Origin of the sequence: Ancylobacter sp. IITR112 (assembly GCF_041415945.1) — a bacterium.
GTDB lineage: Bacteria > Pseudomonadota > Alphaproteobacteria > Rhizobiales > Xanthobacteraceae > Ancylobacter.
The window spans coordinates 342,250-456,740 of record NZ_JBGCUS010000001.1 but is presented as its reverse complement, the minus strand read 5'-3'; the positions used below and the strand labels follow the sequence as shown (position 1 = coordinate 456,740).

Annotated in this window: 95 protein-coding genes, 1 pseudogene and 1 riboswitch (2 of these 97 only partly in view); of the genes and pseudogenes, 47 read left to right on the top strand and 49 right to left on the bottom strand. The window is 68.3% G+C overall.

Features of this window, described 5'->3' with window-relative positions:
* Together AAC979_RS01995 and AAC979_RS01990 are read right to left on the bottom strand one after the other, a co-directional pair.
* Positions 1–385, bottom strand: partial view of an ABC transporter permease gene (locus AAC979_RS01995; protein WP_371345150.1) — the start only. 446 nt of this gene lie to the left of the window's left edge; only the first 385 of its 831 coding nucleotides appear in the window; its start codon is at positions 383–385; its stop codon lies off the left edge, out of view.
* 10 nt (positions 386–395) lie between these two features.
* On the bottom strand, positions 396–1,400 hold the full coding sequence (locus AAC979_RS01990; RefSeq protein WP_371345149.1) for an ABC transporter substrate-binding protein: 1,005 nt from the start codon (positions 1,398–1,400) through the stop codon (positions 396–398).
* A 183-nt stretch (positions 1,401–1,583) separates the two neighbouring features.
* Between AAC979_RS01990 and AAC979_RS01985 the strand changes: the two genes are divergently transcribed.
* Both AAC979_RS01985 and AAC979_RS01980 read left to right on the top strand, forming a co-directional pair.
* Positions 1,584–2,273, top strand: a complete 690-nt coding sequence (locus AAC979_RS01985) for a FadR/GntR family transcriptional regulator (protein WP_371345148.1) — start codon at positions 1,584–1,586, stop codon at positions 2,271–2,273.
* Between the two features lie 110 nt (positions 2,274–2,383).
* On the top strand, positions 2,384–2,893 hold the full coding sequence (locus AAC979_RS01980) for a lasso peptide biosynthesis B2 protein (RefSeq protein ID WP_371345147.1): 510 nt from the start codon (positions 2,384–2,386) through the stop codon (positions 2,891–2,893).
* A 48-nt stretch (positions 2,894–2,941) separates the two neighbouring features.
* On the opposite strand, the gene AAC979_RS01975 is transcribed toward AAC979_RS01980, so the two are convergent.
* Genes AAC979_RS01975 through AAC979_RS01965 form a run of 3 tightly spaced genes read right to left on the bottom strand, consistent with a single transcriptional unit; the run spans position 2,942 to position 6,047 of the window.
* Positions 2,942–4,057, bottom strand: a complete 1,116-nt coding sequence (locus AAC979_RS01975) for an ABC transporter permease (protein ID WP_371348977.1) — start codon at positions 4,055–4,057, stop codon at positions 2,942–2,944.
* A gap of 35 nt (positions 4,058–4,092) precedes the next feature.
* Positions 4,093–5,064 carry an ABC transporter ATP-binding protein gene (locus tag AAC979_RS01970; protein ID WP_371345146.1) on the bottom strand — a complete coding sequence of 324 codons (972 nt, stop codon included), beginning with the start codon at positions 5,062–5,064 and terminating at the stop codon, positions 4,093–4,095.
* A gap of 5 nt (positions 5,065–5,069) precedes the next feature.
* On the bottom strand, positions 5,070–6,047 hold the full coding sequence (locus AAC979_RS01965) for an HlyD family secretion protein (protein ID WP_371345145.1): 978 nt from the start codon (positions 6,045–6,047) through the stop codon (positions 5,070–5,072).
* A gap of 317 nt (positions 6,048–6,364) precedes the next feature.
* Between AAC979_RS01965 and AAC979_RS01960 the strand changes: the two genes are divergently transcribed.
* Positions 6,365–7,120, top strand: coding sequence for an alpha/beta fold hydrolase (locus AAC979_RS01960; RefSeq protein ID WP_371345144.1), 756 nt, complete (start codon positions 6,365–6,367; stop codon positions 7,118–7,120).
* A 19-nt stretch (positions 7,121–7,139) separates the two neighbouring features.
* Here AAC979_RS01960 and AAC979_RS01955 read toward each other — a convergent pair whose 3' ends face one another.
* Positions 7,140–7,424: a hypothetical protein gene (locus AAC979_RS01955; protein ID WP_371345143.1), complete on the bottom strand. Its 285-nt coding sequence runs from the start codon at positions 7,422–7,424 to the stop codon at positions 7,140–7,142.
* A 392-nt stretch (positions 7,425–7,816) separates the two neighbouring features.
* Here AAC979_RS01955 and AAC979_RS01950 point away from each other — a divergent pair, with 392 nt between their 5' ends.
* From AAC979_RS01950 to AAC979_RS01925, 6 genes are all read left to right on the top strand, one after another.
* Positions 7,817–8,248: a hypothetical protein gene (locus AAC979_RS01950; RefSeq protein WP_371345142.1), complete on the top strand. Its 432-nt coding sequence runs from the start codon at positions 7,817–7,819 to the stop codon at positions 8,246–8,248.
* A 278-nt stretch (positions 8,249–8,526) separates the two neighbouring features.
* On the top strand, positions 8,527–9,039 hold the full coding sequence (locus AAC979_RS01945; protein ID WP_371345141.1) for a c-type cytochrome, methanol metabolism-related: 513 nt from the start codon (positions 8,527–8,529) through the stop codon (positions 9,037–9,039).
* Between the two features lie 168 nt (positions 9,040–9,207).
* Positions 9,208–10,563 carry an aspartate aminotransferase family protein gene (locus tag AAC979_RS01940; protein ID WP_371345140.1) on the top strand — a complete coding sequence of 452 codons (1,356 nt, stop codon included), beginning with the start codon at positions 9,208–9,210 and terminating at the stop codon, positions 10,561–10,563.
* Positions 10,563–11,504, top strand: coding sequence for a 3-keto-5-aminohexanoate cleavage protein (locus AAC979_RS01935; RefSeq protein ID WP_371345139.1), 942 nt, complete (start codon positions 10,563–10,565; stop codon positions 11,502–11,504). The genes AAC979_RS01940 and AAC979_RS01935 overlap by 1 nt, the downstream gene beginning before the upstream one ends.
* Positions 11,501–12,550 carry a histone deacetylase family protein gene (locus AAC979_RS01930; protein ID WP_371345138.1) on the top strand — a complete coding sequence of 350 codons (1,050 nt, stop codon included), beginning with the start codon at positions 11,501–11,503 and terminating at the stop codon, positions 12,548–12,550. Before AAC979_RS01935 ends, AAC979_RS01930 begins: the two co-directional genes overlap by 4 nt.
* Positions 12,547–13,050, top strand: a complete 504-nt coding sequence (locus AAC979_RS01925; RefSeq protein ID WP_371345137.1) for an N-acetyltransferase family protein — start codon at positions 12,547–12,549, stop codon at positions 13,048–13,050. Before AAC979_RS01930 ends, AAC979_RS01925 begins: the two co-directional genes overlap by 4 nt.
* A 9-nt stretch (positions 13,051–13,059) precedes the next feature.
* On the opposite strand, the gene AAC979_RS01920 is transcribed toward AAC979_RS01925, so the two are convergent.
* The 4 genes from AAC979_RS01920 to AAC979_RS01905 all read right to left on the bottom strand — a co-directional run bounded on the left by AAC979_RS01920 (position 13,060) and on the right by AAC979_RS01905 (position 18,199).
* The gene (locus AAC979_RS01920; protein WP_371345136.1) at positions 13,060–14,682 is read right to left on the bottom strand and encodes an ABC-F family ATP-binding cassette domain-containing protein; all 1,623 of its coding nucleotides are present in this window, start codon (positions 14,680–14,682) and stop codon (positions 13,060–13,062) included.
* A 96-nt stretch (positions 14,683–14,778) separates the two neighbouring features.
* On the bottom strand, positions 14,779–16,101 hold the full coding sequence (locus AAC979_RS01915) for a sorbosone dehydrogenase family protein (RefSeq protein ID WP_371345135.1): 1,323 nt from the start codon (positions 16,099–16,101) through the stop codon (positions 14,779–14,781).
* A gap of 71 nt (positions 16,102–16,172) precedes the next feature.
* Entirely contained in the window at positions 16,173–17,450 is a 1,278-nt protein-coding gene (locus AAC979_RS01910; protein WP_371345134.1) for an ATP-binding protein, read from the bottom strand.
* Entirely contained in the window at positions 17,447–18,199 is a 753-nt protein-coding gene (locus AAC979_RS01905; RefSeq protein ID WP_371345133.1) for a response regulator transcription factor, read from the bottom strand. The genes AAC979_RS01910 and AAC979_RS01905 overlap by 4 nt, the downstream gene beginning before the upstream one ends.
* A gap of 257 nt (positions 18,200–18,456) precedes the next feature.
* On the opposite strand from AAC979_RS01905, the gene AAC979_RS01900 reads away from it, so the two are divergent.
* Positions 18,457–18,723, top strand: coding sequence for an acyl carrier protein (locus AAC979_RS01900; RefSeq protein WP_371345132.1), 267 nt, complete (start codon positions 18,457–18,459; stop codon positions 18,721–18,723).
* A complete protein-coding gene (locus tag AAC979_RS01895; protein ID WP_371345131.1) occupies positions 18,701–19,723 on the top strand; it encodes a hypothetical protein in 1,023 nt (340 codons plus the stop codon). The genes AAC979_RS01900 and AAC979_RS01895 overlap by 23 nt, the downstream gene beginning before the upstream one ends.
* Here the strand turns inward: AAC979_RS01895 and AAC979_RS01890 are convergent.
* A complete protein-coding gene (locus AAC979_RS01890; protein WP_371345130.1) occupies positions 19,696–20,742 on the bottom strand; it encodes a YheC/YheD family protein in 1,047 nt (348 codons plus the stop codon). The genes AAC979_RS01895 and AAC979_RS01890 overlap by 28 nt on opposite strands.
* Before the next feature lie 175 nt (positions 20,743–20,917).
* On the opposite strand from AAC979_RS01890, the gene AAC979_RS01885 reads away from it, so the two are divergent.
* Together AAC979_RS01885 and AAC979_RS01880 are read left to right on the top strand one after the other, a co-directional pair.
* Positions 20,918–22,243 (top strand): DUF2254 domain-containing protein, encoded by a 1,326-nt coding sequence (locus tag AAC979_RS01885; RefSeq protein ID WP_371345129.1) that lies wholly within the window; start codon positions 20,918–20,920, stop codon positions 22,241–22,243.
* Between the two features lie 267 nt (positions 22,244–22,510).
* Positions 22,511–24,151: an NAD-dependent malic enzyme gene (locus AAC979_RS01880; RefSeq protein ID WP_371345128.1), complete on the top strand. Its 1,641-nt coding sequence runs from the start codon at positions 22,511–22,513 to the stop codon at positions 24,149–24,151.
* A 113-nt stretch (positions 24,152–24,264) separates the two neighbouring features.
* Here the strand turns inward: AAC979_RS01880 and AAC979_RS01875 are convergent, their stop codons facing one another.
* The 4 genes from AAC979_RS01875 to bcsA are packed head-to-tail and all read right to left on the bottom strand — an operon-like array spanning position 24,265 to position 32,178.
* On the bottom strand, positions 24,265–26,358 hold the full coding sequence (locus AAC979_RS01875; protein WP_371345127.1) for a hypothetical protein: 2,094 nt from the start codon (positions 26,356–26,358) through the stop codon (positions 24,265–24,267).
* 8 nt (positions 26,359–26,366) lie between these two features.
* A complete protein-coding gene (locus AAC979_RS01870; protein ID WP_371348976.1) occupies positions 26,367–27,398 on the bottom strand; it encodes a glycosyl hydrolase family 8 in 1,032 nt (343 codons plus the stop codon).
* Positions 27,399–27,442: 44 nt separating this feature from the next.
* A complete protein-coding gene (locus AAC979_RS01865; RefSeq protein WP_371345126.1) occupies positions 27,443–29,986 on the bottom strand; it encodes a cellulose biosynthesis cyclic di-GMP-binding regulatory protein BcsB in 2,544 nt (847 codons plus the stop codon).
* A complete protein-coding gene (bcsA, locus tag AAC979_RS01860; RefSeq protein ID WP_371345125.1) occupies positions 29,983–32,178 on the bottom strand; it encodes a UDP-forming cellulose synthase catalytic subunit in 2,196 nt (731 codons plus the stop codon). The genes AAC979_RS01865 and bcsA overlap by 4 nt, the downstream gene beginning before the upstream one ends.
* 284 nt (positions 32,179–32,462) lie before the next feature.
* Between bcsA and bcsN the strand changes: the two genes are divergently transcribed.
* Positions 32,463–33,302, top strand: coding sequence for a cellulose biosynthesis protein BcsN (gene bcsN / locus AAC979_RS01855; protein WP_371345124.1), 840 nt, complete (start codon positions 32,463–32,465; stop codon positions 33,300–33,302).
* A gap of 7 nt (positions 33,303–33,309) precedes the next feature.
* Here the strand turns inward: bcsN and AAC979_RS01850 are convergent, their stop codons facing one another.
* Both AAC979_RS01850 and AAC979_RS01845 read right to left on the bottom strand, forming a co-directional pair.
* On the bottom strand, positions 33,310–33,918 hold the full coding sequence (locus AAC979_RS01850; protein WP_371345123.1) for a hypothetical protein: 609 nt from the start codon (positions 33,916–33,918) through the stop codon (positions 33,310–33,312).
* Positions 33,919–33,923: 5 nt separating this feature from the next.
* Positions 33,924–35,150, bottom strand: coding sequence for a YadA-like family protein (locus AAC979_RS01845; protein WP_371345122.1), 1,227 nt, complete (start codon positions 35,148–35,150; stop codon positions 33,924–33,926).
* A gap of 222 nt (positions 35,151–35,372) precedes the next feature.
* On the opposite strand from AAC979_RS01845, the gene AAC979_RS01840 reads away from it, so the two are divergent.
* The gene (locus AAC979_RS01840) at positions 35,373–36,590 is read left to right on the top strand and encodes an efflux RND transporter periplasmic adaptor subunit (RefSeq protein ID WP_371345121.1); all 1,218 of its coding nucleotides are present in this window, start codon (positions 35,373–35,375) and stop codon (positions 36,588–36,590) included.
* 2 nt (positions 36,591–36,592) lie between these two features.
* Entirely contained in the window at positions 36,593–38,572 is a 1,980-nt protein-coding gene (locus AAC979_RS01835) for a MacB family efflux pump subunit (protein ID WP_371345120.1), read from the top strand.
* Between the two features lie 284 nt (positions 38,573–38,856).
* Here AAC979_RS01835 and AAC979_RS01830 read toward each other — a convergent pair whose 3' ends face one another.
* The 19 genes from AAC979_RS01830 to AAC979_RS01740 form a co-directional block, all read right to left on the bottom strand.
* Positions 38,857–41,931, bottom strand: a complete 3,075-nt coding sequence (locus AAC979_RS01830; RefSeq protein ID WP_371345119.1) for an efflux RND transporter permease subunit — start codon at positions 41,929–41,931, stop codon at positions 38,857–38,859.
* A gap of 9 nt (positions 41,932–41,940) precedes the next feature.
* Positions 41,941–43,041 (bottom strand): efflux RND transporter periplasmic adaptor subunit, encoded by a 1,101-nt coding sequence (locus tag AAC979_RS01825; RefSeq protein WP_371345118.1) that lies wholly within the window; start codon positions 43,039–43,041, stop codon positions 41,941–41,943.
* 194 nt (positions 43,042–43,235) lie between these two features.
* Positions 43,236–44,687: a gamma-aminobutyraldehyde dehydrogenase gene (locus AAC979_RS01820; RefSeq protein ID WP_371345117.1), complete on the bottom strand. Its 1,452-nt coding sequence runs from the start codon at positions 44,685–44,687 to the stop codon at positions 43,236–43,238.
* Between the two features lie 10 nt (positions 44,688–44,697).
* Positions 44,698–45,498: an ABC transporter permease gene (locus tag AAC979_RS01815; protein ID WP_371345116.1), complete on the bottom strand. Its 801-nt coding sequence runs from the start codon at positions 45,496–45,498 to the stop codon at positions 44,698–44,700.
* A 138-nt stretch (positions 45,499–45,636) separates the two neighbouring features.
* Positions 45,637–46,581, bottom strand: a complete 945-nt coding sequence (locus tag AAC979_RS01810; RefSeq protein ID WP_371345115.1) for an ABC transporter permease — start codon at positions 46,579–46,581, stop codon at positions 45,637–45,639.
* Positions 46,578–47,618, bottom strand: coding sequence for an ABC transporter ATP-binding protein (locus AAC979_RS01805; protein WP_371345114.1), 1,041 nt, complete (start codon positions 47,616–47,618; stop codon positions 46,578–46,580). The genes AAC979_RS01810 and AAC979_RS01805 overlap by 4 nt, the downstream gene beginning before the upstream one ends.
* 298 nt (positions 47,619–47,916) lie before the next feature.
* Positions 47,917–49,086: an ABC transporter substrate-binding protein gene (locus AAC979_RS01800; RefSeq protein ID WP_371345113.1), complete on the bottom strand. Its 1,170-nt coding sequence runs from the start codon at positions 49,084–49,086 to the stop codon at positions 47,917–47,919.
* 241 nt (positions 49,087–49,327) lie between these two features.
* A complete protein-coding gene (locus AAC979_RS01795) occupies positions 49,328–50,239 on the bottom strand; it encodes a LysR substrate-binding domain-containing protein (protein ID WP_371345112.1) in 912 nt (303 codons plus the stop codon).
* 120 nt (positions 50,240–50,359) lie between these two features.
* Entirely contained in the window at positions 50,360–51,607 is a 1,248-nt protein-coding gene (locus AAC979_RS01790) for an NAD(P)/FAD-dependent oxidoreductase (protein WP_371345111.1), read from the bottom strand.
* Positions 51,604–52,326 (bottom strand): lysophospholipid acyltransferase family protein, encoded by a 723-nt coding sequence (locus AAC979_RS01785; protein WP_371345110.1) that lies wholly within the window; start codon positions 52,324–52,326, stop codon positions 51,604–51,606. Before AAC979_RS01785 ends, AAC979_RS01790 begins: the two co-directional genes overlap by 4 nt.
* A gap of 253 nt (positions 52,327–52,579) precedes the next feature.
* On the bottom strand, positions 52,580–54,316 hold the full coding sequence (gene ade / locus AAC979_RS01780; protein ID WP_371345109.1) for an adenine deaminase: 1,737 nt from the start codon (positions 54,314–54,316) through the stop codon (positions 52,580–52,582).
* A 4-nt stretch (positions 54,317–54,320) separates the two neighbouring features.
* Positions 54,321–55,280, bottom strand: coding sequence for an aldo/keto reductase (locus AAC979_RS01775; protein ID WP_371345108.1), 960 nt, complete (start codon positions 55,278–55,280; stop codon positions 54,321–54,323).
* 166 nt (positions 55,281–55,446) lie between these two features.
* Positions 55,447–56,232, bottom strand: a complete 786-nt coding sequence (locus tag AAC979_RS01770) for a DeoR/GlpR family DNA-binding transcription regulator (RefSeq protein WP_371345107.1) — start codon at positions 56,230–56,232, stop codon at positions 55,447–55,449.
* Between the two features lie 96 nt (positions 56,233–56,328).
* A complete protein-coding gene (locus tag AAC979_RS01765; RefSeq protein WP_371345106.1) occupies positions 56,329–57,453 on the bottom strand; it encodes a beta-ketoacyl synthase N-terminal-like domain-containing protein in 1,125 nt (374 codons plus the stop codon).
* Entirely contained in the window at positions 57,450–58,859 is a 1,410-nt protein-coding gene (locus tag AAC979_RS01760; protein WP_371345105.1) for an AMP-binding protein, read from the bottom strand. Before AAC979_RS01760 ends, AAC979_RS01765 begins: the two co-directional genes overlap by 4 nt.
* 4 nt (positions 58,860–58,863) lie before the next feature.
* Complete coding sequence (locus AAC979_RS01755) at positions 58,864–59,421, bottom strand: biotin transporter BioY (RefSeq protein WP_371345104.1); 558 nt, start codon at positions 59,419–59,421, stop codon at positions 58,864–58,866.
* 10 nt (positions 59,422–59,431) lie between these two features.
* Entirely contained in the window at positions 59,432–60,043 is a 612-nt protein-coding gene (locus tag AAC979_RS01750; protein ID WP_371345103.1) for a CbiQ family ECF transporter T component, read from the bottom strand.
* Positions 60,040–60,738 carry an energy-coupling factor ABC transporter ATP-binding protein gene (locus AAC979_RS01745; RefSeq protein WP_371345102.1) on the bottom strand — a complete coding sequence of 233 codons (699 nt, stop codon included), beginning with the start codon at positions 60,736–60,738 and terminating at the stop codon, positions 60,040–60,042. Before AAC979_RS01745 ends, AAC979_RS01750 begins: the two co-directional genes overlap by 4 nt.
* Before the next feature lie 38 nt (positions 60,739–60,776).
* Positions 60,777–61,391 (bottom strand): TetR family transcriptional regulator C-terminal domain-containing protein, encoded by a 615-nt coding sequence (locus tag AAC979_RS01740; RefSeq protein WP_371345101.1) that lies wholly within the window; start codon positions 61,389–61,391, stop codon positions 60,777–60,779.
* A 72-nt stretch (positions 61,392–61,463) separates the two neighbouring features.
* On the opposite strand from AAC979_RS01740, the gene AAC979_RS01735 reads away from it, so the two are divergent.
* A complete protein-coding gene (locus tag AAC979_RS01735) occupies positions 61,464–62,360 on the top strand; it encodes a DMT family transporter (protein WP_371345100.1) in 897 nt (298 codons plus the stop codon).
* Positions 62,361–62,389: 29 nt separating this feature from the next.
* On the opposite strand, the gene AAC979_RS01730 is transcribed toward AAC979_RS01735, so the two are convergent.
* Entirely contained in the window at positions 62,390–63,226 is an 837-nt protein-coding gene (locus AAC979_RS01730) for an aldo/keto reductase (RefSeq protein ID WP_371345099.1), read from the bottom strand.
* Between the two features lie 124 nt (positions 63,227–63,350).
* Here AAC979_RS01730 and AAC979_RS01725 point away from each other — a divergent pair, with 124 nt between their 5' ends.
* Positions 63,351–64,343 carry a hypothetical protein gene (locus AAC979_RS01725; protein ID WP_371345098.1) on the top strand — a complete coding sequence of 331 codons (993 nt, stop codon included), beginning with the start codon at positions 63,351–63,353 and terminating at the stop codon, positions 64,341–64,343.
* 27 nt (positions 64,344–64,370) lie between these two features.
* On the opposite strand, the gene AAC979_RS01720 is transcribed toward AAC979_RS01725, so the two are convergent.
* Together AAC979_RS01720 and AAC979_RS01715 are read right to left on the bottom strand one after the other, a co-directional pair.
* Complete coding sequence (locus tag AAC979_RS01720; protein ID WP_371345097.1) at positions 64,371–64,703, bottom strand: type II toxin-antitoxin system YafQ family toxin; 333 nt, start codon at positions 64,701–64,703, stop codon at positions 64,371–64,373.
* Positions 64,675–64,953, bottom strand: coding sequence for a type II toxin-antitoxin system RelB/DinJ family antitoxin (locus tag AAC979_RS01715; protein ID WP_371345096.1), 279 nt, complete (start codon positions 64,951–64,953; stop codon positions 64,675–64,677). Before AAC979_RS01715 ends, AAC979_RS01720 begins: the two co-directional genes overlap by 29 nt.
* Positions 64,954–65,154: 201 nt before the next feature.
* Between AAC979_RS01715 and nadA the strand changes: the two genes are divergently transcribed.
* From nadA to AAC979_RS01695, 4 genes are all read left to right on the top strand, one after another.
* Complete coding sequence (nadA, locus tag AAC979_RS01710; protein WP_371345095.1) at positions 65,155–66,210, top strand: quinolinate synthase NadA; 1,056 nt, start codon at positions 65,155–65,157, stop codon at positions 66,208–66,210.
* Between the two features lie 42 nt (positions 66,211–66,252).
* Positions 66,253–67,791 (top strand): L-aspartate oxidase, encoded by a 1,539-nt coding sequence (locus AAC979_RS01705; RefSeq protein WP_371345094.1) that lies wholly within the window; start codon positions 66,253–66,255, stop codon positions 67,789–67,791.
* A 171-nt stretch (positions 67,792–67,962) separates the two neighbouring features.
* On the top strand, positions 67,963–68,826 hold the full coding sequence (gene nadC, locus AAC979_RS01700) for a carboxylating nicotinate-nucleotide diphosphorylase (RefSeq protein ID WP_371345093.1): 864 nt from the start codon (positions 67,963–67,965) through the stop codon (positions 68,824–68,826).
* Positions 68,827–68,920: 94 nt separating this feature from the next.
* Positions 68,921–69,022: riboswitch (glycine riboswitch) on the top strand.
* A 198-nt stretch (positions 69,023–69,220) separates the two neighbouring features.
* On the top strand, positions 69,221–70,519 hold the full coding sequence (locus tag AAC979_RS01695; protein WP_371345092.1) for a D-amino acid dehydrogenase: 1,299 nt from the start codon (positions 69,221–69,223) through the stop codon (positions 70,517–70,519).
* A 181-nt stretch (positions 70,520–70,700) separates the two neighbouring features.
* Here the strand turns inward: AAC979_RS01695 and AAC979_RS01690 are convergent, their stop codons facing one another.
* The 3 genes from AAC979_RS01690 to AAC979_RS01680 all read right to left on the bottom strand — a co-directional run bounded on the left by AAC979_RS01690 (position 70,701) and on the right by AAC979_RS01680 (position 74,729).
* Positions 70,701–71,579 carry an NAD(P)/FAD-dependent oxidoreductase gene (locus AAC979_RS01690; protein WP_371345091.1) on the bottom strand — a complete coding sequence of 293 codons (879 nt, stop codon included), beginning with the start codon at positions 71,577–71,579 and terminating at the stop codon, positions 70,701–70,703.
* A 1-nt stretch (position 71,580) separates the two neighbouring features.
* Positions 71,581–72,024 carry an Rrf2 family transcriptional regulator gene (locus AAC979_RS01685; protein ID WP_371345090.1) on the bottom strand — a complete coding sequence of 148 codons (444 nt, stop codon included), beginning with the start codon at positions 72,022–72,024 and terminating at the stop codon, positions 71,581–71,583.
* 227 nt (positions 72,025–72,251) lie between these two features.
* A complete protein-coding gene (locus tag AAC979_RS01680) occupies positions 72,252–74,729 on the bottom strand; it encodes a heavy metal translocating P-type ATPase (RefSeq protein WP_371345089.1) in 2,478 nt (825 codons plus the stop codon).
* A 71-nt stretch (positions 74,730–74,800) separates the two neighbouring features.
* On the opposite strand from AAC979_RS01680, the gene AAC979_RS01675 reads away from it, so the two are divergent.
* Positions 74,801–75,073, top strand: coding sequence for a metal-sensitive transcriptional regulator (locus AAC979_RS01675; protein ID WP_371345088.1), 273 nt, complete (start codon positions 74,801–74,803; stop codon positions 75,071–75,073).
* 71 nt (positions 75,074–75,144) lie between these two features.
* Here the strand turns inward: AAC979_RS01675 and AAC979_RS01670 are convergent, their stop codons facing one another.
* Complete coding sequence (locus AAC979_RS01670; RefSeq protein WP_371345087.1) at positions 75,145–75,780, bottom strand: LysE family translocator; 636 nt, start codon at positions 75,778–75,780, stop codon at positions 75,145–75,147.
* Positions 75,781–75,987: 207 nt separating this feature from the next.
* A complete protein-coding gene (locus AAC979_RS01665) occupies positions 75,988–77,403 on the bottom strand; it encodes a glycoside hydrolase family 5 protein (protein ID WP_371345086.1) in 1,416 nt (471 codons plus the stop codon).
* 168 nt (positions 77,404–77,571) lie between these two features.
* Between AAC979_RS01665 and AAC979_RS01660 the strand changes: the two genes are divergently transcribed.
* From AAC979_RS01660 to AAC979_RS01640, 5 genes are all read left to right on the top strand, one after another.
* Positions 77,572–78,663 carry a Tat pathway signal protein gene (locus AAC979_RS01660; protein ID WP_371345085.1) on the top strand — a complete coding sequence of 364 codons (1,092 nt, stop codon included), beginning with the start codon at positions 77,572–77,574 and terminating at the stop codon, positions 78,661–78,663.
* Positions 78,664–78,796: 133 nt separating this feature from the next.
* On the top strand, positions 78,797–80,134 hold the full coding sequence (locus tag AAC979_RS01655) for a GntP family permease (protein ID WP_371345084.1): 1,338 nt from the start codon (positions 78,797–78,799) through the stop codon (positions 80,132–80,134).
* Positions 80,135–80,163: 29 nt separating this feature from the next.
* Positions 80,164–81,615, top strand: coding sequence for a GH1 family beta-glucosidase (locus tag AAC979_RS01650; protein WP_371345083.1), 1,452 nt, complete (start codon positions 80,164–80,166; stop codon positions 81,613–81,615).
* A gap of 136 nt (positions 81,616–81,751) precedes the next feature.
* Positions 81,752–82,021 (top strand): acyl carrier protein, encoded by a 270-nt coding sequence (locus tag AAC979_RS01645; RefSeq protein ID WP_371345082.1) that lies wholly within the window; start codon positions 81,752–81,754, stop codon positions 82,019–82,021.
* Positions 82,021–83,250: a beta-ketoacyl synthase gene (locus tag AAC979_RS01640; protein ID WP_371345081.1), complete on the top strand. Its 1,230-nt coding sequence runs from the start codon at positions 82,021–82,023 to the stop codon at positions 83,248–83,250. The genes AAC979_RS01645 and AAC979_RS01640 overlap by 1 nt, the downstream gene beginning before the upstream one ends.
* A gap of 21 nt (positions 83,251–83,271) precedes the next feature.
* Here AAC979_RS01640 and AAC979_RS01635 read toward each other — a convergent pair whose 3' ends face one another.
* Positions 83,272–84,243 (bottom strand): LysR family transcriptional regulator, encoded by a 972-nt coding sequence (locus AAC979_RS01635; RefSeq protein WP_371345080.1) that lies wholly within the window; start codon positions 84,241–84,243, stop codon positions 83,272–83,274.
* A 174-nt stretch (positions 84,244–84,417) separates the two neighbouring features.
* Here AAC979_RS01635 and AAC979_RS01630 point away from each other — a divergent pair, with 174 nt between their 5' ends.
* From AAC979_RS01630 to folD, 6 genes are all read left to right on the top strand, one after another.
* Positions 84,418–85,668 carry a sarcosine oxidase subunit beta family protein gene (locus tag AAC979_RS01630; protein WP_371345079.1) on the top strand — a complete coding sequence of 417 codons (1,251 nt, stop codon included), beginning with the start codon at positions 84,418–84,420 and terminating at the stop codon, positions 85,666–85,668.
* 145 nt (positions 85,669–85,813) lie between these two features.
* Positions 85,814–86,098 carry a sarcosine oxidase subunit delta gene (locus tag AAC979_RS01625; RefSeq protein ID WP_371345078.1) on the top strand — a complete coding sequence of 95 codons (285 nt, stop codon included), beginning with the start codon at positions 85,814–85,816 and terminating at the stop codon, positions 86,096–86,098.
* Complete coding sequence (locus tag AAC979_RS01620) at positions 86,095–89,070, top strand: sarcosine oxidase subunit alpha family protein (protein ID WP_371345077.1); 2,976 nt, start codon at positions 86,095–86,097, stop codon at positions 89,068–89,070. Before AAC979_RS01625 ends, AAC979_RS01620 begins: the two co-directional genes overlap by 4 nt.
* Positions 89,063–89,686 carry a sarcosine oxidase subunit gamma gene (locus AAC979_RS01615; RefSeq protein WP_371345076.1) on the top strand — a complete coding sequence of 208 codons (624 nt, stop codon included), beginning with the start codon at positions 89,063–89,065 and terminating at the stop codon, positions 89,684–89,686. Before AAC979_RS01620 ends, AAC979_RS01615 begins: the two co-directional genes overlap by 8 nt.
* Before the next feature lie 101 nt (positions 89,687–89,787).
* Positions 89,788–90,657: a formyltetrahydrofolate deformylase gene (gene purU, locus AAC979_RS01610; protein WP_371345075.1), complete on the top strand. Its 870-nt coding sequence runs from the start codon at positions 89,788–89,790 to the stop codon at positions 90,655–90,657.
* A 10-nt stretch (positions 90,658–90,667) separates the two neighbouring features.
* Positions 90,668–91,537 (top strand): bifunctional methylenetetrahydrofolate dehydrogenase/methenyltetrahydrofolate cyclohydrolase FolD, encoded by an 870-nt coding sequence (gene folD, locus AAC979_RS01605; protein ID WP_371345074.1) that lies wholly within the window; start codon positions 90,668–90,670, stop codon positions 91,535–91,537.
* 18 nt (positions 91,538–91,555) lie between these two features.
* Here the strand turns inward: folD and AAC979_RS01600 are convergent, their stop codons facing one another.
* Both AAC979_RS01600 and sthA read right to left on the bottom strand, forming a co-directional pair.
* A complete protein-coding gene (locus AAC979_RS01600; RefSeq protein WP_371345073.1) occupies positions 91,556–93,064 on the bottom strand; it encodes an FAD-binding oxidoreductase in 1,509 nt (502 codons plus the stop codon).
* 183 nt (positions 93,065–93,247) lie between these two features.
* A complete protein-coding gene (gene sthA, locus AAC979_RS01595; protein ID WP_371345072.1) occupies positions 93,248–94,642 on the bottom strand; it encodes a Si-specific NAD(P)(+) transhydrogenase in 1,395 nt (464 codons plus the stop codon).
* A gap of 187 nt (positions 94,643–94,829) precedes the next feature.
* Here sthA and AAC979_RS01590 point away from each other — a divergent pair, with 187 nt between their 5' ends.
* The 5 genes from AAC979_RS01590 to glnT all read left to right on the top strand — a co-directional run bounded on the left by AAC979_RS01590 (position 94,830) and on the right by glnT (position 99,986).
* Complete coding sequence (locus tag AAC979_RS01590) at positions 94,830–95,498, top strand: helix-turn-helix domain-containing protein (protein WP_371345071.1); 669 nt, start codon at positions 94,830–94,832, stop codon at positions 95,496–95,498.
* 144 nt (positions 95,499–95,642) lie between these two features.
* Complete coding sequence (locus AAC979_RS01585) at positions 95,643–96,524, top strand: glutamine amidotransferase family protein (RefSeq protein ID WP_371345070.1); 882 nt, start codon at positions 95,643–95,645, stop codon at positions 96,522–96,524.
* Positions 96,521–97,246 carry a protein glxC gene (locus AAC979_RS01580; protein WP_371345069.1) on the top strand — a complete coding sequence of 242 codons (726 nt, stop codon included), beginning with the start codon at positions 96,521–96,523 and terminating at the stop codon, positions 97,244–97,246. Before AAC979_RS01585 ends, AAC979_RS01580 begins: the two co-directional genes overlap by 4 nt.
* Before the next feature lie 7 nt (positions 97,247–97,253).
* Positions 97,254–98,591, top strand: coding sequence for an FMN-binding glutamate synthase family protein (locus AAC979_RS01575; protein ID WP_371345068.1), 1,338 nt, complete (start codon positions 97,254–97,256; stop codon positions 98,589–98,591).
* A gap of 90 nt (positions 98,592–98,681) precedes the next feature.
* Positions 98,682–99,986, top strand: coding sequence for a type III glutamate--ammonia ligase (glnT, locus tag AAC979_RS01570; protein WP_371345067.1), 1,305 nt, complete (start codon positions 98,682–98,684; stop codon positions 99,984–99,986).
* Between the two features lie 140 nt (positions 99,987–100,126).
* Here glnT and AAC979_RS01565 read toward each other — a convergent pair whose 3' ends face one another.
* A complete protein-coding gene (locus AAC979_RS01565; RefSeq protein ID WP_371345066.1) occupies positions 100,127–101,572 on the bottom strand; it encodes a short-chain fatty acyl-CoA regulator family protein in 1,446 nt (481 codons plus the stop codon).
* Positions 101,573–101,763: 191 nt separating this feature from the next.
* Between AAC979_RS01565 and AAC979_RS01560 the strand changes: the two genes are divergently transcribed.
* From AAC979_RS01560 to scpA, 5 genes are all read left to right on the top strand, one after another.
* Positions 101,764–103,299: an acyl-CoA carboxylase subunit beta gene (locus AAC979_RS01560; protein WP_371345065.1), complete on the top strand. Its 1,536-nt coding sequence runs from the start codon at positions 101,764–101,766 to the stop codon at positions 103,297–103,299.
* 148 nt (positions 103,300–103,447) lie between these two features.
* Positions 103,448–105,463 carry an acetyl-CoA carboxylase biotin carboxylase subunit gene (locus AAC979_RS01555; protein WP_371345064.1) on the top strand — a complete coding sequence of 672 codons (2,016 nt, stop codon included), beginning with the start codon at positions 103,448–103,450 and terminating at the stop codon, positions 105,461–105,463.
* Positions 105,464–105,473: 10 nt separating this feature from the next.
* Positions 105,474–107,339, top strand: a complete 1,866-nt coding sequence (locus tag AAC979_RS01550; RefSeq protein WP_371345063.1) for a methylmalonyl-CoA mutase family protein — start codon at positions 105,474–105,476, stop codon at positions 107,337–107,339.
* 60 nt (positions 107,340–107,399) lie between these two features.
* On the top strand, positions 107,400–107,789 hold the full coding sequence (locus AAC979_RS01545) for a hypothetical protein (protein ID WP_371345062.1): 390 nt from the start codon (positions 107,400–107,402) through the stop codon (positions 107,787–107,789).
* Positions 107,790–107,820: 31 nt separating this feature from the next.
* Positions 107,821–109,977 carry a methylmalonyl-CoA mutase gene (gene scpA, locus AAC979_RS01540; protein ID WP_371345061.1) on the top strand — a complete coding sequence of 719 codons (2,157 nt, stop codon included), beginning with the start codon at positions 107,821–107,823 and terminating at the stop codon, positions 109,975–109,977.
* A gap of 11 nt (positions 109,978–109,988) precedes the next feature.
* Here the strand turns inward: scpA and AAC979_RS01535 are convergent, their stop codons facing one another.
* Positions 109,989–110,939, bottom strand: a complete 951-nt coding sequence (locus AAC979_RS01535) for a LysR substrate-binding domain-containing protein (protein WP_371345060.1) — start codon at positions 110,937–110,939, stop codon at positions 109,989–109,991.
* Positions 110,940–111,091: 152 nt separating this feature from the next.
* Between AAC979_RS01535 and AAC979_RS01530 the strand changes: the two genes are divergently transcribed.
* The 3 genes and pseudogenes from AAC979_RS01530 to AAC979_RS01520 all read left to right on the top strand — a co-directional run.
* Positions 111,092–111,916 (top strand): alpha/beta hydrolase, encoded by an 825-nt coding sequence (locus tag AAC979_RS01530; protein WP_371345059.1) that lies wholly within the window; start codon positions 111,092–111,094, stop codon positions 111,914–111,916.
* A gap of 17 nt (positions 111,917–111,933) precedes the next feature.
* A complete protein-coding gene (locus AAC979_RS01525; RefSeq protein ID WP_371345058.1) occupies positions 111,934–113,247 on the top strand; it encodes an efflux RND transporter periplasmic adaptor subunit in 1,314 nt (437 codons plus the stop codon).
* A 39-nt stretch (positions 113,248–113,286) separates the two neighbouring features.
* Positions 113,287–114,491, top strand: a pseudogene (locus AAC979_RS01520) (efflux RND transporter permease subunit) (it continues 1,975 nt past the right edge of the window).

The window sequence follows — 114,491 nt, the reverse complement described above, 5'->3', positions numbered from 1 at the left end:
CCATCGGCGCGGCCTGAAGGACGATGAACACGGGCGCCACCAGCCATTCGGCGAAGCGCGACAGGCCCATGACGATGCCGAGCGCGATGCCGATGATGGCGGAGATGGCAATGCCGATCACCAGCGGCTGCAATGTCTCGGCGTAGGCCGCGACAAAGGAGCCGTCGAGCGTCATCGTCACAAACGCCCGTAGTGTCTCAAGGAAGGTCGGAAAGGCGAAGCTGATCGGGATGCGACCGGCGATTTCCCAGATGAGGAAGAACAGCCCGACCGACGCCAGGCGCCAGAGAGCGGTGCGGTGCTCGGAGAGCTTCCTCCAGAAGAAGGAAGCTTCGGAGGGGGGAACGGCTCGCGAGGAGCCGTTCGCCTGTACCGGATAGGTCATCCAACCGGCCTCAGTTCGTGCCAACCTTGGCGAGCGCGCGGTTCAGCGGCTCGAGGGCCCAGAAATCCTCGACCTTCAGCTCATCGGGCTTGCCCTGAAGCTGGCCGGAGAGGGTGTAGAAAGCGAAGTCGTCCTTGGCCGCCGCCTCACCGCCGCCATTGAGCGGGAACGCCTTGCCCTCGGCGAGTTCGGTGAAGTACGGGGTGATCTCGGCCACCTGATCGGCCGGCAGGTCCGGCAGCAGCTTGTACTTGGCGCGCCACTCGGCAACGATCGCCGGGTTCTTGGTGACTTCGCGCCAGGTGGTCAGTACCGACTCGACGATAACGTCCACGTCCTTCGGATTCTTGTCGAGGAAGTCCTGGCGGGCGAACAGCGCCTCATCGGTCGCGTTGATACCGTCGAGCGGCAGGATAATGAACTTGCCCGGCGCCTTTTCCTGCAGCAGCCGGCGACCGGCCGCATCCACGATCGTCGCCTTCACATTGCCCTGAAGCAGCGCGCCGGTGCGTACTTCCGAACCGGGGATGTAGCTGATCTTGGAGAATTTGATGCCCTGCTTCTCCTCCATCAGCTTCATGATGGCTTCCGTGCCGGAGCCGCGCGAATGGACGGCGACTTCCTGACCGTTCAGATCCTTCCACGTCTTGTAGAACTCGGCATTGACGGCGGGATAGAAGCGCAGGGTGGAGAGCTGCAGGAAGATGCGCACCGGCACCTTCACCTTCTGCATCAGCGCGTAGGGACCGCCCACACCGATATCCGCCTGCCCGCTCACCACCGCCTGGGCGGCGATGTCCTCGGACTTCAGATAGGTCATCTCGATCTCGACGCCGCGCTCCTTGGCGAGTTCGAAGGCCGCGAGCAGATGCAGATTTTCGACCGAGGCGATGTCGCCATAGGCGACGCGAACCTTTGCTTCCGCCTGCGACACCGCCGCCATGGCGAGGCCGACGCCGACAGCGGCTGCCATGACGGACAGGCCACGCAATTTTCTCGTGAATTCCTTGAGCATTTTCAGTCTCCCATGAGAGCCGAGCGGTTCAATCCGCTACTCGCCCAACCCGCGAGGTTGGATACCAATTTCATTTTGGTTTATATTGGCTGCACAAGCCGGTCAAGAGTGGATTGGCTTGACCGCACGATTTGATGCCGCCATAGAATGAACCAATTCGCACTTTGGTTGATCCGGACACCCATGCTTAATCCTGCTGCCGACCCCCATCTCGAAAAGGGCATCGTCACACAATTGCGCGCCTATCTCGCGCAGATCGAGCTCGCCGATGACGGCCGCCTGCCGCCGGAGCGTGAATTGTCGGCAGCGCTGGGCGTTTCGCGGACCGAGCTGCGCAAGGCGCTTGATGTGCTGGAAGCGGAAGGCCAGCTCTGGCGCCATGTCGGCAAGGGCACCTTCATGGGCAGCCGGCCGCTCGACACCTTTGCCGACATTGCCGCATTGGCCCGCCGCAGCAACCCGGCGGAGGTCATGCGCGCGCGGATCGTGATGGAGCCGGAAATCTGCCGTGCCGCCGCCTTCACAGCGACGCCGGAAGACATCGCGGAGATGCGGATGTGCCTCACGCGCTCCCGTCAGGCGGAAACCTGGCGCCAATACGAGGCTTGGGACACCCGCCTGCACCGGACGATTGCCGAAGCCTCGCAGAACACACTGCTTCTCGGCCTGTTCGACACGCTGAACGCGGTGCGCCGCGCGGTGACCTGGGGTCGGCTGCGTACCGAGCCGGTAAAGCCGCTGCCGGACCATCACAGCTTTGCGGAGCATGAGGCGATTGTCGACGCCATCGAGCAGCGCGATATAGCCGCCGCCGCCGCCTGCATGCGTGCGCATCTGCAGACGGTTGAGCGCAAGCTCCTCGACCGCCAGTGAAGCGGAAACGGTGCGAAGCTGCTTGAGAAACCGGACGACTTCAGGCTTGGATGGCGCGTAGGTGCCGAACCGTCACCGTAAGTCCATGCCGAACGCCGAATGATGCCGACATGCCCGACGGCCAGTTCACAGTGAGCGCCTCTCCCCCAGGCGGCCGTCGCGCCAAGGGCGCCCCCCGCCGCCTGCGCGCGTTCCTCGCCCGCTGGCGGCGGCTGAGCTGGCCTGACCGGACCCTGCTGGGCGAGGCGCTTCTGGTGGTCGCGCTCGCGCGGCTGGCTATCGTCACGCTGCCCTTCCGCCATGTGGCCCGGCTTGCCTCGACCCGGCCGGCGCGCCCGCTCCCGGCGGATGCAGAGGCGCAAATTCTGCGTGCGCGCTGGGCCATTCGCGCGGTCGCCCGCCGCATGCCGTTCCGGGCCCTATGCCTTGAACAGGGGCTCTCGGCACGGGCAATGCTGCACCGGCGGGGCGTGCCGACGACGCTCTATTATGGCGTGGCGAAAGATAAGGACGGAAAACTGGCGGCGCATCTCTGGGTGCGCTCGGGCGCGCTTGACGTGATTGGCACCGAGAACGCCGCGCAGTTCACCCTTCTCGCCACCTTTCCGCCGGTTGAGTGAGTCGGAAGCAGCAGGCGGCGCGGCGGCCGCCATGCGATTCACTGGCGATCAGTCCAAGGTCTGCCGGAAACGCCGCACGGCCAGCACCATGGCGACGAGCATGATCACGCACAGGCCAAGTATATTCTGCGCAAGATCGGGCGCCGTCGCACCTTTGAGCAATATGCCACGCACCATCCGCAGATAATGGGTCAGCGGGAGCGTTTCGGCGACCCACTGCGCCCAGGTCGGCATGCCGGCGAAGGGAAACATGAACCCCGACAGCAGGATGTTGGGCAGGAAGTACATGAATGTCATCTGCACCGCCTGCAACTGGTTCTGCGCGAGGGTGGAAAACGTATAGCCGATGGAGAGGTTGGTGAGGATGAACAGGCCGGTAAGGGCGGTGAGAAGCGGCAGGCTGCCGACCACCGGCACCTGGAACAGCAGCACGGCCGCGCCAAGGATCATCGTCGCCTGCATCGCCCCGACCATGACATAGGGCGTGATCTTGCCGACCATGATCTCCACCGGCCGGATCGGCATGGCGAGCAGCGTCTCCATCGTCCCGCGTTCGATCTCGCGGGTGACCGAGAGCGCGGTGAAGATGAGCATGGTCATGGTGAGGATGGTGCCGAGAAGGCCCGGCACGATATTGAGCTGGGTGACCGCCGCCGGGTTGTAGCGCGGATGGGTGTGGAATTCGAAAGGCGGCGGCATCTTCTCCAGACCGCTGCCCTCCGGAGCGTCGTCGACATTGAAGCGCTCGCGCCGTACCGAGGTTTCCACCAGCCGCTCCAGCGCCGCCAGCGCGCTGCTCGAGGCGACGGGATCGGTGGCATCCGCCGACACCAGCAGGGCCGGGCTTTCCCCGCGCCGAACCGCACGCTCGAAGCCGGCGGGGATTTCCACCACGAACAGCACCTGCCCCGAGCGCAGCAGACGCTCCGCCTCCTCCTCGTTCACGGGGTGATGGGTGATGGCGAAATATTTGGTGTTCTCGATCGCGGCGAGGATGGAGCGGGTGAGCGCCGACTGATCATAGGCCAGCACCGCCGTCGGCAGATGGCGCGGCGTCATATTGATGGCGTAGCCGAACATGATCAATTGCAGCAACGGAATCGACACCATGACCGCGAAGGAGACGCGGTCGCGCAGCAATTGGATGAACTCCTTGCGTATCATCGCAACGATACGGCGCAGGGAACCCGCGATGCCCCTCACCGGACGTTGTCCCTTGACCGGTTGATGAGGTCGATGAACACGTCCTCAAGGCTGGGACTGTCCACACGCCAGACCAATTCCTCCCGCCCGGCGAAGCCGGCAATGCCGCGCTCCAGTGCCTCCCGGTCGCGCCCGCCCACATGCACGCTGGTGCCGAACGGCGCCACCAGCTCGAAGCCCGGCACCGCCATCAGTTCGCGTGCCAGCGTCGCCGGGTCCGGCCCGGTAACGCGCCACATGTGAAGCGCCGAGCCGGCGACCACCTCTTCCACCGTGCCCTGCGCCAGCAATTCGCCATAGGCGATATAGGCGATCTCGTGGCAGCGTTCGGCCTCGTCCATGTAATGGGTTGAGACCAGCACCGTCACACCCTCCGCCGCCAGATCGTGAATCTGCGCCCAGAACTCGCGCCGCGCCTGCGGATCGACACCGGCGGTGGGCTCGTCCAGCAACAGCAGCCGGGGTTTGGGCAGGATGCAGGCACCGAGGGCGAGACGCTGCTTCCAGCCACCCGAGAGGTTGCCGGCGAGATGCCGTTCCCGACCGGCAAGGCCGAGGGAGGCGATGGCCGCTGCCGCGGCATGCTCGGCATCGGGCACGCCATAGATGCGGGCGACGAATTCGAGGTTTTCCTGCACGGAGAGATCGGCATAGAGGCTGAATTTCTGCGTCATATAGCCGACATGACGGCGGATGGCGCGGCCTTGCGTGCGTATGTCCAGCCCAAGGCAGGTGCCGCGTCCCTCGTCCGGCGTCAGCAGGCCGCACAACATGCGGATGGTGGTGGTCTTGCCGGAGCCATTGGGGCCGAGAAAGCCATAGATCTGGCCGCGTTTCACCCGCATGGTGAGATGGTTCACCACGCAATTGCCGCCGAAACTCTTGCTGAGGCCCTCCACCTCGATGGCATAGTCGGCCGCGACCGGCCCGGCCGCCGAGGACGGCGCCTCGCCCGCTGTAGCTGTCAAGGCTCTCATGGCGCGATCTCGACCGTGACCGGCTGTCCGGGTCGCAGCTTGGAAGGATCGCGCGGCTTGGCCTCCAGCATGAACACGAGCTTGGAACGCTCATCCAGGCTGTAGATGACGGGGGGCGTGTATTCGGCGCTGCGGGCGATGTAGCTGACCGTGGCCTCGATCGCCTCGCCGCAGCCGTCGCATGTCACCGTCACCGGCATGCCGATGCGGAAACTGGCGAGGGCAGGCTCGGGCACGAAGAAGCGCACCTTGATCAGTTCCGGCGGCAGGATCGCCAGCACCGGCCGGCCGGCCGGGACCAATTCGCCGGCGCGAAAATAGACGGTCTCCACAGTGCCGCCAATCGGAGCGGACATGCTCCGCCGATCCAGCCGCACCTCGGCCGATGCGAGGGCGGCCCGGGCGGCATCCACCGCCTTCTCGGCGGCGGCGATCTCGTCGTCGCGACCCGCGAGCTTCGCCGCCTCGATCTGACGGCGCACCTCGTCCAGCGACGCCTCGTTCTGGTTGAAGGTCTGCTGCGCGGAATCGAGCGCTGCCTTGGACGACACCTGCTTGGACTGCAAATCCCGCTGGCGTTCCAATTCCAGGCGGGAGAGTTCGAGCGCAGCCGCCGCACGGCGTTCGCCGGCCTCCAGAACCGCCACCTGCTCCGGGCGCTGGGTCGAGGCCTTGACGTTCGCAAGCTCCGAAAGCGCCTGCCCGAGGCTCGCTTCAGCGGACTTCACATTCGCGCGCTGGAGATCGTCGTCGATGGTGAAGAGAGGCATGCCCTTCGTCACCAGGTCGCCTTCGTCCACCCGCAGCTCGATGATCCGTCCCGCCTCATCCGGCCCGACGAAGATGGAGTCGGCTTCCGCATAGCCTTGGTACCCACCCGGCGCGGTGACGACGAAGACAGCGGCGAGCGAAAACAGAACCAGAGTTAAAATGAGGACGACAATATTGGTCGGCAAGCGAAAGCGCGGCGTCATCCTACCTCCAGTGGCGCGGCCCGCGAGACCCCCTCTCGCGGTCAGTCCGGCGCTCCCCTGCCCAGCCGGCGGTGACCGGAAAGTATCCGGGCCGCGACATCTTGTGCGAACACGCCGAGATAGGGAGCTTCATCATACGATCATTTTCCCTACCGGATTTCCAGCGGCACCGGCCCCTTTATCCTTCCGCAATCGCGTTTCAGTCAAAAATAGTCAGTGATCGGCGCCCATCGTTCCAGTGTAAGAAGAGCCCGCTCCCGGCACGTGGCCCGGGAAATGCTTGTAGCGAAATCTCATGCACCGCCGGGGGGCGAGGAATGCCATCTGTTGCAGTTTTTCTGCCGACCTTTTTTGCGGGGTCGTGGGTCTGGTCCGCTCAGATCGAAATAATGCGAAATAACGGATACGAGCCCATCCTATTCGATGAGCCATTCCTCAAGTTGGGCGATAATAACAACACATTACCCAAACTCGTAACTTTTGTAAAAAATGCCCTACTTCAATACCGCTCGCAGGATATGGTGGTATTCGGCAACTCCATGGGTGGGTATATCGGGCTCGCTCTGGCCAGCGATCCGACGTTCAACATACGTCAGGCCTTTGTCGGCGGGTGCCCCGGGGCGGGAGAGAACGTAGCGCTCGGACTCGGCGTCAGCCGGATCCTGTCGCTAAACTATGCCCACAAAATATCCCGCGAGCTCTTCCACAACCCCTGCCGCGTCGATCCGCACATGGTCGAGACCACGTTTCGCGCGATCGCCAATCGGCAGTGCTTCATGACGGGCATCTCGATCCTGCGGTCACTGCAGAAAATCGACGTGCGGGACTTCATCGGCGACCTCGCGGTCGATACCCACCTGATATGGGGTCTGCACGACCGGGTGACGCCTATCGACCCCTGGCGGGAATTGGCGGCGATCAACCCGTACCTCCATCTGCACGCCATCGCCGACGCCGGGCACTGCCCGATGATCGAGACCCCTGCGGCCTTCAATGCCGTGCTGGAGCGCACCCTTCTGCAGCAGCACCCGGCTCGCCCCGGGATGATCTCGGAAGCGCAACCAGCGCCGTGAGGGAGATGCCCGTTCCGGATCAGCCCGTCGCAGCGACTTCCTGCTTCTCGAAGCGCTGCGAACCAAAGTCCTGATAGTGGGTACAAAAATATTGCCGAGCAATCTCGGCGACGAGGCGGGCGCGGGTCACATGCGTCCCAGGAATGGTCTTGTCGATCCAGCTATCCGGCACCGTCAGAATCATGCCTGATTCGAGCCGGCACAGAATCGTGCGCAGTTCCTCGCCATCCATCGCGCGCGCCCATCGCTCACCCTCGGGGGCCCCGCTATAGGCCAGAGTGCCGGGCGAAATCCAGTCTTTCATACCCTCTCCTGATGAAAGTAGGGACTGGGTACACGCCTGCCCCCGCAGGCTTTGCCGACGACAGATATTCCCACGAATCCCGGCACCCGCCACGGCCGATAGCCTCGGCTGCTCCGGCCTCCGGCACGTCATCTGGGAGAAATTTGGTCGGCTGTTGCCATGACGCCACACGTGGTGTTCAGCTTCCCAAGCCACTCAGCCGAAACCGTTTTTCCTGCAACGGCGGTCACATTAGAACTTGTTTAATTCCGCTGTCGCAACCTGAGTGGTACGAGAACGGGGCACGGAGCGCCCGCCGTAACGTCATGGTGGTTTATTACAGGCGGGAATATGCTAAGAGGTGGTAGGGTTCAGCGATGGCACTCTGTGCCCTCGAAACTCGAGGGGCTGTGATGCGAAGTGTTCTTACTCTGGCGGCTGTGGTTGCCTTGTCCTTCGGGGTTGCCGGAAATGCCGCCGCTCAGGACGGTTGCCAGACCTCCGGTCGGCTGGCGTCTGCCGCCGGCTCGGTAATGGTCGACAAGGGCAACGGCTTTGTGCCGGGCGTTGTCGGCACCGCGCTGAAGACGGGCGACAAGGTTTCGGTGCGCGGCCAGGGCAATGCGGTGGTCGATTTCGGCAACAACCGGACGGTGACCGTCCCCAGCTCGACCACGGAGACGCTCCGCGCTCCGGGTTGCGGCCTTGACCTCACCAATTCGGGGAGCGCAAATCCCGCTCTCGGTATTGCGGCGACCCTGGCGGTTGGCGGCGGTCTCGCCGCGGCGATTTCCGCTGCGGATAGCTCCAGCGGCACCACCATCATCACTCCCGTCAGCCCCTGATCGGCGAGACGTGGGGCCGAGGGGCCGCTTCGTCCCTCGGCTGGAGGTGATCGCAGGTCGCTCCGGCATGCGCATATGATTTGCCGGGCGCCTCTGTTGCGCTTGAGGGCTTGCGCTCGTGGCACGCTGTCTCCCAGAGATATGCGTAGATCTTCCGGTCCCACCGCAGGGATAGTTGCGCGCGGAATCTCCCGGCTTGACCCGGCCGGCCGGCCGATGGAGCATGATGTGCTCCGACCGCGCCACGACACAACAAGACGGCGGAGCGGGAGGATCGCATGCCTGCTCGCATGGGCGCGGCCGTCGCCGCCGGCCTTGTTCTTCTGATAAGCGCGGCCTTGGCCGACCCCTCGGGTGACCCGTCGGCCACCAGTTCCACGGATGGCCTGTACAGCGACGCGCAGGGCAACCCCACCTACAGGATCAGCAAGGACGGAACGGTCGACTGGTACACGTCGATCGGCTACCTCCGTTACACCGCCAACTGCCTGCAGTGCCATGGCCCGGACGGCTTGGGCTCCAGCTTCGCCCCCTCGCTGACCGACGCGCTGCAGTCCCTGAACTACAGCCAGTTCATCGACACCGTCACCAATGGCAAGCAGAATGTCAGCACGAGCCAGGAACTGGTGATGCCGGCCTTCGGCACCAATCCGAATGTGATGTGCTTCATCGACGCCATTTTCGTCTATCTCCGCGCCCGGTCGGACGGCGCCCTCGGGCGGGGGCAGCCGGCGAACAGCGCGCCGCGGCCGGCGGGCTACACCGCCCGCGAGGATGCGTGCCTCGGCTAGGCGTTCCTACGGTACGTGATGCCCAGGCCAGCCCGATGATAGTCTGTGCCGCATTCACCTTCAGCGCCCGATTCGAACGGAACCGCGAGGCGAGGCTGACTGTCCCCACGCCGCCTCCGCCCGGTCGCGCGTGGTGGCGTGCATTCCTCCGTCGCCTGAGAGCCCCTGATGACCGCTGACCGCCCCGCCTCCCACCTCTTCTACCAAAGCCGCCTGCGCCGGCCGATGCTGGCGCGCGGCGAAGGCGTCTACCTCTGGGACAGCGCGGGCACGCGCTATCTCGACGGCTCAAGCGGCGCGATGGTGTCCAATATCGGCCATTCCAACCCCGCCGTGCTCGCGGCCATGCGCCGGCAGATGGAGCTATCCACCTTCGGCTATCGGCTGCATTTCGAGAATGAGCCCGCCGAGCGGCTCGCCACCCGCATCGCCCAGCGCATGCCGGAAGGGCTGGACCGGGTGTTCTTCGTCTCCGGCGGTTCAGAGGCGGTGGAGAGCGCGCTGAAGCTCGCCCGGCAATATGCGGTGGCGCGCGGCCAGGCCGAGCGCTGGAAGGTGATTTCGCGCTTTCCCTCCTATCACGGCTCGACGCTGGGGGCGCTGGCGGTCACCGGCATGTCGCTGATGAGCGCGCCCTTCGCGCCCATGCTGCGCGAGATGCCGAAAATCCCCGCCCCGACCTGCTATCTCGACCGCGATGGTCTGACATGGGAAGAACGCGGCCTGCGTTACGCCCACATGCTGCGGGACGAAATCCTGCGGCAGGGACCGGAGACCTGCCTCGCCTTCATCATGGAGCCGGTCGGGGGCGCCTCCACCGGCGCACTGGTGGCGCCCGATGGCTACTACGCCGCCATTCGCGCCATTTGCGACGAGTTCGGCCTGCTGCTGATCTGCGACGAGGTGATGAGCGGGGCGGGACGCACCGGGCGCTATCTCGCCAGCGAGCACTGGGGCCTGCGGCCGGACATCGTGGCGCTCTCGAAAGGCTTCGGCGCCGGCTACGCGCCGCTCGGGGCCATGGTGGCGGACAACATCATCGCCGAGACGGTGATCGACCATGGCGGCTTCGTCCACGGCCACACCTATGCCGGCAATCCGCTCGCCTGCGCCGCCGGCCTCGCCGTGGTCGACGAAATCGACCGGCTCGACCTCATCGCCGCCGCCGCGCGACAGGGCGACGCCCTGAAGGCGCGGCTGGAAGGGCTGATGACGCGCTTCCCCTTCATCGGCGACGTGCGCGGCAAGGGGCTGCTGCTGGCCTTCGAACTGGTGGCCGACCGCGCGACCATGGCGCCGCTGCCGGTGGAACTGAACGCGCATCTGCGCCTCGTCGATATCGCTTACGAGGCCGGGCTGATCATCTATTCCCGCCGCACCCGCGGCGGGCGCATCGGCGACCATTTCATGGTGTGCCCGCCGCTGATCGTCACCGATGAGCAGATCGACGAGATCCTGGAGAAGCTGAGCGGCGCGCTGGAAGCCTTCGCGGCCGAGGCCAGTCTGCCGGTGGGAGGCGCGTGATGAGCTCACCCGTCATTCTCACCTGCGCCGTCACCGGCTCCATCCACACGCCGTCGATGAGCCCCTATCTCCCCCTCACGCCCGAGCAGATCGCCGAGCAGGCGATCGAGGCGGCGGAAGCGGGAGCGGCGATCCTGCATCTGCACGCCCGTGATCCCGCCAGCGGCGCGCCCTCGGCCGACCCCGCGCTGTTCCAGGAGATCGTGGCGCGCATCCGCGCCCGCTGCGACGCCGTGCTGAACCTCTCCACCGGCGGCTCCTCGCGAATGACGCTGGACGACCGGCTGGCAGCGGCACGCCTCCTTGAGCCAGAAATGTGCTCGCTCAACATGGGCTCGATGAATTTCGGCCTGTTCCCTCTCGCCGATCGCTATGACTGGCAGCACGAGTGGGAGCGCGGCTTTCTGGAAGCTACCCGCTCGGTCATCTTCCGCAACAGCTTCGAGGATATCGAGACCATTCTCACCGATCTCGGCGCGAGGCGCGGCGCGCGCTTCGAGCTGGAATGCTACGATGTCGGCCATCTCCAGACCGTCGCCTTCTACCTCAAGCAGGGGCTGCTGAAGCCGCCGGTGTTCCTGCAATTCGTGCTGGGCGTGCTGGGCGGCATCGACGCGGCGCCCGAACAGCTGATGCACATGAAGGCCAGCGCCGACCGGCTGCTCGGCAGCGACTATCATTTCTCCGTGCTTGCCGCCGGCCGCCAGCAAATGCCGCTCGGCACCATGGGCGTCATTCTCGGCGGCAATGTCCGGGTCGGGCTTGAGGACAACCTCGCCATCGCCCGCGGCGAACTTGCGACCTCGAACGCCGCGCAGGTGCGCAAGATGCGGCGGATCATCGAGGAACTCGGCCATCGCCTCGCCACCCCGGACGAGGTGCGCGCCCGGCTTGGGCTCAAGGGCGCCCCTTCCATCGCACGCGGGAGCGCCTCTCCATGAAGGTGATCTTCGATGCCGCGCAGAAGAAGCACTATCCCGGCTTCTTTCTGACCAGCGGGGCGCGCGCCCCGAATCCGGAAGTGCCGGCGCGCGCCGATATCCTGCTCGCAGCGGCCCGCGCCGCCGGCCTCACGCCGGAAGTGCCGCCGGACCTCGGCTATGCCCCGGCCGCCGCCATCCACACGCCGGAATATCTCGCCTTCCTCCAAGGCATCTTCGCGCGCTGGCAGCGCATCGAAGGGGCGTCGGACGAGGTGATCCCGAACATCCATCCCAATGGGCGGGGCGGCTCCTACCCACTCTCCGCCGTCGGTCAGGCCGGCTACCACATGGCCGACACCTCCTGCCCGATCGGGGCGGAGACCTATGACGCCGCGTTGCGCAGCGCCCATGCCGCCGCTTATGCGGCGCAGTTAGTGCAGGAGGGTGCGCCGGCCGCCTATGCCCTGTGTCGCCCGCCCGGCCATCATGCCTTCGCGGATATGGCCGGCGGCTTCTGCTACCTCAACAATTCCGCCATCGCCGCGCAGGCGCTGCGCGCAAGCACCGCCCGTGTCGCCATTCTCGACATCGACGTGCACCACGGCAATGGCACGCAGGGCGTGTTCTACGACCGGGCGGACGTGCTCACCGTGTCCCTCCACGCCGACCCGGCGCGGTTCTACCCCTTCTTCTGGGGCCATGCGGGTGAGCGCGGCGATGGCGCGGGCCTCGGCTACAATCTCAACCTTCCGCTGCCGCGCAAGACCGGCGACGAGGGCTTCCTCACCGCGCTGGATCACGCTCTGTCGCGCATCGCCGCCTTCTGTCCGGGGGCGCTGGTCATCGCGCTCGGGCTCGACGCCTATGAGGGCGACCCCTTCGCCGGTCTCAGCGTCTCGACCCCCGGCTTTCGCCGCATCGGGGCGAAGATCGGCGAATTGGGTCTGCCCACTGTGGTGGTGCAGGAAGGCGGCTATGTCTGCGACGCGCTGGGCGACAATCTCGTCGCCTTTCTCGACGGTTTCCGTGCCAGCCATCGCGGGGTGCTGGAGGCCGGCCGGTGACGGCGGCAGATGCACGGCCGGCGCCGACGATCCGGCCGCTCGAACAGGTGGACCTCGCCGCCGCCGCCGACATGATCGCGCATCTGGCGCATCACGTCCGGCCCGGCTTTCGACCCGGCGCCGATGCGGCGAGCCTGGAGCGCTACGGCCCGACCGGGCTGGGGCTGTTCGAGGCGGTCATCGCCCGGCGCGCGGAGGCTGCGGTGGGGCTCTGCCTTTACACCTACGCCTTTTCCGGCTGGCGCGGCCGGCCCGGCGTCTTCGTCGAAGACCTCTATGTCGCGGAGACGGAGCGCGGCAGCGGCCTCGGGCGCGCCTTGCTGGCCGCCGTCATCGCCCGCGAGGCGCCGAAGGGCTGCAGTTTCATCAAGCTGCATGTCGACAAGGCCAATGCCGGGGCACAGGCCTTCTATGCTCGGCTCGGCTTCGTGCCGGAAGCGCATGACGACACGCTCGCCCTCGAAGAAGAGGGCCTGCGAGCGATCACCGGGACGTTCTGAGGGCGCCTGTCAGTTCCGCAGCCCCGGCGCTTCCTGCCCGGTGCGGGCGACATATTCGACATAGCCGCCGCCATATTGGTGGATGCCGTCCGGCGTCAGTTCCAGCACGCGGTTCGACAACGCGGCGAGGAAGTGCCGGTCATGGCTGACGAACAGCATCGTGCCTTCATAGTCCGCCAGCGCGGCGATGAGCATTTCCTTGGTGGCGATGTCGAGATGGTTGGTCGGCTCGTCGAGCACCAGGAAATTCGGCGGATCGTAGAGCATGCGCGCCATGGCGAGGCGCGCCTTCTCGCCACCCGAAAGGACACGGCACTTCTTCTCCACATCGTCGCCGGAGAAGCCGAAGCAGCCGAGCAGCGAGCGCAACGAGCCCTGCCCCGCCTGCGGGAAGGCGTCTTCCAGCGTCTCGAACACGGTGCGCTCGCCTTCCAGCACCTCCATGGCGTGCTGGGCGAAATAGGCCATCTTCACGCTGCCACCGACCGCCACGCTGCCACCGTCAGGCGCGGTCTCGCCCGTCACCAGCTTGAGCAGGGTCGACTTTCCGGCACCGTTGACGCCCATCACGCACCAGCGCTCGCGCCGGCGCACATGGAAATCCAGCCCCTCATAGATGCGCCGGGCGCCATAGCTCTTATGGACATTCTTCAGGCTGACCACGTCCTCGCCGGAGCGCGGCGGCGGCTGGAACTCGAACGCCACCGTCTGGCGCCGACGCGGCGGCTCCACACGTTCGATCTTGTCGAGCTTCTTCACCCGGCTCTGCACCTGCGCGGCGTGGGAGGCACGGGCCTTGAAGCGCTCGATGAAGGCGATTTCCTTGGCCAGCATCGCCTGCTGGCGCTCGAACTGCGCCTGCTGCTGCTTTTCGGCCAGCGCGCGCTGCTGGGCGTAGAATTCGTAATCGCCGGAATAGGAGGTGAGCGCGCCGGCGTCGATCTCGACGATCTTGTTGACGATGCGGTTCATGAAGGCGCGGTCATGCGAGGTCATCATCAGTGCGCCGTCGAAATTCTTCAGGAACGCCTCCAGCCAGATCAGGCTTTCGATGTCGAGATGGTTGGAAGGCTCGTCCAGCAGCATCACGTCAGGGCGCATGAGCAGGATGCGGCCGAGCGCGACGCGCATCTTCCAGCCGCCGGAGAGACGGCCGACATCGCCCTCCATCATTTCCTGCGAGAAGCCGAGGCCGGCCAGCACCTCGCTCGCCCGGCCCTCCAGCGAATAGCCGTCCAGTTCCTCGAAACGCGCCTGCACCTCGCCATAGCGCTCGATGACGGCATCCATCTCGTCGGCACGGTCGGGGTCGACCATGGCCGCTTCGAGTTCGCGCAGTTCGGCGGCAATGCTGCTCACCGGGCCGGCGCCGTCCATCACCTCCGCCAGCACCGACTTGCCGGCCATGTCGCCGACATCCTGGCTGAAATAGCCGATGGTGATGCCGCGATCGACCGAGACCTGCCCCTCATCCGGGGCCTCTTCGCCGGTGATGAGGCGGAACAGCGTGGTCTTGCCGGCGCCGTTGGGGCCGACGAGCCCCACCTTCTCGCCCTTCAGCAGCGTCGCCGACGCCTCGATGAAGACGAGTTGCTTGCCGTTCTGCTTGCCGATGGAATCGAGCCGGATCATGCGCGCGGGAGGTCCTGGAGAGAAGCTCCCGCGCGTTTAAGCCATTCCCGGCTCCGGAGGAAGGGCCGCCGCCTTCCGCCTGCTGCGTTGCAGCGATCAGACCGGCGAGACGCGCCAGATGCAGTCGCCGACATCGTCGACGCACAGAAGCCCGCCGCGCTTGTCGACGATCACCCCCACCGGGCGCCCCAGCGCCTTGCCGTCGACGCGGAAGCCGCCGAGGATTTCCTCCGGCGGGCCGGCCGGCTTGCCGTCCTCGAACGGCACGAAGATCACCCGGTAGCCGGAGGGCGGGTTGCGGTTCCAGGAGCCGTGCTGGCCGATGAACACGCCATTGCGGAAGCGCGCGCCGAAACGGTCGTCATCGACGAAGGTGAGGCCGAGCGAGGCGGTGTGGGAGCCCAGCGCATAATCGGGCTTGAGCGAGGCCGCGACCAGATCGGGGCGCTGCGGCTTCACCCGCTCGTCGACGATCTTGTCGTAGTAGCAATAGGGCCAGCCATAGAAGGCGCCGTCCTTCACCGAGGTCATGTAGTCCGGAACCAGATCGTCGCCGATCTCGTCGCGCTCGTTGACGCTGGTCCACAATTCGCCGGTGACCGGGTTCCAGTCCATGCCCACGGGGTTGCGCAGCCCGCCAGCGAAGACGCGGTATTTTCCCGTCGCGATGTCCACTTCCAGAATGGCGGCGCGGTCCACTTCCTCCTCCATGCCGAACTCGGCGACGTTGGAGTTGGAGCCGACGCCGACATAGAGCTTCGTCCCGTCCTTGTTGGCGACGAGGCTCTTGGTCCAGTGGTGGTTGCGGCCGGAAGGCAGGTCGCAAATCTTCACCGGGGGCGCGTCGATGCGGGTGGCGCCGGGCACATAGGGGAAGCGCACCAGCGAATCCGCGTTCGCCACATAGAGCTGGTCACCCACCAGGGCCATGCCGAAGGGCGAATAGAGGTTCTCGATAAAGGGCAGCTTGATCTCGGCCACCCCGTCGCCATCGGCGTCGCGCAGCAGGGTGATGCGGTTGGCGCTCTTCACGCCGGCGCCGGCGCGCACCATCACGAAACCCATCGCCCACCAGCGCAGGCTGAAGATGCCGGCCGGCCAGGGCGGGCCAGCGGTCTCGGCGACGAGAATGTCGCCATTAGGCAGTTCATAGACCCAGCGCGGATGGTCCAGGCCCTCGGCGAAGAAGCTCACCTTGAAGCCCGGGGCGGGCTTGGGCTTCTGGCCGGGCCCCCAGCCGACGGCCGGGGCGATCTTCATGATCGGGATGAGGGTCGGCTTGGGCTTGGGCAGCTTGGGCAGGTCGCCATAGCCGGCTTCCTCGGCAAGGGCGGGCGCCTTGCGCAGATCCGTGAGGAAATGGACGACGCCGGTGATGCAGGCGCCCAGAAAGCCGCTGATCTTCACGTAGTTGGCCATGACTGGCTCCGGCAGAGGGGGATGCGCCATCTCAGCCCGGAAAGTCGCGCCAGCGCAATAGCTTCTTCGGCTTATCCTGCCTCGGATAGGGCCGTTTCGCCGCAGACCGCGGGAAAGTCGATCCGCTGCCTCAGCCCGAGCGCCATATTCTCCAGCACCAGGGTTCCGCCGCTGCGGGTAACGATCTGCGCGGCGATGGCAAGGCCCAGACCTGCCCCCGGCATGGGGGCGCCGCGCGCCGGGTCGACCCGGAAGAAGGGCTCGAACACACGCGGAAGCAGTTCCTCGGGAATGCCGGGCCCCTCATCCTCGATCAGCACGCGCCCGATGGTCTCTGGCGCTTCCACCCGTACCATCGCCTGTCGTCCATGCGTGGCGGCATTGATGAACAGGTTGCGCAAGGCCCGCCTCAGCGCTTCCGGCCGTGCCCGGATGGTGACCGGCGCGGTGCGCCCCAGGCTCACCGCATAGCCGATCGCCCTCAGTTCCGTTGCCGTATCGGCAACCATGGCATCAAGGCGCAGGGCTTCGCCGGCATCATCTTCCACCTCTTCGCGCACCAGCCGGATGGCGCTGTCGGCGATCCGATCGAGTTCGTCGAGATCCTCGATGAAGGCCGCGCGCTCTTCCTCGCCGAGGAATTCCGCCCGCAGCCGCATGCGCGTCATCGGCGTGCGGAGATCGTGCCCGGCCGCCGCGACCAGCCGCATGCGGCTCTCCATGACCTCGTGAAGCCGAGCCGCCAACTGATTGATCGCGCGGGCCGCCGCCCGCACCTCGGCGGGCCCTTTCTCCGGCGCGGGTTCGACACTTCCACAGGGACGAATCGCGTCAGCCGTCCGCTGCAGCAGCGCAAGCGGCTCGGTGAGCCTGTGCACGGCGCACACCATGACCAGGGTGACGCCAACTGCAACCAGCAGAATCCAGCCGACCAGGGCCCACGCATTGCGCGGGCCGGGCACAGGAAGGCCGGTGGGGACGATCAGCCAGCGGCCATCGGACAATGGGACCGAAATGACCGGCCAGTCGAAATCGGCCGGTTCGGAAATGGACACTTTTAGGGCGCGTCCGCGCTGGGCAAGGGCCGCGTTGACGGCTTCCATGATCGGCTCGATCTGCCTTCCGCCGGCCGGCGCGTCGGCGATGCGGGCATAGGCGCCCTCGTCCGGGGCCATTCGCGAGCCTTCCGCGAGATCGACGAGCATGCCGATCTGCGTCGCCGTCGCATTGTCGACCCGGCTGAAATCGGGCGGCTTCAGCAGCAGCAGGGACAGCCCTGTCGCCACCACGAGCACGCCGAGGACGGAGCCGACCAGCAGCGCGGTGAGCTTGGTGCGCATGGAGTTCATGGCGCGCCGGACCCTTCTTCAACCGCCGGCTCGACGCGCGCGGCGAGCTGATAGCCGCCATTGCGCAGCGTCTTTATGATCTGGAACGTCCCGGCGTCGCCCATCTTGCGGCGCAGCCGGCTGATGAGGACATCGACGGAGCGATCGAAGCCGGCCGGCACTCTTCCATGAGTGATGTCAAGGAGTTGCTCACGCGACAGCATGCGCCCGGGCCGCTCGAGAAAAGCGAGGAGCAGGTCGAATTCGGCGCCGGTCAGGACGATCTCACGTCCCTCGGCATCCCAGAGCTGGCGGCTGGTGGGATCGGCGAGGAAACCGCCGAATCGCAGGCGCAACGCCGGCGGCGGCGGCGCGCTGTCGCGCGGGGACAGGCGCCGCAGCACGGCGCGGATGCGGGCGACGAGCTCGCGCGGATTGAACGGCTTGCCGAGATAATCGTCCGCGCCAATCTCCAGCCCGATGATGCGATCGACATCTTCCTTCAGTGCAGTGAGGAGGATGATGGGAACAGAGGAGCGCGTGCGGATCGTCCGGCACAGGTCGAGGCCGGACACATCGGGCAGCATCAGATCGAGCACGATAAGGTCGATCCGTCCCTCGGTGATGCGGCGCTCCGCCTCCTTGCCGTCGGCCGCCAGCGAGACGCGGAAATTCTGCTCGGCGAGATAACGCCCGAGCAGCTTGCGTATCTGCTGGTCATCGTCGACCACGAGTATATGCGGGCCACTGCCCGCGTCCGATCCGCGCATATCGTTCATCCCGCCGCTATAGGCGCCCGGCGCGGCCTCTGCCGGAGAATTTTGCGAACCAGCGTTGCCGCCCCGGCATGCGCAACGCTGGGAAACAATTCTGGCGCATTTTACCGCCGGCGGGAAACATAAGAGCAACGCTCGCGAAAAAGACGACCGGCGCCCGGGCGGAGGTGTCTGAGTGCCGCTGGATCGGCGCCCGAAGCTGTGATATCGGCGACTGCATCTGATCCTCGCTCAAGCGGATACGCGCATCCATGCAGGCAACCCTGGACCACGCGCGTGTGCTGCGCTGGATCATCGTCTATCTCGCCGTCATTTCCGGCGAGGACAGCGACACGATCGACGCCGATGCGCCGCTTTCCTCCTTCGACCTCGACTCCGTGGATGCCGTGGAAATGGCGCTGCAGTTCGAGACCACGTTCGACCAGCGCATCGGGGCGGAGTTCTTCCTTATCGGGGAGCCGACCCTGCGGGAACTGGCCGAAGTGATCGTCGCCAATGCCGCCGAACCCGCCGCTTGATCCCAGCGCCCTGCGGCCCTCGCCGCGGATCCATGCCGCCTCGCGCCTCGATTCGTCCTATCTCGCCTACGCCAAGTCGATCGCGCACGCCGATTCCGATCCGCAACTGCGCCTCGCCGTGTGCCGGCAGTTCGTCCGCAGCGGCATGATGGGCGAGGCGGTCGCCATGCTGTCGACGCTGATGGATGTGCGCGACCTGCGCGGCAGCGTGGCGGAGATCATGGGCGAGTTGCGGGCGCTGCGGCGCATGCGCACCGATGACGCCACCTTCGCGCCGGATACGGAGGCCAAGGACAAGGCGGCGAAGGATCGCGGCTACTGGGTGGTGCCGGCGCCGTCGGACACGACCCTTATCGCCTTTGCTGGCCAGGCGCAGATGCTCGGCCTGTCCATCTATTTCATGCACAGCCTGCTGGGACGGCTGAACGCCAACCTCATCTATCTCTTCGACTGGTCGAACAGTTATTATTTCGGCGGCGTGTCGGGGCTGGGCGGAGACGTGGAGACGACGGTAGCGCGCCTGCGCGATCTGTGCGCGCAGTTCGGGTCGCGCCGGGTGCTCTGCCTCGGCCAGTCAGCCGGCGGCTATGGCGCGCTGCATTACGGCACCAAGCTGCGCGCCGACGGCATCCTGACCTTCAGTCCCATCATCCTGCCGGTCATGGCCGAGGACGGGCGCGCGCGGATCGCGAGACGGATCGGCCGCGCGCTGACGGTCGCCGAGACGGATCTGCGACACGCAATCGCCAGCGCCGCGCACACGGCACATATCGAGATCGTCTATGGCACAGAGAATGTGGCGGATGTGGCCTCGGCCCGGCATCTCGCCGATCTGCCCAATGTGGTCGAGCGGCCGCTGTCGGGCGTCGACAGCCATGGAACCATCCAGGTCGCCGTCGCCAGCAACCGCTTCGTGCCGCTGCTGGAGGCGTTCGTCCGCTCCGTCGGTCCCGGTTCCTGGGGCGAACGCCATCAACGGGCGATCAGCGACAGCCAATAAGGCATGACCTCCATCAGCCGCTCGAGTTCCGCGGCCACGGAAAGGGGCCGCTTATTGGCCTCGATGAACCAGAAATGCAGGTCCTGGTCGACGGCGATATCCATGCCGAATTCATAGCAATCGCCGAGGCCCGGCGTACGGCACAGGCCGTTCGCAATGGCGCTGGCAAGCGCCTCCATTTCCCGCACCTTCGCCGCCACATCCTCCGCGCCGCGGGCGCTCAGGAAGGACTCCACATCCACCATGGCGCTGCCCTTGGCGCGATTCGACACCAGCTTGGAACCGATGGCGATGCGGCCGGTCACCCGGTAGAAGGACCAGCCTCCATCCGGGCGCCGCGCCATGTCGACCCGGAGCGTCGCCGGCTGGCCCACGGTGTCGCGGGTGTCGATGAAGCGCTGCACCAGAAAGGTCCGGTAGGACAGGCGCCCACGTATGGCGGCGGCCACACGGGCGATCGCCTCGGCCTCGGTGCCGCGCCAGGACTGGGCGTCCTTGTGCACGACAACGTCGTCGCCTTCCCGCAGGAGGAAGAAAAGTCCCGTGCCGAGGGCGCCATCGGCACGCTTCACCACCACCGAGCCACCGGCCAGCCAACGGGCGAGCTGCGCCTCCAGCCCCTCGGCGACGACCACCTCCTCCGGGATCAGATGCGGCCGCAACGCCGGGTCGGCGGCCAGCAGCGCGGTCATCTCGTGCTTGTCGAAGCTGTCGAAGGCGAGAAGCCGGGTCCGCTGGCGCAGCCAGTCCTCGACCGCCCGATATTCCGGCCGGATGGTGGGCGCAGCGGAAACGACGAGCGGCGGCACGGCAATATCGACGCTCGTCCATTCCCCGCGCACGAACTCGCTGCCCCGGATGCGCTCCGCCACGAGGTCGCAATCGACGCTGCGCGCGAAAACAAGCTGGACCCCGCGCAAGGCGGCCTCGCCGAGAAGAGCCCGGACCCGCATCGGCGCCAGAGCCTCCTGAAGGGTGGTCTCGTGTCCGAGCAGTACAATCGTCGGTCTGTCCGGCATCTGGCGGCCCTCCACGGCCGCACCGTTTTACCGGGTGGCGGCAGAACGGTGAACCGCCCCCCGTATCACCGCCCACCGAATTCTATCCGGCGCACACAAGTCGACGCCCCGGCACGGGACGCTTCATCGCAGGGAACCAAGTGGTGCCCTGGTGATTGATGGCGTGGGGGTAAGCATGCAACACCTGTCTCTGCCGACATGGCTGCTGGGCGTCTGGGATCGGCTGCGCTCCAGTTTCTGGTTCCTGCCCTCGACCATGGCGGCCGGTGCCACCGGGCTTTCCTTCGCCCTCGTCTGGCTCGACACAGCGCTCGCCAGCGATGCCAGCGACCGCCTCGGCTGGCTCTACGGCTTCGGCCCCGAAGGCGCACGGGCGGTGCTGTCGGCGGTGGCCGGTTCGATGATCACGGTGGCCGGCCTCACCTTCTCCATGACCATGCTGACGCTGCAGCTCGCCTCCTCGCAGTTCGGTCCCCGGCTGCTGCGCAGCTTCATGAGCGATCGCGGCAACCAGCTCGTGCTGGGGACCTTCACCAGCACCTTCCTCTACTGCCTGCTGGTGCTGCGGACCGTGCGGGGCACGGAGGAGTCCAGTTTCGTTCCACATATCTCGGTGACCTTCGGCGTCGCGCTCGCCGCGCTGAGTCTCGCCGTGCTCATCTATTTCATCCATCACGTCGCCAGTTCGATCCGCATCGAGACCGTGCTGGCCGATCTGTCGCGCGAGACACAGGCCGTTATCGACCGGCTGTTCCCCGCCCAGATGGGCCACGAGCCGAAACTGCGCGACGCCTCCCCGCCGGCCGGGCTGATCCGGGCGCTGGAGACGGATTCGCACGGCCTCTTCATGCCGGGCAGCGGCTATGTGCAGCGTCTCGACGACGCGGCGGTGATGCGCATCGCCGCCGAACATGATCTGGTCATCAGCATCGACGCACCGCCCGGCCGCTTTGTTACCGCGCAACAGCCCGTGCTGCGCGCCGCGCCGCGAGCGCGCGCCTCGCAGGAGGTGCTCGACCGGCTGCGCGAGGCGTTCGTCGTCGGCTCGGACCGCACACCCATACAGGACCTGAACTTCACGCTGCGCCGGTTCGTCGAGATCGCGCAGCGGGCGCTCTCCCCCGGGATCAATGACCCGACCACCGCGCTCTACTGCATCGACCGGCTCGCCCAGGCGCTGAGCCTGCTGGCGCAGCGCGACATGCCCGCGCCGGTGCGGGCGGACGAGAACGGCCGGCAGCGTGTGCTGACCCCACCCGTCTCGCTGCAGGACTTTGCCTGTCCAGCGCTCGCCGCCATTGCGCGCTACGGCATGAACGATGCCGAGGTGGTGCACCGGCTTCTGGCGACCATGGAGACGCTTGGCGCGACCGCAGGTCCCGAGGCACGCGAGGCGCTGCGGCGGCTTGCCAGCGCCGTCGAGGCGGAAAGCCGGACGACGCTGAAGCCGTTCGACCTCGGAATACTGGCCGAAAAGGACGGGTCGACCACCTTTCTGTAACGCTCCTCTGCGGTATGATGAAACGGCAGATGCCGGGAGCGTGACGATAGAACGACGCACGCCAGATGAAGCGCTCCCGCCCCTGTCTCCGCGCTTCGCCCGTCCACCCAGACCGATCTCATTGACAGACGACGAAGACGGTCGGAGCTTGGCGCGCAGGCCGGGAGGCTCATTAACCCTGCCGAAGGAGACGCCCGCCGCAAGGTGTCATGCGCGCGGCATTCGCCTGTATCATAGTGCTTCAACGCCCCATTTGGAGTAGACGCCATGTCGCCGTCCGGCACCCTGCCCATCCCTACCGGCCCGTCCCTGCTGCACAATCCAGCGCTCAATCGCGGCAGCGCGTTTTCGCTTGAGGACCGGGCGCGGCTCGGGCTTGAGGGCTTCCTGCCGCCGGTGGCCGATACGCTGGAGACGCAGGTGGCGCGCATCCATCTTCAGCTCTCGGTGCTCGACAATGACCTGCAGAAATATCTGCTGCTGAGCGACCTGCAGGCCCGCAACGAGACGCTGTTCTACGCGGTGCTGATGTCCGACCCCGCGACCTTCATGCCGCTGGTCTACACACCGACCGTGGGCGAAGCCTGCCAGAAATACGACCATGTGCTGCGCGCGAGCCGCGGCATGTATCTGCCGATCACGTTCAAGGGCCGGCTGAAAGAGGTGCTGTCGCACTGGCCGCAGAAAGACGTGCGCTTCATCGTCGTCACGGATGGCGAGCGCATTCTCGGCCTTGGCGATCTCGGCGTGAACGGCATGGGCATTCCCGTCGGCAAGCTCGCCCTCTACTCCGTCTGCGCCGGTGTCCCGCCGGAGATGACGCTGCCGATCACGCTCGATGTCGGCACCAATAACGGCACGCTGCTCGACGATCCGCTCTATCTCGGCCTGCGCCAGAACCGCGTGCGCGGCGCCGAATATGATGAGTTCATCGCCGAATTCGTCGCGGCGGTGACGGAACTGTACCCGCTTTGCTGCCTGCAGTGGGAAGACTTCGCCAATATCAACGCCGTGCCGATCCTCGAGCGCTACCGCGACGCGATCTGCACCTATAATGACGACATACAGGGCACGGCGGCGGTCGCCGTGGCGGGCATTTACGGCGCGCTGAAGCTCTCGGGCGAAAAGCTCACCGACCAGACCTTCCTGTTCCTCGGCGGCGGCTCGGCCGCCACCGGCATCGCCGAGCTGATCAGCCAGGCGATGGTGCTGGAAGGGCTCTCCATCGACGAGGCGCGGGCGCGCAACTGGCTGTTCGATGTGAACGGTCTGATGGTCAATTCGCGCGACGACATTGCCGGCTTCCAGAAGCCCTTCGCCCATGACCATGCGCCGATCAACAATTTCGTCGAGGCGATCGAGGCGATCCGACCGACCGGGATCGTCGGCGTCAGCACCGTGCCGAAGCTGTTCAACCAGGCGGTGATCGAGGCGATGTCCAAAATCAACGCCCGGCCGATCATCTTCCCTTATTCCAACCCGACCTCGCGCTCGGAATGCACGGCGGAAGAAGCCTATAAATGGTCGAACGGCCAGGCGATCTTCGCCAGCGGCAGCCCGTTCCCGCCGGTGGAGCTGGACGGCAAGCGCTTTGTCCCCGGCCAGGGCAACAATGTCTACATCTTCCCCGCCATGGGCATGGCGGTGCTCGCCACCCAGGCGACGCGCGTGACCGAGGACATGTTCATCGTCGCCGCCAAGGCGGTGGCCGAGCAGGTGCGGCCGGAAGATCTTGAGGTGGGCCTTATCTACCCGCCGCAGCGCGATATCCGCAAAGCCTCGCTGCATGTGGCGGCGCGCATTGCCGAACTCATCTTCGACAAGGGCCTCGCCCGGGTGCCCCGGCCGGACGATATCGAGGCGCATATCAACGAACTGGCCTACATCCCCCGTTATCCCGACCTCTGACGCGGCCGGCACTAAAGCAGTTCTGGTGAATCCATATTCACCAGAACTGCTCCCACTCTCTGATTATACGCATCTCGAATCCAAGACCGCCGGGCATTTTTGCGGGAATTGATCTAGCTGCGCCACTGGCGGGTCGCGGCCATGATGGCGTCGATGCCGGCGCCGGCTTCCGGATAGCCGGCGGCACGCAGCGCGGTGAAGATGCGCCGGGCCGAGATGAAGTCCCGGAGCTGGAAGTAGGACCAGCCCCGGATCATCATCAGATCCTGCTGCTCGGGGACCAGGCGGCTGCGCTCGTCAAGCGCCAGGATCGCCTCGACATAGCGCGCATCGCGATAAGCGGCGATCGCGCGTTGGGCGAGAAGGTCCGCGCTCAGCTCCGCGGCCCGCGCCGGTGGCAGCGGCGTTTCGATGGCGGCCACCTGTGCCTGGTTGGTCAGGCCCAGGCGCAGATAGGCCAGAGACTTGCCATAAGCGGCATCTTCGGCCGTCCGCCCCACCCCGTCGCGAACGCCGACATCGAAGGCGTCGATCGCTTCGCGTGGACGGTCGAGTTCGAGCAGGCACCAGCCACGCGCGACGGCCTCCCCCGCCGACAGGCGACCGGCGCGGAAAGCCGCCTCCCCGGCGCCGGAACACGGCGCCCCCGTCGCCAGCATCGAGGCCGCGGGCCCCCGGCTGGAAACAGTGCCGGCACCGTCACCACTGGCGGCGTCGGCAAGGGGCATCGGCGCCGCCAGCGCGCCGGCCGAGGCGAGGGCCGGCGTCACGGTCGACGATTGCGGCCGCGACAGGGGGAGCGGCGCAGCGGCCGGGGGCAGCGGCGCCGTCGCCGGCACAGCGCGCGCCAGCTTGCGGCGAGTCGCCGGCGAGGCCAAAGCGAGGATACGCTCGGACTTTCCGGCCCAATTTCCGGCGATGGCGTCGAGAGTGGCATTGTCCTTCAGCCGTGCGCTGGCGAGCGCCAGCCCATAGGCCGAGACTTCGTCCTGCGGCGCCCACTGCACGGCGGTACGGAACCAGGAGGCGGCGGTGCGGATCTGCCCGGTATTGTAGGCGTACCAGCCCAGAGCCTGCGCACCCGCGGCCGACTTGGCCGCCTGGACCACAGGAGCAAAGCGGGCGACCACCGACTGGTCGAGACGCGGCGGCGGTGAGGCCGCCAGCAGGCCGGTCATGAGGTCGATATAGGCGGCGCGGTTGCCGTCGCCAGCATCGCGCCATTGATAGGCGATCGGTTCCGCCTCCTGCGCGCGGCCTGTTGCCGCGAGCGCCAGCACATAGCCCTCGGCGGCCGAGGCTCCGCCCTGCCGGTCCAGCGCCAGCTTGAACCAGTCGACCGCCTTCGCCGCCTCGCCGCGCCGGAATGCATACCAGCCGAGCACCAGCGCGTCGTCAGCGACGGAACCGTTACGTGCCAGTTGCTCCAGTTCGGCGAGGTCGCCGGGGGATATAGTGACCGACACGTCCTGCGCGGCACGGCCAACCTGCAGACGCAGGAGATCTTCACGCAGGCCGGCGAGTTCAGGCATGGTGTCAGGATTGGCGCGGGCGAGCACGGCATCGAGATTGGCGCCGTCGAGAAGCTGCATCGCCTTCTGCGCGGTGGCGAGGCGTTCCTGCGAGTTCGGGCAGGTGGTGAGGATATAGATATAGAGATCCTTGGCGCGCTGAGGCTCCCCGGAGCGCACGAAGGCCTCGGCCACCCGCCACAGCACATCCATATTGGCGCAGACGAGCATGCCGGGCGTATCGGTGGCGATGCGCAGGACGGACGCCCATTGCTTGGCCTCCGAGGCGTTGACCAGCCGCCGAGCGGCCTCGCCCTCGTCGAGCCGGGTGAGGAGATCGGCCGGCGGCTGCCAGCCCGGCTCCGCCGCCTGGCGCTGAGCGATGGCGGCGCGAATGTCGGAAAACTTGCCTTCGGCGAAGAGCTGCCACAGACGGGCGAGTTCGGGATCCTGATCCGGTGTCGGGCTGAACAGGTCCTTGGGCGGCTGCCAGTTGGGATAAAGCGCCTTAAGCCGGGCGATCTCGGCGTCGAGCCGCTGGCTGTCACCCTGCGCCGCGAAGAAGCGCAGCGCGGATTCATCGACCTTGGGCGCTGTGGCGGCTTCACCGGAAGCGCCGGCATTCTCGGCTGGCGAGGGCGAGGTCAATTGCTGTCCGATGGCCGGGACGGCGACCGCCCCAAGCAGGACCAGCAAGACTACCCTCAGCGAAGACATGTCGGATATTTCTCACTCACCAGCGACAGGCTCAGGAGATAAAGGGTCGACGGGTAATACTGGCTTGGCTGCAGACGCCGCAGCTCCGCCGGAATGACCGTGCCGTCAATCGCGCAGGCCAGCGTCGCCGCCAGCATGCGGTAGCCCGGCTCCGCCAGCCGAGCCAGCGGCTTGCCGGTCGGGATGTTCACGATTGCAGGCATCCCGCCATTCTGCACCATCCAGTTGTTGAGAACGGATTTCTCAACACCGGCATCGGTGATGCCGGCACGCAGAAGGTAAAGAACTATCCTTAATGAATTGTAACCAAAGACCGGCTCGAACCCTTCCGCGGGCGCCAGCGGGCGGTCTGCCGGCGCGGAAATCCAATCGGGCGGCAGCTTGGCCGGGCCGAGGCGGGCCTCGGAAAGCAACTCCCGGCCAGAGGCGGCCAGACCCGCCCAGTCCACCTCGGGGGCAAGCCGGGCGAGCACCGGGAAGGCTTCGAAAATCCAGTAGGACAGGTTCAGCACCGGTCCGTCGGGCCGCTCACCGGCCGAGAAGCCGGTCACGCCCGGCAGCAGCACCAGCCGCCCACCCTCGCGCCGGACCACCTGCCGGCCGAGCGCCTGCGCGATGCGGGTGGCGCTGCGCACATAATCCGGCATGTTCCACGCTTCGCCCGCGCGGGCGAGCGCATAGGCGATGAGAATGTCGCCATCGCTGGCGACATTGATGTCGGTGACGTGCGGGTCGGCCTTGGGATCCCAGCGCCAGGCGGCGAGACCGTCGTCGCGGATCAGCAATTCGGTGCGGGTGAAGGTCCATATCCGTTCGAAACCTGCCTTGTCGCCCGCGAGATAGGCGAGCAGCATGCCATAGCCCTGCCCTTCGGAGTGACTGATCCGGCCATTGGCGTCGTCGATGACCCGGCCACTGGGATCCACGAAGCGGGTGGAATAGGCAGCCCAGTCGTCGCGGGAGATCATGCCGGCCGGCTCCTTTGCCGAGGCACAGGGGGCGAGAAGGCACGCCGCCAGCGCCAAAAGCGCCGCGCGACAGCCGCCGGCGCGCCGGCGCGCCCTCACGCGCGCCGCCCGGTGCGGCGCAGCAGCAGGCTGGTGACGATGGCGAAGCCGATACAGCATAGGACCAGGACCACGGCGTAAGTGACGATGTTGAGCGACAGCCAATTGGCGGCGATGAGCCGCAGATTGGACGGGGTCAACGGCTCGGTGACAATGAACCGGCGATTGGCCGGCACCCGGATGTCCATCTGCCCGGTGGCGGCGTCGAAAGCCACCGCCTGGCCATAAATCTTCGCCCAATATTCCGGCACGGTGAATTCGTCGATGGCCGCCTCGAAGCTTTCCGCCGTGCGCCCCGCGATCAACGTCCAGACCGCGTCGCTGTTCGGCGCGAAGCCCTGCGCCACCAGGATCGAGGTGTTCGGCGGAGGATTGAAGGGATCGGCGGCGCCCCCCCCGGAGAAATCGAGAGAGAGGCCGAAGGTACTGGCAATCCATTTCTGGAAATGGAGCAATTCGGCACTGATGCTGCTCCCCTCGGCAACCTGGTCGCGCCAGCGGTCGAAAATGGCCTCATTGCCGGAGCCTGAGCGCACCCGCACGGAATTGTCGACCATCGGCAAGGCGTCGGACGGGGGCACGAGTCCTTCCTGCCGGAACAGCGCGCCCGCCGCGGTGGACGGGTCGTCCTCGCGCTCCGTGCGCCAGCGTATCTTGCTGGCGTCCACCACGCCGACCTGACGAAGCACCTCCGGAGACATCTGGTTGATGTCGCCAAGGAAGAGGACCGGGCGGCGGCTGAGCGAGGCCGGCGCGGGCGTGGTGTCGACCGGCGTCAGGTGCTCATGGGCGAAGGCCAGCCGGGCCAGGATGGTCGCCGCCGCCGCGACGGTCGCGGCGTCGTGGCGCATCACCACCGCGACGGGTGGAGGGGAATCGAGATAGGGAAAGCCTCCGCCGAAGAAGGCCGCCAGATTGGGGCTCGTGCCGATCCGGGCGAAGTCGTCCATGACGAACTCGCTGGAATCGAACACCACGAAGCGCTTGTCATGCGCCAGCGTGGCGCCGGGACCGCAGATCCTGTCGCTGTCGACATCCAGCATCACCTCGATCCAGATGCGGTTAAGCCCGGCGCGAAAATGCGTCAGCGGAATCTTGATGACCTTCCGCTCCATCAGCCCGCCATGCCGGTCGGTGAGCATGTAGGATGAGGCGAGAGAACCGTTCACATAGACGGAAAGCTGGCTTCCCGGGCGCACGCTGGGCGCATAGGCCGCATCGAGCAGAATGCGTGCCTGGCCATTGGCGGAACCGTAAAAATCGGCCGGCAGGCCGATCGGGAAGCGCAGTTGCAGCCGCCGGCCGGAGAATTCCTGCGTCATCACGCCTATTTCGGAGAAGCGCACGCTTCCCGCGCCGGTGAAGAAGGGCGGGTCCGGCGCGAAGCGGCTGGAAATCTTCAGCTTGTTGCGATCCTCGATCTGCCCGCCGCCGGAGGTCACGCGCTCGATCGCCGCTTCCACCGCGCGCCCGGTCTCGCCGCCGAGCAGGAGAACCGTGCCGCCGATCCGACTGTCGTTGACAAAGCGCACCAAAGGCTGCCCGCCGACCAGCGAGGGGGGAACGACCAGCGCGCTGCGCAGGTCTTCCGGCAGCCCCACCACCACATTCAGCGTTCCCGGACCGGCGGGAGCGGCATCCGGCCCGACGATCGTCACCACGGTGTGGGAGTAGCGCCCACGCTGGCTCAATGCCTGCGCGGCGAGCAGGAGGCGGTCGCTGTGATGGGGCTCGATCGGCCCATTATGAATGAAACGGATGTGGGTCGTGCCGCGGACGTCGATGCCGATGGCGGGAAGATCCTCGACCGTGGCGGGCGATGGAATGGGCCCGCCGTCGAAGTCCACGCCGGTCAGCGCATTGTCGATCTCCATCCATAGATCATAGGTGGAGTCGATCGAACAATCGGTGCGGTGCACCGCCTGCATGTCGAAACGGATGAGATTGCCGCCCGCCCGCAGCACGCCGGCGGGTATCGCCGCCATCACCTGCGTCGGCCCTTGCGGCGATGCGATCGGGATTTCGGCCACGAGCTGGCCGTTGATCGTCACCCGCAGCCGCGAGCGTTCCGGCATGACATAGATGGCGTTGACATAGCCGATGAGCAGGGTCGCCGGGCGCTCCACCTCCTGCTGGGTGAAATACGTCACCCAGCCGCGCCCCATCGCCTCTCCCTCGAGGCGAAGACGCTGAAGCGGAACGATGAACCGGTCGGGCGTCCTCGTTTCCGGTTCGTTGGTCGTGGCCGACGCCGTGGCGACCGGCTGACCCGGCAGCATCTGGAACGGTGCCGCATAGCCGGGTGCGCCGGCACCGGGCGAAGCCGGGGAGGCGCTGGAGGGGCTCGGGGCCGTCATGCTGAAGGGCGCCGCCGTCGGCGCCATGGCGGCCGGCGTCGCGATGGCGTCCTCAGCCCCATCCTGCATGTCGAAGGCGGGGGCGGCCACCGGCTCCGGGGACTGCGCCTTCGCGCCAAAGGCGGCGAGCAGCAGCGCGGCGATGAGGATGCCGCGCGACAAACGGTACAAAAGTGCCATCATCGACCGTGCGCCCCCGCGAAAAGACCGGGCGCGAGGCGGCGGGTGAGCCTTTCCAGCAGCGTGACATAGGCGAGGCCCCGCAAGGTCTGATAGCCCGCAATGAGCACAAACCACACGGTGCCCTTGAGCACGCCGGGGTTTTTCCGTCTTCCCTGCTGGAATTTCTTCCACTCGTCAGCATCGGCGAAGATGAGATCGGCGATGAGCTGATAATGCGCGGCGGTCCTGGCGTTGAACTGGGCGCCAAGCACAAGCACGTTTTCATCAAAACTGATGTTGCGCACCAGCACCGGCAGCGTGTCGCTGATGCACTCGTCGGGCGGCGGCAGCCGCACCACGGCATGCATGCCAAGGCGCGCCTTGGCCTCCGGCGGCAGTTCCGTGCGCACCCGCACGCCCCCCATGGAGACATCGTCGATAACGGCCGGCACCTCGACGCCGTCGATCAGCAGGCTGCAACGCCGGCTGATGGTCATGCGCTGGCTGTGCCGCTTGGCCGCCTTCTCCGACACCACGCCGAGGGCGCAGCCCGAAATCACCAGATTGAGCAGGTTCCAGGTGCCGACGACGATGGTGATGTCGGCGGAGTAAGGCTCGGTCGCGATCCGCCAGAAGGTGACGAACACGGCGGCAATCTGGATGATGAAGATGATAAAGAACGGAATGCCGATTTCCGAGATACGATTCTCGTCAATCGTCTCGCCCTTCGACGTGACCCGGAAGGTCGGCTTCTTCGGGTCAATCATCACCGACAGCAGGGCTGGCAGGAGATAGACCGTCTGAATGTATTCATACAGCTCAGAAAACCACGGCCAACGGTACTTTCCAAACAGGTAACTCTGGATGAAAAGATTCGTTAACAGATAAACGGCTGTATAGGCGATGAATTCGGCGCCCGAACCGTTGAAAATCTCCAAAGAGAAGAACAGATAGCAGAAAGGCGAGATCAGAAATATCGCCCGCGACAGCGGGAAGAACCAGAACAGGATGCTGGACATGTAGCAGATGCGCTGGGCCATGGTCAGGCCCGAGCGGAACAGCGGGAAATGGAAGCGCAGGATCTGGTACATTCCCTGCGCCCAGCGCGAACGCTGTCCGATGAAGCTGGCGAAGGTCTCCGGCTGCAGGCCGGCGATCAGCGGGGTGTCGACATAGACGCTGCGCCAGCCGCGCGCGTGCAGCGTCAGCGCCGTCTCACAATCTTCCGTGATGGAGGAATGCGCGAAGCCGTCGGTTTCCCGCAGGGCGTCGCGCCGCAGCACCGCCGCTGACCCGCAGAAGAAGGCGCCACCCCAGCGGTCCAGCCCGCGCTGGATGACGCCGTAGAACATCTCATTCTCCGACGGCATGCGCTTCCAAGTGTTGAGGCTGCGCTCGACCGGATCGGGATTGATGAAGAAATGCGGCGTCTGCACGAGGAACAGACGCGGGTCCTCGTTGAAATAGCCCACGGTTTCGCGCAGGAACGAGCGCGCCGGCGCATGGTCGGCGTCAAACACCACCACCAGTTCACCGCTCGAATGGGCGAGGCCAAAATTGAGATTGCCGGCCTTGGCGAATTCGTTACGCGGGCGAGTGAGGTAGTTCACGCCCAGTTCGGCGCAGAGCCGGGACAGCGTCTCGCGCCGCTCCTGCGCTGCGCGGGCCGCGGCAAGGTCGTGCTGCTCGCATTTCTCGTCGGTGCCGCCATCGTCGAGCAGCCACACGGTGAAACGATCGCGCGGATAATCCATCGAGGTGGCGGCGGCCAGGGTGGTCGCCAACAGGGGGGCATCCTCGTTGTAACTGGGCACGAAAATATCGACCGTCGGCTCGCTGCCGGGCGCGATCGCCGGCGCGGGGCGCGGCGGCCGCGGCGCGGAGACGACGAAGAGGCTGAGCGCCATCAGGGCGACGCTGTACATCTCAGCGATGTAAAGCAGGAGGGCCGGAATGAAATTCGTCAGCTCTTCTACCGGAGGTAGCGTTGACGTGGTTCGCCAATACACGTATCTTGATACCATTGCCACGCCGAGAGCCAAGGCAACCATGCGCGGCACACCTTCCGGCGCAAACATTCTCAAAAATACAATTAGTAGAATCACTATACAGCCCGTCACGAGCTGCGCCTGCAAATTAACCGGCAAGGTGACAATAAATGCTACCAGAGCGACTAATATTACCCAGATACCTGTAAGCCAACTTCTATTCATGATTTTCGGTTGGTCTCCGCAGTCGCCCGGGGACGGCTCTTACGTGGTACGTGGACTGATCGCAAGTCGCCAAGGAACACTGGTCTTGGGCGCGCGATCACATCGGATAACATCTTGTTCGATCTTTGACCGTTTCTGCCAAGGCGCCGGGGCGCTAGATTGCCGTAATGCGTGATTCGTTTTGCGAAATTGACAGGGTCGTCATGCCTCGCCCCACCCCCGGATCCGGCGGCAAGGCCGCGCGTCACCACGACCTGAGCCAGGCCAACAAAACCGCGCAAAGCTTGCGCCGGGGTGTCGTTGCCCTCGGCTGTCTGCTGCTGGCGGGTGGCTGCACCACCGGCCGCCCACCCATCGTCGCCACACTGGCGATCGAGGTGCCTCCGGTGGAGGCGCTGGTGCTTCCGGAACCCGGCGGGCCGCGCATCATCGGCGTGATCGAGGCACGTTATGCCAATGCGTTGCAGCAGGAAGTGATGCTGGCCACCGAGGCGGCCACGCCCGGCCAGAACGCCTTCAGTGTCGTGTTCTTCGGGCCGGTGGAGGGGCGTACCGGACCCGAAAACATCAAGAGCGACACCTTCCTCACCGATTATGCCCTCGCCGAGGAGATGGAGCAGGCGCTGCCGGGCATCGACCTGCGGCCCTCGACCTATTTCGTGCAGAACCGCTACGGGCCGTTCGGCTATGCGCTCGGCCATGGAGCAGGGCACGACCTTTGCCTCTACGCATGGCAGCGCATCCAGGGGCAGGCGCGGGTCAATGTGCTGGCGGGGGATCGCGGCGTGCTGTCGGTGCGCCTGCGCTTCTGCCAGAGCGGGGCGACCGAGGCCTCGCTGCTGCGGATCATGTACCGCTACACCATCAACGGCTATTTCCTGCCGCGCAGTTGGCAACCCTATGGACGCCCGCTGCCGGTCGCGCCGGAGCTTGGCCGGATCGGCGGACCGGTCGTCTATCCCGCGCCCGTCTTCGGCGCAGCCGGGGCCACGGCGCCGCCACCGGCACCAACGCCGATCGCGCAGCCGGCCGCACGCACGGCGCCCACAGGCGGGGAAAACGCCGCGAGCGTGCCAAGCGCCCCGCTGGAAGGCTATCCCGTCGTTCCCGCTCCCCAGCCCTGAACGTACGCTAGCCGCGCGGTCGATCGCCGGGGGGAAGCGGAATGCCGAGGCTCGCGGCCGGCGGCAGGTCCGGGAGGCGGAAGCCAGCCTCCGTCGCCGGACGGGATGGTGCGGCCGTCGGGGGTGCCGCAGCGGCGCGGGCGAGGGAGGCGGTCGCCTCCGGCTCCAGCGGCGCGGCGGAGATGGCGCCAAGGCGCCAGTGCCCGTCCACCGGAAGGAAGGCCATGTCGAAGCCGATCCGCAGCGGCGCGGTCGGGAAATAGCCGCGCAGGCGCAGCGCGCCGTCCGGCCCGATGCCGGGCGCAGCCGACAGCTTGGCGTCGAGCAGCGCCACCGCGGCGAAATCCAGCCGCTGGTCACGCCAGAGGCGGAAACGATCCGCCAGCGCGGCGCTCGAATTGGCATCGCGGAAGGACGGCGCGGCGAGGTCGCGCAGCACCGAGTAATTTCCCGTCAGGTTGGCCTGGTTGAGCGCGATCAGCGTGCCGCGTAGCAGGGCGAGCAGCACCGGGGGCGGCGGTACTGCATCCGCCGTCGTCTCCTCCGCACGGGCGAGCGAGGGGGTCAGCAGACCCAACAGGAGCAGAAGGACGGGAAGGCCGGGGCGCCGGCGCATCGCTCTCACCATGCGAACAGCACGCCGGCCTTGCCGCCGACCGTGCCCTCATTGAGACCGATGCCGATGCTGCCGGTGAGGAAGAAGGAATCGTCGGCGATACGCGCGATGCTGGAGAGAGCAAGCGCGTTCTGGCCGCCGAACGTGCCCCATTGGGCGCTCACGGCCATGTTCTTGCCGGAGGGCAGGGTCGGCGTGTCCATCGCCATCGCCATGGCGACGCCTTCGCTCACACGGTCGATCTCGGCCATGACCGGGCGCAGGTCAACAAGCTCCGCCACGCTGGCGCTGGCGAGATTGCCGGCGGCATCGGTAGTGACGATCTGCACCGCGCCGCTCTGCGCCGCCCGGCTGGCGCCGGAGGTCAGCCCGGCCATCGTATAGGTCGAGCTGCCGGTGCCCAGCGCCATCTGGTTGGCGCGGCTGGTGACCGCTCCGGCCCCGAGCGCCGTCGAACCTTCGAAGGAAGCGATGGCGCCATAGCCGAGAGCGGCGGACTGGGCGGCGGAGGCATTGGCATTCTGGCCGAGGGCGGCGGCGCCCGCCCCGGCGGCGACCGCGTTCTGGCCCAGCGCGGTGGCGCCCGCACCATTGGCGGTGGCACCGAAGCCGAGGGCGGTGGCGTTGTCCGCATTGGCGACCGCGCCCTGCCCAAGTGCGGTGGAGCCGGCGCCATTGGCGGTGGCGCCGGTGCCCATTGCGGTGCTGCTGACGGCATTGGCGACCGCCCCCTGCCCCACCGCCGTGCTCGACGCCGCATTGGCGCGCGCGCCCTGGCCGATAGCGGTGGCATTGGCGCCATTGGCGAGCGCGTCCTGTCCGAGCGCGGAGGACGCCGCACCATTGGCGCTCGCCCCGCTGCCGAAGGCAGAAGAGAGGTCGGCATTGGCGGCCGCGCCCTGGCCGATAGCGGTCGCCTGTTCGCCATTGGCGCTCGCGCTCCAGCCGACCGCCGTCGAGGACACGCCATTGGCCACGGCGAGTTGACCGAAGGCGCTGGCCTGATCGGCGAAAGCGCGCGACCCCTGCCCGACCGCGGTGGTGCCGGCCTGCGTCGCCTGCGCGTCATCGCCGATGGCGGTGGAATCGCTCCCACTCGCCACGCCGCCACATTGCAGCGCCGTCGCCGTCAGATCGCAGCTTATCTCCTCGGCGCACGCCATCCCGGGCGCCAGCCCCGCCAGCAGGGCCCATGCCGCCGATCCACCTATGCCCAAAAGGCGCCGTCGCATCCAACGCTCTCGAAATTCCGCTCGGCGCACTGCGCGCAGCGCCGGCAGCATCGCGGGGACATGGTTAACGTCACGTTAACCATGTCCCCGCGATGCCCGGAAAGCATCCGGAGGGGCAATCTCGGGCAACAAATTGGCACGCTTTTCAACCGAGCGGGAAACAGCCGGGCAATCCGGCCGCGCTAGTTCAGGCCGGCGACGAACCGGACCGAGAGAGACAGAGTGAAGGGCAGACATGTAGCGCCGCTCCTGCTGGCGGCCTTGCTGATCGGGCTCTCCAGCGCCTATGCCACGCGCAGCCATTGGGCCGCCGACCCGAATGCCACGCTTGTCACGGCAAGGGTGGCGCGCGGGGACGTGGAGGAAGTCGTGCTGGCCACCGGCACGCTGAAGCCGGCCAAGCTGGTCGCCGTCGGCGCCCAGGTATCCGGCCGCATCACTCGTGTCGCGGTGTCGCTCGGCCAGGAGGTCAAGGCGGGAGCCCTCCTCGCGGAAATCGACTCCGTGCTGCAGGAAAACGCCCTGCGCACTGCGCGGGCGTCTCTCGCCAATGTGCGCGCCCAGCTCACGCAGCGCGAGGCGCTGCTGGAGCGCGACGTGCTGATCCTTGGACGCCGCGCCTCCATGGTGAACACCAAGATCGTGTCACAGGCCGACTTCGAATCCGCCGAGGCCGACGTGAAGTCCTCGCGCGCGCAGATCGACCAGTTGAAGGCCCAGATCATCGAAGCCGAAGTCGCGGTCGAGAATGCCCAGTCCAATCTCGGCTATACCCGTATCACCGCGCCGATAGACGGTACCGTGCTCGCCATCGTCAGTCAGGAAGGCCAGACGGTGAATGCCGCCCAGTCGGCCCCCACCATCGTCGTGCTCGGCCAGCTCGATACCATGACGGTGCGCGCGGAAATCTCCGAGGCCGATGTGGTGCGCACGGCGCCGGGTCAACGGGCGTTCTTCACGATTGTCGGCGACAGCACCCGTCGTTTCGAGACCGAGCTGGCCTTCATCGAGCCGGCCCCGGAATCAATCAAGACCGACGACAGCTTCACCTCCAGCACCGCCTCGTCCTCGACCAGCACGTCGAGCAGCAGCAGTTCCGCCGTGTACTACAATGGTCTTCTCAACGTGCCGAACCCCGAGGGGCGGCTACGCACCTATATGACGGCGGAGGTGCATATCGTCGTCGGTCACGCCGCGAACGTGCTCACCATTCCGGCCATGGCACTCGGCGCGCGCGGCGCGGACGGGCTCTACGAGGTGCGGGTGCTGGGCAGCGACGGACAGGTGGAGACCCGCCGCGTCGAGATCGGCCTCAACGACAAGACGGTGGCTGAAATCCGCGCCGGCCTGTCGGAGGGCGAGCGCGTGGTGACGGGCGACACCGCCACTGTCGCGCCCGCCAGTTCCGGCCTGCCCGGACCGCCGCCCATGGGGTTTTAAGCATGAACACCGACGAGGCGGACGCACCGGCGCTGCTGACGCTGGACGGGGTGACCCGCACCTATCGCTCCGGCGACGAGACGGTCACGGTTCTGCGCAGCGTCGATCTTGCCATCGCCGCGGGCGAAATGGTCGCCATCATCGGCGCTTCCGGCTCGGGCAAATCGACACTCATGAACATTCTCGGCTGCCTTGACCGGCCCAGCAGCGGGCACTACCGCATCGCCGGGCGCGACGTGGCGCAGCTCTCGACGGATGAGCGGGCGGACCTTCGACGGGCGCATTTCGGCTTCGTGTTTCAGCGCTACAATCTGCTGGCCGAACTCACCGCGCTCGGCAATGTGGAGATGCCCGCCATCTATGCCGGCGAACCGCCTCGCCCGCGCCTCGCCCGCGCCGCGACACTGCTCGGCCGGCTCGGCATGGCGCCCAGGCTGACACACCGGCCGGGCCAGCTCTCCGGCGGCCAGCAGCAGCGCGTCTCCATCGCCCGCGCCCTGATGAACGACGCCGAGGTGATCCTCGCCGACGAGCCGACCGGGGCGCTCGACCGGCAGAGCGGCGAGGAGGTGCTGCGGATTCTGGACGAACTCAACGCCGAAGGCCGGACCGTGGTGCTGGTGACCCACGACCCGGCAGTGGCGGCGCGGGCGAGCCGGATCATCGAGATCGACGACGGGCGGATTGTCGGCGATCGGCGGACGGCGCCGCTCCGGCCGCGCCTTTCGCCGCCGGCTGACAGGACGGCGGTAGCGCGCCCCGGCTGGCGCCAGAGACTCGACCTGCTGCGCGAGGCGTTCCGCATGGCGGTAACGTCGATGAACGCCCATCGCCTGCGGACGGGCCTCACCATGCTCGGCATCGTCATCGGCGTCGCATCGGTGGTCTGCGTCGTTGCGCTGGGCGAAGGTTCGCGGCAGAAGGTGCTGGCCAATATCAGCGCGCTCGGCACCAACACGATCGAGATTTTCGCCGGCAAGGACTTCGGCGACACCCGCTCGGGCAAGATCACCACATTGGTAGTCGCCGACGCCGAGCAACTCGCCCGCCAGCCCTATGTGGCCGCTGCCACCCCCACCGTTTCGACCCAGACCACCGTGCGCTTCGGCGGCAAGGAAGCGAACGCGCTGGTGAACGGGGTGAGCGAGCACTATTTCGCCGCCAAGGGCACCACGCTGGCGCGCGGCCGCTTCTTCGATGCGAGCGCCATCGCCGAGCGGGCGCTCGATGCCGTGATCGACGAAAATACCCGCAAGACGCTGTTTGATGGAACGGGGGTGGAACCGATCGGCGCCGTGCTGCTTATCGGCAACGTTCCCGCGCGGATCGTCGGGGTGACCCGGCCGCAGCAGGGTGGGTTCGGCTCCAGCCAGAACCTCTCGCTTTACCTGCCTTACACAGCGGTGCAGAGCCGTATCCTCGGCTCCAACGCGCTGCGCTCGATCACGCTGAAGGTCAAGGACGACGTGGAAACCGCCTATGCCGCCCAGGCGGTGACGCAGTTCCTGACCCAGCGCCACGGCAGCAAGGACTTCTTCATCCTCAACACCGACGACATCCGCCGCACCATCACGAGCACGACCCAGGCCCTGACGCTGCTGATCGCCGCCATTGCCGTCATCTCCCTGCTGGTCGGTGGCATCGGGGTGATGAACATCATGCTGGTGTCGGTCTCCGAACGCATCGGCGAGATCGGCGTGCGGATGGCGGTCGGCGCACGGCCCTCCGACATATTGCAGCAGTTCCTGACCGAGGCGGTGATGGTCTGCCTGCTGGGCGGCGCTGTGGGGGTCGGGCTGGCGCTGGCTTTCGGGCTGGCATTCGCGATGGCCGGTCCGGCTTTCCCGCTGATCTACTCCAGCGGCGCGATCCTGCTAGCACTCACCTGCTCAAGCCTTATCGGCATCGCGTTCGGCTACCTTCCGGCACGTAATGCCGCCCGCCTCGATCCTGTCGCGGCCCTGAGCAATTCCAGACAGTAATCTTCAGAAACATGATCGCATGGGCGGGACATATCCCGACCGCACTCTCATCCAAATCAAGAGGGAATGTACACTCAACAATTCGTCACCCGGCGGTCGTCCTCTATGCTGAAATTCGTCATATGGCTGTGGCACTGGCTGACGGACAGCTATGAATTACATTGCCCTTATTGCGGCTCCAGCGAATCCTGCGAGGAATGCCTGAGCTTCTGGGCGATAAAATAGGCCGATGCTCGGCGGCGCGCGCATGACGCGGCCGCTGCCCCTCACCGCCCTGCCTCCGCCTATTCCGCTGGCGTATGGACGATGCCGGGGGCGATTTCAGCGTGGGGCGTGTGGTGAACGCGCCCGATCAGCGAATAGACCACCGGCACGACGAACAGGGTGAGCAGGGTGCCGAGCGTCATGCCGCCGACAATGACCCAGCCGATCTGTGCCCGGCTCTCGGCACCGGCGCCGCTCGCCAGCGCCAGCGGCACGGCGCCCAGCACCATGGCGCCCGTGGTCATCAGAATGGGTCGCAGACGCAGGACCGCCGCCTCGATGACCGAGGCGCGGCGGTCGAGGCCCGCCTCCTGCTGCTGATTGGCGAATTCGACAATCAGAATGCCGTGCTTGGTGATGAGGCCCACCAGCGTCACCAGTCCGATCTGCGAATAGACGTTGAGCGACCCGCCGGTGAAATACAGCGCGGCCAACGCCCCGGTCATGGAAAGCGGCACGGTGAGCATGATAATGACGGGATCGCGGAAGCTCTCGAACTGGGCCGCAAGCACGAGATAGATGAACCCCAGCGCCAGGAGGAAGATCACCACCAGGCTCTGGCCGGCGGCGCGGAACTCGCGGCTCTGGCCGGCCACATCGGTCTGCACGGTCTGCGGCAGCACCTCGCGGGCGGTCTGGTCGAGAAAGGCCAGCGCCTCGCCCTGCGAGAAACCCGGCGCGAGATTGGCGGAGATGGTGGCGGAGCGTAGCTGGTTGAAGCGCTTGAGCTCCTGCGGCGCCACGCTTTCGCGCACGGTGACGAGGTTGGACAATTGCACCATTTCGCCGCTTGCCGAGCGCAGATAGATGGTGTCGAGCGTCGCCGGGGTCGAGCGGTCGCGGGCGTCGAGCTGCACATAGACGTCGTATTGCTCGCCACCCACCTCGAAGCGCGTCACCTGCCGCCCGCCGAGCAGGCTTTCCAGCGTGCGGCCGAGGACGGCGATGTCGATGCCGAGATCGGCCGCCTTGGCGCGATCCACCGAGACGGAAATCTCCGGCTTGTTCAGCTTGAGGTCGCTGTCGATGCTGACGAGGCCGGGATAGTCGCGGATGCGCTCCAGAAAGCGGTCCGTATAGTCGTCGAGCTGTTCATAGGTGCCGGAGGTCTGCAGGACGAACTCGATCGGCCGTGAACTGTTGGAGGCGCCGAGCGAGGGCGGGTTGTTGGCATAGGCATTGACGCCGGCGATGCGCCGCAGTTCCGGTGTAAGCTTCCTCACCAGTTCCTGCTGGCGCACGTCGCGCTCGTCCCAGTCCTTCAGCCGGCCGATCACCAGGAAGCGGTGCACCTCGGGAAAGCCGTTGATGATGAGGACACTATCGACCTCCGGCTCTTTCGAGACGATCTGGTCGATCTGGCCGGTATAGCGCGAGGTATAGGCGAGGGTAGAGCCTTCCGGCGCGCTTCCGGTGACCCGGATCACGCCGCGATCCTCCACCGGAGAGAGTTCGGACGGCAGCACCGAAAGGAAGAAGGCGCTGGCCCCGGCGACGCCGAGCGCCAGCAGCAGAATGAGCGGACGCACACGCAAGGTCACGCCGAGCAGGCGACGATACCCGCTCTCCAGCGCCCGCAGCCGTCCTTCGATAAAGGCGGACACGCGCCCGGGCTTCGCGCCATGTTTGAGCAGGCGCGAGCACATCATGGGTGTGAGTGTCAGCGCCACGAAACCGGAGACGATAACTGCGCCGGCGAGCGTCAGCGCGAACTCCAGAAACAGCCGGCCGGTGCGGCCCGGCGCGAAGGCCACCGGCGCGTAGACGGCGGCCAGCGTGAGTGTCATGGCGATGACGGCGAAGCCGATCTCGCGCGCGCCCTTGATGGCGGCGGGGATCGGCTTCATGCCATGCTCGATGTGGCGGAAGATGTTCTCCAGAACGACGATGGCATCGTCGACCACGAGGCCGATCGCGAGCACAAACGCCAGCAACGTCAATGTGTTAACACTGAAACCCAGCGCGTACATGATGGCGAAGGTGGTGACCAGTGAGATCGGGATGGTCACTATCGGAATAACCGATGCCCGGAACGAGCGCAGGAACACCACGATGACCAGCACCACGAGGATGACCGCCTCGAAGATCGTGTGGAATACCGCTTCGATGGAGCGGTCGATGAACACCGCATTGTCATTGCCGATGGTCGCGGTCATGCCTTCCGGCAGGCTCTCATTGACCGCTGGCAGAATGGCCCGGGCGCCGGCGGACACGTCGAGCGGGTTGGCCACCGCCTGCTTGATCACGCCGATGAAGATCGCCGCACCGCCATTGAAGCGGCTCGCCCTCCGCTCGTCGGCGGCGCCGAGTTCCACCCGCGCCACGTCGCGCATATGCACCTGCGCGCCGTTTGCCCGCTTGACGACGATCTGGTCGAACTGGTCGACCGTGGTCAGCCCGGTGCGCGAGAGCACGGTGAATTCGCGATCGACGCTCTCGATGCGGCCGGAGGGGATCTCGACATTCTGCGCCCGCAGCGCATCCTCGACATCCTGCACGGTGAGGTCATAGGCGGCGAGGCGCTCGCGATCGACCCAGATGCGCATGGCATAGCGCCGCTCGCCATAGATCTGCACATCGGCCACGCCATTGATGTTCTTGAAGCGGTCGACGATGTAGCGGTCGATATAGTCGGACAGTTCCAGCCCCGACATGCGGTCGGAACGGAAGACCACGAACAGCACCGGCTGGGCGTCGGCCTCGACCTTGGAGATGACCGGCTCGTCAATCTCGTCCGGGAGACGCTGGCGCACACGGCTGACACGGTCGCGCACATCGCTGGCGGCGACATCGGGATCGACTTCCAGCCGGAAGCGGACGGTGATGCGGCTCGACTCCGAGCGGCTGGTCGATTCCAGCACGTCAATACCGGCGATGCCGGCAATGGACCCTTCCAGAACCTGCGTGACCTGGCTCTCGACAATACTGGCCGAGGCGCCGGGATAGGTCGTGACCACCGACACCACCGGCTCGTCGATGTTCGGATATTCCCGCACCGTCAGCCGGCTGTAGGAGACGATTCCAATGAGGATCAGCAAAAGGCTGAGCACCGTCGCGAAGACGGGACGGCGGACGCAGAACTCGGAAATGCCCATGACGCGGCCTCAGCCCTGCGACGCGGGCGGTGGCGGCACCACCTCCACGGCGGCGTCCGGCTGCAAGCGTCCCTGCCCGGCCACGACGATGGACGCGCCGGGCGGCACTCCCTTGACCTCGACCTCGCCCTTCATACGCTGGCCAAGCTCGACTTTCAGTTGCTTCGCCTTGCCGTCGACGATCTGCCAGACGAAGCGCTCCTGGCCGCGCGGCACGATGGCGCTCTCCGGCACGAACACCGCATCGCGCGCCTCACGGCCTTTCACCACTACGCGGGCAAACAGGCCCGGGCGCAGGACGAGATCCTTGTTGTCGAGCCGGGCGCGGACGCTGAGCGAGCGGCCATTGATGTCGACCATCGGGTCGATGGCGTAGATCGTGCCGGTGAAGCTGCGCCCCGGCAGCGCGTCGAGCGTGATGGTCACGGTCTGGTTTTCGGCGATGCTGGAAAGCTGCGTCTCCGGCACTTTGAAATCCAGCTTCAGCGTGTCGATCTTCTCAAGATTCACCAGTTCGGTGCCGACGGCGATATAGGCGCCATTGGAGACGGTGCGCAGGCCGACCACCCCGTCAAACGGCGCGGTGATGGTGTGCTTGGCGATCTGAACCCGCTGGGAATTGAGCAAAGCACGGGCCGTGTTGAGCTCCGCCTGCGCCTCGTCCAGCGCCCGGGCGGTGCCGGAGCCGGATTTCTGCAGCCGCTGCGCCCGGTCGAAATTGGCCATGGCGAGGTCGAGCCGCGCCTCGGTCTCGTCCAGCGAGGCCTTCACCAGAGCGGCGTCAAGCTGCACCAGCACATCGCCCGCCTTCACATGCTGGCCCTCGCGAAAGCCGATCTCCTGGATGCGACCGGCCACTTCGGAGGCGACCTTGACGGATTCGTCGGACTGCAGCGAACCGATGGACGAAATATCGGTCGTCACCGAGGCAGCCCGGGCGGGCGCCACCTCGACCGGAACCGTCCGCACCGCGCGCGGCTCGGGGGCGGCATTGGCCGGGCTGCGCGCGCCGAGCAGGCCGGCCACGTCCACCCAGCCGCGATCATGCGCAAGCCATCCCGCTCCCGCGAGAAGGGCGAGTGTCAGCCACACACCGGATCGACGTTGCATCGGGCCCCCATCAGTTGCAGCGCAACATGGAACATCCATGCCGCGACACAACAGATATAAGGAAGGGTTCCAACTAAATTGTGCGTCACCTGGGGCCGTGCGCATCACATTCGCGCGGCCAGCTAACATCATACTCCCTTGGCCACCGCCGCGAAACCTGCCGCAGCGGCGCACCCCCGGCCGCCGACCAAAGATCAGGCGTTCTTCACCATGACGTGGCGCACCACCGTGTAGTCTTCGAGCGCATAGGCGCTGAGATCCTTGCCATAGCCGGACTGCTTGAGGCCGCCATGCGGCATCTCGCTCACCAGCATGAAATGGCAGTTCACCCAGGTGCAGCCATATTGCAGTCGCGAAGCGGTGGCCATGCCGCGCCCGACATCGCGCGTCCACACCGAGGAGGCGAGGCCGTAATCGCTGTCATTGGCCCAGCCCACCGCCTCGTCGACATCGGTGAAGCGCGTCACCGACACGACCGGACCGAACACTTCGCGGCGGACGATCTCGTCCGATTGCAGCGCGCCGGCGACGACGGTCGGCTCATAGAAGAAGCCCTTGCCGGTGCCCTCCCCGCCCGCGAGCTTGCCGCCGGTGGCGATCTCGATGTGGTTGAGTTCGGCGGCGCGCTCGACAAAGGAGGCGACGCGGGCGCGCTGGCGGGCGGAAATGAGCGGGCCGATATCGTTCTCGCCGTCATCCGCCTGGCCGAATTTGAGCCCGGAGACGGCGGAGGCGAGGTCCGCCACCAGCTTCTCATAGACCTTGGACCCCGCATAGATGCGGCAGGCGGCGGTGCAGTCCTGGCCGGCATTGTAATAGCCGAACACCTTCACCCCTTCGACCACGGCGTCGATGTCGGCATCGTCGAACACGATCACCGGCGCCTTGCCGCCGAGTTCGAGATGGGTGCGCTTCACCGTCTTGGCGGCGGCGGTCAGCACCTTCTTGCCGGTGGCGATGTCGCCGGTGAGCGAGACCATCGCCACTTTGGGATGGTGGATCAGCGCATTGCCGACGCTCTCGCCGCGGCCGACGACGACATTGACCACGCCTTCCGGGAACAGGTCGGCGATGAGCTTCGCCAGCTTCAGCAGCGTCAGCGGCGTCTGCTCGGAAGGCTTGATCACCACCGTATTGCCGCCCGCCAGCGCCGGCGCCAGCTTCCATGCCGCCATCATGAGCGGGTAGTTCCACGGCGCGATCGAGGCGACGACGCCGATCGGGTCGCGGCGGATCATCGAGGTGTGGCCGGCGAGATATTCGCCCGCCACCATGCCGTGCTGGGTGCGCGCCGCGCCGGCGAAGAAGCGGAAGCAGTCGACGACGCCGGGAAGCTCGTCATTGAGCACGGCGTGACGCGGCTTGCCGCAGTTCAACGCCTCCAGCGTGGCGAAGGATTCCGCTTCAGCTTCAATACGATCGGCAAGCTTGAGCAGCAGCGTGGCGCGTTCGGCCGGCGTGGTGCGCGACCAGGTACGGAAGGCTTTGTCGGCCGCGTTCACCGCCGCGTCGACCTGGTCGACCGAGGCTTCCGGCAGGTCGAGCAGCGTTTCCTCGGTCTTCGGGTTCAGCACCACCTCCGGCGTTTCCGTGCCGGCGACGAAGGCGGAGCCGATAAGCATCTGGGTGTCGGAAAGGGCAGTCATGGGGCGTCTCCTATTTTCCCGAGCCGGCCACCGCCTCGCCATGGCGGGTGAGATAATAGGCGGCGAGGATGGGCAGGAAGGTCACGAGGATCACGAGCACGGCGACCACATTGGTGACGGGCCGCTGCCGTGGGCGGATGAGCTCGGACAGCATCCATATCGGCAAAGTCGATTGCTGGCCGGCAGTGAAGGTGGTGACGATGACCTCGTCGAAGCTCAGCGCGAAGGCGAGCATGCCGCCCGCCAGCAGCGCCGTGCCGATATTGGGCAGGATGACGAGCCGGAAGGTCTGGAACGCATCGGCGCCGAGGTCCATCGACGCTTCGATCAGCGAGGGCGAGAGCCGCCGCAGCCGCGCCACCGCATTGTTGTAGACGACGACGATGCAGAAGGTGGCGTGGCCGAGCACGATGGTCCACACCGAGAAGGGGATCTCCATCAGCCCGAAAGCCTGGCGCAGGGCGATGCCGGTGACGATGCCCGGCAGGGCGATGGGCAGCACGAACAGCAGCGAGATCGGCTCGCGGCCGAAGAAGCGCGCCCGCGCCAGCGCCCCGGCGGCCAGCGTGCCGAGCACCAGCGCCAGCAGAGTGGCGATGCACGCCACCTTCAGCGACAGCCCGACCGCCGCCCAGATATCGGCCCGCCCCCACACCACGCCGAACCATTTCAGCGTGAAGCCGGGCGGAGGGAAGGCATAGCTCTTCTCTTCCGTGGTGAAGCAGTAGAGCAGGATGAACAGCAGCGGGATGTGCAGAAAGGCCAGCCCGCCAAGCGCGGCGATCTTCAGGGGGAGCGGGGCGCGGGTCATGCGGGCTTCCTCCCGGCCTCTATCGCCCCCTCATCCCCGGGCTTGACCCGGGGACCCAGATTGGCAGGCGCCGATCCCGGCCCTCTGGGTGCCCGGGTCAAGCCCGGGCATGAGGGCACTTTGACTTGAGACAGCCCCTCACAGCGCATCGAACGCCCCCGTGCGCTTGGCGAGGGTGAGGAACACCGCCATGACCAGGATCGGCACCAGCGAGAAGGCCGCCGCCAGCGGAATATTCCCGGCCGTGCCCTGCAGCGTGTACACCGCCTGTCCCAGCACCAGCGCCGAGGTGCCGATGATCTGCGGCACGATGTAGTCGCCCAGCGTCAGCGAGAAGGTGAAGATCGCCCCGGCCACCACGCCCGGCATGGCGAGCGGCAGGATCACCGTGCGAAAGACAAGCCCCGGCGCCGCGCCGAGATCGCCCGCCGCTTCAATGAGATGCGGCGGCACACGCTCCAGCGCCGCCTGGACCGGGAGGATCATGAAGGGGAGCCAGAGATAGGTGAAGGTCAGCACCATGCCGGTATAGCTGACCGAGAGCGAGGGCCCGCCGACCAGCGGCAGCGCCAGCCAGGCCTCCAGCGCGCCGGTGAGGCCGAGCTTGCCGGCGAACCAGCCGATGGCGCCTTCCTTGGCCAGCAGCAGCTTCCAGCCATAGACCTTGACCAGATAGCTCGACCACAGCGGCATCATCACCGCGAGGTAGAACGCCGCCTTCACCTTCGGCCCGGCATAGCGGGCGGCGTAATAGGCGATGGGGAAGGCGATGATCGCGCAAAGAATTGTCACCGCAGCGGAAATGCCGATGGTGCGCAGCACGATGTCGTAATTGGCGGGGCGGAACAGCTCCAGCAGCGTCGCGGTGGTCGGCTCGCGGACGATGGTGCCGGAGAACTCGTCTATCGAAAAAACCGATTGCGCCAGGAAGACGAACAGGCTGCCGAGATAGACGAGGCCCAGCCATAAGAGCGGCGGCATCAGCAACAGCAGGGTGAGCAGCCGGCCGCGCCGTACCAGCAGGTCGGACAGACGGCGCAGCACGACCTCGCGCGGAACCGGAAGATCGAGGCTGAGGCTCATTCCTCGCCCTCCATCGGCCGCACCGCCCCGGCCGGCACCGCGAGGCGGATGTCGGCTCCCGCCATCACCCCGCCGGCGGTGGCGGGGACGGCGGCGGTGAGGGCGAGCCCCGCGCCGGTAATCACGCTGAGGCGCCGCACCGGGCCCTGATAGGAAATGTCGCTGACCCGCGCCTCGACCAGCGCCGCGCCCTCCGGCACCGGAGCGCCCGCCGGTAGCAGCAGGATCTTCTCCGGCCGCAGGCTAGAGGGCCGCGCCGGCCCACCCAGCGCCTGCGCCTCGCGCGCCTCCAGCACATTGGCCGAGCCGACGAAGCGGGCGACGAAGCGCGTCGCCGGCTGTTCGTACACCTCTTCCGGCGGGCCGACCTGCACGATCCGCCCCTCATTGAACACGGCGACGCGGTCCGCCATGGAGAGCGCCTCGCCCTGATCATGGGTGACGAAGACGAAGGTGAGGCCGAGCGCGCGCTGCAAACCCTTCAGTTCGCTCTGCATTTCCTCGCGCAGCTTGAGATCGAGCGCGCCCAGCGGCTCGTCGAGCAGCAGCACTTTCGGCCGCACCACCAGCGCCCGCGCGAGCGCCACGCGCTGGCGCTGGCCGCCGGAAAGCTGCGCGGGGCGGCGCGTTTCCATGCCGGCGAGCTTGACGAGCGCCAGCGCCTCGCGCGCCAGCCGCTCGCGCTCGGCCCGGCCGACGCCGCGCACCCGCAGCCCATAGGCGACATTCTCGCCCACGGAGAGATGCGGAAACAGCGCGTAGTCCTGAAACACCGTGTTCACCGCCCGGCGATAGGGCGGCAGGCCTTCCACCGTCTCGCCGAAGATTTCGATATGGCCGTCGTCCGGCTGCTCGAAGCCGGCGATCAGCCGCAGGCAGGTGGTCTTGCCCGAGCCGGACGGGCCGAGCATGGCGAAGAACTCGCCCGGCGCGATGGAAAGGTCGACCCCGTCAACCGCCCGCACCGCGCCGAAATGCCTGACAACACGGGCAAAACGGACGGCCGGCAAGGCGAGCGGGGCGGCGTGAGCGTGCATGAACAGATTCCGGGGGCGGCGGAGGAAGATGGCTGAAAACAGGGTAGGGCGGGCGTTCTGCCGTGGTCGGGCGTTCATCACCCCTCATGGCCGGGCTTGACCCGGCCACCCAGACGTTGGGCCGGCACAATCGGCGGCGAAGCTGGGTCCCCGGGTCAAGCCCGGGGATGAGGGGGTGTGGGGATGGACAAGTGGCGCCCAGAGCGCGGCAAAAGTTGCTCGTCTGCCGCCCAACGCCCCTCCCTCAGCGCCCGGGCTTTCGCCCGGACGCCTGGGGAGGACGGCGGGCGAGGACGACCTACCGCCCGCCCAGCACGGCGATATAGTCGGACACCCAGCGGTAATAAGGCACGCAACCTTCGGCCTGGGTGGCGCATTTGGCCACCGGGGTGCGCCAGAAATGGATGCGCTCGAACTCCTCCATGCCGTTGGTCTTGCAGCCTTCGGCACCGAGCAGCTCATTGCCCTTGCAGGCGGCGGGAACGGCGGGCACCGAGCCGAACCAGGAGGCGAGATCGCCCTGCACCTTGGGCGAAAGCGAATGCTCCATCCACATATAGGCGCAGTTGGGATGGGCCGCGTCGGCGTGCATCATCGTGGTGTCGGCCCAGCCGGTGGCGCCTTCGCTGGGAATGGTGGAGGCGATCGGCTTCTTCTGGCTCTGCAACAGGTTGACCTGGAACGGCCAGGAGGAGGAGGCGACGACGCCCTCATTGGTGAAGTCGTCGATCTGGATCATCGCGTCGTGCCAGTAGCGCTGCACGATCTTGCGCTGCTCGCGCAGCAGGTCGAGCGCGGCCTTGTACTGCGCCTCGGTCAGCTCATAGGGGTCCTTGATGCCCAGTTCCGGCTTGTGCGCCATCAGGTAGAGCGCGGCATCGGCGATGTAGATCGGCCCGTCAAACGCCTGAATGCGGCCCTTGTTCGACTTGCCGTCCGGCAGCGTCTGCTCCTCGAACACCACGCTCCAGCTCTTGGGCGTCTCGCCCTTGAACGCTTCCGTGTTGTACATCAACACGTTGGAGCCCCACTGATAGGGCACGCCATAATGCACGCCATTGACGGTGTGCCAGGGCGCATCCTGCAGCCGCTCATCCACCGTGCCCCAGCTCGGGATCAGCTTGGTGTTGATGGGGGCGACCTTCTTGCCGGCGATGAGGCGCAGCGAGGCGTCGCCGGAGGCGGTGACGAGGTCGAAACCGCCCTCATTCATCAGCGCCACCATCTCATCGGAGGTTCCGGCGGTCTTCACATTGACCTTGCAGCCGGTCTTCTTCTCGAAATCGGTGACCCAGTCATAGGCCTTGTCGGTGTCGCCGCGCTCGATATAGCCGGCCCAGGCGACGATATCGACCTGCCCCTCGCCCTTGCCGACGGCGGACATTTCCGCAGCAAAAACAGGGTTCAATGCGAGAGAGGCGCCGGCGGCTAGCGCCGGCAGGCGCAGATAATGGGAGAGGCGCGGCATGATCTTTTCCCTCTGTTCTGCGGGCGCTGGCGGCCCTTTGAACGAAGTGTGACCCTGCGTCGCGCGGCGCGCCACACCAAAGATCAGAAAGCTGCCATCGGATAAACCGATGGGTCGATATTTCCCTCTGCTACCCTCATCGCCGGGCTTGACCCGGCCATCCAGGGGGTTGACGACCCCGCTCACCGCAAGGCTGGATCCCCGGATCGAGCTCCGGGGATGAGGGACGCCGATACGCCCGTCACCGCCCCCGCCCGCCCTGGCGGGTCGCGGCGATGGCGACGAAGCCGGCGGCGGCGGGGGAGAGCGGCGAGCCGCGCCGCCAGGCGGTCGCCACCTCCACCGCCGGCACGGATTCGACCAGCGTGCGGGCCTCGATCTTGTCGCCTTCCAGCGACCAGGGCCGGTAGGTGAGGTCCGGCAGCACCGCCACGCCCGCGCCCGTCGCCACCAGCGAGCGCACCGCCTCCACCGAGCGGGTGCGGAACGCCACCGGCGGGCGCAGGCCCAGCCGGCGCCAGACGATTTCCGACGCCTCGGCGATTTCATCAATGGTGAGAAGCACATGCGGCTCGGTGCCGAGATCGCGCAGGCTCACCCGCTCATCCGCCAGCGCGGGATGGCCGAGCGGCATCCAGACGCGATAGGGCGAGACTTCCACCGTCTGCGTCTGCAGCGCCGCCGATGAGCGGCCGGGCGGCAGCACCATGACGGCGACATCGAGTTCGCCGCCGATCAGAAGATGTTCGAGATAGTCGCCGGCATCTTCCACCGCCTCGACCGTGACGCCGGGAAAGGCGCGGCGGAAGCGGGCGACGAGGTCGGAATAGAGATAGCCGGCGACCAGCGGCGTCACCCCCACCGCCAGCCGCCCGGTGAGCGCCGCCGGCTCCGCGCCCGCCAGCGCGCGGCGGGCATCGGCGACATCGCCGAGAATCTTGCGCGCATGGCGCAGGAAATGATGCCCCTTCAGCGTAAGATCGACGCCGCGGGCGTGGCGGTCCAGCAGGGTGATGCCAAGGTCGAGCTCCAGTTCGCGCAGCGATTCCGTCACCGTCGATTGCGAGATCGACAGCGTATGCGCGGCGGAAGAGACGGAGCCATTCTCCGCCACCGCGACGAAATATTGGAGCTGGCGCAGCGAAAAGGCCATCGGAAGTTCCGGGGGGTGGGGTTCCGCCCGAGTGTAAAGGCGTGTTTTGCCCCCGCCTAGCCGGTGCAGTGAGGTGGACGATGAGGCCAGTGAGGCCAGTGAGGCCGATGCGGCCGGCCCTCACTTCGCCAGCAGCGTCTTCAGCTCGAAGCCCTCGTCGCCCGCCTGTTCCGGCGTCAGCGTCGGCGTGCCGGCGAGCAGGCGGCGGCCGAGCATATGGTCGGCCGGGCGGTTGACGCTCTCAATGGCGGTGAGCACGCCGTCGCGGAAGCGGAACACCGAGAAGCGGCGCGAAGAGGGGTCGCCGCGCAGCACCGCGCTGTCGGTGGCGGCGGCGAGGCCGACGATCTGCAGCTTGAGATCGGCCTGGTCGCTCCAGAACCACGGCACCGCGTCGAAGGGCGCCACCTTGCCGGTGAGCCGGTGGGCGAGGCTGCGCGCCTGATCGGCGGCGTTCTGCACCGATTCAAGCCGGACATTTCCGCCTGCGAAGCGGCTGGGATAGGCCACCGCATCGCCCAGCGCGGAAATCGCCGGGTCCATGGTGGCCAGATGCGCGTCGACGACGATACCGTTCGCCACCTCCAGCCCGGCCTCGGCGGCGAGCTCGACATTCGGCACCACGCCGATGCCGACCAGCACGAAATCGGCGGGGTAGACCGTGCCATCGCCGGTCTTGACGCCGGTGACGTGCCCTGCGTCGCCCGCTTCGCCCTCCAGCCCGATCACCCCGGCGCCGAGCACGAGGTCTGTGCCCATGGCGGCATGGGCGCTGGCGAAGAAGGCCGACATTTCGGGGGAGACGGCGCGGGCCAGCACGCGGCTGGCGCCTTCCAGCACCGTCACCTCATGGCCCAGCGCGCGGGCGACGGCGGCGAATTCCAGCCCGATGAAGCCGGCGCCGATCACCACCACGCGGCGGGCGCCCTCCAGCCGGCCTTTCAGCGCGTCGGCATCCGCCCGTGTGCGCAGATAGAACACGCCGGCGAGATCGTGCCCCGGTACGGGGAGCGGCCGGTTGCGGGCGCCGGTGGCGAGGATGAGATGGGCATAGGGCAGCGCCGTGCCGTCCTCCAGCACGAGGCGCCGGCCGGCGCGGTCGATGGCGGTGGCGCGGGCGTTGACCAGCTCGATGCGGTGATCGGCATAGAAGGCGGCGGCGCGCAGTTCGATCTGCTCGATGCCGGCCTCGCCCTTCATATAGGCCTTGGACAGCGGCGGGCGCTGATAGGGCAGGCCCGGCTCGTCGCCGACCAGAACGAGCCGGCCCTCATAGCCGGCTTCCCGCAGCGACGCCGCCGCCTGGAAGCCACCCTGTCCCGCCCCGACAATGACGATGCCCGCCTCGCTTGTGCCCGCCGCGCTCATGAACCACTCCGCTCCTGCGCCACCAGCCGGTCGCGCTCCGCATAGATCGCCTCGGTCAGCCGGTCCATGAACTCCTTGTCCGGCAGGCCGGAGGGGATGGGCGGCAGATAGGAGACGGTGATGGTGCCCGGCCGGATGCTGAAGCTGCGCGCCGGCCAGAACAGGCCGGCATTGTTGACGACCGGCACGACCGGCAGGTCCAGCGCCTTGTAGAGCAGCAGCACGCCGCGATGGAACTCCGCCCGCTCGTCCACCGCGCGGCGGGTGCCTTCGGGGAAGATCAGCAGATTGCGCCCGTGCTCGCTGGCCTCGCGGCCCTCGCGGAACATCTTCTTCACCGAGGAGGCGCCGCCGGCGCGGTCGATGGCGATCATCGGCGAGCGCCTGAGGAACCAGCCGAAGACCGGGATACGGTAAAGCTCCTCCTTCAGCACGATGGCGACATCGGGAATGAGCACGGCGGCGGCGATGGTCTCGAAGGCGGATTGGTGGTTGCCGACATAGAGCGCCGGCTCCGGCGGGCGGTTTTCTTCGCCGATGGTGCGGTAGGACAGCCCGACGAGGCGAAGAATCCCCATCACCCCGTCGGCCCAGAAGCGGGAGAAGCGCCGGATGAGGCGCGGTTCGTTGCGCAGCGCGTAATAGGGAATCGTCAGGGCGAGCAGCACGGTCCACAGGACCAGCAGCACGAGGAAGACGGACGAGCGCAGGCGGGCCATTGGCGAGGATCTCGAACAGGGCGGGCAGGTCTAGCAGATCGGGCCGGCGGACGGGAGGGGGCGGCAGAATCCGGGTATGGAGGGCTCCGCCGCCATCGTCATTCCGGCCGAAGCGCAGCGCAGAGCCGGGACCGCTCACCTCCCCTATTGTCACGCGGTCCCGGATCGGTCCTGCGGACCGTCCGGGATGACGGGACAAACAACATGCGCCGGGCGGGGACACCAAAGGTGCCCAAAGCTCCTCGAAAGGCCCTCACCCATTGCCGGCAGGGGGTGGGGCGGGCTCCAGCAGGGCGAAGGCGTTGACATCGAACAGGCCATGATCGGTGATCTTGAGATGCGGGATCACCGGCAGCGGCAGGAAGGACACCTGAAGGAAGGGTTCGGCCAGCACCACGCCGAGCGCCTTCGCCGCCGCGCGCAGCGGAATCAGCGCCTCGCGCACCGCCTCGAACGGCGTGTCCGCCATCAGCCCGGCGACGGGCAAGGCGAGCTCGGCCGTCACCTCCCCGCCCTGCGCCACCGCGAAGCCGCCGCGCAGCGCGATGAGGCGGTTCACCGCCAGCGCCATATCGGCCTCGTCCACCCCGACCACGGTGATGTTGTGGCTGTCATGGCCGACCGAGGAGGCGATGGCGCCGCGCTTCATGCCGAAGCCATGGACGAAGCCGCGGCCGATATTGCCGTTGAGGCCGTGCCGCTCGACCACGCAGACCTTCACCGCGTCCTTGTCGAGATCGACCTGCTTCTCGCCGTCGACCAGCGGCAGGTCGAGATGCACATCCTCGGTGATGATGCGGCCCGGCACGACGCCGATGACGCGGGTCGCGCTCTCCTTCGCCGGGATGCGGAAATCCGCCGCCGTCACCTCGCGCGCCCTCACCGAATCGAGGCCGACCGGAGGCACGCTGCCGCGCGCGGCGAAGAGTTCCGGCGTCACCCGCCGCCCGGCGGCGACGACCTCGCGGACCGAACACGCCTCCAGGCTCTCCACCAGCACGATGTCCGCCCGCCGCCCCGGGGCGAGAAGGCCGCGATCGGTGAGGCCGAAGGCGTTGGCCGCCGACCAGCTCGCCACGCGGTAGACATGGTGCAGCGGCGCGCCATGGCGGATCGCCTCGGCGATCATGAAGTCGAGATGGCCTTCCTCGGCAATGTCGAGCGGGTTGCGGTCATCGGTGCAGAAGGCGAGAAAGGCGGAGGTGTCGGGCGTGATCAGCGGGATCAGCGCGTGCAGGTCTTTGGAGACCGAGCCCTCGCGGATGAGCACCGACATGCCCTTCATCAGCTTTTCGCGCGCTTCCTCCAGCGAGGTCGCCTCATGCTCGGTGCGGATGCCGGCGGCGATGTAGCCATTGAGGTCCCGGCCCCGCAGCAGCGGGGCGTGGCCGTCAATATGCCCGTCGGAAAACAGCGACAGCTTGGCCAGACACCCTTCATCGGCGAACAGCACGCCGGGGAAGTTCATGAATTCGGCCAGCCCGATGCCGGAGGCGTGGCCGCGCAGCAAAGCGAGATCGGGCGCGGCGAGTTCGGCGCCGGCGGTCTCGAAGGAGGTGGCCGGCACGCAGGAGGAAAGCTGGACGCGCAGATCCATCAGGGTGTGCCCGGCGCAGCGCTGGAAATAGGCGATGCCTTCCATGCCGAGCACATTGGCGATTTCATGCGGATCGCAGATCGCCGTGGTGACGCCGTGCGGCAGCACGCAGCGGTCGAATTCCAGCGGGGTGACGAGCGAGGATTCCACATGCAGATGGGTGTCGATGAAGCCCGGCACGGCGAACAGCCCGGCGCCGTCGATCGCCTGCGCGCCCTCATAGCTGCCATAGGTGCCGACGATGCGCTCGCCCACCACCGCGATGTCGGTGAGGGTGATCGTGCCGGTGATGACATCCAGCATCCGCACGCCCTTGATGACGAGGTCCGCCGGGGCGGTGCCGCGCCCGGCCGCGATGAAGCGGGCGATCTCGGCGGGGCTGCGGGTGGTCATGGGATCAGTCCTTCCAGGCGCTGGCCTTGTCGAGCCGGGCGATATCCGCGCCGGTGAGCGCAAGATCGACGCTGGCGATGAGATCGGCAAGCTGTTCCGGCCGCGAGGCGCTGGCGATGGCGGCGGTGATGCTGGGCCGCGCCATCACCCAGGCGAGCGCCACCTGCGTCGGCGTGGCGCCATGGGCGGCGGCCACCTCGTCCAGCGCGGCGAGGATCGCCTCGCCTTTCGGGTTGAGATATTTCGCCACCAGTTCGCCGCCGCGCACGCTCTTGGCCGCATCGGCGGCGCTGCGGTACTTGCCGGTGAGGAAGCCGGCGGCGAGCGAGAAATAGGGGATGACGCCGAGGCCGTTGGCCGCGCACACCGCCTCGACATCCGCCTCATAGCCGGCGCGCTCGCACAGATTATATTCGGGCTGCAGCGTCTCATAGCGCGGCAGCTTCTCGCGCGTGGCCACCGCCAGCGCCTCGAACAGGCGCGGCGCGGTGAGGTTGGAGGCGCCGATGAGCCGCACCTTGCCGGCGCGGACCAGTTCGTCATAGGCGCCGAGCACCTCCTCGAACGGGGTGTCGGGATCGTCCCAATGCGACTGGTAGAGGTCGATATAGTCGGTCTGCAGGCGCGACAGCGAGGCGTCGACGGCGGCGCGAATATAGTCCGGCTTCAGGCACACGCCGCCCTGCCCCATATCGGCGCCGACCTTGGTGGCGATGACCAGCCGGTCGCGATTGCCGCGTGCCTTGATCCACCGGCCGATAATGGTCTCGGATTCCCCGCCCTTATGGCCCTCGGCCCAGCGGGAATAGATATCGGCGGTGTCGATGAAGCACAGGCCGGCGTCGAACAGCGCGTCGAGCAGGCGGAAGGAGGTGGCCTCGTCGGCGGTCCAGCCGAACACATTGCCGCCGATGCAGAGCGGCGGCACCAGAATATCCGAGCGTCCAAGGCGGCGCAGTTCCATTCGTCTCTCCTCCGGCGGTTGGGGGGATGGGGCGCCGCGAACGGCTCAGGGCTCTCCGGCCCCGGCGCGCGCCGCCCCGCTGTTGCAGTGCGGGATCGCACTCTAACTCTAAGATAGAGAACGCATTATCCGATCAGCTCGCGATGCAGGCTGATCGGCGCGTGCTCTAGAACCCGTCCTCGTCAAGCGAACCGACCTCGATCAGTTCCACCTGCTCGCGCTGGCACACATTGCGCAGCTCGGGCGACGATACGGTGTCGGTGACGAAGGTGTCGACCTCCGACATCGAGCCGATGCGCACCGGCGCCGTGCGCTCCAGCTTGGAGCGGTCGGCCACCAGAATGATCTGGCGGGCATTGTCGATGATGGCGCGGGCGACCTGCACCTCGCGATAGTCGAAATCCAGCAGCGTGCCGTCCTCCTCGATCGCCGAGGCGCCGATCACGGCATAGTCGACGCGGAACTGGCGGACGAAATCCACCGCCGCCGAGCCGATCACCGCCCCGTCGGCCTGGCGCACCGGCCCGCCGGCCATGATCAGCTCGATGCGGGGATGGCGGTAGAGCAGCGTGGCGACGTTGAGGTTGTTGGTGATGACCAGAAGGTCCTCATGGTCGGCCAGGGCGCGGGCCACCTCTTCCGTGGTGGTGCCGATATTGATGAACAGCGAGGCGCGGTTGGGCACCATGCTGGCGGCGGCCTCGGCGATGGCGCGCTTGGCGCCCTGCGCCATGGCGCGGCGGGCCTCATAGGCGAGGTTCTCCACACCGGAGGCGACGACCGCGCCGCCATGCACGCGCGACATCAGCCGGCGCACGCACAGATCGTTCAGATCCTTGCGGATGGTCTGCGGCGAGACATCGAAACGGCTGGCGAGGTCTTCGACGCTCACCCGCCCCTGGGCGCGCGCGAGGCCGAGAATATCCTGCTGGCGTGAGGAGATCGCGTTCATGCGGCCGACGGCCCTTCTCCCGAAATGAAGGATCGCCTTCTGCGGACGATTCGTGCTGCATCCTGCACAAGGAGGCGGGGCGCCGCAAACGCCTGTTTAGAGGCGCTGCAACATGAGCACGCTGGCGAGCCCGCCAGCGGCGGCGATGGCGGAAAGGCCGAGCATGCCCGGCGCCTCGCGGGCGAGTTCATGGAACTGGCGCACGGCGAGGATGGCGCCGGAGGCGCCGATGGGATGGCCGCGCGCCAGCGCCCCGCCGCCGCGATTGATGCTGGCCGGGTCGAGGCCGGCGCGCGCGCAAGTGGTCAGCGCCTGCCCGGCGGAGGCTTCCATCAGCTCGACGACGGAAATCTCTCGCCAGTCCGGTAGCGGCGCCCGCGCCAGCGCGTCGTCCAGCGCCTCCGGCGGGTTGTCCGCCGCGCCGCCGAAGGACCGGGCGAAAGACACCTCGGCCACCGGATGGCCGCCCTGCCGGCGCCGGTCCGCCCAGCCTTGCGCGCCGACCAGCACCACGGCGGCGGCGTCCGCTTCCACGGCCACGCCGGCGGCGTCGAGTTCGCTCGCGCCCTCGCGATGCAGCACCGGAGCGCGGGCGCACAAAGCCGGGGTCAGCGCCCGGGTGAAGCTGTCGAAGGCAAGGCCCGCCACCGGGACGATTTCCGCTTCCAGCCTCTCCCGCGCCGCCAGCGCCCTGGCGTGGCTCGCAATGGCGAATTCCGCCTGCCGCTCGCGGCTATAGCCCTGCGCCGCGCGGGCCAGCACCTCGATCATGTCCGGATCGCGCGCCGGCCAGGGGGTGAAGGGCGGGCGGTCATAGAAGACAGGCGCCTCGCCCTTCGCTTTCGGCCGGGTGCCGCGCAAGGGCGAGCGGCTGAAGCTCTCCACCCCGCCGGCGAGCACGAGACGCGCCGCCCCCGACTGCACGAGGCAGGCGGCAAGCTGGATGGCGTCGAGCCCGGAACAGCATTGCGTGTCCACCGTCAGCGCCGGCACGCTTTCGGAAAGGCCGGCGGCCAGCGCGGCGAGGCGGGCGACATTGCCGCCGCCGGACAGGGCATTGCCGAGAAGGACGTGATCGACTTCATGCGGCGCCACGCCCGCGTCATCCAGGCAGGCGCGCAGCACCGGGGCGGCGAGGTCATGCGCCTCCACGGCGCGAAAGGCGCCGCCGCGCGGAGCCACCGCCGTGCGGCGGGCGGCGAGGAGGAAGGCGGGGTTCATCGCGCCTGCCCCCCGGTCCTCAGCCTTTCGGCGGCGAATGCCTCCAGCGCCCGCAGATCCGCCTTGCCGCCCGAGGTGCGCGGCCACTCCGCCAGGGCGAGGAAACGGCGGGGAATCTTCGCCGCCGGCAGCAGGGCACGGCAGGCGGCGCGCAGGGCCGGCTCATCGAAGCGGCCGCGCAGCACCGCCACAAGCTCGACGCCGCGCAAAAGATCCGGCAGGCCGAAGACAGCGGCTTCCTCGATGCCGGGGAGGCCGGCAAGCACGCTCTCCACTTCCTCGGGATAGACGTTGAGCCCCGAGGTGACGAGCATGCGCTTTTCCCGCCCGTGCAGATACAGGAACCCGTCGGCGTCGAGCCTGCCATGGTCGCCAATGGTGAGGAAACCGGCCTCCCGCCGTGTTTCCGGGGCGTGGCCGCAGGCATAGCCATCGAACAGCATCGCGCTGGCGACCCAGATCGTCCCCGCTTCGCCGGCGGGCAGATCACGGCCGGAAGCGTCGCGGATGCGCAGGGCGACGCCCGGCGCGGCGCGGCCGACCGAGCCGGGTGGCACCGCCTCCCTCGGCCGGGCGAGGGTGATGAAGCTGGTTTCCGAGGCGCCGTAGAACTCGGCGAGGCCGGCCTGGGGGAACAGCGCCTCAACCGCCGCCCGCGTCTGCGCCCGCCATTTGGCGCCGGAAATCATGATGAGGCGCACTGTTGGAAAGCTCTCGCCCGCCCCGGCATCGACCAGCATCTGCAGTTGCGTCGGCGTCGCATAGAGCGCGGTGACGCCCTGGCGGGCGATGAGGCGCAGCGCCCGGCGCGGGTGGAACTGGCGCAGCATCACCGCCGTCGCGCCGATATGCAGGGCGTGGACGACGCCATAGAGATGCAGCGAGGCGGCGAGCCCGCCGGGCGCCAGCACCACATCCTGTTCGCCGAGGCCGAACGCCTCTTCGCTCACCTTGAAACTGTCGATCCAGGAACGGTGCGCGCGGCGATAGCCCTTGGGCAGGCCGGTGGAGCCGGAGGTGAAGCCGACATAGAACGGCGCCTCCGGCGCGGGCGGCGGCGGGAACGGGGCCGCAGCGGCGTCGGGTGCCTCGTCCAAGGTCAGCGCCGGGGCGAGCGCGGCGTCGATGGCGGCGCGGTAGGGTGCGGGCCAAGAGGGATCATAGACCAGCGCCTGCCGGCCGCTGACGGCGCAGGCGAAGAAGGCCTCCACCAGTTGCGGCGCATTGCCCATGGCGAGCGCGATGCCGGCGCCCGGCCGGGTGCGGGCGGCGAGATGGGCGGCGAGCCCACCGACCCGGGCGGCAAGCGCTTCCCGCGTCACCACCTCGCCATCACAGATCAGCGCGGCGCGGCCGGGCGCCGCCGCCGCGAGGGCGGGCAGCCCGGCGCCGAGGGTGGCGGCCATCGCCTCAGGCGTTGCGCGAGAGCAGCGCTTCCGGCATGCCGCGCGCCACGGTCTGCGCGATCAGCGCCACCAGCACCGCCTTGATGGCGTCGCCGGGGATGAAGATGAGGCAGGCCTTGGTGGCGTCAAGCACGGAGAGCCCGCCGACCAGCGCCATGCCGGCAATGCCGAAGGCATACATCACCACAATGCCGCCGGTGACGGCGGCGATGAGCGCGGCCGGGAACACCGGCGCCTTGCGCAGCGCCTGCATCAGCCAGCCGGAGACGAAGGCCACCGCGACCCAGCCGAAGATGAAGCCGACCGAGGGGGTGAAGAACACGCCGAGCCCGCCGCGCCCGCCGGCCAGCAGCGGCGCGCCGAGCGCGACGACGAACAGCAGCAGCACCATGGCGAGCGCGCCGCGCCGGGCGCCGAGCATGACCCCGGCCAGCATCGCGCCCATGCTCTGGGCGGTGATCGGCACGCCGGCGGCGAAGGGCAGATCGAAACGCGGCAGCAGGCCGAGCACCGCGAAAATGGCGGCGTAGAGGGCGATCTGCACGAGGCTGCGGTCTTTCATCAGCGGTTCCTCATCTTCGGGCTTGCCGGGGTGCGCCGCCGCGCGCGGCCAGCGCCTCGGCGGTGTGATGGGACAGTCTCAGCGTCTGGATACAGAAAGGCGCGAGCAGGCGCCAGCCGCCGCGACGGCCTGTACGGGCGCGCCAGGATTCGTTCAGCGCCTCCCACAGCGCGAACAGCAGCGGCACGAAACGGATCATCATCGCCACGGCGAGGGCGACGGCGCGCGGCGACACGCCGACAAGGGCGAGCGGGCGCAGCAGCGGCTCCACCGCGTCCATCATCGCGTCCATGCGCGTCGTCATGGTCACGGCATTGGCCAGCAGCACCATGGCGAGAATGCGCGCCAGCACGACGAGGCCGGCGCGCGGATCGCCATTCCACCAATGGAAGGCGAGCAGGATAAGAAAGAGCGGCCAGAGCGGGCGCAACAGGGCGATCTGCGCCAGCGCCGGCTTTCCCAGCGAGGCGTAGAGCGCCAGCACGGCAAGGAGCAGGCCGGCCAGCCAGGGGAGGCTGTCCAGCGGCGCGGCGATGAGGCTGATCAGCGCCAGCGCCAGCAGCTTGGCCCCGGCGGGAATGGCGTGCAGCCAGGTGCGTTCGGGCAGATAAAGCGAGATCACGCCAGCGCCTCGGCGAAGGCGCGATAGGCGGCGATCACCTCGCCCGGGGGGCCGTCGCCGCGCAGCCGGCCCTCATGCAGCCAGATCACCCGGTCATATCTCGCGAAGGCGTCGAGCTCATGGGCGACGAGGATCACCTGTTGCTCCAGCCCGGCCACCAAAGCTTCCAGACGCCGGCGGGTCGGCAGGTCGAGGCTGGAGAAGGGCTCGTCGAGGATGAGCAGGGCCGGCTGCATCACCAGCACGGCGATGATGCAGAGGAACTGCTTTTCCCCTTCCGAGAGCGCGTGCACCGGCCTCTCGGCCCAATGGGCGCGCCCGAAGCGGGCGAGCGCGGGGATGGCCTCCTTCGCCGCCTGCCGGCGCGGCAGGCCCGCCTGTTCGAGGCTGAAGGCGACTTCCTCCGCCACGGTGGGAAAGATGATCTGGTGGTCGGGATTCTGGAAGATGAAGCCGACCTTGCGCGGCAGTTCGCTTGCCTGTTCGGCGGCGTCGAGGCCGTGCACGCTGACGCGGCCTTTGTCAGCCGTGAGCAGGCCGTTGAGCAGGCGGACCAGCGAGCTTTTGCCGGAGCCATTGGTGCCGATCAGCCCGATGCGGCGCTCGTGAAGGGCGAGCGACACATCGTCCAGCACCACCCGCCCGCCGCGGGTGAGGGTGACGTTCTCCAGGCGGATCAGCGGGGCGTGCGGCACAGGGACATCCGGCGGTGAGGATCAGCGGGCGGGAGCGATCAGGCGCCCGCCGGGCCGGCGGCGCCCGATCGGCCGCGCAGCGTCGCCAGCGCGAATTTGCGGAAGCGGGCGAAGGCGGCGGGGCCGGCGCCGGCGCGCGCCCGGATGACCGCGCCCTCATAGCTGTCGACAATGTGCGCCGCCATCTCGACGGGATCGAGCGCGTCATCGACCTCGCCAGCGCGCTGGGCCTCGCCGATCAGCGCGGCGAGGTCCTGCTCCCAGGCGGCGAAGGCGCCTTCGAGCTGGGCGCGCAGTTCCTCGCCCAGGCTGGGCGCCGCCTGGGAGAGGACGCCATAGAGACAGCCCGGCACCCCGGCATCCGCCACCGAGTCGCGCTCGACCTGCACCAGATGGCGCTCGATCCGCGCCAGCGGGCCGAGGGCCGCATCGGCGAAAAGCTCCTGCCGCTGCTGGCGATACTGCATGGAATAGGCGGCGAGAACCGCGCCGGCAAATTCCTGCTTGCTGCCGAAAAAATGGTAGAAGGAGCCCTTGGGTACCGACACCGAGGCCAGAAGCGGGCCGAGGCCGGTGCCTTCATAGCCCTGCTCCAGCATCGCCTTCCTGCCGGCGGCGACGATTTTGTCGCGCGTGGATGATTTCTCTGTCATATCGCCCTGCCTACTAGACGACCGGTCTACTCCGCTCTAGCTTGTGCGGGATCGGAACATAGAGAGGCCGTCATGTCCATCCTTTCCGGCGCTTTGCTTACCCCCCGCGCGGCCGGTCTTGCCGTGGTGCTGTTCTCCACCCTGCTCTGGAGCCTGGTGGGCCTGTTCGTGCGCATGGCCGATCTCGATGCGTGGACGATCATCCTGTGGCGCTCGGTGTTCGCGGCGCTGGCGCTGGCGCCGATCTGGCTGCTGGCGACGCGCAACAAGGCGCAGGCGCTGGGCCGGATGGGCAGCCGCGGCGGCCTCGTCGCCATCGGCCTCGCCGTGGCCGGCAATGTCGGCTACATCGCCGCGCTGCAACTGACCTCGGTGGCGGCGGTCATGACGGTCTATGCCACCCTGCCCTTCGTCACCGGGCTGCTCGGCCTGTGGCTGCTGGGCGAGCGATTGAGCCGGCGCTTCGGCGCGGCGGCGCTGACGGCGACGATCGGCATCGCCATCACCGCCGGCGCCGCCATGTCGGCCGGCGATGCCGCCGGCATGGCGGTCGCCGGGCTGATGACGCTGAGCTGGGGCGGGCTGCTGGTGCAGGCGAAGAAACATCCCGGGCTCGACCTCACCCTGATCAGCCTGGTCTCCGCCGTGATCGCGGCGGTGATCGCCCTGCCGCTGGCCACGCCCGGCCTGCCGCCGGCCTTCTCGCTCTGGGCCTGCGCGCTGCTCGGCGTGCTCACCTCCGGCCTCGCCAATGTGCTGACCCTGATGGGCGGGCGGCACATCCGTTCCGGCGAGACCGGCCTGCTGCTGCTGCTCGACGTGGCGCTCTCGCCGCTCTGGGTGTGGCTCGCCTATGACGAGCGGGTCGGCCCGCCGGCGCTGTTCGGCGGCGGGCTGGTGGTTGTGGCCGTCGCCGTCTACCTGTTCGCCGACGCCCGGCGCCGGCCCGCCCCCTGCCCGGCCGAGTGAGGCCGGCGGGTGAGGGAGGCGGGCGAGGCTCAGAGCATTTCCAGCGCCCGCCGGCGCGAGGGCGGCGGGAAGGCGGCGTCCAGCGCGGCGAGGTCTTCCGCGTCGAGCCGGATGTCGCGGGCGCCGGCATTCTCGCGCATATGGGCGGCGCGCGAGGCCTTGGGGATGACGATGTTGCCGGGCATGCGCAGCGCCCAGGCGAGCGCGATCTGATAGGGCCGGGCATTGTGCTTGGCGGCGAGATCGGCCAGCACGCCGGTGCTCTTCAGCCGCCCGCGCTCGATCGGGCTGTAGGCCATCAGCGGAATTTCATGTTCCTGCAGCCAGGGCAGAAGGTCCCATTCCGGCCCGCGACGGGTGAGGTTGTAGAGCACCTGATTGGTGGCGCAGCCCTCGCCGCCCGGGGTCTCGTACAATTCGTTCATGTCGTCCGTGTCGAAATTCGACACGCCCCAGTCGCGGATCTTGCCCTGGCTCTTGAGGTGTTCGAAGCCGATGATGGTCTCGGCCAGCGGCACGCTGCCGCGCCAGTGCAGCAGATACAGGTCGATATGATCGGTCTTCAGCCGGCGCAGGCTGCGCTCGCAGGCGGAGACGACCCCGGCGCGGCTCGCATTGTGCGGGTAGACCTTGGAGACAAGGAAAACCTTGTCGCGCAGCCCGGCCAGCGCCTCGCCGAGAAAGCGCTCGCAGGCGCCCTCGCCATACATTTCCGCCGTATCGACCAATGTGAGGCCGAGCTCGACGCCGAGGCGCACCGATTCGGTCTCCTCGGCGCGCGCCTCCGGGCGCTCGCCCATCATCCAGGTGCCGATGCCAAGCGCCGGAACCCTGTGTCCGCCGGGTAGAACCACCTTGCCGCTCATCTCAGCCTCCGTTTCATCCTCTGCCGGAGTGCCACTCCCCGGCCCGGCACGCAAGCCGCGCCGCCGTCGTCATGCTATTGTGCACGGGCACGCGCCGCGAACGACCCTCACCGCCCGGAACACGATGCCGCCCTCGCCGATCCCAGAGCCTCGCGCCCCCGCCCCGCCCGCGCCGGAGCCGACGCTCGCCATCGGCCTGTCGGCGGTGATCGTTGCGGTAACGGGGGACGACCCGAAAGTGCTGACCCTGCGTCATGAGGACGGGCGCGATTCGCTGCCCTCCGGCCCGCTGGAGCGCGGCCACCGCACGCTGGAGACCGGCCTGCGCAACTGGGTGGAGCGGCAGACGCTGCAGGAACTCGGCTATGTCGAGCAGCTCTACACCTTCGGCGACCGCGACCGGGGGGAGGATGGCACCCGGGCGCTCTCGCTCGCCTATCTCGCTCTCGTGCGCGAGGCGCGCCCGGCCGGCGACACCGATGCGGCCTGGCAGAGCTGGTACCGCTATTTCCCTTGGGAAGACTGGCGCGGCGGGCGCCCCGCCGTGCTCGACACGCTGGAACACGGGCTGCGCGCCTGGGCGGCCGGCGCGGCGCAGGGGCGGCTGAGCGAGCGGCGGGCCGAGCGCATCGCCCTGTGCTTTGGCGGCGCCAGCGGCGGCAATGAGGCCGGCTGGAACGAGGAGCGGGTGCTGGAGCGCTACGAACTGCTCTATGAGGCCGGGCTGGTCGGCGAGGCGCTGCGCGAGCGCGGCTCCGAGCGTGTCGCCGCCGCGCCCTCGGGCAAGGAGATGCGCGAGGACCATCGCCGCATGCTGGCGCTCGCCATCGCCCGGCTTCGCGGCAAGATCAAATACCGCCCTGTCGTGTTCGAGCTGATGCCGCCCGCCTTCTCGCTCGGCCAGTTGCAGCGGGCGGTGGAAGCGCTGTCCGGGGCCCGGCTGCACAAGCAGAATTTCCGCCGGCTGGTGGAGCAGCAGCGGCTCGTCGAGGAAACCGGGGAGACCACGAGCGAGACCGGCGGGCGCCCCGCCCGGCTGGTGCGCTTCCGCCGCGAGGTGCTGCTGGAACGCCCGGCGCCGGGGCTGCGCCTGCCGGGAGGGTTCGGGCGGCGGTGAGGTGTCGTCCCCCACAGGCCGCTTCACCTATTCGTCAAAGAGATCGGCATGCGTGCCGGCGCGGACGAAGACAACAAGCCCGGTCTTGCCGCTGTCGTCGGCCGTGTAAATCAGCAGGAAGTCGCCGCCAATGTGACATTCGCGGTGGCCTTGCCAGTCGCCCTTCAACGGATGGTCGAGCCACTCCGGGCCGAGCGGTCCGTCATTGGCGATGAGCAGCAGCATCGCCTGCTTGAGGCGCCTCATGTCGAAGCGCCCGGACCGTGACAGCCGCTCCCAGTCCTTCAGGAAAGACCGTGTGTAATCGGCGATGCGCGGCAGCGCCGCCCGCTTACTTTCCGGCGTTCGCTTCGATGTCATCGAAAAGCGCGTCCGCCGTGGAGAAGCGGGCACGGCGCGCTGCGACGATCTCGTCCGCCTCGCGCAGGGCCGCCTGGGTTTCCGCGTTGGGCACCCGCACGGCGAAAGGCAGCGCTTGATCCGCCACCACACGATGGAGGAACAACCGGACCGCGTCCGACAGCGACAGTCCCATGGCCTGAACAGCCTGGGTGGCGCGCTCCTTGGTCTCATCGTCGATACGGATATGGATCATGCTCGTCTGGGCCATGGCTCACCTCTGGTAGAAATGTGTATCTCAAATGCGATACAATCAAGCCCGTCCCCGATCCAAATTCCACATGACCCGATTTGTGACGAACTGTTGACAGCAACTTATACTCAGTCCTAGCATAATGACGATCCGCCGGGCCCTGCTGCCCGGCCTTCTTTGGCCCTAGATATACTCATAACGAGCATAAGGGAGAGGACGATGCTGGAGTTCGATGTCCCGGCGGCTGCCGAGCCCACCGAGTCCTTCGCGCCCGCTTTCGCGGCGCCCGCCGCCGCACCGGCCCTTGGGCAGCTCTATGCCCGCGTCGCCAAGCATGTCACCCCGGCGGAATGGCCGCTGATCGCCCGCGAGGTCGAGGCGATCGAGCGGCTGAAGCGCGCGCGCAACGCCGTGGTGCTCGGCCACAATTACCAGGCGCCGGAAATCTTCAACACGGTGGCCGACATCGTCGGGGATTCGCTGGCCCTCGCCCGCGAGGCGGTGACGGTGGATGCCGATGTCATCGTCATGGCCGGCGTGCATTTCATGGCCGAGACCGCCAAGCTGTTGAACCCCTCCAAGACCGTGCTGATGCCGGATATGGGCGCGGGCTGCTCGCTGGCCGACAGCATCACCGCCGCCGATATCCGCCTGCTGAAAGAGCGCTATCCCGGCGTGCCTGTTGTCACCTATGTCAACACCTCGGCCGAGGTGAAAGCCGAGAGCGATTATTGCTGCACGTCCGGCAACGCGGTCAAAGTGGTGCGCGCGGTGGCGAAGGAATGGGGCGTCAACCGCATCCTCATGCTGCCGGACGAGTTCCTCGCGCAGAATGTGCAGAAAGACGTTCCCGAGCTGGAGCTGATCGCCTGGAAGGGCCATTGCGAGGTGCATGAGCGCTTCACCCCGCAGGACATTCGCGACCTGCGCGAGAACCATCCCGGCGTCGTGGTGCTGGCGCATCCGGAATGCCCGCCCGAAGTGGTGGCGGAGGCCGATTATGCCGGCTCCACCGCCGGCATGGCGGATTATGTCCGCGACGAGAAGCCGGCGCGGGTGGTGCTGATCACCGAATGCTCGATGGCCGACAATGTGGCGGTGAACCACCCGGACATCGAGTTCGTGCGCCCGTGCAACCTCTGCCCGCATATGCGGCGCATCACCCTGCCCAATATCCGCCGGGCGCTGGAGACGATGACCACGCAGGTGGAAATCGACCCCGCCATTGCCGACCGCGCCCGCCTCGCGGTGGAGCGCATGCTGGCGATCCGCTGAGCGCGCGCCCCCGGCGCCGATCCCTCTTGCAAGGGCCTTTCCGTGAACCAGTCGCGTGAGAACATCGTCGTGGTCGGCGGCGGGGTGGCGGGCCTTGCCACCGCGCTGCGGCTCGCCCCGCTCCCGGTCACGCTGGTCGTCGCCTCGCCCCTGGGGGCGGAGGCCGCCACCGGCTGGGCGCAGGGCGGCATCGCCGCCGCGCTCGGCGCCGACGACCGGCCGGACCTGCACGCCATCGACACGCTCGCCGCCGGCGCCGGCCTTTCCGAGCCGCTGGTGGCGCGCCGTGTCGCCGCGGCGGCGGAGGAGGCGATCGACTGGCTGCTCGGCCTCGGCACGCCGTTCGACCGCAACCCCAATGGCAGCCTCGCCCTCGGGCTGGAGGCCGCGCATTCCCGCCGGCGCATCGTCCATGCCGAGGGCGACGGCACCGGCCGGGTGGTGCTTGAGGCGCTGACCCGCGCCGTGCGCGCCTGTCCCTCGATCACGCTGCTGGAAGGCTGGCGGGCGGGCGAACTTCTCACCGACGGCAATGGCCGCATCGCCGGCCTCGCCGCACGCGACCGCGAAGGGCGCGTGCTCACCCTCGCCGCCCGCGCCGTGGTGCTGGCCACCGGCGGGCTCGGCGGGCTCTATGGCGCCACCACCAACCCGCTCGGCGCGGTCGGCTCTGGTCTGGCGCTGGCGGCGCGGGCGGGAGCAGTGCTGCGCGACATGGAATTCGTGCAGTTCCACCCGACCGCGATGGCGGTGGGCGAAGCCCCCGAACGCGCTGCCTCTGGCGGCCCGGCGCCGATGCCGCTCGCCACCGAGGCGCTGCGCGGCGAAGGCGCCCGGCTGGTCAATGGGCGCGGCGAGCGCTTCATGGCCGAGGTGCCGGGGCAGGAACTCGCCCCGCGCGACGTGGTGGCGCGCGCCATCTTCGCCCAGTTCGCCGCCGGCGAAAGCGTGGTGCTCGACGCGCGGATGAAACATATCGAGACGCGCTTCCCCGGCGTCGTCGCCCTGTGCCGCGCCCATGGTCTCGACCCGGCACTGACGCCGATCCCGGTGCGGCCGGCGGCGCATTACCATATGGGCGGCATTCGTGTGGACGCGGCGGGGCGCGCCAGCGTGGCGGGGCTGTGGGCCTGCGGCGAGGTCGCCTCGACCGGCCTGCACGGCGCCAACCGGCTCGCCAGCAACTCGCTGCTGGAAGCGCTCGCCTATGCAAGGTGGATCGCGCAGGACATCGCCGGCGAGGACGCCGCGCCGGGAGCGCCGCGCCCACCCGCCGCCCCGCGCCCGCGCTCCCCGGCCCGGGCGGAGATCCGCGCGCTGATGGACCGGCAGGTCGGCGTGGTGCGCGAGGCCGGCGGGCTGGAGGCCGCCGCCGCCCGGCTCGGCGCCCTCGCCGACCGCGACGGCTGCGACTTCTCGCTGGTGGCGCTGGCGATCACTGAGGCCGCGCTGCGGCGCTGCGAGAGCCGGGGCGGGCATTTCCGCGCCGACCACCCCGCCCCCGGCGCGGTGGCCCGGCACTCCGAGACGCGATTCGCCGACACGCCCGCCCCTGCCATTGAAAACAGGCAGGTGGCGTGAGGACTCCCATGACAACGTCATGCCCGGGCGTGAGCCGATTTTCCACGCCGGCCCCCGCGACGGGGTGCCCTTGAACCACCCTCATCCCCGGGCTCGACCCGGGGATCCAGAAGACTGGGTGGCCGGGTCAAGCCCGGCCATGAGGGCCTTGAATGTGAAGCGAACCGAGCGATGCCATCTAACCTCTCCCCCCTCCCCCGCCTGATGGTGGAACCCCTCATCCGCGCCGCGCTGCTGGAAGATCTCGGCCGCGCCGGCGACGTGACGACGGAGGCCTGCATCCCCGCCACCGCCCGCTTCGAGGCGGTGATCGCCTCGCGCCAGCACGGGGTGATCGCCGGGATCGACGCGGCGGTGATCGCCTTCGAACTGATCGACCCGGCGCTGAAGCTGGTGGTCGAGCGGAGCGACGGCGCCGAGGTGGCGCCGGGCGACGTGGTGCTGCGGCTGGAAGGCTCCGCCCGCTCCATCCTCACCGCCGAGCGCGTGGCGCTGAACATCGCCTGCCGCATGTCCGGCATCGCCACCGCCACGGCGGGGCTCGTCGCCATCGCCCGCCAGCATGGCAAGGCGCAGATCGTCTGCACCCGAAAGACCACGCCGGGCCTGCGCGCGCTGGAAAAGCACGCGGTGCGGGCGGGCGGTGGCTCCAACCACCGCTTCGGCCTCGATGACGCCGTGCTGATCAAGGACAACCACATCGCCGTCGCCGGCGGGGTGGTGCCGGCGATCCGCGCCGCCAAGGCGCATGCCGGCCACATGGTGAAGATCGAGGTCGAGGTCGACACGCTGGCCCAGCTCGACGCGGCGATGGCGGAAGGTGTCGACGCGGTGCTGCTCGACAACATGACCCCCGCCATGCTCACCGATGCGGTGGCGCTGGTGGCGGGCCGCGCGCTCACCGAAGCCTCCGGCCGCGTCTCGCGCGAGACGGTGGGGCCGATCGCCGCGAGCGGCGTCGACCTCATCTCGGTCGGCTGGATCACCCATTCCGCGCCGATTCTCGACCTCGGGCTCGACGCGGCGGGGGCGTGAACCCCTCCCAAGGTCGCAGGCTCAACTCGGCGCGATTGGGCGCGACTGCACTTGAAGAAGGCATGCCGTTGTGCGATGCATATAGGCGTCTGCTAATGGTCATGCGGGAGAGATCGACCATCCTCCCGGATAAGCGTCGGCGCCGACGGAGCAACCCCCCAGGAAACTCTCAGGCACCAAGGACCGCATGATCAGGACAATCTGGAGAGAGGCGTCGCGCCGGGTTCTTCCGGCGTAGGGGCCCACCGAAGGGGAAGCCCGGGAAGGCGAGACGGCGTCGCCGTCGGTCCCGGGGCGAGCTCTCAGGTACCGCGACAGATGGGGACAGCCGGCCGAACGCCACGCGGGACACCGCGCGTTTCAGCCATGTCGTCCTCCAGCGCGGGAGCCTCCCATGCGCCATATCGCCGTTATCGGTGCCGGTATCACCGGCGTGACCACCGCCTATGCCCTCCACCAGAAGGGTTATGACGTCACCGTCATCGACCGCCAGCGCTACAGCGCGATGGAAACCTCCTTCGCCAATGGCGGGCAGCTTTCCGCCTCCAATGCCGAGGTGTGGAACTCCTGGGCCACCGTGCTCAAGGGCATCAAATGGATGTTCACGCCGGACGCCCCGCTGCTGATGAACCCCAAGCCCTCCTGGCACAAATATTCCTGGATGGCCGAGTTCCTCGCCAACATCCCGAACTACGAGGCCAACACGGTCGAGACCACCCGTCTCGCCATTCAGGCCCGCACCCACATGTTCGACATCGCCAAGCGCGAGGGCATCGACTTCAACCACGAGACCCGCGGCATCCTGCACATCTACCGTGACAAGGAAGCCCAGGATAATGCCCGCAAGGTTTCCGCCCTCTATGCCAAAGGCGGGCTGGAGCGGCGCGAGGTGACGCCGGAGGAAATCCGCGCCATCGAGCCGACGCTGCACGGCAAATACTATGGCGGCTTCTTCACCCCGTCCGATTCCACCGGCGACATTCACAAATTCACCTATGGGCTGGCGGAAGTGTGCCGGCGCCGTGGCGTGCGCTTCATCAACGAGGCCAGCGTCGAGCGCGTCGCCCATACCGGCACCGGCAAGGACGGCACCGGGGTGGAGGTGACCTTCTCCATCGCCCCCGACGCCGAGGACGCGCTGCCCCGCCGCGAGACGCTCGCCTTCGATGGTGCGGTGATCTGCGCCGGCATCGGCTCGCGCACTATTGCCGCCGGGCTCGGCGACCGGGTGAACATCTACCCGGTCAAGGGCTACTCGATCACGGTGATGCTCGACGACGAGGAGAGCCAGAAGGCCGCGCCCTGGGTCAGCCTGCTCGACGACAAGACCAAGATCGTCACCTCGCGCCTCGGCAAGGATCGCTTCCGCGTCGCCGGCACCGCCGAGTTCAACGGCGAGAACCGCGACATCCGCGCCGACCGCATCCGCCCGCTGGTCGACTGGACCCGCAAGCTGTTCCCCGGCGTGAACACCGCCCGCGTGGTGCCGTGGGCCGGGCTGCGGCCGATGATGCCGGACATGATGCCGCGCGTCGCCGCCGGCAAGAAGCCCGGCGTTTTCTACAATACCGGCCACGGGCATCTCGGCTGGACGCTGTCCTGCGCCACCGCCGAGATCATCGCCGCCAAGGTGGCGGACGCCCTGCCGGTGGAGACGCCCTCGGCACAGGTGTTCCGCCTCGCGGCGGAGTGAGGGCGCGCCGCCTTCCGCTTTCCCACCCCCGCCCGGGCCGCGTTTCCGCTCCGGGTCTTCCGGGAGCCGACCCTTCCGGCTCCCGCCCGCCCCCGGACGAACGCCGGGGGCGGTTTTTTATGTGCGGGGGAACGGGGCGAGGCGAACGCGGCGCCGGGGTAACGCCGGTGGTAACAGGTGCTCAGAACACCAGCGAGCGGTGAAGCTGCATGCCGGCCCAGGCGCCATCGGCGATGGCGAGGGTGAGCGAGTGCGGCACGCGGGCGGCATCGCCGCAGGCGAAGGCGCCGGGAACGCTCGTCTCCTTCATCTCGTCGGTGCGGAGCTGCGTGCCCAGCGGCGTCTCTTCCAGCGCGCAGCCGAGCGCTTCCGCCACCGGCGAGGCCGGGCGGTTGCGCGGGGCGGTGAACAGGCCGGCGAAGGCCAGCCGGCGGCCATCGGCCAGCACGACATCCGCATGCCCCTCCAGCCGCACCAGTGGCGTTTCCTCCAGCGAGATTCGATGGGCGGTGAGTTCGGCGCGCTGAGCGGCATCGGGAACGAAACCGGCATGGGTGAACAGCGTCACCTCGCCCCATTCCTTCACCAGAAGCGCCTGATGCATCGACATCGGCCCGGTGGCGATGACGCCGATGCGGCCGCGATCCAGCTCATAGCCGTCGCAATAGGGGCAGTGGAACACGCTGCGGCCCCAGCGCTCGGCAAGCCCCTCGATCGCCGGCAAGTCATCGCTGACGCCGAGCGCGAACAGCAGGCGACGCCCCTGAAGCGTCGCGCCGGACGAGGTGGCGACGGCGAAGTCGTCCTTCACGCCGACCGCGTCCCGCGCCTCGCCCTCGATCCATTCCAGCGTCGGATAGGCCTCCAACTGCCGACGGGCGAGGCGGGCAATCTCGGCCGGGTCGACCCCGTCCTGACCGAGCAGGCCATGCGAGGCGTGGGAGAAGCGGTTGCGGCGGCGGCCGGCATCGAGGACCAGCACCCGGCGGCGGGCGCGCAGCAACTGGAGGGCGGCGGCCATGCCGGCATAGCCGCCACCGACGATGATGACATCATGCATATCAGGTCTTCCCTTCGCGCCGCCCGGCAAAGCGGCGGCTGAAATCGGCGGCGAGGTCCGCCAGGGTGATCTCGCCGAGACGGGCGAGCAGCAGCGCCTCGGCCTGGGCGAAAGCGTCGTCCAGCGCGGCGTTCACCGCCTGCTCGACGAGGCAGAGCGGCATCTCCTGCCGGTTGCCGATGGCGAAGATCGCCGGCTCGCCCAGAATTTCGTGCAATTGGCGCAGGCTGATCCGCGCCAGATCGGCGCTGATCCGCCAGCCGCCCTGCGGGCCACGGGCCGAGCGCACCAGCCCCGCCTCGCGCAGCAGGCCCATGGTGCGGCGGACCACCACCGGATGGGTGTGCATGCAGGTGGCGAGTTCCTCGGAGGTCATCGGCCCGTCCCGCTCCGCCATGTGCAGCAGGGCGTGGAGAACGGAGGAAAGACGGCTGTCGCGCTTCATGTAACTTCGTTTATTACGATTTAAGCCGTGCCGCAAGACAGCCGGCACGCGGGCGGGGGAGCGGATGGGAAAAGGCGCGCAGCCCGTTCCCCTCTCCCTCATGGCCGGGCCTGCCCCGGCCACCCCGCCTTTAAGCCGGCGGCCGGTGGTGCCGCTGGATCCCCGGGTCAAGCCCGGGGATGAAGGCCGCGGGGTGTTGAGGCCCCGCCGCCGCGCAGGCTCCGCCGCTACAGCTTCACCGCCCGCAGCCGCAGCGCGTTGCTGATGACGCTGACCGAGGATAGCGCCATCGCCAGCGCCGCCACCATGGGCGAGAGCAGCAGGCCGAAGACGGGGTAGAGTACCCCGGCGGCGATGGGGACGCCGGCACCGTTGTAAAGGAAGGCGAAGAACAGGTTCTGCCGGATGTTGCGCATCGTCGCCTGCGAGAGGTGGCGGGCGGTGACGATGCCGGTGAGATCGCCATGGAGCAGCGTCACCCCGGCGCTCTCAATGGCGACATCCGTGCCCGAGCCCATGGCGATGCCGACATCGGCCGCCGCCAGAGCGGGGGCGTCGTTCACCCCGTCGCCGGCCATGGCGACGACGCGACCCTGCGCCTTCAGCTTCTCCACCACCGCCGCCTTGTCATCGGGGGCGACCTCGGCCTCGACCTCGGCAATGCCGAGCCGGCGGGCCACCGCCTGCGCCGTCACCTTGTTGTCGCCGGTGAGCATGACGACGCTTATGCCCTCCTTCGCCAGCGCCGCCAGCGCCGCCGGCGTCGTCGCCTTCACCGGATCGGCAATCGCCAGCGCCGCCGCGAGCTTGCCGTTGACGCCCAGCAGCACGACGCTGGCGCCCTCGCCGCGCAACTCGTCCGCCCGCGCCGCCAGCGGGGCGGCGTCGATGCCGAGCTCCTTCAGGAACGCCGCGCTGCCAATGACGATGCGCTTGCCCTCGACAAGGCCATAGGCGCCCTTGCCGACCGGCGAATCGAAGCCGCGCACCTTGGGGATGTCGAGGCCGCGCGCCTGCGCCGCCGTCACAATGGCATGGGCGAGCGGATGCTCGGAGGGGCGCTCGACGGCGGCCGCATAGCGCAGCGCCTCGGCTTCCTCGAAACCCTCCGCCGGCACGATGGCGGTGACGGCCGGCTTGCCCTCGGTGAGCGTGCCGGTCTTGTCGACCACCAGCGTGTCGACCTTCTCCATCCGCTCCAGCGCCTCGGCGTTCTTCACCAGCAGCCCGAGCTGCGCCCCGCGCCCGACCCCGACCATGATCGACATCGGCGTGGCGAGGCCGAGCGCGCAGGGGCAGGCGATGATCAGCACCGCCACCGCGGCGATGAGCGCGTGCGAAAAACGCGGCTCCGGCCCGAACGCCGCCCAGGCGGCGAAGGCCAGCAGGGCGCAGGCCACCACCAGCGGCACGAACCAGCCGGCAACCTGATCGGCAAGGCGCTGGATCGGCGCGCGCGAGCGCTGCGCCTGCGCCACCATCTGCACGATGCGGGCAAGCAGCGTGTCGCGGCCGATCTTCTCCGCCGAGATGACGAGACCGCCGGAACGATTGAGCGTGCCGCCGATGACAGCATCGCCCACGCCCTTGCTCACGGGCAGGGATTCGCCTGTCACCAGCGATTCATCGAGCGCCGAGCGGCCTTCCACCACCGTGCCGTCGACCGGCACTTTCTCGCCCGGCCGCACCCGCAGCCGGTCGCCGACCATGATGGCGTCGAGCGGCACCTCCTCCTCGCTGCCATCCTCGTTGAGGCGGCGGGCCGTCTTCGGCGCGAGATCGAGCAGCGCCTTGATGGCGCCGGAGGTCTGTTCGCGGGCGCGCAGTTCCAGCACCTGGCCGAGCAGCACCAGCACGGTGATGACGGCGGCGGATTCGAAATAGACCGGCACCACGCCGTCCGTGCCGCGGAGGGCCGGCGGGAACAGGCCGGGCGCCAGCACCGCGACGAGGCTGTAGAGCCAGGCGACGCCGGTGCCGAGCGCGATCAGCGTGAACATGTTGAGATTGCGCGTCGCCACCGACTGCGCCCCGCGCACGAAGAACGGCCAGCCCGCCCACAGCACCACCGGGGTGGCGAGCGCCAGTTGAATCCAGGCCGAGAGGGCGGGCGGCACGGCATGATGCAGCGCCGGGATGAGATGGGCGCCCATTTCCAGCGCGAAGACCGGCGCGGTGAGCGCGAGGCCGACCCAGAAGCGACGGGTCATGTCGATCAGTTCGTGGTTCGGCCCGTCATCGAGGCTGACCAGCATCGGCTCCAGCGCCATGCCGCAGATCGGGCACGAACCGGGACCGACCTGCACGATTTCCGGGTGCATGGGGCAGGTATATTCCGTGCCCTCCGGCACCGGCTCGGCCGGCGCCTTGTCGCCGAGATATTTTTCCGGGTTGGCGATGAACTTGGCGCGGCAGCCCGGCGCGCAGAAATAATAGGTGATGCCGTTGTGCTCCGCCTTCAGCGTCGCCGTGTGCGGGTCCACATCCATGCCGCAGACCGGATCCTTGGCCATGTGAGCGGCCGGCGATCCGTGGTCGTGCGGATGGGCGGGGGCGTCGGCGTGAGCATGATGGGTGTGGCCGTGATCGCCATGCGCGTGCGCGGCATGCCCGCCGCAGCAGCCGCCACCCTTGGCGGATGTGTGCGTGGCGTGATCCTGCGCCGGCCCGCTCTGGCCCGCCTGCCCGTGATTGCTTGCCGCCATGGCACCCTCCTTATACCCCCATGAGGTATCGACCCCTTGCGATATATACCCCATACGGGTATATGACAAGGATGCAGAACGACACCCGCACCGCCTGTCTGAAACGCCTGAGCCGCATTGAGGGTCAGGTGCGTGGCCTGTCACGTATGGTCGAGGAGGAGCGTTACTGCATCGACATCGTCACCCAGGTGGCGGCGGTGCGGGCGGCGCTGAAGAAGGTGGAGGAAGAGGTGCTGCGCGACCATGTCGCCCATTGCGTCGCCCACGCCTTCCACTCCGGCGACGCCGAGGAACAGCGCGCCAAGGTGTCGGAATTGATCGAGGTGCTCGGCAAGCTCAGGTGAGAGGCGCGGGCGTTGCCGTCGCCCCCGCCCCCGCAGACTTGGCGGCGCGAGGGAAGACGACGCCGAGCCTCTCAGTTGCGTTGCAGCGCCAGATGCGTGCCGAGACCAACCAGCACCGCCCCACCGGCCCGGTGCATCATCTGCTGCGCCCGACCCGAACGGCGCAGCCGCTCCACCATGGCCCCCGCCAGCAGCACGCAGACGAGATAGGCCGAGGTGAACAGGATGTTCACCAGCGTTCCTAGCACGAGGAACTGCGCCCAGACCGGCAGGCTCGCCGCCGGGTCGATGAATTGCGGCAGCAGCGCCACGAAGAACAGCGCCGTCTTCGGGTTCAGCACCTCGACGGTCACACTTTCCACGAAGGCGCGGCGGGAGGATTTGCGCCCGGGCGCCGGGAGCGCGGGCTCCTCGCCCTTCGCCTTCGCGCGGAACATGCCGATGCCGAGCCAGATCAGATAGGCCGCGCCGGCGAATTTCACCGCCATATAGAGCAGCGGCACCGCATGAAAGAGCACGGAGAGCCCCGCCGCGGCGGCGATGACATGGACATAGCAGCCCAGATGCAGCCCCAGCACCGCCATCAGGCCGGAGAGCCGGCCGCGCGCCAGCGTCTGCGCCGCCGTGTAGAGCATGGCGGGGCCGGGAATGCAGGCGAACAGGCCAGCCGTGGCGAGGAAGGCCAGAAAAAGCTCGGAGCGCGGCATGGCGACTTCTATGACTGCGTGAACGAGGACGGCGATGCTAGGGCCGTAGCTCTAACTCTCTGATCATACCCAATTCCCATCGCAAGACCGCTATGCACTTTGGCGGAAGTTGCTCGAGCACGGGCGCGCCGCCGCATTCCCTATGCCGGTACATCCCCCGGGCACCAAGCCTGGTCCGGCGCCGGTCCGCGCGGCACCTCGCCGGCCTCACGGGCAGGAGGTTGCGCCCGCCGCCACGGGAGTTTCCCCCGCCATGGCGAGGGTGGACGCCTCGGCGGCGGGCGGCGGCGCCCCGCTGGAGGCGAGCTTCGGGCACGTGGCGGTGAGGCCGAGCGAAGCGACATAGGAGGCGCGGATGGTGGTGTTGGCGAAGCGCGCCTTGGCGATGTAGTCGCGCAGCGTCGCCGCCACCTGTTCGCGCGAGGGTTTCTCCATCGACGGCCACTGGCTTTTCGGCACGCTGCCGAACAGGGCGATGGCGTCCCAGCCCTGCGGCTTGCTGATGGAGGCGACGGTGGAGGGCGTGTCGAGATTCTTGTAGGTCCAGAAGCTCCAGCCGAGGCCGAAGCGCTCATTGAGCGTGCGGAATTTCTGGTTCCAGTCGTCGTTCAGTTCGCCGGTCTCGCCGATGAAGATCGGCACCTGCCAGCGATTGGCGAAATTGACATATTTCTGGATCGAGCTGCGCTGCGGGCCGGCCCAGAACATATGGTAGGTGTAGCCGAGATTGTCGGCGAAGGGCGGGCCGAACACGTCGAAATTGGTGCTCCACTGCGCGCCCGCCAGCATGATCGGGTGGTTTGGATCGACCTCGCGGATCGCCGCCACCAGCCTGCGGTAGAACGGCTCCAGCCGCGAATTGAGGAAATCGGTGTCGTGATAGGGCGTGATCGGCTCGTTGAGCAAGTCATAGCCGAGCACCGCCGTCTCGTTCCTGTAGCGCTCGGCGATGGCGCGCCAAAGGGTGACGGTGCGGCCCTGATATTCCGGCACGTAGAAGGTGAGCGGGTAGCCGACGCCGTCATCATGGTTCACGCCGGTCTGCCCCCCCGGGGCGGCGTGAATGTCGAGAATGAGCTTGATGCCGTGCGCCTTGGCCCACCCGACCAGACGGTCGATGCGGCCCCAGCCCTCGCCATCGGGGTCGACCTTGTCGGGGTTTTTGGGGTCGAGGAAGAACTTCCAGTGCAGCGGCACCCGGATGGTGGTGAAGCCGGAAGCGGCGAGGAAGGCGACATCCTCTTCCTGGATATAGGCCTCGCGGAAATCCTTCCAGAAACGCGCGGCCTCCTCCGGCCCGGCGAGGTATTCGATCACGTCCTCGATATCCTGCGGCGAGCGCTGGACCGTGAACTTGAACATATAGCCTTCCGGCAGCAGCCAGTTGCCGAAGCTCATGCCCTTGATGTTGAACGTCGAGCCGTCCGGATTGACGAAGCGCGTGCCCTCCGTCCGCACGAAGCCGGGGGCGACCGGCACGGCATCGGCCGGCAGAGAGGTGGCGGGGATGGCCGCGGGCGCCGTCGTGACGGCGGCGGGAAGGGCGGAACTGTCCGTCGTCGCCCGCGCGGGCGCGGCGGCGAGGCACAGGGCGGCAGCGAGGGGGAGAAGGCGCGCGATCATGGCCGCAACCTAGTCAAGCCCGCGCGCGGCGGCAATGGTGCGTGAGGGGGGAGCGGGGCCGGCCGAGGCGCCGCCCCCCGGGCTTTATGACCGCCCTTGCGCGCGATCAACCGCCCGCCTCCGGCCCGCGCCTATGCTGCCGGCACGCGCGATGAACAGGAGGGCGCGATGGACAGACGGCGACTGTTGCAGGCAGGCGGCGTGGCGGTGGCGGCGGCCGTCGCCGGAGGGCTGGGCTGGCGCGGCGCCATCGGCAGCGCCGGGGCCTATGAGCGCTACAGCGCCGATCTGCGGGCGCCGCTGCCGGCCGATCCGGCGCTCACCGATCTGCTGCGCCTGGCGACGCTGGCAATGAGCGGGCACAACACCCAGCCCTGGCGCTTTCGCCTCGGGCCCGGCAGCCTCGACCTGCTGCCGGATGCGAGCCGGGCGACGCCGGTGGTCGACCCGGACGATCATCACCTTTTCGTCAGCCTGGGCTGCGCGGCCGAGACGCTCGCCCTTGCCGCCGCCGCCACCGGCCGGCCGGGGGAGTGGCGCGCCCAGGAGGAGGGCAGCCTGCGCTACCGTTTCGCCCCGGCGCCACCACAGGCGGACCCGCTGGCCGCCGCCATCACCCGGCGCCAGAGCACGCGGGCGGTCTATGACGGGCGCCCCGTTCCCGCCGGGGTGCTGGCGGCGCTGGCGCGCGCGGCCGCGCAAGAGGGCGTGCGCTACGTGCTGCTGACCGAGCGGGCGCGGCTGAACGCCCTGCGCGATCTTACCCTCGCCGGCAATGAGGCGCAGATGAAGGATGCCGCCTTCCGCGCCGAACTCAAACGCTGGCTACGCTTCAACCCGGCCAGCGCGCAGCGCCAGGGCGACGGCCTCTATGCCGGGGCGAGCGGCAACCCCTCGCTGCCGGACTGGGCGGGGGCGATTGCCTTCGACCTGTTCGTCACCGCCGCCGCCGAGAACGACAAATATGCGCGGCAGATCGCTTCATCGCCCGGTGTCGCGGTGTTCTTCGCCGAACAGGCCGACCCGGCCCACTGGATCGCCGTCGGCCGCGCCTGCCAGCGCTTCGCCCTCGCCGCCACCGCACAGGGGCTGAAGCTCGCCTGCCTGAACCCGGCGGTGGAAGTGCCCGCCCTGCGCCCGGAACTGGCGTCGCTGGCGGGCGAGACGGGACTGCGCCCGGATATGGTGCTGCGCTTCGGCTACGGCCCCACCCTGCCCTATGCCCCGCGCCGTCGCGTGGCAGCGATGGTGCTGGCCTAGCGACGCGGCCCGACCGGAGGCGCAGGAGGCGGCGCGCGGTGTCCGGCTGCCCCCTTCCGCCACGGTGACAGCGCGCGCGCGGCGGGCTAAGCGTGAGGCTCCCGCCTCCCGCCCCGGCAGATCCCGCTCATCCATGTCCTATCTCATCTATGCCGCCATACTGATTGCCGTCGTGGCCCTGTTCGCGCTGGTGACGGCGCGCGGGCGCGTCCATCCCTTTCTCGCGCTGGTGCTCGCCGCCTTCGCCTTCAACCAGGGCGTCGGCTGGTCGCTGAGCTTCGTGGTGAAATCCTTCTCCGTCGGCTTCGGCCAGACGCTGGCGGCGCTGGGCGTCATCGTGGTGACGGGGGCGCTGATGGCGGAGATCGCCGACGGGTCCGGCGCCACGGCGCGGCTGCAGCAGATGGCGCGCGGCTGGCGCACCCGTTCCGGCCCGCTGGCCGTTCTCGGGCTGATCGGCGGCATGGCCTCCACCCCGGCGGCGGCGTTTGCGGTGCTGAACCCGCTCGGGCGTGGCATCGGCGGCGACAGCCCGCGCTCGGCGCTGACGCTGGGCCTCGCGCTCTCCGCCGGGCACGGCCTGCTGATCCCCGCCCCCACCGTGCTGGCGAGCCTCACCATTCTGCGCGCCGATTGGGGGCTCGCCGTCGCCATCGGCCTGCCGCTGGCGCTGATGGCCGTCGCGGTCGGTGCGCTGTGGGCGAAGGGCTGCGCCAGCGGCGCGCCGAACCCGCTCGACACCACCGCCGGCATCGAGGGCGCGACGATGCACGCGCCGCGTCGCGGGGCGCTGGCGCTGCTGCTCGTCAGCCTCGTTCTGGTGGCGATGCTGATCGTGCAGGCGCTGGGCGACATCGCCTCCGAGCCGTTCGGCGGCGGCAATGACCGCCATTTCATTCTCGCGCTCGGCAGCCCGGCGTTGCTGCTGGTCGTGGGCGTCGGCCTGCTGCTGCTGCTGAGCTGGAGTTGGGAAAAGGGCGGGCTCTCGGAAGCCGGCTGGGCCGGTCGGGCGATGACCAAGGTGGCGCCGCTGCTGCTCATCCTCGGCGCCGCCGGCGGCCTCGCCAAGGTGGCGCAGGATGTCGGCATGGCGGAGATGACGGCGGAATATCTCATTCCCCTCGCCCCGACCTCGGGCGCGCTGGTGCTGGTGCTGCCCTTCGCGCTCGCCGCCGTGATCAAGATTTTGCAGGGCTCCTCGCTGGTCGCCGCCATCACGGCCGCCGGCATGATGATGGAACTCGCCGCCCCGCTCGGGCTCGGCGACCCGATGGGGCGCGTTCTCGCCGCGCTGGCGGTGAGCGCCGGCGCCATGACCGTGCCGCAGATCAATGACGGACTGTTCTGGCTGGTGACGCGGGCCGGGCGTTTCACCCCGCCGGCGGCGCTGGCGCGGTTTTCCGGCGGGGCGCTGGTGCAGGGCGGGCTGATCCTCGCCGGCCTTGTCGCCATCCGGCTGGCCACCGCCTGAGCTACGCCCGTTTTAAGGAATCCGCGCCGATGCTGCGTCGCCGTGACCTGCTGCTCTCCGCCCTCGCCGCCGCCAGCCTGCCGGCCCTGCCTCTATCGGCACGGGCGCAGGCCACAGCCGCCGCGCCGCTGCCGCCGGCCGGCACGCCGCGCCTGCCGGCGGATTTCGTCTGGGGTGCCTCCACCTCCTCCTACCAGATCGAGGGCGCGGTGGCGGAGGGCGGGCGCAAGCCTTCCATCTGGGACGTGTTTTCCCACACGCCCGGCCGCATCGCCGACGGCACGACGGGCGATGTCGCCTGCGACCATTATCACCGCTATGCCGACGATGTGGCGCTGATGGGCGATCTCGGCTTCAGGGCCTATCGCTTCTCCCTTGCCTGGCCGCGTGTCATGCCGGACGGCACCGGCGCGGTGAACGCGGCGGGGCTCGATTTCTACGACCGGCTGGTCGACAGCCTGCTGGCGCGCGGCATCGCGCCCATGGCCTGCCTCTATCACTGGGATCTGCCGCAGGCGCTGCAGCAGCGCGGCGGCTGGCACAATCGCGACATCGCCCTGTGGTTCGCCGACTATGCACGCGCCGCCGTGGGCCGGCTCGGCGACCGGGTGAAGCCGTGGGCGATGCTCAACGAGCCTTCCGTGCACGCCATTTTCGGCCATGGCTTCGGCAACCACGCGCCGGGGCTGACCGGCTGGGACAGCTATGTGAAGGCGCAGCACCTCCAGAACCTCGCGCAGGGCACCGGCATCGCCGCCGTGCGGGGGCTGCACCCCGGGCTGAAGCTCGGCACCGTGCTGTCGCTGCAGCCGATCCATCCGGCGTCGCAGCAGGAGGCCGACATCGCCGCCGCCGCGCGTTTCGATGCGTGCTGGAACACGATCAATCTCGACCCGCTGTTCCATGGCCGCTACCCCGAACTGTTCGCGGACGCCTTCGCCCCGCTGATCCAGCCGGGCGACATGGAGACGATCCGCGCCCCGCTCGATTTCCTCGGCGTGAACTATTACGGGCCGTCCTATATCCGCCACGACCCGAACGCCTTTCTCGGCCAGGCGAGCTGGGGCGCGCTGCCGCCCGACACGCCGCAGACCCTGCTCGGCTGGCCGATCAGCGCGCAGGGCATGGTCGAGGTGCTGGCGCGGCTGCGCGACGACTATGGCAACCCGCCGGTGTTCATCACCGAGAACGGCGCCTGCTATGAGGATCCCGCGCCGGTGGACGGGGTGGTGGCGGACCCGGAGCGGACGGAATATCTGCGCGCCCATCTGGTCGCGGCGGGCGACGCCATCGCGCAGGGCTGCGCGCTGAAAGGCTATTATGTCTGGTCGCTGCTCGACAATTTCGAATGGGCGGAAGGCGAGCGCCGGCGCTTCGGCGTGGTGCGGGTGGATTTCGCCACCCAGCAGCGCACGCCCAAACAGTCGGCGCTGTATCTCGCCACCCTGATGAAGAGCGCTGGCGGGCCTGCGGCGCCGTGAGGTACCCTGTTAACAGACCGACATGCGCCCGACACATATGTCGGTCATTTGACGGCGGGTGCCCCACGGCCCCTTGTTTGTGATACCTAACCTCATTGCCGGCTCACCGCCGACGCCCGAGACAGAGCACAGTCGCATGCAGACAGACGATCCAGCCGTCGCCGAAATCGTCGACTTCATCTCCGCCGAAGTCGGGGTCGATGCGAGCCTGCTCACCGCCGACACGCCCGTGGCGGAGCTGGGCATCTCCTCGCTCGACCTGATCGAAACGATCTTCAAGCTGGAAACCCGGTTCGGCATCGAGATTCCCAATGACGGCCCGCTGAACGGCACCGAGGTGACGGTGGGCACGCTGGTCAATCATGTCGCCGACCTTCTGGCGGCGCAGAAGGCGAAGTCGGCCTGATGGCCGACCGCCGGATGGCCGCACGGGTCGCCGTCACCGGGCTGGGCTCGCTCTCGGCGCTGGGCAACGATGTCGCCGCCCATCTCGCCGGCCTGCGCGCCGGCACGGTGGGCATTGGCGAGACGCAGGGCCTCGATGTCTCGGCGATGAAGACGAAGATTTCCGCCGAAGTGCGGGGCTTCGTGCCGGAGGCGCATTTCGACCCGCGCCAGCTCGGCCTTGTCGACCGCACCTCGCAATTCGCCGTGGTCGCGGCGCGGCAGGCGCTGGCCGATGCCGGCCCGGCCTTTGACGACGTGGCGCGCCACCGCGTCGGCGCCATCTTCGCCGCCTCGGTCGGCTCGCATGCGGTGGATGACAGCTACCGCAAGCTCTATGCGGAGGGCGCGCCGCGCCCGCACCCCTTCACCGTGCCGCGCGCCATGCCGAGCGGGCAGGTGAGCCATGTGACCATGGATCTCGGCATTCACGGCCCCTCTTTCGGCATCGCCTCCGCCTGCTCCTCGGCGGCGCACGCCATCGGCACCGCCTTTCACATGGTGCGTGCGGGCCTGCTGGATGTCGCCGTTTCCGGCGGGGCGGAATCGCAGCTCACCTATGGCATGCTCAAAAGCTGGGAGGCGCTGCGCGTGCTCTCGCCCGAAGCCTGCCGCCCCTTCTCCAAGGACCGTTCCGGCCTCGTCATCGGCGAGGGCGCCGGCGCCGTGGTACTGGAAAATCTCGACCGCGCCGTGGCGCGCGGGGCCACCATCCATGCCGAGATCGTCGGCTTCGGCATGAGCGCCGACGGCATGGACATCACCGCCCCCGACATGGCGAGCGCGGCCGCGTCCATGCGCTTCGCGCTGGAGGATGCCGGGCTGGCGCCGGAGGCGATCGGCTATGTCAGCGCCCATGGCACCGCCACGGCGCTGAACGACAAGACCGAGGCCGCCGCGCTGCGGCTGGTGTTCGGCGATCACCTGGCGAAGCTGCCGGTATCGTCGTCGAAATCGCAATATGGCCACACCATGAACGCCTCCGGCGCGCTGGACTTCGTGACCACGGTGCTCGCTTTGCGCGAGGGCTTCCTGCCGCCGACCATGGGGTATCGGGAGTTCGATCCCGATTGCGACCTCGACTGCGTGCCCAATGCGGCACGGGAGGCGACGATCGAGGCGGCGATCTCCTCGTCCTTCGCCTTTGGCGGGCTCAATGCCGTGCTGGCGCTGAAGCGCTACGAGGGGTAAGCGGGGACGCCCATCCCCTCCTCACCCCTCCACGCGGAACTCCGCTGCCAGCCTCTCGCCCACCAGCGCCGCCGCCGCCTCCTGCTGGGCGCTAAGGCGTTCGCGGCAGAAGGCGGCGATCTCGCGCGGCAGGCGGCCGAGTTCCTGCCGGCGGGCGATCAATGTGAGATGCCGCGTCAGCCCCGGCCCCGGCAGGGGATGGCAGGCGAGGCCCGCCAGCGGCAGGCCGGCCTCCAGCAGGCAGAGCGGCGTGGTGATGGCGAAGCCCGCCCCCTCCGCCACCGCGGCGGTGACGCCATAGGGCGTATCGAATTCCAGCGGGCGCGGCAGGTCGAGCCGCAGCCGGCGCAGATGCCGCTCCACCTCGACGCCGGTCTTGGAGCGGGCGGAAAAGCGCACCAGCGGCAGGGTGCGGGCCAGTTCCTCCAGCGCCGCCGGCGAGGCGGGAGCGGGCACGGCCAGAGGCATCAGCAGCAGATAGGGCTCGGTGAGCAGCGGCCAGCGCTCCAGCCCCTCGATCTCGTCCAGCGCGTCCGCCCCCACCAGCACATCGAGCTGGCGGGTCAGCAGCGCGCCGGCATGCGAGGCGGTGAGGCCGGAAAGCAGCGAGACCTGTTCCGCCTTCTCCCCCAGCGCGCGGGCGAGCGGGGCCATCAGCACGCGGGCGAGCGAATCGACCAGCCCCGCCCGCAGCAGCGGCAGGCGCGCGTGCTCGGCCTCGCGCAGCAGCGGGGCGATCTGGCGCGCTTCCGAGAGCAGCGCGCTCGCCCGCTGGCGCAGCGCGCCGCCGGCGGCGGTGAGGCCGAGCGGGCGGGCGCCACGGTCGAACAGCGCCACGCCGATGCGCCGTTCGAGATCGGCCACCGCCTGCGAGATCGCCGGCTGGGTCAGGCCGAGCCGCCGAGCCGCCTGCGCCATGGTGCCGGCGTCGCAGACGGCGAGGAAGATTTCGAGTGCCCTGAGGTCGAAGGGCAGCGTATCGGCAGGAGGCATGGCGACATGACCTTCAAGGCGTGGATGGCCGGGCCGAGCCCGGCCATGACGGCGCAGAAAGGCCTCTCGATCACCATAACCAAAACTTATATTATCACCGGATCAGCGCTGATCTATAGGTTTTCGCGGTGTCCGGCAGCAACCTCCCCCGCGAGCCCCGAACGAGCCCCGCCCATGCGCTATTCCTTCCTCAGCATCCTCGCCAACGGTCTGACCGGCCAGAAGGGCTGGACGCCGGCCTGGCGCGAGGCGGCGCCGAAGCCGGCTTATGACGTGATCATCGTCGGCGGCGGCGGGCATGGGCTGGCCACCGCCTACTACCTCGCCAAGGTTCACGGCATCCGAAACGTCGCGGTGCTGGAAAAGGGCGTCATCGGCTCCGGCAATGCCGGGCGAAACACCACCATCATTCGCTCCAACTATCTGCTGCCCGGCAATGAGCCGTTCTACGAATGGTCGATGAAGCTGTGGGAGGGTCTGGAGCAGGAGCTGAACTACAACGCGATGGTGAGTCAGCGCGGCATCCTCAACCTGTTCCATTCCGACGCCCAGCGCGACGCCTATGCGCGGCGCGGCAACGCCATGCGCCTCGCCGGCGCGGATTCACGGCTGCTGGACAAGGCGCAGGTGCGGGCGATGTACCCGTTCCTCGATTTCGACAATGCGCGCTTTCCCATTCAGGGCGGGCTGCTGCAGGCCCGCGGCGGCACCGCCCGGCATGACGCCGTGGTGTGGGGCTATGCCCGCGCCGCCGACCGGCTCGGCGTCGACATCGTGCAGAATTGCGAGGTGACGGGGTTCATCCGCGAGGGCGACGCGATCATCGGGGTGGAGACCACGCGCGGGGCCATCCGCGCCGGCAAGGTGGCGCTGGCGGTGGCGGGCTCCTCCTCGCGCCTCGCCGGCAGGGCCGGGCTGCGCCTGCCGATCGAGAGCCACGTCCTGCAGGCCTTCGTCTCCGAAGGGCTGAAGCCGCTGGTCGACGGGGTGATCACCTTCGGCGCCGGGCATTTCTATATTTCGCAGTCCGACAAGGGCGGGCTGGTCTTCGGCGGCGACATTGACGGCTATAATTCCTACGCCCAGCGCGGCAACCTGCCGGTGATCGAGGATGTGTGCGAGAGCGGCATGGCGCTGATGCCGCGGCTCGGCCGGCTGCGGCTGCTGCGCCACTGGGGCGGCATCATGGACATGTCGATGGACGGCTCGCCGATCATCGACCGCACGCCGGTGCCGGGTCTCTATCTCAATGCCGGCTGGTGCTATGGCGGCTTCAAGGCGACGCCGGCCTCGGGCTGGTGCTTCGCCCATCTACTGGCGACGGGGGCGCCGCACGCGACCGCCGGCGCCTTCCGGCTCGACCGCTTCCGCACCGGCCATCTCATCGACGAAAAGGGAGTCGGTGCGCAGCCGAACCTGCATTGATGCTCACTCCTCGCGCCCTCCCCCTCACCCCTGCCCTCTCCCCGACGGGGAGAGGGAGCCGGCCGCCCTTCACCTCTCCCCGATGGGGAGAGGTCGGATCGCCCCGCGATCCGGGTGAGGGGCGTCATCCCGAAGGTGCCGCCTGATGCGAATCCCCTGCCCCTATTGCGGCGAACGCGACGCCCATGAATTCGCCTATCTCGGCGACGCCACGCTGACGCGGCCCGATCCCGCCGCGCCGAATGCCGAACAGGCGTTCCACGATTATGTCTATCTGCGCGACAACCCCGCCGGGGCGCATGAGGAATGGTGGTACCACGCCAATGGCTGCCGCCAGTGGCTGCGCGTGGCGCGCGACACCCGCACCCATGCCATTTCGGGCGCCGTCGCCGCGCGCGCGGCGGAACCGGCTTCGGGAGACGCGGCATGAGCGCGCCCAATTGCAACCGCCTCGCGGCCGGCGGCCTGATCGACCGGACGAAGCCGCTCGGCTTCTCTTTCGACGGCACCGCCTATCGCGGCTATGAGGGCGACACGCTGGCCTCGGCGCTGCTGGCGAACGGGGTGCGGCTGGTCGGCCGCTCCTTCAAATATCACCGGCCGCGCGGCATCTTTTCCGCCGGGGCGGAGGAGCCGAACGCGCTGGTGGAACTGCGCTCCGGCGCGCGGCGCGAGCCCAACACCCGCGCCACCGTGGCGGAACTCTATGACGGGCTGGAAGCGGCCAGCCAGAACCGCTGGCCCTCGCTTGGCTTCGACGCGCTGAGCGTCAATCGCTTCCTGTCGCCATTCCTCGGCGCCGGCTTCTACTACAAGACCTTCATGTGGCCGGCGGCCCTGTGGGAGAAGCTGTACGAGCCGGTGATCCGCCGCGCCGCCGGGCTCGGCCGGGCAGCGGCGGAGGAGGCGGACCCGGATCACTACGAGAAGGTCACCGCCTTCTGCGACCTGCTGGTCATCGGCGCCGGCCCGGCCGGGCTGATGGCGGCGCTCACCGCGGCGCGCTCCGGCGCGCGGGTGATCCTCGCCGATGAGGATTTTCTGCCCGGCGGGCACCTCAACACGGAAGACGGCGATATCGACCGCAAGCCCGCCCCGGCCTTCGCCGCCGAACTGGCGGCGGAACTGGCGAGCCTGCCCAATGTGCGGGTGATGGCCCGCACCACCGTGTTCGGCGTCTATGACAGCGGCACCTATGGCGCGCTGGAGCGGGTGAGCGACCACCGGCCCGAACCCCTGCCCTTCCAGCCGCGGCAGCGGCTGTGGCGGATCGTGGCGCGGCGTGCCGTGCTGGCGGCGGGCGCCACCGAGCGGCCGATCGTGTTCGGCGGCAATGACCGGCCGGGGGTGATGCTGGCCGGGGCGGTCGGCACCTATGTGCAGCGCCATGCCGCGCTGCCGGGGCAAAGGATCGCGCTGTTCGCCAATAATGACGGCGCCTGGCGCGCCATGCTCGCCGCCCACGCCGCCGGGGCGCCGGTGGAGACCATCATCGACATCCGCGCCGAGGTGGCGCCGGAACTGACCGCGGCGGCGCAGGCCAAGGGTATTCGCGCGCTCACCGGCGCGCAGGTCATCGCCACCAGGGGCAAGACGCTGCGCGGCATCGAGGTGGCAACCGGCACGGGAACGGAATGGCTCGCCGCCGACACGCTCGCCGTCTCGGGCGGCTGGTCGCCTGCGGTGCATCTCACCTGCCACCATGGCGGCAAGCCGGCGTGGGATGAAGCGATCGCCGCTTTCGTGCCCGGCACCTGCCCGCCGGGGCTCAGCGTGACAGGCGCGGCAAAGGGCGTGTTCGGCCTCGGCGCCTGCCTCAGGGACGGCGCGGCCATGGGCGCGGACGCCGCGCAGGCGCTCGGCTTCACTGTGCCTGCGCTGGACGTTCCCGAGGTCGCGGACGAAGCCTTCGCGCTAACCCCGTTCTGGCATGTGGAGCGCTCGAAGGGCGCGGCCTTTGTGGATCTGCAGAACGATGTCACCGCCAAGGATGTCGGCATCGCTCACAAGGAGGGCTTCCGCTCGGTCGAACTGCTCAAGCGCTACACCACGCTCGGCATGGCGACCGACCAGGGGCGGACATCCAATGTCACCGGCCTCGCCATCATGGCCAGCCTCACCGGCGCCTCGATCCCCGAGACCGGCACGACGATCTTCCGCCCGCCCTACACGCCGGTCTCGCTCGGCGCGCTGGCGGGGCACCATCGGGCTAAGGATTTCCGCCCGGTGCGCCTTACCCCGACCCATGAATGGGCGCGCGAACAGGGCGCGGTGTTCATCGAGACCGGGGCGTGGCTGCGGGCGCAGTATTTCCCCCGCAAGGGTGAGAAGGACTGGCTGGAGACCGTCTCGCGCGAGGTGACGGCGGTGCGCGCCTCTGTTGGGCTGATCGACGTGTCGACCTTCGGCAAGATCGACCTGCAGGGGCGCGATGTCGGCGCCTTCCTGGACCGCGTCTACATCAACGGCTTCGCGGGGCTGGCCGTGGGCAAGGCGCGCTATGGCGTGATGCTGCGCGAGGACGGCCTGGTGATGGATGACGGCACGACGGCGCGCCTCGCGCCTGAGCATTACGTCATGACCACCACCACGGCCAATGCCGCCAAGGTGTTCCAGCATCTCGAATTCTGCCTGCAGGTGCTGTGGCCGGAACTCGACGTGGCGCTGTCCTCGGTCTCCGAGCAATGGGCGCAGATCGCCCTTGCCGGCCCGCGCGCGCGCGAGGTGCTGGCGCGGGTGGCGGATGGCGACGTGTCGAACGCCGCGCTGCCCTTCATGGGCGCGATCACCGGCACCGTGATGGGCGGGGTGAAGGCGCGGCTGTTCCGCCTCTCCTTCTCCGGCGAACTCGGCTATGAGATCGCGGTACCGGCCCGCCATGGCGCGGCGCTGGCGCGGGCGCTGATGGAAGCGGGCGCCGAGTTCGGCATCACGCCCTATGGCATCGAGGCGCTCGGCGTGATGCGGATCGAGAAGGGCCATGTCTCCGGCAACGAGCTTTCCGGCCAGACCACGGCGGGCGATCTCGGCTTTGGCCGCATGGCCTCGACCAAGAAGGACTATATCGGCCGTGTCATGGCCGCCCGGCCGGGGCTGACCGACCCCGAGCGGCCGTGCTTCGTCGGCTTCAAGCCGGTGGACCGCGCGCGCCGGCTGCGGGCCGGGGCGCATTTCCTCAATCTCGGCGCGGTGCCCGAGATGGCGAACGACCAGGGCTACATGACCTCGGTCGCCTATTCCCCGCATATGGGCCACTGGATCGGCCTCGGGTTGATCAAGCGCGGGCCGGAGCGGCTGGGCGAGCGGGTGCGCGCCTATGACCCGGTGCGCGGCGAGGAGATCGAGGTAGAAATCTGCGCCCCCGGCTTCATCGACCCGGAAGGAGTGCGCCTGCGTGGCTGAACATTCGTCTCACGATCCCCTCGCCGGCCTTCCCTTCGACCGGGTGCCGCCGGCCGGCTTTTACGGCGCGCCGGGCGCGGCGGGCGTCACTGTCACGACAGGCAGGGCACCCTCCATCGCCCTCGCCGTCGCCCGCCACGGCTTTGCCGCGAGCGTCACCGCCCGTCTCGCGCGCGCCTTCGGCGTCGAACTGGCGGACCGGGCGGGCGCGGCGATCAGCGCCGCTTCCACCGTCATCGGCACCGGGCCGGGGCGCTTCCTCGTGCTCTCGACCAGCGAGCCGGACCTCGCCGGCACGCTGCGCGCGCTGCTCGGCACGGAAGCGGCGGTGACCGAACAGGACGACGCCAACGTCCTGTTCGAGCTCACGGGCGCGAAGGTGCCCGACCTCCTCGCCAAGGGGGCGCAGATCGACCTCGACCCGCGCGTGTTCCTCCCGGGCGACGCCGCCACCACCGTGATCGCCCATATCGGCGTGACGCTGTGGCGGGTGAACGAGACCGGTTGGCGCGTTCTGGTGGCGCGCAGCTTCGAGGCCAGCTTCACGCGCTTTCTCGTCGCCGGCGGGGCGGAGTTCGGCCTGCGTCTGGAGGCGGTGCCGGCGGGACGAGGTTGACGGCGGCGCGCCGCGCGCTTCCCCCGCCGCCCCATCTCCCCTAGAAGCCTGTCGGCGCGCGCTTCCCCGACGCCGCGACCGGCGTTTCGACGAGACCTGACATGACCGATACCCGCGACACCTATGTCCTCACCCTTTCCTGTCCCGACCGGCCCGGCATCGTCGCCGGCGTCGCCGGCTTCCTGTTCGAGCAGGGCGGCAACATCCTTGAGGCCCAGCAGTTCGACGACACGGAAAGCGGGCGCTTCTTCATGCGCGTCATGTTCGACCGCGCCGCCGGCTCCGGCCCGCTGGAGGCGCTGAAGAGCGATTTCGAGGCGGTGGCGGCGAAATTCACGCTCGACTGGCGCCTGCGCCCGCGGGGCCGCAAGCCCAAGGTGATGCTGCTGGTCTCCAAATTCGACCATTGCCTCGCCGACCTGCTGTATCGCTGGCGCATCGGCGAGATCCCGATGGAGATCGTCGCCATCGCCGCCAATTACCCGCGCGAGACCTATGCCCATCTCGATTTCGCGGAGATTCCCTTCCACTATCTGCCCATCACCAAATCGACCAAGATGGAGCAGGAGGCGCAGCTCTGGGAGCTGTTCCAGTCCAGCGGCGCGGAAGTGGCGGTGCTGGCGCGCTACATGCAGGTGCTGTCGGACGGGCTGTCAGCCAAGCTGTCGGGCCGCTGCATCAATATCCATCACTCCTTCCTTCCCGGCTTCAAGGGCGCCAAGCCCTACCACCAGGCGCATGCGCGCGGGGTGAAGCTGATCGGCGCCACGGCGCACTACGTCACCTCCGATCTCGACGAGGGCCCGATCATCGAGCAGGATGTCGAGCGCATCAGCCACCAGGATTCGGCCGAAGACCTCGTGCGCAAGGGCCGCGACATCGAGCGCCGCGTGCTCGCCCGCGCCCTGGCCTGGCATCTCGACGACCGGGTGCTGGTGAACGGGCACAAGACCGTCGTGTTCCGCGACTGAGGAGGCGTTCATGGTCGAGACCCGGCTGATCGACGGCAAGGCCTTTGCCGAGGCGATGCGCGCCCGGCTGAAGGGCGAGGTAGCGGATTTCATCGCCACGACCGGGGTGACGCCCGGCCTCGCCGTGGTGCTGGTGGGCGAGGATCCCGCCAGCGCGGTCTATGTCCGCAACAAGGGCAAGCAGACGGTGGAGGCCGGCATGGCCTCGATCGAGCACAGGCTGCCGGCGGATGCGGCGCAGGACGAGGTGCTGGCGCTGGTGCGGGCGCTGAACGCCGACCCTGCTGTCCACGGCATTCTCGTGCAACTGCCGCTGCCCGCCCCTATCGACGCGCAGGCGGTGCTCGCCACCATCGACCCGGCCAAGGATGTCGACGGCTTCCATGTGGTGAATGCCGGCCGGCTGGCGGTGGGGCTGGAGGCGCTGGTGCCCTGCACCCCGCTCGGCTGCGTGATGCTCTTGAGGGACACGCTCGGCAGCCTCGCCGGGTTGGAAGCGGTGGTGGTCGGGCGCTCCAACATTGTCGGCAAGCCGCTGGCCCAGCTTCTGCTGCGCGAGGACTGCACCGTCACCATCGCCCATTCGCGCACGAAGGACCTGCCGGCGGTGTGCCGGCGCGCCGATATCCTCATCGGCGCGGTGGGGCGGCCGGAAATGATCCGCGGCGACTGGATCAAGCCGGGCGCGACGGTGATTGATGTCGGCATCAACCGCGTCGCCGGCGCCGATGGCAAGGCGCGGCTGGTCGGCGACGTGGCGTTCGAGGAAGCGGTGGGCATCGCCGGCGCCATCACCCCGGTGCCGGGCGGCGTCGGGCCGATGACCATCGCCTGCCTGCTGGCCAACACGCTCACCGCCGCGCGGCGGCAGGTGGCGTGACGCGGCGGTGGCGCAGGCTCAGATCGCCTGCGGGAAGCTGAACAGATTGGCCGGATCGACCTTGGCCTTGAGGGCGGCGAGGCGGGGAAGATTGGCGCCGTAATAGCGCGCCCGCCACTCCGCCAGCGAAGCGTCGGGGAAATTGATGAAGGCGCCGTGCCCGCCGGCATGGTCAACCGTGCGGTAGAGCGCGTCCTGCCAGTCCTTGGCGGCGCGCACGATCTCCGGGCGGACCGTGTCGTCCTCGCTCCAGCTCACCCCCACCACCGAGAGCCAGCGGCTGGCGCGATGAACGAAGGCGCTCGCCGCCGGGGCGACCTCGTTGATACGCCCGCCGGTCTGGAAGAAAAACAGGTCGCCATGCGCGCCGGTGCCGGGCCAGCGCACCAGATGCTCGAACGCCTTGTCGAGGAAGGCGTCGGACGGCGCGGTGTCGAGAAAGGCGGAGCGCTCGCGGTACCAGGCCGGGGCGCCGGGCTCCAAGAGGAAAGCCTGCGCGTCCCAATAGGGCAGTTCGCGAATGTCGCTGAATTCCGGGGCGGCGGCGGCCATGACCGGGCGCAGCAGCGTGTCGAGCTGCTCCTTCGGCCCGGCGAACTGGCCGAGCAGCGTCACCGCCACCTGCCGGCCGCCGGCATGCAGAGTTGGCGTGACCCCGGAAAAACTGATGCGGGTGCCAAGCGTCACCGGCGCGTCGTCCAGCGCCGCAAACAGCGCTCTCGCCACCGCCAGCGTGTTCTGCCGCCAGACGAGGCGGAACACGGTGAGCTGCGCGTCCGCCGGCGCAGTGTCGAAGGTGAAGGAGGTGCTCACCCCGAAATTGCCGCCGCCGCCGCCGCGAATGGCCCAGAACAGGTCCGGTTCCTCGGTGGCAGAGAGGGCGCGCACCCGGCCATCGGCGGTGACGATCTCGGACGCCACCAGCCGGTCGGAGGCGAGGCCGAGGCGGCGCATGTTGAAGCCGATGCCGCCGCCGAGGACGAAGCCGGCGACGCCGACGGTGGGGCAGCGGCCATGCGTCATCATCCGCCCGGCCTGGCGCAGCGAGTCATAGATGTTCTGGTTCAATGCCCCCGCGCCGACCCGCGCCCGCCCGGTGGCGGGATCGTAGTCGATGGCATTCATCGCCGACATGTCGACCAGCAGGCCGCGCGTGGTGGAAAAGCCGGCATAGGAATGGCCGCCGCCGCGCAGGACGAAGGGCATTTCATAGTCCTGGCACCAGCTCAGCACATCGGCGACCATTTGCGGCGTGCGGCAGCGCACGATGGCTTCCGGGCGGACATGGCGGAAGCGCAGATTGTTCGGCAGCGCCTGGGTGGCGAAGTCGGCATCGCTGGGCCGCAGCAGCGCGCCGTCGGCGATCCGCGCCAGCGCCTGCCAGCGGTCGACCGGCGGGCTGGGCGGCGCTCCGGCGACGGCAGGGGCGGCCTGATCCGCCCGCAGCGGCGCGAAGCCGGCTAAGGTGGCGCTCGCCGCCGTGCCGATGAGCAGAGCGCGGCGGCTCAGCCGTGTCATGGATGTCATGCGATCACTCCCCCCGAAGTCGCCGCCCCGGCGGGCCTTCGACGCAGCCCGCACTAGGTTCGCATGCGTCCCATATTGGCGCGCGGCTGTGAAGATGGCATCGCAATGAAATTTATGGTTGCACCACACCAACCAACAACTTCCAAGGCAAAGGCGGGCCACGACCGGCCCGCGCCCCGGCGCTCACACCCGCGTCATCCGGTTCCAGGCGTCGAGACCGGCGATCTTGTAGGCTTCGGCGAGGGTGGGATAGTTGAACGTGTTCTCGATGAAATAGTCGATCGTGCCCTTGAGGTTGAGCACCGCCTGGCCGATGTGGATCAGTTCGGTGGCGCCCTCGCCGACGATATGGACGCCGAGCAGGCGGCGGGTCTTCACCGAGAAGATCATCTTCATCATCCCGTTGTTCAGCCCCATGATGTGGCCGCGCGATGTCTCGCGGAAGCGGGCAATGCCGCATTCATAGGGAATCTCGCGCTTGCGCACCTCCTCCTCGCTCATGCCGACGGTGGAGATTTCCGGCACGGCGTAGATGCCATAGGGGAAGAATTCCGGCGGCGGCGGCGGCTCCAGCCCGAAGGCGTGGCAGGCGGCGACGCGGCCCTGTTCCATCGAGGTCGAGGCGAGGCTGGGGAAGCCGATGACATCGCCCGCCGCATAAATGTGCGGCACGGCTGTCTGCAGCGTCTTCGGCTCCACCGCGATGCGGCCGCGATGGTCCACCTCCAGGCCGGCGGCTTCGAGATTGAGCCGGTCGGTGGCGCCGACGCGGCCGGCGGCGAAGAGCAGCATGTCGGACTGAACGGTGCGCCCGTCCGCCAGCTTGCACACCGGCCGCTCGCGCGCATCGAGCGTGATCGAGGTGACGGCGGCGCCGAGGCGCAGGCCGACATTGCGGTCGCGCAGCTCGTGGATGAATTCCTCGATCAGTTCCTTGTCGATGAAATCGAGAAAGGTCGAGCGCGGCTCGATCAGCGTCACCGACACGTCGAGCGCGCTGAAGATCGAGGCATATTCCACGCCGATGACGCCGGCGCCGATGACGGCGAGGCTGCGCGGCAGGCGGGGCAGGTCGACGATCTCGTCGCTGTCGAACACGCTCATGCCGTTGAACGGCACATAATCCGGCCGGAACGGGCGGGTGCCGACCGCGATCAGCACATGCGCGCCGGTGACGGTGTCGACCTCGCCGCCCTCGGCGGTGATCTCGATCGTGTGCGGGTCGAGGAAGCGCGCCTCGCCGCGCGCGGTCTTCACCGCATTGCGGGCGAACTGATGTTCCAGCACCTCGACCTCATGGTCGAGCGTCTTGTGCAGCCGCGCCATCAGATCGCCGGCGCCGATATCCTGCTTCACCCGGTAGGAGCGGCCATAGAAGCCGCGCTCGCGCCAGCCGGAGAGGTTGAGCACCGTCTCGCGCAGCGTCTTGGAGGGGATGGTGCCGGTGTGGACCGAGACGCCGCCGACGCGGCGGCCCTTTTCCACCACCAGCACCGACTTGCCGATCTTGGCCGACTGGACGGCGGCGCGGCGGCCGGAGGGACCGCTGCCGATGACAATCATGTCGAAATCGTACATGGCGCGCAAAACCGTCCTGTGGCAACGAGATAGGGGTTCGCCCTTCGATGCACGATGAATGCCAAGGCTCCATGACAGTGCCGGGCGGGCATAAGCGCGGGCGATGCTGCCGCATGGGCCTGTCGGGGGGCTTGCTTTTGCCGGCGAACCGCGTCCCATCGGCAGGATCAGACACGGGGGAGCAGGCGTGAACGAAGGACGGCGGAAGGCGCGTGCGGTGGCGACGGAGGCACCGGCTGACGATCTGGCGACCGGCTCGGGGGCGCCGCTGGCGCGCGAGCGCACGCTGGAACAGGCGCTCGGCCAGCAGGTGCGCGCCATCCGCCGCGACCTCGACCTCACCGTTTCCGATCTCGCCAGCGCCGCCGGCATTTCCGTCGGCATGCTCTCCAAGATCGAGAACGGGCTGATCTCGCCGTCGCTGGCGACACTACAGGCGATTTCCAGCGTGCTGAACGTGCCGCTCTCCACCCTGTTCACCAGCTTCGAGGAGAAGCGCGACTGTTCCTTCGTCCCGGCCGGGGGCGGGGTGAAGATCGAACGTCGCGGCACCAAGGTGGGGCATGAATATGAACTGCTCGGCCACGCGCTGGGCGGCGAGGTGGCGGTCGAGCCCTATCTGATCACGCTGAGCGAGGAGGCGGTGCCCTATACCGGCTTCCGCCATGCCGGGGTGGAGTTCATCCACATGCTCTCCGGCGAGGTGATCTACCGCCATGGCGACCGCACCTATCACCTCAAGCCTGGCGATTCGCTGCTGTTCGACAGCGCCGCCACCCATGGGCCGGAGGAACTGCTGGTGCGGCCGATGCGCTACCTCTCCATCATCATGTATCCGCGCGAGAGCGAACGCTGAGGCGTAGGGCCGGACACACGGCCCGTATTTTCCTCAGAAGAAAATTATATTCACACGGATTGACGCCCACCGACACCCCTCCTACAAGAGGGGGCACGGCCTCATGGCCCTTGCCCTTCCCTTGCCTGCAGGAGTTCTCAAGCCATGTGCGGCATTGTCGGCCTGTTCCTGAAGCAGCCGAAGCTGGAGCCGGAACTCGGCGCCCTGCTTTCGCAAATGCTCGACATCATGTGCGACCGCGGGCCGGATTCGGCCGGCTTCGCGGTCTATGGCGGCGGCACGCCCGGCTTCGTGAAGCTCACCTTGCGCGGCCCCGCCGGCACCGATTTCGCCGCGCTGGGCGCCGAGATCGACCATCCCATTCTTGCCCGCGACACCCATGGCGTGCTGAGCGTGCCGGTGGCCGAGGAAGCCACGGTCCGCGCCGCGCTCGCCCGCCTCGCGCCGGCGGTGAAGGTGGTCGGCGCCGGGGCGCGCATGGAGCTTTACAAGGAAGTCGGCCTGCCGGCCGATGTCGCCAAGCGCTTCAAGCTGGAAGAGATGAGCGGCACCCACGCCATCGGCCATACCCGCATGGCGACCGAGAGCGCCGTCACCACGGACGGAGCCCACCCCTTCTCCACCGGCCCGGACCAGTGCCTCGTCCACAATGGCTCGCTGTCCAACCATGCCGGCGTGCGCCGCCTGCTCGCCCGCGAGGGCGTCGCGGTGACGACCGAGAACGACAGCGAGGTGGCCGCCGCCTATCTCACCTACCGCATGCGCGGCGGGGATACGCTGGGCGAGGCGCTGGAGCATTCGCTGGGCGACCTCGACGGTTTCTACACCTTCGTCGTCGGCACGGAGAGCGGCTTCGGCGTGCTGCGCGATCCCATCGCCTGCAAGCCGGCCGTCATGGCCGAGACCGACGATTATGTCGCCTTCGCCTCCGAATACCGGGCGCTGGCCGGCCTGCCGGGCATCGAGACCGCGCGGGTGTTCGAGCCGGAGCCGGCCAAGGTTTATTTCTGGGATCGCGCCGCATGAACCTCTCGCTGAAGCCTGCCGCCGCCGAGGGCGAAACCCTCGTCGACCTCGCCACCACGCCGCTGCGCGAGCTGAACGGCGCCCTGCACAAGCTCGCCGCCGACACCAACCAGACGCTGTGGAAGATCGCCAACCCCGCCGGGCGCCACGCCATCGCCGCCGGGCTCGACGTGCCGGTCACGGTCGAGATCGACGGGCCGGTCGGCTATTACTGCGCCGGGATGAACAAGCAGGCGCGCGTCATCGTCCATGGCAATGCCGGCGTCGGTGTCGGCGAGAACATGATGAGCGGCTTCATCCATGTGAAGGGCGACGCCAGCCAGGCCGCCGGCGCCACCGCCCATGGCGGGCTGCTCATCATCGACGGCAACGCCTCGGCCCGCTGCGGCATCTCGATGAAGGGCATCGACATCGTGGTGAAGGGCTCGGTCGGCCATATGAGCGCGTTCATGGCGCAAGCCGGCACCCTCACCGTGCTGGGCGATGCCGGCGAGGCGCTGGGCGACAGCCTTTACGAGGCGAAGCTCTTCGTGCGCGGCTCCGTCGCCTCGCTCGGTGCCGACTGCATCGAGAAGGAAATGCGCGAGGAGCACAGGGCGCTGCTCGCCGCCAAGCTGGAAGCCGCCGGCCTTCTGGGGGAGGTCGATATGTCGGAGTTCCGCCGCTACGGCTCGGCCCGCACGCTCTACCATTTCCACGTCGACAACGTGTCGAGCTATTGAGGGCGCGATGACCGACCACAGCCACACCCCGCGCACCACGCCGCGCTCTTCCGCCACCTTCGACGATTACACGCTGTCGGAAATCCGCCGCGCGGCGGCGACCGGCATCTATGACATTCGCGGCGGCGGCGCCAAGCGCCGGGTGCCCCACTTCGACGATTTGCTGTTCCTCGGCGCCTCCATGTCGCGCTACCCGCTGGAAGGCTACCGCGAGAAGTGCTCCACCGAGGTCGTGCTCGGCACCCGCTTCGCCAGGAAGCCGATCGAACTGAAGATCCCGATCACCATTGCCGGCATGAGCTTCGGCTCGCTCTCCGCCAATGCCAAGGAAGCGCTGGGGCGCGGGGCGTCCGCCATGGGCACCTCGACCACGACAGGCGATGGCGGCATGACCAATGAGGAGCGCGGGCATTCGACCCAGCTCGTCTACCAGTATTTGCCCTCGCGCTATGGCATGAACCCGGACGACCTCAAGCGCGCCGACGCCATCGAGGTGGTGGTCGGCCAGGGCGCCAAGCCCGGCGGCGGCGGCATGCTGCTCGGCCAGAAGATCACCGAGCGCGTCGCCAGCATGCGCACCCTGCCCGTCGGCATCGACCAGCGCTCCGCCTGCCGCCACCCGGACTGGACCGGGCCGGACGACCTTGAGATCAAGATCGAGGAACTGCGCGAGATCACCGATTGGGAAAAGCCGATCTATGTGAAGGTCGGCGCCGCCCGCCCCTATTATGACACGGCGCTGGCCGTGAAGTCGGGCGCCGATGTGGTGGTGGTCGACGGCATGCAGGGCGGCACCGCCGCGACGCAGGAAATCTTCATCGAACATGTCGGCATCCCGACGCTCGCTGCCGTACGGCAGGCGGTGAAGGCGCTGCAGGACCTTGGCATGCACCGCAAGGTTCAGCTCGTCGTCTCCGGCGGCATCCGCAACGGGGCGGATGTGGCCAAGGCGCTGGCGCTCGGCGCCGATGCGGTCGCCATCGGCACCGCCGCGCTGGTGGCGCTGGGCGACAATGACCCGCACTATGCCGCCGAATACGAGGCGCTCGGCACCCGCCCCGGCGCCTATGACGACTGGCATGAGGGCCGCGACCCCGCCGGCATCACGACGCAGGATCCCGAATTGATGAAGCGGCTCGACCCGGTGGCGGCCGGGCGGCGGCTCGCCAATTATCTCGCGGTGCTGACGCTGGAGTGCCAGACCATCGCCCGCGCCTGCGGCAAGAGCCATGTGCACAATCTGGAGCCGGAAGACCTCGTCGCGCTGACCATCGAGGCTGCCGCCATGGCCAATGTGCCGCTGGCCGGCACCGACTGGATACCGGGCCGCAACGGCGGATTCTGATCATCAGCCCCGCGCCTCGGCGCGGGGTTTGCACGTCACGACGACCAACGAGCCCGAACGGGCCGGGGAACAGCGAAACCGGATAGCACCATGGCCAATGACCTCGCTCATGCCGCGAAAGAACGCGGCATCAAGTATTTCCTGATCTCCTATGTCGACCTGTTCGGCGCGCTCAGGGCCAAGCTGGTGCCCGCAAGCGCCATCGGCGGCATGCAGAAGGCCGGGGCGGGCTTCGCCGGCTTCGCCACCTGGCTCGACATGAGCCCGGCCGATGCCGACCTGTTCGCCGTTCCCGACGCCTCCAGCCTGATCCAGCTCCCATGGAAGCCGGAAGTCGGCTGGCTCGCCTCCGACCTCGTCATGAACGACGAACTGGTGGCGCAGGCGCCGCGCAACGTGCTGAAATCAACCATGCTCGGCGCCGAGAGCCTCGGCTACATCATGAAGACCGGGGTGGAGTGCGAGTTCTTCCTCACCAACGCCGACGGCAGCAAGATTTCCGACGCCGCCGACAACGCCACCAAGCCCTGCTACGACCAGTCCGCCCTGATGCGCCGCTATGAGGTGATCAAGGAAATCTGCGACAGCATGTTGAGCCTCGGCTGGGGCCCCTACCAGAACGACCATGAGGACGCCAACGGCCAGTTCGAGATGAACTGGGACTTCGCCGATGCGCTGACCACCGCCGACCGGCACGTCTTCTTCAAGTTCATGGCCCGCTCCATCGCCGAGAAGCACGGGCTGCGCGCCACCTTCATGCCAAAACCCTTCATCGACCTGACCGGCTCGGGCTGCCACATGCACACCTCGCTGTGGAGCCCGGAGGGCGCCAACCTGTTCGAGGACGAGGCGGGCGAACTCGGCCTCTCCGCCCTCGGCTACGGCTTCATCGGCGGGCTGATCCATTCGGCCGACGCGCTGTGCGCCTTCACCAACCCGACGGTGAATTCCTACAAGCGCATCAACGCCCCGCGCACCGTTTCCGGCGCCACCTGGGCGCCGAACACCGTGACCTATACCGGCAATAACCGCACCCACATGATCCGCATCCCCGATGCGGGCCGGCTGGAACTGCGTCTACCGGACGGCGCCGCCAACCCCTATCTCGCCCCCGCCGCCATGCTCGCCGCCGGGCTCGACGGCATCCAGAACCAGCGCGACCCGGGCAAGCGGCTCGACATCAACATGTACACGGACGGCCACAAGGTGCGCGGCGCCAAGAAGCTGCCGCTGAACCTGCTCGACGCCATCCGCGCGCTGGAGAAATCGAATGTGCTGCGCAGCGCGCTGGGCGCGCCGCTGGTGGACGGTTACACCAAGCTGAAGCACGAGGAATGGAACGCCTATTCCCGCCACCTCACCCAGTGGGAGCGCGACAACACGCTGGATATCTGAGGGAAGTCGTCCTCGCAGACGTCATCCCGGAACGGCCGCGAGGCCGTATCCGGGATCGCATGCGGCTCTATCCTGAGCACGATCCCGGCTCTCCGGCTTTGCCTCCGGCCGGGATGACGATGCGGACAGGATCGCCCCCCTCACTCCCGCACCGCGAACGGCACCACGTCGCGGCGGTCGGGGTCGAGCACGATGGCGCGGTCGAGCGGGGGGAAGGCGCGTTCCGGGCAGGCGGTGCGCGGGCAGATGCGGCAATTGACGCCAAGCGGGTCCGGCACCGCGCCCTTCAGGTCCAGCCCGTCGGCATGAACCAGTTCGCCGGCATAGGACATCTCGCAGCCGAGGCCGAGCGCGAAGCGGCGCTCGCGCGCGCCGTGGCGGTTGGCGGGTTTCGAGGTTCCCCGGGCGAGGCACAGATAGCGCGTGCCATCCGGCATCTCGCCGAGTTGCACCAGCGTACGCGCCGGCTGCTCGAACGCCTCGTGCACGTTCCACACCGGACAGGCGCCGCCATAGCGGGCGAACTGGAAGCGGGTGGCGCTGTGGCGCTTGATGACATTGCCGGCGCGGTCGACTTTCAGGAAATAGAACGGCACCCCCTTCTCCCCCGGCCGCTGCAGCGTGGAAAGACGGTGGCACACCTGTTCGAGGCTGGCGCCGGTCATCGCCGCGAGGCGGTCGAGATCGTGCCGCGTCTCGCGCGCCAGCCGGGCGAAGCGGCGATAGGGCAGCAATAGGGCGCCGGCGTAGTAGTTCTGCAGCGACAGCCGGCACACCTCGCGCGCCGTGGCGCTGCGAAAGCCGGCCTCGGCCACATGGCGCTCGATCAGCTCACTCTGCTCGAAGCGGGCAAGCAGAGCGGCGAGGCGGAAGGCACGGCTGGCGGGATCGAGCGTGCGCGCCAGCGTCGCCACCCGGCGGTGGCGGTCATAGGCGAGAAGCGGCGCGTCGAGCTTGGACGGCGGCGCCATCTCAACGCCGATGTCGTGGCGCTGGCGCAGATGCGCCGCCAACACGCCCACCGCATCGTCGCGGCCGAACAGGTCGAGCGCGGCGTTGCGCTCCTCGCCGGCGCGATCGAGGCCGTCGACATAATTGTCGATGTAGTGGAAATGGTCGCGCACCTCCTCATAGGGAGCGAGATGGCGCGCCTCGTCGGGGGCCGCGCCATCCACCTCGCGCGCGATCGACACCACCGCGTCGTCCTGGGCGGCACGGCGCTCCTCCAGCCGGCGCAGCGCGCCGTGCAAGCGCAGAAAGGCATGGGCGAAGGCGGGGGCGTGGGTGGTGGCGTTTTTCAGATCCTGCAGGCTCGGCTCGATGCCGCGAAACACCGGATCGGCCAGCGCCTCGCGCAGATCGGCGACCACGCGGTCGAGATCGTCGGCGCCGAAACGTGTGATGTCGAGATCGAAGACGCGGCTGATGGCGAGCAGCACGGCAGCGGTGACGGGGCGCTGATTGCTCTCGATCTGGTTGATGTAGCTCGGCGACAGCGCCAGCCGCCGGGCAAAGTCCATCTGTGTCAGCCCCAGCCGTTCGCGTGCGTGGCGCACCGCATGGCCGGCGAAAACCTTCTTGGACATGAGGCAGCCTCCAGATGCCGCGGGCCGACGCCTTATCCTTCCCCCTGAGATGAGGGGCAGGGCCTGCCTCGTCGAGTTTGTGAAAATTTTACAACTTCACGATCCGCATTTTCACAGCTTATGTTCTCGCGGACAAGCGCCTAGAAAGGCTGAAAAGCCCCGCGCGGCACGCTCGCCCTGGGAGGAGCGCCATGAAGCCCATTCTCGACGAACTCGAACAACGCCGCGCCGGCGCGCGCGCTGGCGGCGGCGAAAAGCGCGTGGCCGCACAACACAGACGCGGCAAGCTCACCGCCCGCGAGCGGCTGGAACTGCTGCTCGACACCGGCTCGTTCGAGGAATTCGACACCTTCGTCCAGCACCGCTGCACCGATTTCGGCATGGACAAGGCCGAGAAGATCCCCGGCGACGGTGTCGTCACCGGCTGGGGCACGGTGAACGGGCGCAAGGTGTTCGTCTTCGCCAAGGACTTCACCGTGTTCGGCGGCTCTTTGTCGGAAGCCCACGCCGCCAAGATCACCAAGATCCAGGACATGGCGCTGAAGGTGCGCGCGCCGATCATCGGCCTGTTCGATGCCGGCGGCGCCCGCATCCAGGAAGGCGTGGCGGCGCTCGGCGGCTATGGCGAGGTGTTCCGGCGCAACGTCGTCGCCTCCGGCGTCATTCCGCAGATTTCCGTCATCATGGGCCCCTGCGCCGGCGGCGATGTCTATTCGCCCGCCATGACCGATTTCATCTTCATGGTGCGCGACACCAGCTACATGTTCGTCACCGGGCCGGAGGTGGTGAAGACCGTCACCAATGAAAGCGTGACGGCGGAAGAACTCGGCGGCGCCAAGGTGCACACGACGAAATCCTCCGTCGCCGACGGCGCGTTCGAGAACGATGTCGAATGCCTGTTGCAGATGCGCCGGCTGATCGACTTCCTGCCCGCCTGCAACCGCTCCGGCGTGCCGGTGTGGCCGAGCTTCGACGATGGCGAGCGGCTCGACCCCTCGCTCGACACGCTGGTGCCGGAGAACCCGAACAAGCCCTACGACATGAAGGAACTGATCGGAAAGGTCGCCGACGAGGGCGATTTCTTCGAGATCCAGGAGGGCTTCGCGAAGAACATCCTCACCGGCTTCGGCCGGGTGGAAGGGCGCACGGTCGGCTTTGTCGCCAACCAGCCGATGGTGCTGGCCGGCGTGCTCGACGCCGACGCCTCGCGCAAGGCGGCGCGTTTCGTGCGCTTCTGCGATGCTTTTGACATTCCGATCGTCACCTTTGTCGACGTGCCCGGATTTTTGCCCGGCACGGCGCAGGAATATGGCGGGCTGATCAAGCACGGTGCCAAGCTGCTCTTCGCCTACTCGCAGGCGACCGTGCCGCTGGTGACGGTGATCACGCGAAAAGCCTTTGGCGGCGCCTATGACGTGATGGCCTCCAAGCATATTGGCGGCGATGTGAACTATGCCTGGCCCACCGCGCAGATCGCGGTGATGGGGGCGAAGGGCGCGGTGGAGATCATCTTCCGCGCCGACATTGACGACCCCGAGAAGATCGCGGCGCGGACGAGGGAATATGAGCAGCGCTTCCTCTCGCCCTTCGTCGCGGCGGAGCGCGGCTATATTGACGAGGTGATCACGCCACGCGCGACGCGCAGACGCATCGCGCGGGCGCTGGCGATGCTGGCCTCGAAGAAGATCGAAGCGCCCATGAAGAAGCACGATAATCTGCCGTTGTGACGAACTGAGACGACGTCATGCCCGGGCTCAGCCCGGGCATCCACGACTTCCGCCGCCGCCCGCCTCCAATCCACGTCTTGGATGGCCGGGCCAAGCCCGGCCATGACGACCTGACCACGTGAAGCCGCTCGACCAGAGGCCGCTGCCCATGTTCTCCAAGATCCTCATCGCCAACCGTGGCGAGATCGCCTGCCGGGTCATCAAGACCGCCCGGCGCATGGGCATCAAGACCGTCGCGGTCTATTCCGACGCCGACCGCGACGCGCTGCATGTGGAAATGGCGGATGAGGCGGTGCATATCGGCCCCGCCCCGGCGGCCCAGTCCTATCTCGATGCGGAGAAGATCATCGCCGCCGCCAAGCAGACCGGGGCGGAGGCGATCCACCCCGGCTATGGCTTCCTGTCCGAGCGGGCGAGCTTCGCCACCGCGCTGAAAGAAGCCGGCCTCGTGTTCATCGGCCCCAATCCGGGGGCGATCGAGGCGATGGGCGACAAGATCGAATCCAAGAAGGCGGCGGCGGCGGCCGGGGTTTCCACCGTGCCGGGCTATCTCGGCGTGATCGAGGATGCGGCGCATGCCGCCCGCATCGCCGACGAGATCGGCTATCCCGTCATGATCAAGGCTTCGGCCGGCGGCGGCGGCAAGGGCATGCGCATCGCCCATTCGCGCGACGAGGTGCAGGAGGGGTTCGAGCGCGCCCGCTCGGAGGCGAAGTCCTCTTTCGGCGACGACCGGGTGTTCGTCGAGAAGTTCATCGTCCAGCCGCGCCATATCGAAATCCAGGTGCTGGGCGACAAGCATGGCAACGTCGTCTATCTCGGCGAGCGCGAATGCTCGATCCAGCGCCGCAACCAGAAGGTGGTCGAGGAAGCCCCCTCGCCGCTTCTGGACGAAGCCACCCGCCGGAAGATGGGCGAACAGGCGGTGGCGCTGGCCAAGGCCGTCAACTACGACAGCGCCGGCACGGTGGAATTCGTCGCCGGGCAGGACAGGTCGTTCTATTTCCTTGAAATGAACACCCGCCTGCAGGTGGAACATCCGGTAACGGAACTCGTCACCGGCATCGACCTCGTGGAACAGATGATCCGCGTCGCCGCCGGCGAAAAGCTGAGCCTCACGCAGGACGACGTGAAGCTGAACGGCTGGGCGGTTGAATCGCGCGTCTATGCCGAAGACCCCTATCGCGGCTTCCTGCCGTCCATCGGCCGGCTCACCCGCTATCGCCCCCCGGCGGAGGGCGTGAATGACGGCATTACCGTGCGCAACGACACCGGCGTCTATGAGGGCGGCGACATCTCGCTGTTCTACGACCCGATGATCGCCAAGCTGATCACCCACGCCCCGACGCGCGAACAGGCCATCGAGGCGCAGGCGGAGGCGCTCGACGCCTTCGCCATTGACGGCATCCAGCACAATATTCCGTTCCTCGCGGCGCTGATGGGCCATGAGCGCTGGCGGGCGGGCCGGCTCTCCACCGGCTTCATCGCCGAGGAATACAGGGACGGCTTCCACCCCACCGCGCCGAGCGAAAAGCTCGCCCGCCGGCTGGCGGCGGTGGCGGCGGTGATCGACAATGTCGGCAATGCGAGGAAGCGCAAGATTTCCGGCCAGCTCGCCGGGCGGCCGGTGGTGTTCGAGCATCAGCGCGTGGTGCGCCTCGGCGAGTTGACGCTGGCCTGCGAGGTCGACCGCGCGGCGGGCGGCTTCATCGTCAGCTTCCTCGATGACGCCGGACGGCCGCTTTCCACCCATGAGCTGCGCTCGGGCTGGCATCCCGGCGATCCCGTGTGGAGCGGCGTGTTCGACGAGGAGGCGATCAGCGTGCAGGTGCGCCCGCGTCTCAATGGCGTGGCGCTGGCCCATCGCGGCATCGCGGTGGAGGCGATCGTGTACACCAGGCGCGAGGCGGAACTCGCCGCGCTGATGCCGGTGAAGGAACAGGCCGGCAGCGGCAAGCACCTGCTCTGCCCGATGCCGGGGCTTGTCGTCGCCATCGCGGTGAGCGAGGGGCAGGAGGTGAAGGCGGGCGAAACGCTGGCCATCGTGGAGGCGATGAAGATGGAGAATGTGCTGCGCGCCGAGCGCGACGCCACCATTGCCAAGGTGCACGCGAAAGCCGGCGACAGCCTGGCCGTCGATGCCGTCATCCTCGATTTCGCCTGAGAGGTTTGCCATGGACCCGCGCCCGCTCGACCTCGCCCTCGACAGCTTCCCCCCGGCCACGCGCGCGGACTGGCTGGCGCTGGTCGACGGCGTGCTGAAGGGGGCGCCCTATGCCGCGCGCATGCTGACGCGCACCGCCGATGGCGACAGTCTCGACGCCCTGCCCGAGCGGCGGGCCGACGCCGCACCGATCGCCGGGCGGCCGCCCGGCGCGCCGTGGAAAGTGATCGCCCGGATCGACCATGACGACCCCGCCAGTGCCAATGCGCAGATGCTGGCCGATCTCGACGGCGGCGCCGATGGCATCTCGCTCGTCTTCGCCTCGGCGCCCTCGGCCGAGGGCTTCGGCCTGACGCTGCGCCACGAGGAACTGGTGGCGGCGCTGGACGGGCTGCTTCCCGAAATGGCGACGCTGCGGGTGGAGGCCGGTGCCTATCAGGGCCGCGACATCGCCCTCGCGCTGGCCCGGCTGTTCGAGAAAACGGACCCGGCCGCGCTCGATCTGCGCTTCGGGCTCGATCCAATCGGCGATTTCGCCGCGCTCGGCGCCGCGCCGCTCGACGGTGAAGCGCTGGCGGCCCGGCTCGGCCAGACCGTCACCGCGCTGCACGGACGAGGCCTGGTGGCGCCGATGGTGCGGGCGGACGGGCGGGTGCACCACGCGGCCGGCGCCACCGATGCGCAGGAACTCGCCGCCGTGCTGGCGACCGCAACCGCCTATCTGCGCGCGCTGGACGCCGCCGGCCTGCCGCTGGATGGAGCGGCGCGGCTGATCGAGGTGACGCTGACCGCCGACGTCGACCAGTTCGGCACGCAGGCCAAGCCGCGCGCCTTCCGCCTGCTGTGGCAGGCGGTGCTGGAAGAGTGCGGCCTCGCCCCCGCGCCCATCGCGCTGCATATGGAGACCGCCTGGCGCGCGCTCACCCGTCACGATGCCCATGTGAACCTGCTGCGCGGGACGCTCGCCGCCTTTGCCGCCGGCGTCGGCGGGGCGGACAGCGTGACCGTGCTGCCCTTCACCCAGGCGCTCGGCCTGCCGGATGCGGATGCGCGGCGGCTGGCGCGCAATACGCAGCTCATCCTGATGGAGGAGTCCAACCTCCACCGCGTCGCCGATCCCGGCGCCGGGGCCGGCGCCATCGAGGAGCGGACGGAGAAGCTGGCCGCCGCAGCCTGGGAGCTGTTCCGCGCCATCGAGCGCGAGGGCGGCATGGTGGAATCGCTCGCCGCCGGCGCCTGGCAGCGGCGAGTGGCCGAGGCGCGGCGCGCACGCGCGCAGGAGGTGGCGACGCGGCGGCGGCCGCTCACCGGCACCTCGGAGTTTCCGCTGCTGACGGAAGCGGCGGCGGGCGTGCTCGCCCCCGCCCGCCGCCGCACCGCCGGCGCTCCCTCCGAAGGCGCGCTGATGTGCGAGCCGCTGATCGGCGAGCGGCTGGCCGAACCGTTCGAGCGGCTGCGCGAGGCGGCGGCAGCGAGCCGGCCGCAGGTGTTTCTCGCCGCCCTCGGCACGCCGGCCGACAGCGCCACCCGCGCCGGCTTCGCCCGCGCCGCCTTCGAGGCGGGCGGCATCGCCGCGACCGGCGCGGACGGCTTCAGCGACCTGCCATCGCTGGTGGCGGCGTTCCGCGCCTCCGGCGCCGCCCTCGCCTGCCTGTGCGGGTCGGACGCGAACTATGCCGAGCGGGCGGTCGAGGCGGCGCAGGCCCTGAAGGCCGCCGGCGCCCGCGCCATCATCCTCGCCGGCAAGCCCGGCATGGAGGAAGCGGCGCAGCGCGCCGCCGGCATCGACGCCTATCTCTTCGCCGGCCTCGACCTCGTGGCCTTTCTGCGCGAGATGCAGGCGGTTCTCGGCATTGCCCGGAGGTTGGAACCATGAGCCCGGCCACAAGTTGCCCCAAGGGTAGCTCTTACGCTGCCGCCAAGCCAGGGGCAGAGCATGACAACGCTGGATCACAGGTGGCGAGGCGCCGTCTGCGGCGCAGCGCTCTGCGGAGCGCTGCTGATAGCGCCAGCCACGGCGCAGCCGACGCTGGAACCCGGACCGCACGACGGCATCTGGCGGGTCTCGGCCGAGCCGGTCTCGGGGCCGTGCGACAAGCGGCTGGAGTTCCGCCTTGCGGTGGAAGAGGGACAGATCAGCTATGCCGGCCCGTGGCCGGTGGAGGCCAGCGGGTCGGTAAGCGCGCTGGGGCTGATCGACCTCCGCGTGATGCGCGGGGCGGAGACGGTGTCCGCCCGCGGCGTGGTGCGGGGCGATGTGGCGACGGGGAAATGGGAATCGCCGGCGAAGAACTGTTCGGGTTCCTTCGTCGCGCGCCGAGCCTAGGCGGCACGCCCACAGCCGGGGAGGCTGCGCGATGAGCCGCATTCCCGATTTCGCCGCGCGGGAGTGGCGCGCCCCCCGCCCCGCCGCAGCGCCGGCCGGTACCGAGCCGTGGATCACGCCGGAAGGTCTGGCGGTCAAGCCGCTTTACGGCCCGTCCGACATTGCCGGCCTCGCCGTCGTCGACAGCTATCCCGGCCTCGCGCCGTTCCTGCGCGGGCCCTACCCCACCATGTACGCCACTCAGCCCTGGACCATCCGGCAATATGCCGGCTTCTCCACGGCCGAGGATTCCAACGCCTTCTACCGCCGCAACCTCGCGGCCGGGCAGAAGGGGCTGTCGGTCGCCTTCGATCTCGCCACCCATCGCGGCTACGATTCCGACCATCCGCGCGTGGCCGGCGATGTCGGCATGGCGGGCGTGGCGATCGACTCGATCTATGACATGCGCACGCTGTTCTCCGGCATCCCGCTCGACCAGATGAGCGTGTCGATGACCATGAACGGGGCGGTGCTGCCGATCCTGGCGCTTTATGTCGTGGCGGCGGAGGAGCAGGGGGTGAAGCCGGCCCAGCTCTCCGGGACCATCCAGAACGACATCCTCAAGGAGTTCATGGTCCGCAACACCTATATCTACCCGCCCACGCCGTCGATGCGGATCATCTCCGACATTTTCGCTTTCACCTCCAAGGAGATGCCGCGCTTCAACTCGATCTCGATCTCCGGCTATCACATGCAGGAGGCGGGCGCGACGCAGGATCTTGAACTCGCCTATACGCTCGCCGACGGCGTCGATTATGTGCGCGCCGGCATGGCGGCGGGGCTGCCGATCGACCTCTTCGCGCCGCGCCTGTCCTTCTTCTGGGCGATCGGCATGAATTTCTTCATGGAGGTCGCAAAGCTGCGGGCCGCCCGGCTGATCTGGGCGAAGCTGATGACCGAGCTCGGCGCGCGGAACCCGAAGTCGCTGCCGCTGCGCACCCATTGCCAGACCTCGGGCTGGAGCCTCACCGCGCAGGACGTGTTCAACAATGTGATGCGCACCATGGTGGAGGCGATGGCGGCGACGCAGGGCCACACCCAGTCGCTGCACACCAACGCGCTCGACGAGGCGCTGGCGCTACCGACCGACTTTTCCGCCCGCATCGCCCGCAACACGCAGCTTCTGCTGCAGCAGGAGAGCGGCACGACGCGGGCCATCGACCCCTGGGGCGGCTCGTTTTTCGTGGAAAGGCTGACCGCCGATCTCGCGCGCAAAGCGCTCGGCCATATTGCCGAGGTGGAAGCGCTGGGCGGCATGGCGAAGGCGATCGAGGCCGGCATCCCCAAGCTGCGCATAGAGGAAGCCGCCGCCACCACCCAGGCGCGGATCGATTCCGGCGCGCAGACCGTGGTCGGCGTCAACAAATACCGGCCCGACCGGGAAATGCCGGTCGACGTGCTGAAGGTCGACAATTCCGCCGTGCGGGCGGCGCAGCTCGACAAGCTGGCGCGGCTCAAGGCCGAACGCGACCGCGAGGGCGTCGCGGCCGCGCTGGCGGCGCTGGAAAATGGCGCGCGCGGCGGGGCGAACCTGCTCGCCCTCGCCATCGACGCCGCCCGCGCCAAGGCGACGGTGGGCGAGATGTCCGACGCGCTGGAGCGCGTCTTCGGCCGGCACCGGGCGGAAATCCGCGCCGTGTCCGGGGTCTACCGGCGGGAGGCGGGAGCGATGGGCGACCGGGTGGCCAAGGTGCGCGCGCGCGTCGAGGCGTTCGAGCGCGAGGAGGGCCGGCGTCCGCGCCTGCTGGTCGCCAAGGTCGGGCAGGACGGGCATGATCGCGGGCAAAAGGTGATCGCCTCCGCCTTCGCCGATCTCGGCTTCGATGTCGATATCGGCCCGCTCTTCGCCACCCCTGAAGAAGCCGCCCGTCAGGCGGTGGAGAACGACGTGCACGTGATCGGCATCTCCTCGCTCGCTGCCGGCCACCTCACTTTGGTGCCGCAGGTGAAGGCGGCGCTGGCGGCGCAGGGGCGGCCGGACATCATGGTGGTGGTCGGCGGCGTGGTGCCGCCGCAGGACTATGAGGCCGTGCGCGCCGCCGGGGCGGAGGCGATCTACCCTCCCGGCACGGTGATCGCGGAAGCCGCCGGCGAACTGGTCGACACGCTGGCCTCCCGCCTCGGCCACACCAAAGACGCGGCGGAATAGGCGCCAGGGCCTCAGCCCGGCGCCTGCACCGGCAGGTGCAGCGCCGGCGCGGCGGGGCGATAGGCGCCGCCGGAGCCGAACAGTTCCGCCACCCAGTCGACGAAAACCCGCAGCCGGCTGCTCAGATGCCGGTTTGGCGCGTAGACGACATGCAGCACGATCGGCCCGGCGTGCCATTCCGGCAGGACACGCACCAGCGCGCCGCTCTCCAGATAGGGACCGATCATCGCCTCGATGGTCTGGGTGATGCCGAGCCCGGCGAGACCGGCGGCGAGATAGGCGGTGGAATCATTGGTCGCCAGCACATGCGGCAGGCGCAACTCATAAATCTCCTCGCCGCGCACCATGTCGAACGCCATCGGCCGCCCGGTGCGGGCGCTGAAATAGCCGACGACGCGGTGCCCGGCCGCGAGGTCGCGCGGGTGCTCCGGCAGACCATGGCGGGCGATATAGGCGGGCGACGCGTAGTGCATGAGCTGCAAGGAGCCGATGCGGCGGGCGATCAGAGTCGGATCGCTGAGGTCGCCACCGCGAATGGCGCAGTCGACATTCTCCGCCAGCAGGTCCACCGGTCGGTCGGTGACGCCGAGATCGAGCTGGATGTCGGGATAGCGGGCGAAGAAGTCCGGCAGGGCGGGGATGAGGGCATAGAGCGCCAGCGAGGACGGCACGTCGATGCGCAGCCGGCCGGCCGGGCTCGCCTGCGACCGGGTCATCGAGCCGTCGAGCTCGTCGAGATCGGAGAGCAGCGCCACCGCCCGCTCGTAATAGGCGGCGCCGTCGGGGGTGACGGCGACGCGGCGGGTCGAGCGGTTGAGCAGTTTGGTGCGCAGATGCGCCTCAAGCTGCTGGATATGCTTGGTCACGGTGGGTTTGGGCATGTCGAGCAGGTCGGCGGCGCGGCTGAACGTGCCGGCCTCCACCACCCGGACAAAGGCGCGCATCGCAGCTATCTGGTCCATCGCTACCGTTTCATTATTTCCATATGTAAATAATGTTATCGCCAAACGGCTATTTTTTCGAGACCAACACGGGACTAGCTTTCGCCGCACTGCAACAGAAACAACCGTTGGAATCGGGTGGGAGCCAGCGCTTCCTCCCGGTAGTGGGCGCCATGACCGCAAGGTGGACCGAGGCAGAGCTGGACATTGACGGGGAGGCGCTGGCCGCGCGCGTCTATCGCCCCGCCACGCCGCTGCGCCCGGTGCCGCTGGTGCTGCATCTGCATGGCGGCTGCTTCGTCGACGGCGACCTCGACTGCAGCGCGCATCTGTGCCGCATCATGGCCGAGGCCGGCGCGGTGGTGGTGTCCATCGACTATCCGCTGGCGCCCGAACACCCCTTTCCGGCAGCGCTCAACCTCTCTTTCAAGGCGCTCGGCCATCTCTGCGCCGAGCGGGCGAAATGGGCGGGGCGCGGGGCGCGGCTGTTCGTGGCCGGCGAGGAGGCCGGCGCCAATCTCGCCACCGCGCTCACCCTGATGGCGCGCGATCAGCAGGCGCCACCGCTGGCCGGGCAGATCCTGATCTCGCCCATGGTCGATCCCAGCCTGTGCTCGGGCTCGATCCATGCGGCCTCGGCGGGCGCGTCGGGGTGCAAATGGGCCGATGGCTGGCACGGCTATCTCGGCAGCGCCGACCGCGCCGCCCACCCCTATGCCGCCCCGCTCGGCTCGCGCCGGCTGGGCGGGCTCGCCCCGGCGCTGATCGTCACCTCGGCGGACTGCCCGATCCGCGATGAAAGCCTCGCCTATGCCGAGCGCCTGCGCGCCGGCGGGGTGGCGGTGGAAAGCCATCTGCTCGAAGGCACCGATTGCGAAGCCGAGAGCATCGACGCCGCGCTGGAGGCCGCCCCGCTGTGGGAAGGCGTTCTGCGCGACCTGTTCAGCACCTTTCTGGCGGCGCACTCCGCCGCCCCACTTCGCACCATTCGGGCCTGAGGCCCGGGAGATTCGCCATGAGTGACAACCGCTTCGGCACCGACGCCGTCCCGAACTCCCTCGCACACGTTGCTGTCGCCCGCGAGACAACCGCCCGTTCCCGACGCGCCGGCTGGCGCGAGGCCGGGCTCGCCTTGACGCTTGCCCTGCTGGCCACCACCGGCGCGGCTTTCGTCGCCTGGCCGAGTTCCACCGCGCTCGCCACCGATCCCGCGCCGGCGGAAGCCGCCGCCCCGCCGGCCATGCCTGTGGAGGTCGCGGTACTGAAGACGCGCGACACGATGAAATGGGACGAGTTCTCCGGCCGCCTGCGCGCGGTGGAGGTGGTGGAGGTCCGCCCGCGCGTCGCCGGTGCGGTGGAGAAGATCCATTTCCGCGAGGGCGCGCTGGTCAAGCAGGGCGACCTGCTGGTCAGCATCGACCCGGCGCCGTTCCAGGCCGCGCTCGACCGGGCGGAAGCCCTGCGCGAAGCCGCCGCCGCCCGCGTCGAGCTCACCCGCAGCGAATTGGAGCGCGGCAAGCAACTGGTCGACAACCGCACCGTGTCGGTGCGCGACCTCGACCAGCGCACCAACGCCTATCGCGAGGCGCAAGCCAATTTGCAGGCGGCGGACGCTGCCGTGCAGTCGGCCAAGCTCGATCTCGGCTATACCGAGGTGCGCGCGCCGGTCGATGGCCGGGTCGGGCGGATCGAGGTGACGGTCGGCAATCTCGTCGCCGCCGGCGCGTCCTCGCCGGTGCTCACCAGCCTCGTCTCGGTCGATCCGATCTATGTCAGCTTCGATGCCGACGAGAACACCGTCGCCGAGGCCCTGGCCTCGGTCGGCGAGCATGACGTGGCGCTGACGGAGATCGACCAGATTCCGGTCGAGATCACCACCGCCACCACCGGCGTGCGACCCGTGCGCGGCCATCTGCAACTGGTCGACAACCAGGTGGATGCCTCCACCGGCACGTTCCGCCTTCGCGCCGTGTTCGAGAACAAGGACGGCCGCCTCGTTCCCGGCCAGTTCGCCCGGGTGAAGATGGGCCGCGCCAGGACCGAGCCGGCTCTGGCGGTGAATGAGCGTGCCATCGGCACCGACCAGGACAAGAAGTTCGTCTTCGTCGTCGGCGACGACAACAAGGCCGTCTGGCGCAAGGTCACGCTCGGCCCGCCGGCCGACGGGCTGCGCGTCATCACCGAGGGGCTGAAGGAGGGCGAGCGCATCGTCGTCAACGGCCTGCAGCGGGTGCGTCCCGGCGCGGTGGTCGCGCCGGAAGTCGTGCCCATGGAATCCGCTTCCGCCGCCGCCGCGACGGACCCGAACACCGCCGTCGCCGCGCGCTGATCGCAGCCCCGACGCTCTGCCTCCTTGGGGGAGGACGCTATGAATCTGTCCAAATTCTTCATCGACCGGCCGATTTTCGCCGGCGTCCTCTCCGTGCTGATCTTTCTCGCGGGGCTGCTGGCCCTGCGGGTGATGCCGATTTCCGAATATCCGGAAGTCGTGCCGCCGCAGGTGATCGTGCGCGCCACCTATCCCGGCGCCAGCCCGAAGGTCATTGCCGCCACCGTGGCGACCCCGATCGAGGAGGCGATCAACGGCGTCGAGGACATGCTCTACATGTCCAGCTAGGCGACGACGGACGGCGTGATGACGCTCACCGTCACCTTCAAGCTCGGCACTGACCCCGACAAGGCGACGCAACTAGTGCAGAACCGCGTCGGCCAGGCCGAGCCGCGGCTGCCGGAAGAGGTGCGCGCGCTCGGCATCACCACCGCCAAGAGTTCGCCGACCTTCCTCATGGTCGTGCATCTCATCTCGCCCAATGACCGCTACGACATCACCTATCTGCGCAATTACGCGGTGCTGAACGTCAAGGACCGGCTCGCCCGCATCGGCGGCGTCGGCCAGATCGACATTTTCGGCGGTGGCGACTACGCCATGCGCGTCTGGCTCGATCCGCAGAAGATCGCCGAGCACGGCCTCTCCGCCGGCGATGTGGTCAACGAAATCCGCGCCCAGAACGTGCAGGCCGCCGCCGGCATCGTCGGCGCCTCGCCCTCGCTGGATGATGTGGACCTGCAGCTCACCATCAACGCCCAGGGCCGGCTGGAGAGCGAGGAGGAATTCGGCGACATCGTCGTGAAGACCGGCGCCAACGGACAGGTGGTGCGGCTGCGCGACGTGGCGCGGCTCGAACTCGGCGCCGCCGACTACGCGCTGCGCTCGCTGCTCGACAACAAGCAGGCGGTCGGCCTCGGCGTGTTCCAGGCGCCGGGCTCGAACGCTCTGGAAATCGCCGAGAATGTCCGCGCCACCATGGCGGAGGTGAAGAAGACGATGCCCGAAGGCGTCGACTTCGACATCGTCTACGATACGACCCGCTTCGTCGACGCCTCCATCGAGGCGGTGGTGCACACGCTGTTCGAGGCGGTGGCGCTGGTCGTCATCGTTGTCGTGGTGTTCCTGCAGACCTGGCGCGCCTCGATCATCCCGCTGCTCGCCGTGCCGGTCTCCATCGTCGGCACCTTCGCGGTGATGTATCTGTTCGGCTTCTCCATCAACGCGCTCAGCCTGTTCGGCCTCGT

Excerpts from the sequence above, each read along its gene's own strand:
- AAC979_RS01990 (WP_371345149.1), bottom strand. The coding sequence starts at position 1,400 with ATGCTCAAGGAATTCACGAGAAAATTGCGTGGCCTGTCCGTCATGGCA.
- AAC979_RS01985 (WP_371345148.1), top strand. The coding sequence starts at position 1,584 with ATGCTTAATCCTGCTGCCGACCCCCATCTCGAAAAGGGCATCGTCACA.
- AAC979_RS01980 (WP_371345147.1), top strand. The coding sequence starts at position 2,384 with ATGCCCGACGGCCAGTTCACAGTGAGCGCCTCTCCCCCAGGCGGCCGT.
- AAC979_RS01975 (WP_371348977.1), bottom strand. The coding sequence starts at position 4,057 with ATGATACGCAAGGAGTTCATCCAATTGCTGCGCGACCGCGTCTCCTTC.
- AAC979_RS01965 (WP_371345145.1), bottom strand. The coding sequence starts at position 6,047 with ATGACGCCGCGCTTTCGCTTGCCGACCAATATTGTCGTCCTCATTTTA.
- AAC979_RS01960 (WP_371345144.1), top strand. The coding sequence starts at position 6,365 with ATGCCATCTGTTGCAGTTTTTCTGCCGACCTTTTTTGCGGGGTCGTGG.
- AAC979_RS01955 (WP_371345143.1), bottom strand. The coding sequence starts at position 7,424 with ATGAAAGACTGGATTTCGCCCGGCACTCTGGCCTATAGCGGGGCCCCC.
- AAC979_RS01950 (WP_371345142.1), top strand. The coding sequence starts at position 7,817 with ATGCGAAGTGTTCTTACTCTGGCGGCTGTGGTTGCCTTGTCCTTCGGG.
- AAC979_RS01945 (WP_371345141.1), top strand. The coding sequence starts at position 8,527 with ATGCCTGCTCGCATGGGCGCGGCCGTCGCCGCCGGCCTTGTTCTTCTG.
- AAC979_RS01940 (WP_371345140.1), top strand. The coding sequence starts at position 9,208 with ATGACCGCTGACCGCCCCGCCTCCCACCTCTTCTACCAAAGCCGCCTG.
- AAC979_RS01935 (WP_371345139.1), top strand. The coding sequence starts at position 10,563 with ATGAGCTCACCCGTCATTCTCACCTGCGCCGTCACCGGCTCCATCCAC.
- AAC979_RS01930 (WP_371345138.1), top strand. The coding sequence starts at position 11,501 with ATGAAGGTGATCTTCGATGCCGCGCAGAAGAAGCACTATCCCGGCTTC.
- AAC979_RS01920 (WP_371345136.1), bottom strand. The coding sequence starts at position 14,682 with ATGATCCGGCTCGATTCCATCGGCAAGCAGAACGGCAAGCAACTCGTC.
- AAC979_RS01915 (WP_371345135.1), bottom strand. The coding sequence starts at position 16,101 with ATGGCCAACTACGTGAAGATCAGCGGCTTTCTGGGCGCCTGCATCACC.
- AAC979_RS01910 (WP_371345134.1), bottom strand. The coding sequence starts at position 17,450 with ATGAACTCCATGCGCACCAAGCTCACCGCGCTGCTGGTCGGCTCCGTC.
- AAC979_RS01905 (WP_371345133.1), bottom strand. The coding sequence starts at position 18,199 with ATGCGCGGATCGGACGCGGGCAGTGGCCCGCATATACTCGTGGTCGAC.
- AAC979_RS01900 (WP_371345132.1), top strand. The coding sequence starts at position 18,457 with ATGCAGGCAACCCTGGACCACGCGCGTGTGCTGCGCTGGATCATCGTC.
- AAC979_RS01895 (WP_371345131.1), top strand. The coding sequence starts at position 18,701 with ATGCCGCCGAACCCGCCGCTTGATCCCAGCGCCCTGCGGCCCTCGCCG.
- AAC979_RS01890 (WP_371345130.1), bottom strand. The coding sequence starts at position 20,742 with ATGCCGGACAGACCGACGATTGTACTGCTCGGACACGAGACCACCCTT.
- AAC979_RS01885 (WP_371345129.1), top strand. The coding sequence starts at position 20,918 with ATGCAACACCTGTCTCTGCCGACATGGCTGCTGGGCGTCTGGGATCGG.
- AAC979_RS01880 (WP_371345128.1), top strand. The coding sequence starts at position 22,511 with ATGTCGCCGTCCGGCACCCTGCCCATCCCTACCGGCCCGTCCCTGCTG.
- AAC979_RS01865 (WP_371345126.1), bottom strand. The coding sequence starts at position 29,986 with ATGATGGCACTTTTGTACCGTTTGTCGCGCGGCATCCTCATCGCCGCG.
- bcsA (WP_371345125.1), bottom strand. The coding sequence starts at position 32,178 with ATGAATAGAAGTTGGCTTACAGGTATCTGGGTAATATTAGTCGCTCTG.
- AAC979_RS01850 (WP_371345123.1), bottom strand. The coding sequence starts at position 33,918 with ATGCGCCGGCGCCCCGGCCTTCCCGTCCTTCTGCTCCTGTTGGGTCTG.
- AAC979_RS01845 (WP_371345122.1), bottom strand. The coding sequence starts at position 35,150 with ATGCGACGGCGCCTTTTGGGCATAGGTGGATCGGCGGCATGGGCCCTG.
- AAC979_RS01835 (WP_371345120.1), top strand. The coding sequence starts at position 36,593 with ATGAACACCGACGAGGCGGACGCACCGGCGCTGCTGACGCTGGACGGG.
- AAC979_RS01830 (WP_371345119.1), bottom strand. The coding sequence starts at position 41,931 with ATGGGCATTTCCGAGTTCTGCGTCCGCCGTCCCGTCTTCGCGACGGTG.
- AAC979_RS01825 (WP_371345118.1), bottom strand. The coding sequence starts at position 43,041 with ATGCAACGTCGATCCGGTGTGTGGCTGACACTCGCCCTTCTCGCGGGA.
- AAC979_RS01820 (WP_371345117.1), bottom strand. The coding sequence starts at position 44,687 with ATGACTGCCCTTTCCGACACCCAGATGCTTATCGGCTCCGCCTTCGTC.
- AAC979_RS01815 (WP_371345116.1), bottom strand. The coding sequence starts at position 45,498 with ATGACCCGCGCCCCGCTCCCCCTGAAGATCGCCGCGCTTGGCGGGCTG.
- AAC979_RS01810 (WP_371345115.1), bottom strand. The coding sequence starts at position 46,581 with ATGAGCCTCAGCCTCGATCTTCCGGTTCCGCGCGAGGTCGTGCTGCGC.
- AAC979_RS01805 (WP_371345114.1), bottom strand. The coding sequence starts at position 47,618 with ATGCACGCTCACGCCGCCCCGCTCGCCTTGCCGGCCGTCCGTTTTGCC.
- AAC979_RS01800 (WP_371345113.1), bottom strand. The coding sequence starts at position 49,086 with ATGCCGCGCCTCTCCCATTATCTGCGCCTGCCGGCGCTAGCCGCCGGC.
- AAC979_RS01795 (WP_371345112.1), bottom strand. The coding sequence starts at position 50,239 with ATGGCCTTTTCGCTGCGCCAGCTCCAATATTTCGTCGCGGTGGCGGAG.
- AAC979_RS01790 (WP_371345111.1), bottom strand. The coding sequence starts at position 51,607 with ATGAGCGCGGCGGGCACAAGCGAGGCGGGCATCGTCATTGTCGGGGCG.
- AAC979_RS01785 (WP_371345110.1), bottom strand. The coding sequence starts at position 52,326 with ATGGCCCGCCTGCGCTCGTCCGTCTTCCTCGTGCTGCTGGTCCTGTGG.
- ade (WP_371345109.1), bottom strand. The coding sequence starts at position 54,316 with ATGACCACCCGCAGCCCCGCCGAGATCGCCCGCTTCATCGCGGCCGGG.
- AAC979_RS01775 (WP_371345108.1), bottom strand. The coding sequence starts at position 55,280 with ATGGAACTGCGCCGCCTTGGACGCTCGGATATTCTGGTGCCGCCGCTC.
- AAC979_RS01770 (WP_371345107.1), bottom strand. The coding sequence starts at position 56,232 with ATGAACGCGATCTCCTCACGCCAGCAGGATATTCTCGGCCTCGCGCGC.
- AAC979_RS01765 (WP_371345106.1), bottom strand. The coding sequence starts at position 57,453 with ATGAACCCCGCCTTCCTCCTCGCCGCCCGCCGCACGGCGGTGGCTCCG.
- AAC979_RS01760 (WP_371345105.1), bottom strand. The coding sequence starts at position 58,859 with ATGGCCGCCACCCTCGGCGCCGGGCTGCCCGCCCTCGCGGCGGCGGCG.
- AAC979_RS01755 (WP_371345104.1), bottom strand. The coding sequence starts at position 59,421 with ATGAAAGACCGCAGCCTCGTGCAGATCGCCCTCTACGCCGCCATTTTC.
- AAC979_RS01740 (WP_371345101.1), bottom strand. The coding sequence starts at position 61,391 with ATGACAGAGAAATCATCCACGCGCGACAAAATCGTCGCCGCCGGCAGG.
- AAC979_RS01735 (WP_371345100.1), top strand. The coding sequence starts at position 61,464 with ATGTCCATCCTTTCCGGCGCTTTGCTTACCCCCCGCGCGGCCGGTCTT.
- AAC979_RS01730 (WP_371345099.1), bottom strand. The coding sequence starts at position 63,226 with ATGAGCGGCAAGGTGGTTCTACCCGGCGGACACAGGGTTCCGGCGCTT.
- AAC979_RS01725 (WP_371345098.1), top strand. The coding sequence starts at position 63,351 with ATGCCGCCCTCGCCGATCCCAGAGCCTCGCGCCCCCGCCCCGCCCGCG.
- AAC979_RS01720 (WP_371345097.1), bottom strand. The coding sequence starts at position 64,703 with ATGACATCGAAGCGAACGCCGGAAAGTAAGCGGGCGGCGCTGCCGCGC.
- AAC979_RS01715 (WP_371345096.1), bottom strand. The coding sequence starts at position 64,953 with ATGGCCCAGACGAGCATGATCCATATCCGTATCGACGATGAGACCAAG.
- nadA (WP_371345095.1), top strand. The coding sequence starts at position 65,155 with ATGCTGGAGTTCGATGTCCCGGCGGCTGCCGAGCCCACCGAGTCCTTC.
- nadC (WP_371345093.1), top strand. The coding sequence starts at position 67,963 with ATGCCATCTAACCTCTCCCCCCTCCCCCGCCTGATGGTGGAACCCCTC.
- AAC979_RS01695 (WP_371345092.1), top strand. The coding sequence starts at position 69,221 with ATGCGCCATATCGCCGTTATCGGTGCCGGTATCACCGGCGTGACCACC.
- AAC979_RS01690 (WP_371345091.1), bottom strand. The coding sequence starts at position 71,579 with ATGCATGATGTCATCATCGTCGGTGGCGGCTATGCCGGCATGGCCGCC.
- AAC979_RS01685 (WP_371345090.1), bottom strand. The coding sequence starts at position 72,024 with ATGAAGCGCGACAGCCGTCTTTCCTCCGTTCTCCACGCCCTGCTGCAC.
- AAC979_RS01680 (WP_371345089.1), bottom strand. The coding sequence starts at position 74,729 with ATGGCGGCAAGCAATCACGGGCAGGCGGGCCAGAGCGGGCCGGCGCAG.
- AAC979_RS01675 (WP_371345088.1), top strand. The coding sequence starts at position 74,801 with ATGCAGAACGACACCCGCACCGCCTGTCTGAAACGCCTGAGCCGCATT.
- AAC979_RS01670 (WP_371345087.1), bottom strand. The coding sequence starts at position 75,780 with ATGCCGCGCTCCGAGCTTTTTCTGGCCTTCCTCGCCACGGCTGGCCTG.
- AAC979_RS01665 (WP_371345086.1), bottom strand. The coding sequence starts at position 77,403 with ATGATCGCGCGCCTTCTCCCCCTCGCTGCCGCCCTGTGCCTCGCCGCC.
- AAC979_RS01660 (WP_371345085.1), top strand. The coding sequence starts at position 77,572 with ATGGACAGACGGCGACTGTTGCAGGCAGGCGGCGTGGCGGTGGCGGCG.
- AAC979_RS01655 (WP_371345084.1), top strand. The coding sequence starts at position 78,797 with ATGTCCTATCTCATCTATGCCGCCATACTGATTGCCGTCGTGGCCCTG.
- AAC979_RS01650 (WP_371345083.1), top strand. The coding sequence starts at position 80,164 with ATGCTGCGTCGCCGTGACCTGCTGCTCTCCGCCCTCGCCGCCGCCAGC.
- AAC979_RS01645 (WP_371345082.1), top strand. The coding sequence starts at position 81,752 with ATGCAGACAGACGATCCAGCCGTCGCCGAAATCGTCGACTTCATCTCC.
- AAC979_RS01640 (WP_371345081.1), top strand. The coding sequence starts at position 82,021 with ATGGCCGACCGCCGGATGGCCGCACGGGTCGCCGTCACCGGGCTGGGC.
- AAC979_RS01635 (WP_371345080.1), bottom strand. The coding sequence starts at position 84,243 with ATGCCTCCTGCCGATACGCTGCCCTTCGACCTCAGGGCACTCGAAATC.
- AAC979_RS01630 (WP_371345079.1), top strand. The coding sequence starts at position 84,418 with ATGCGCTATTCCTTCCTCAGCATCCTCGCCAACGGTCTGACCGGCCAG.
- AAC979_RS01625 (WP_371345078.1), top strand. The coding sequence starts at position 85,814 with ATGCGAATCCCCTGCCCCTATTGCGGCGAACGCGACGCCCATGAATTC.
- AAC979_RS01620 (WP_371345077.1), top strand. The coding sequence starts at position 86,095 with ATGAGCGCGCCCAATTGCAACCGCCTCGCGGCCGGCGGCCTGATCGAC.
- purU (WP_371345075.1), top strand. The coding sequence starts at position 89,788 with ATGACCGATACCCGCGACACCTATGTCCTCACCCTTTCCTGTCCCGAC.
- folD (WP_371345074.1), top strand. The coding sequence starts at position 90,668 with ATGGTCGAGACCCGGCTGATCGACGGCAAGGCCTTTGCCGAGGCGATG.
- AAC979_RS01600 (WP_371345073.1), bottom strand. The coding sequence starts at position 93,064 with ATGACATCCATGACACGGCTGAGCCGCCGCGCTCTGCTCATCGGCACG.
- sthA (WP_371345072.1), bottom strand. The coding sequence starts at position 94,642 with ATGTACGATTTCGACATGATTGTCATCGGCAGCGGTCCCTCCGGCCGC.
- AAC979_RS01585 (WP_371345070.1), top strand. The coding sequence starts at position 95,643 with ATGTGCGGCATTGTCGGCCTGTTCCTGAAGCAGCCGAAGCTGGAGCCG.
- AAC979_RS01580 (WP_371345069.1), top strand. The coding sequence starts at position 96,521 with ATGAACCTCTCGCTGAAGCCTGCCGCCGCCGAGGGCGAAACCCTCGTC.
- AAC979_RS01575 (WP_371345068.1), top strand. The coding sequence starts at position 97,254 with ATGACCGACCACAGCCACACCCCGCGCACCACGCCGCGCTCTTCCGCC.
- glnT (WP_371345067.1), top strand. The coding sequence starts at position 98,682 with ATGGCCAATGACCTCGCTCATGCCGCGAAAGAACGCGGCATCAAGTAT.
- AAC979_RS01565 (WP_371345066.1), bottom strand. The coding sequence starts at position 101,572 with ATGTCCAAGAAGGTTTTCGCCGGCCATGCGGTGCGCCACGCACGCGAA.
- AAC979_RS01560 (WP_371345065.1), top strand. The coding sequence starts at position 101,764 with ATGAAGCCCATTCTCGACGAACTCGAACAACGCCGCGCCGGCGCGCGC.
- AAC979_RS01555 (WP_371345064.1), top strand. The coding sequence starts at position 103,448 with ATGTTCTCCAAGATCCTCATCGCCAACCGTGGCGAGATCGCCTGCCGG.
- AAC979_RS01550 (WP_371345063.1), top strand. The coding sequence starts at position 105,474 with ATGGACCCGCGCCCGCTCGACCTCGCCCTCGACAGCTTCCCCCCGGCC.
- AAC979_RS01545 (WP_371345062.1), top strand. The coding sequence starts at position 107,400 with ATGACAACGCTGGATCACAGGTGGCGAGGCGCCGTCTGCGGCGCAGCG.
- scpA (WP_371345061.1), top strand. The coding sequence starts at position 107,821 with ATGAGCCGCATTCCCGATTTCGCCGCGCGGGAGTGGCGCGCCCCCCGC.
- AAC979_RS01535 (WP_371345060.1), bottom strand. The coding sequence starts at position 110,939 with ATGGACCAGATAGCTGCGATGCGCGCCTTTGTCCGGGTGGTGGAGGCC.
- AAC979_RS01530 (WP_371345059.1), top strand. The coding sequence starts at position 111,092 with ATGACCGCAAGGTGGACCGAGGCAGAGCTGGACATTGACGGGGAGGCG.
- AAC979_RS01525 (WP_371345058.1), top strand. The coding sequence starts at position 111,934 with ATGAGTGACAACCGCTTCGGCACCGACGCCGTCCCGAACTCCCTCGCA.